Origin of the sequence: Pseudomonas sp. GD04015 (assembly GCF_029837675.1) — a bacterium.
Taxonomy (GTDB): domain Bacteria; phylum Pseudomonadota; class Gammaproteobacteria; order Pseudomonadales; family Pseudomonadaceae; genus Aquipseudomonas; species Aquipseudomonas paralcaligenes.
Genome location: NZ_JAOEEE010000006.1, coordinates 113,380 through 220,295 on the forward strand (window position 1 = coordinate 113,380; position 106,916 = coordinate 220,295).

113 protein-coding genes, 2 tRNA genes and 4 pseudogenes (1 of these 119 running past the window's edge) are annotated in these 106,916 nt (G+C 63.9%); 41 read left to right on the forward strand and 78 right to left on the reverse strand.

Annotated features, from left to right (window positions below; all coding sequences use genetic code 11):
- Positions 1-1,413 carry the 5' portion of a Mu transposase C-terminal domain-containing protein gene (locus N7640_RS07205; protein WP_279902427.1) on the reverse strand. 408 nt of this gene lie to the left of the window's left edge, so the window shows 1,413 of its 1,821 coding nt (coding positions 1-1,413); the start codon lies at positions 1,411-1,413; its stop codon lies beyond the left edge, outside the window.
- A 310-nt stretch (positions 1,414-1,723) separates the two neighbouring features.
- On the opposite strand from N7640_RS07205, the gene N7640_RS07210 reads away from it, so the two are divergent.
- On the forward strand, positions 1,724-1,948 hold the full coding sequence (locus N7640_RS07210) for a hypothetical protein (protein WP_279902428.1): 225 nt from the start codon (positions 1,724-1,726) through the stop codon (positions 1,946-1,948).
- Here the strand turns inward: N7640_RS07210 and N7640_RS07215 are convergent.
- From N7640_RS07215 to N7640_RS07250, 8 genes and pseudogenes are all read right to left on the reverse strand, one after another.
- On the reverse strand, positions 1,920-2,918 hold the full coding sequence (locus N7640_RS07215) for a two-component system response regulator (RefSeq protein ID WP_279902429.1): 999 nt from the start codon (positions 2,916-2,918) through the stop codon (positions 1,920-1,922). The two genes, N7640_RS07210 and N7640_RS07215, sit on opposite strands and share 29 nt — an antisense overlap.
- Entirely contained in the window at positions 2,915-6,580 is a 3,666-nt protein-coding gene (locus tag N7640_RS07220; protein WP_279902430.1) for a PAS domain S-box protein, read from the reverse strand. Before N7640_RS07220 ends, N7640_RS07215 begins: the two co-directional genes overlap by 4 nt.
- Before the next feature lie 249 nt (positions 6,581-6,829).
- Complete coding sequence (locus tag N7640_RS07225) at positions 6,830-7,003, reverse strand: hypothetical protein (RefSeq protein ID WP_279902431.1); 174 nt, start codon at positions 7,001-7,003, stop codon at positions 6,830-6,832.
- A gap of 413 nt (positions 7,004-7,416) precedes the next feature.
- Positions 7,417-11,814 carry a serine protease gene (locus N7640_RS07230; RefSeq protein WP_279902432.1) on the reverse strand — a complete coding sequence of 1,466 codons (4,398 nt, stop codon included), beginning with the start codon at positions 11,812-11,814 and terminating at the stop codon, positions 7,417-7,419.
- 7 nt (positions 11,815-11,821) lie between these two features.
- On the reverse strand, positions 11,822-12,955 hold the full coding sequence (locus N7640_RS07235; protein WP_279902433.1) for a hypothetical protein: 1,134 nt from the start codon (positions 12,953-12,955) through the stop codon (positions 11,822-11,824).
- Positions 12,952-14,883, reverse strand: coding sequence for a CHAT domain-containing protein (locus N7640_RS07240; RefSeq protein WP_279902434.1), 1,932 nt, complete (start codon positions 14,881-14,883; stop codon positions 12,952-12,954). The genes N7640_RS07235 and N7640_RS07240 overlap by 4 nt, the downstream gene beginning before the upstream one ends.
- Positions 14,884-15,312: 429 nt before the next feature.
- Positions 15,313-15,547, reverse strand: a pseudogene (locus tag N7640_RS07245) (IS4 family transposase); the annotation flags it as partial.
- A 701-nt stretch (positions 15,548-16,248) separates the two neighbouring features.
- Positions 16,249-17,031 (reverse strand): annotated as a pseudogene (locus tag N7640_RS07250) (HipA domain-containing protein); the annotation flags it as partial.
- 3 nt (positions 17,032-17,034) lie between these two features.
- Here N7640_RS07250 and N7640_RS07255 point away from each other — a divergent pair.
- Positions 17,035-17,265: pseudogene (locus tag N7640_RS07255) on the forward strand (site-specific integrase); the annotation flags it as partial.
- 72 nt (positions 17,266-17,337) lie between these two features.
- Here N7640_RS07255 and N7640_RS07260 read toward each other — a convergent pair.
- The 19 genes from N7640_RS07260 to N7640_RS07350 form a co-directional block, all read right to left on the reverse strand.
- Positions 17,338-17,414: transfer RNA gene (locus N7640_RS07260), tRNA-Pro, on the reverse strand.
- Between the two features lie 82 nt (positions 17,415-17,496).
- The gene (locus N7640_RS07265; protein ID WP_220814194.1) at positions 17,497-17,853 is read right to left on the reverse strand and encodes a MerR family transcriptional regulator; all 357 of its coding nucleotides are present in this window, start codon (positions 17,851-17,853) and stop codon (positions 17,497-17,499) included.
- Complete coding sequence (ihfA, locus tag N7640_RS07270) at positions 17,834-18,136, reverse strand: integration host factor subunit alpha (protein WP_002553164.1); 303 nt, start codon at positions 18,134-18,136, stop codon at positions 17,834-17,836. The genes N7640_RS07265 and ihfA overlap by 20 nt, the downstream gene beginning before the upstream one ends.
- 3 nt (positions 18,137-18,139) lie before the next feature.
- Complete coding sequence (gene pheT, locus N7640_RS07275; protein ID WP_279902435.1) at positions 18,140-20,518, reverse strand: phenylalanine--tRNA ligase subunit beta; 2,379 nt, start codon at positions 20,516-20,518, stop codon at positions 18,140-18,142.
- 43 nt (positions 20,519-20,561) lie between these two features.
- Positions 20,562-21,578, reverse strand: coding sequence for a phenylalanine--tRNA ligase subunit alpha (gene pheS, locus N7640_RS07280; RefSeq protein ID WP_279902436.1), 1,017 nt, complete (start codon positions 21,576-21,578; stop codon positions 20,562-20,564).
- A gap of 95 nt (positions 21,579-21,673) precedes the next feature.
- Complete coding sequence (gene rplT / locus N7640_RS07285; RefSeq protein ID WP_068826439.1) at positions 21,674-22,030, reverse strand: 50S ribosomal protein L20; 357 nt, start codon at positions 22,028-22,030, stop codon at positions 21,674-21,676.
- A gap of 30 nt (positions 22,031-22,060) precedes the next feature.
- The gene (gene rpmI / locus N7640_RS07290; protein ID WP_187806477.1) at positions 22,061-22,255 is read right to left on the reverse strand and encodes a 50S ribosomal protein L35; all 195 of its coding nucleotides are present in this window, start codon (positions 22,253-22,255) and stop codon (positions 22,061-22,063) included.
- Between the two features lie 60 nt (positions 22,256-22,315).
- Complete coding sequence (gene infC, locus N7640_RS07295) at positions 22,316-22,867, reverse strand: translation initiation factor IF-3 (protein ID WP_220814265.1); 552 nt, start codon at positions 22,865-22,867, stop codon at positions 22,316-22,318.
- Positions 22,867-24,789 (reverse strand): threonine--tRNA ligase, encoded by a 1,923-nt coding sequence (gene thrS, locus N7640_RS07300; RefSeq protein ID WP_279902437.1) that lies wholly within the window; start codon positions 24,787-24,789, stop codon positions 22,867-22,869. Before thrS ends, infC begins: the two co-directional genes overlap by 1 nt.
- 446 nt (positions 24,790-25,235) lie before the next feature.
- Entirely contained in the window at positions 25,236-25,508 is a 273-nt protein-coding gene (locus tag N7640_RS07305) for a hypothetical protein (protein WP_279902438.1), read from the reverse strand.
- Between the two features lie 55 nt (positions 25,509-25,563).
- Complete coding sequence (locus N7640_RS07310; protein WP_279902439.1) at positions 25,564-25,704, reverse strand: hypothetical protein; 141 nt, start codon at positions 25,702-25,704, stop codon at positions 25,564-25,566.
- A gap of 10 nt (positions 25,705-25,714) precedes the next feature.
- Entirely contained in the window at positions 25,715-26,068 is a 354-nt protein-coding gene (locus tag N7640_RS07315; RefSeq protein ID WP_279902440.1) for a hypothetical protein, read from the reverse strand.
- Complete coding sequence (locus N7640_RS07320) at positions 26,068-26,610, reverse strand: hypothetical protein (RefSeq protein ID WP_279902441.1); 543 nt, start codon at positions 26,608-26,610, stop codon at positions 26,068-26,070. Before N7640_RS07320 ends, N7640_RS07315 begins: the two co-directional genes overlap by 1 nt.
- Positions 26,611-26,641: 31 nt before the next feature.
- Positions 26,642-27,148 carry a lysozyme gene (locus N7640_RS07325; RefSeq protein WP_279902582.1) on the reverse strand — a complete coding sequence of 169 codons (507 nt, stop codon included), beginning with the start codon at positions 27,146-27,148 and terminating at the stop codon, positions 26,642-26,644.
- A gap of 32 nt (positions 27,149-27,180) precedes the next feature.
- Positions 27,181-27,483, reverse strand: coding sequence for a holin (locus tag N7640_RS07330; protein WP_220816205.1), 303 nt, complete (start codon positions 27,481-27,483; stop codon positions 27,181-27,183).
- A 109-nt stretch (positions 27,484-27,592) separates the two neighbouring features.
- Positions 27,593-36,463, reverse strand: coding sequence for a PLxRFG domain-containing protein (locus N7640_RS07335; protein WP_279902442.1), 8,871 nt, complete (start codon positions 36,461-36,463; stop codon positions 27,593-27,595).
- 68 nt (positions 36,464-36,531) lie between these two features.
- Positions 36,532-37,281, reverse strand: a complete 750-nt coding sequence (locus N7640_RS07340; RefSeq protein WP_279902443.1) for a phage antirepressor KilAC domain-containing protein — start codon at positions 37,279-37,281, stop codon at positions 36,532-36,534.
- A gap of 2 nt (positions 37,282-37,283) precedes the next feature.
- Positions 37,284-37,763: a hypothetical protein gene (locus tag N7640_RS07345; RefSeq protein ID WP_279902444.1), complete on the reverse strand. Its 480-nt coding sequence runs from the start codon at positions 37,761-37,763 to the stop codon at positions 37,284-37,286.
- Positions 37,764-37,838: 75 nt separating this feature from the next.
- Complete coding sequence (locus tag N7640_RS07350) at positions 37,839-37,979, reverse strand: Arc family DNA-binding protein (protein ID WP_279902445.1); 141 nt, start codon at positions 37,977-37,979, stop codon at positions 37,839-37,841.
- A 105-nt stretch (positions 37,980-38,084) separates the two neighbouring features.
- Here N7640_RS07350 and N7640_RS07355 point away from each other — a divergent pair, with 105 nt between their 5' ends.
- Positions 38,085-38,381, forward strand: coding sequence for an Arc family DNA-binding protein (locus N7640_RS07355; protein WP_279902446.1), 297 nt, complete (start codon positions 38,085-38,087; stop codon positions 38,379-38,381).
- 26 nt (positions 38,382-38,407) lie between these two features.
- On the opposite strand, the gene N7640_RS07360 is transcribed toward N7640_RS07355, so the two are convergent.
- On the reverse strand, positions 38,408-38,614 hold the full coding sequence (locus N7640_RS07360; protein ID WP_279902447.1) for a hypothetical protein: 207 nt from the start codon (positions 38,612-38,614) through the stop codon (positions 38,408-38,410).
- A 24-nt stretch (positions 38,615-38,638) separates the two neighbouring features.
- On the opposite strand from N7640_RS07360, the gene N7640_RS07365 reads away from it, so the two are divergent.
- Positions 38,639-38,998, forward strand: a complete 360-nt coding sequence (locus N7640_RS07365) for a hypothetical protein (protein WP_279902448.1) — start codon at positions 38,639-38,641, stop codon at positions 38,996-38,998.
- Here N7640_RS07365 and N7640_RS07370 read toward each other — a convergent pair.
- From N7640_RS07370 to N7640_RS07555, 38 genes are all read right to left on the reverse strand, one after another.
- Entirely contained in the window at positions 38,995-41,250 is a 2,256-nt protein-coding gene (locus N7640_RS07370) for a hypothetical protein (protein ID WP_279902449.1), read from the reverse strand. The two genes, N7640_RS07365 and N7640_RS07370, sit on opposite strands and share 4 nt — an antisense overlap.
- Positions 41,251-41,338: 88 nt before the next feature.
- Positions 41,339-41,767 (reverse strand): hypothetical protein, encoded by a 429-nt coding sequence (locus N7640_RS07375; protein WP_279902450.1) that lies wholly within the window; start codon positions 41,765-41,767, stop codon positions 41,339-41,341.
- Position 41,768: 1 nt separating this feature from the next.
- Positions 41,769-42,422: a hypothetical protein gene (locus N7640_RS07380; protein ID WP_279902451.1), complete on the reverse strand. Its 654-nt coding sequence runs from the start codon at positions 42,420-42,422 to the stop codon at positions 41,769-41,771.
- Positions 42,422-43,336: a hypothetical protein gene (locus tag N7640_RS07385; protein ID WP_279902452.1), complete on the reverse strand. Its 915-nt coding sequence runs from the start codon at positions 43,334-43,336 to the stop codon at positions 42,422-42,424. Before N7640_RS07385 ends, N7640_RS07380 begins: the two co-directional genes overlap by 1 nt.
- Positions 43,337-43,365: 29 nt before the next feature.
- A complete protein-coding gene (locus N7640_RS07390; protein WP_279902453.1) occupies positions 43,366-46,101 on the reverse strand; it encodes a hypothetical protein in 2,736 nt (911 codons plus the stop codon).
- The gene (locus N7640_RS07395) at positions 46,101-48,014 is read right to left on the reverse strand and encodes a hypothetical protein (RefSeq protein WP_279902454.1); all 1,914 of its coding nucleotides are present in this window, start codon (positions 48,012-48,014) and stop codon (positions 46,101-46,103) included. Before N7640_RS07395 ends, N7640_RS07390 begins: the two co-directional genes overlap by 1 nt.
- Positions 48,015-48,025: 11 nt before the next feature.
- Positions 48,026-48,475: a hypothetical protein gene (locus tag N7640_RS07400; RefSeq protein WP_279902455.1), complete on the reverse strand. Its 450-nt coding sequence runs from the start codon at positions 48,473-48,475 to the stop codon at positions 48,026-48,028.
- Entirely contained in the window at positions 48,465-48,887 is a 423-nt protein-coding gene (locus tag N7640_RS07405; RefSeq protein WP_279902456.1) for a hypothetical protein, read from the reverse strand. Before N7640_RS07405 ends, N7640_RS07400 begins: the two co-directional genes overlap by 11 nt.
- 8 nt (positions 48,888-48,895) lie before the next feature.
- The gene (locus N7640_RS07410) at positions 48,896-49,390 is read right to left on the reverse strand and encodes a hypothetical protein (RefSeq protein ID WP_279902457.1); all 495 of its coding nucleotides are present in this window, start codon (positions 49,388-49,390) and stop codon (positions 48,896-48,898) included.
- Positions 49,387-50,580 (reverse strand): hypothetical protein, encoded by a 1,194-nt coding sequence (locus tag N7640_RS07415; protein WP_279902458.1) that lies wholly within the window; start codon positions 50,578-50,580, stop codon positions 49,387-49,389. Before N7640_RS07415 ends, N7640_RS07410 begins: the two co-directional genes overlap by 4 nt.
- Before the next feature lie 76 nt (positions 50,581-50,656).
- Entirely contained in the window at positions 50,657-51,145 is a 489-nt protein-coding gene (locus N7640_RS07420; protein ID WP_279902459.1) for a hypothetical protein, read from the reverse strand.
- Positions 51,142-51,558 carry a hypothetical protein gene (locus tag N7640_RS07425; RefSeq protein WP_279902460.1) on the reverse strand — a complete coding sequence of 139 codons (417 nt, stop codon included), beginning with the start codon at positions 51,556-51,558 and terminating at the stop codon, positions 51,142-51,144. Before N7640_RS07425 ends, N7640_RS07420 begins: the two co-directional genes overlap by 4 nt.
- Positions 51,555-52,379: a hypothetical protein gene (locus tag N7640_RS07430; protein ID WP_279902461.1), complete on the reverse strand. Its 825-nt coding sequence runs from the start codon at positions 52,377-52,379 to the stop codon at positions 51,555-51,557. Before N7640_RS07430 ends, N7640_RS07425 begins: the two co-directional genes overlap by 4 nt.
- Entirely contained in the window at positions 52,379-52,894 is a 516-nt protein-coding gene (locus tag N7640_RS07435) for a hypothetical protein (RefSeq protein ID WP_279902462.1), read from the reverse strand. Before N7640_RS07435 ends, N7640_RS07430 begins: the two co-directional genes overlap by 1 nt.
- 3 nt (positions 52,895-52,897) lie before the next feature.
- Complete coding sequence (locus N7640_RS07440; RefSeq protein ID WP_279902463.1) at positions 52,898-53,404, reverse strand: hypothetical protein; 507 nt, start codon at positions 53,402-53,404, stop codon at positions 52,898-52,900.
- Positions 53,401-54,003: a hypothetical protein gene (locus tag N7640_RS07445; RefSeq protein WP_279902464.1), complete on the reverse strand. Its 603-nt coding sequence runs from the start codon at positions 54,001-54,003 to the stop codon at positions 53,401-53,403. The genes N7640_RS07440 and N7640_RS07445 overlap by 4 nt, the downstream gene beginning before the upstream one ends.
- 15 nt (positions 54,004-54,018) lie before the next feature.
- Positions 54,019-54,693 (reverse strand): hypothetical protein, encoded by a 675-nt coding sequence (locus N7640_RS07450; protein WP_279902465.1) that lies wholly within the window; start codon positions 54,691-54,693, stop codon positions 54,019-54,021.
- On the reverse strand, positions 54,690-55,529 hold the full coding sequence (locus N7640_RS07455) for a RyR domain-containing protein (RefSeq protein ID WP_220815682.1): 840 nt from the start codon (positions 55,527-55,529) through the stop codon (positions 54,690-54,692). Before N7640_RS07455 ends, N7640_RS07450 begins: the two co-directional genes overlap by 4 nt.
- 67 nt (positions 55,530-55,596) lie before the next feature.
- Entirely contained in the window at positions 55,597-56,067 is a 471-nt protein-coding gene (locus N7640_RS07460) for a hypothetical protein (protein WP_279902466.1), read from the reverse strand.
- Positions 56,068-56,127: 60 nt separating this feature from the next.
- Complete coding sequence (locus N7640_RS07465) at positions 56,128-57,423, reverse strand: N4-gp56 family major capsid protein (protein WP_279902467.1); 1,296 nt, start codon at positions 57,421-57,423, stop codon at positions 56,128-56,130.
- A gap of 12 nt (positions 57,424-57,435) precedes the next feature.
- Positions 57,436-58,488: a hypothetical protein gene (locus N7640_RS07470; RefSeq protein ID WP_279902468.1), complete on the reverse strand. Its 1,053-nt coding sequence runs from the start codon at positions 58,486-58,488 to the stop codon at positions 57,436-57,438.
- Positions 58,489-58,771: 283 nt separating this feature from the next.
- The gene (locus N7640_RS07475) at positions 58,772-61,066 is read right to left on the reverse strand and encodes a hypothetical protein (RefSeq protein WP_279902469.1); all 2,295 of its coding nucleotides are present in this window, start codon (positions 61,064-61,066) and stop codon (positions 58,772-58,774) included.
- Positions 61,067-61,077: 11 nt separating this feature from the next.
- Positions 61,078-62,709 (reverse strand): terminase, encoded by a 1,632-nt coding sequence (locus tag N7640_RS07480; protein WP_279902470.1) that lies wholly within the window; start codon positions 62,707-62,709, stop codon positions 61,078-61,080.
- Positions 62,710-62,713: 4 nt separating this feature from the next.
- Positions 62,714-63,598, reverse strand: coding sequence for a terminase small subunit (locus tag N7640_RS07485; protein WP_279902471.1), 885 nt, complete (start codon positions 63,596-63,598; stop codon positions 62,714-62,716).
- Between the two features lie 39 nt (positions 63,599-63,637).
- Complete coding sequence (locus N7640_RS07490) at positions 63,638-63,973, reverse strand: hypothetical protein (RefSeq protein WP_279902472.1); 336 nt, start codon at positions 63,971-63,973, stop codon at positions 63,638-63,640.
- A 2-nt stretch (positions 63,974-63,975) separates the two neighbouring features.
- A complete protein-coding gene (locus N7640_RS07495) occupies positions 63,976-64,293 on the reverse strand; it encodes a hypothetical protein (protein ID WP_279902473.1) in 318 nt (105 codons plus the stop codon).
- On the reverse strand, positions 64,290-64,652 hold the full coding sequence (locus tag N7640_RS07500; protein ID WP_279902474.1) for a hypothetical protein: 363 nt from the start codon (positions 64,650-64,652) through the stop codon (positions 64,290-64,292). The genes N7640_RS07495 and N7640_RS07500 overlap by 4 nt, the downstream gene beginning before the upstream one ends.
- Before the next feature lie 28 nt (positions 64,653-64,680).
- Positions 64,681-65,199 carry a hypothetical protein gene (locus N7640_RS07505; RefSeq protein WP_279902475.1) on the reverse strand — a complete coding sequence of 173 codons (519 nt, stop codon included), beginning with the start codon at positions 65,197-65,199 and terminating at the stop codon, positions 64,681-64,683.
- A 108-nt stretch (positions 65,200-65,307) separates the two neighbouring features.
- A complete protein-coding gene (locus N7640_RS07510) occupies positions 65,308-65,934 on the reverse strand; it encodes a recombination protein NinG (RefSeq protein ID WP_279902476.1) in 627 nt (208 codons plus the stop codon).
- Positions 65,931-66,140 (reverse strand): hypothetical protein, encoded by a 210-nt coding sequence (locus tag N7640_RS07515; protein ID WP_279902477.1) that lies wholly within the window; start codon positions 66,138-66,140, stop codon positions 65,931-65,933. The genes N7640_RS07510 and N7640_RS07515 overlap by 4 nt, the downstream gene beginning before the upstream one ends.
- On the reverse strand, positions 66,137-66,724 hold the full coding sequence (locus tag N7640_RS07520) for a DUF1367 family protein (protein WP_279902478.1): 588 nt from the start codon (positions 66,722-66,724) through the stop codon (positions 66,137-66,139). Before N7640_RS07520 ends, N7640_RS07515 begins: the two co-directional genes overlap by 4 nt.
- Positions 66,717-67,142, reverse strand: a complete 426-nt coding sequence (locus N7640_RS07525; protein ID WP_279902479.1) for an ead/Ea22-like family protein — start codon at positions 67,140-67,142, stop codon at positions 66,717-66,719. The genes N7640_RS07520 and N7640_RS07525 overlap by 8 nt, the downstream gene beginning before the upstream one ends.
- A 163-nt stretch (positions 67,143-67,305) precedes the next feature.
- A complete protein-coding gene (locus N7640_RS07530; protein ID WP_279902480.1) occupies positions 67,306-67,518 on the reverse strand; it encodes a hypothetical protein in 213 nt (70 codons plus the stop codon).
- Positions 67,515-68,291, reverse strand: a complete 777-nt coding sequence (locus N7640_RS07535) for a hypothetical protein (protein ID WP_279902481.1) — start codon at positions 68,289-68,291, stop codon at positions 67,515-67,517. The genes N7640_RS07530 and N7640_RS07535 overlap by 4 nt, the downstream gene beginning before the upstream one ends.
- Entirely contained in the window at positions 68,278-69,225 is a 948-nt protein-coding gene (locus tag N7640_RS07540; protein WP_279902482.1) for a helix-turn-helix domain-containing protein, read from the reverse strand. Before N7640_RS07540 ends, N7640_RS07535 begins: the two co-directional genes overlap by 14 nt.
- A gap of 206 nt (positions 69,226-69,431) precedes the next feature.
- Complete coding sequence (locus N7640_RS07545; protein WP_220815668.1) at positions 69,432-69,620, reverse strand: hypothetical protein; 189 nt, start codon at positions 69,618-69,620, stop codon at positions 69,432-69,434.
- 129 nt (positions 69,621-69,749) lie between these two features.
- Positions 69,750-70,358, reverse strand: coding sequence for a hypothetical protein (locus tag N7640_RS07550; protein ID WP_279902483.1), 609 nt, complete (start codon positions 70,356-70,358; stop codon positions 69,750-69,752).
- A 2-nt stretch (positions 70,359-70,360) separates the two neighbouring features.
- The gene (locus N7640_RS07555; protein ID WP_279902484.1) at positions 70,361-70,594 is read right to left on the reverse strand and encodes a helix-turn-helix domain-containing protein; all 234 of its coding nucleotides are present in this window, start codon (positions 70,592-70,594) and stop codon (positions 70,361-70,363) included.
- A gap of 109 nt (positions 70,595-70,703) precedes the next feature.
- On the opposite strand from N7640_RS07555, the gene N7640_RS07560 reads away from it, so the two are divergent.
- A complete protein-coding gene (locus tag N7640_RS07560; protein WP_279902485.1) occupies positions 70,704-71,171 on the forward strand; it encodes a hypothetical protein in 468 nt (155 codons plus the stop codon).
- Between the two features lie 996 nt (positions 71,172-72,167).
- Here N7640_RS07560 and N7640_RS07565 read toward each other — a convergent pair.
- Entirely contained in the window at positions 72,168-72,524 is a 357-nt protein-coding gene (locus N7640_RS07565; protein ID WP_279902486.1) for a hypothetical protein, read from the reverse strand.
- Positions 72,525-72,650: 126 nt separating this feature from the next.
- Between N7640_RS07565 and N7640_RS07570 the strand changes: the two genes are divergently transcribed.
- The 26 genes from N7640_RS07570 (at position 72,651) to N7640_RS07695 (ending at position 88,154) form a co-directional block, all read left to right on the forward strand.
- Complete coding sequence (locus N7640_RS07570) at positions 72,651-73,079, forward strand: hypothetical protein (RefSeq protein ID WP_279902487.1); 429 nt, start codon at positions 72,651-72,653, stop codon at positions 73,077-73,079.
- A gap of 545 nt (positions 73,080-73,624) precedes the next feature.
- Entirely contained in the window at positions 73,625-74,359 is a 735-nt protein-coding gene (locus tag N7640_RS07575) for a pentapeptide repeat-containing protein (protein WP_279902488.1), read from the forward strand.
- Positions 74,360-74,459: 100 nt separating this feature from the next.
- Positions 74,460-74,765 (forward strand): hypothetical protein, encoded by a 306-nt coding sequence (locus N7640_RS07580; RefSeq protein ID WP_279902489.1) that lies wholly within the window; start codon positions 74,460-74,462, stop codon positions 74,763-74,765.
- The gene (locus N7640_RS07585) at positions 74,762-75,001 is read left to right on the forward strand and encodes a hypothetical protein (RefSeq protein WP_279902490.1); all 240 of its coding nucleotides are present in this window, start codon (positions 74,762-74,764) and stop codon (positions 74,999-75,001) included. The genes N7640_RS07580 and N7640_RS07585 overlap by 4 nt, the downstream gene beginning before the upstream one ends.
- The gene (locus tag N7640_RS07590) at positions 74,998-75,327 is read left to right on the forward strand and encodes a hypothetical protein (RefSeq protein ID WP_279902491.1); all 330 of its coding nucleotides are present in this window, start codon (positions 74,998-75,000) and stop codon (positions 75,325-75,327) included. The genes N7640_RS07585 and N7640_RS07590 overlap by 4 nt, the downstream gene beginning before the upstream one ends.
- Positions 75,324-75,623 (forward strand): hypothetical protein, encoded by a 300-nt coding sequence (locus N7640_RS07595; RefSeq protein ID WP_279902492.1) that lies wholly within the window; start codon positions 75,324-75,326, stop codon positions 75,621-75,623. The genes N7640_RS07590 and N7640_RS07595 overlap by 4 nt, the downstream gene beginning before the upstream one ends.
- The gene (locus N7640_RS07600; protein WP_279902493.1) at positions 75,620-75,751 is read left to right on the forward strand and encodes a hypothetical protein; all 132 of its coding nucleotides are present in this window, start codon (positions 75,620-75,622) and stop codon (positions 75,749-75,751) included. Before N7640_RS07595 ends, N7640_RS07600 begins: the two co-directional genes overlap by 4 nt.
- Positions 75,738-76,019: a hypothetical protein gene (locus N7640_RS07605; RefSeq protein WP_279902494.1), complete on the forward strand. Its 282-nt coding sequence runs from the start codon at positions 75,738-75,740 to the stop codon at positions 76,017-76,019. The genes N7640_RS07600 and N7640_RS07605 overlap by 14 nt, the downstream gene beginning before the upstream one ends.
- A 144-nt stretch (positions 76,020-76,163) precedes the next feature.
- Positions 76,164-77,231 (forward strand): hypothetical protein, encoded by a 1,068-nt coding sequence (locus tag N7640_RS07610; RefSeq protein WP_279902495.1) that lies wholly within the window; start codon positions 76,164-76,166, stop codon positions 77,229-77,231.
- A gap of 7 nt (positions 77,232-77,238) precedes the next feature.
- Complete coding sequence (locus tag N7640_RS07615; RefSeq protein WP_279902496.1) at positions 77,239-78,159, forward strand: recombinase RecT; 921 nt, start codon at positions 77,239-77,241, stop codon at positions 78,157-78,159.
- Positions 78,156-78,800 (forward strand): lambda exonuclease family protein, encoded by a 645-nt coding sequence (locus N7640_RS07620; RefSeq protein WP_279902497.1) that lies wholly within the window; start codon positions 78,156-78,158, stop codon positions 78,798-78,800. The genes N7640_RS07615 and N7640_RS07620 overlap by 4 nt, the downstream gene beginning before the upstream one ends.
- On the forward strand, positions 78,797-79,162 hold the full coding sequence (locus N7640_RS07625; RefSeq protein ID WP_279902498.1) for a hypothetical protein: 366 nt from the start codon (positions 78,797-78,799) through the stop codon (positions 79,160-79,162). The genes N7640_RS07620 and N7640_RS07625 overlap by 4 nt, the downstream gene beginning before the upstream one ends.
- Positions 79,155-79,400, forward strand: a complete 246-nt coding sequence (locus tag N7640_RS07630) for a hypothetical protein (protein ID WP_279902499.1) — start codon at positions 79,155-79,157, stop codon at positions 79,398-79,400. The genes N7640_RS07625 and N7640_RS07630 overlap by 8 nt, the downstream gene beginning before the upstream one ends.
- Before the next feature lie 125 nt (positions 79,401-79,525).
- Complete coding sequence (locus N7640_RS07635; protein WP_279902500.1) at positions 79,526-80,749, forward strand: site-specific DNA-methyltransferase; 1,224 nt, start codon at positions 79,526-79,528, stop codon at positions 80,747-80,749.
- The gene (locus N7640_RS07640; protein ID WP_279902501.1) at positions 80,746-81,120 is read left to right on the forward strand and encodes a hypothetical protein; all 375 of its coding nucleotides are present in this window, start codon (positions 80,746-80,748) and stop codon (positions 81,118-81,120) included. Before N7640_RS07635 ends, N7640_RS07640 begins: the two co-directional genes overlap by 4 nt.
- Before the next feature lie 421 nt (positions 81,121-81,541).
- Positions 81,542-81,913 carry a hypothetical protein gene (locus N7640_RS07645; protein ID WP_279902502.1) on the forward strand — a complete coding sequence of 124 codons (372 nt, stop codon included), beginning with the start codon at positions 81,542-81,544 and terminating at the stop codon, positions 81,911-81,913.
- Between the two features lie 310 nt (positions 81,914-82,223).
- Complete coding sequence (locus N7640_RS07650) at positions 82,224-83,177, forward strand: hypothetical protein (protein WP_279902503.1); 954 nt, start codon at positions 82,224-82,226, stop codon at positions 83,175-83,177.
- 2 nt (positions 83,178-83,179) lie between these two features.
- Complete coding sequence (locus tag N7640_RS07655) at positions 83,180-83,467, forward strand: hypothetical protein (RefSeq protein WP_279902504.1); 288 nt, start codon at positions 83,180-83,182, stop codon at positions 83,465-83,467.
- A 75-nt stretch (positions 83,468-83,542) separates the two neighbouring features.
- On the forward strand, positions 83,543-84,409 hold the full coding sequence (locus N7640_RS07660) for a DUF4406 domain-containing protein (protein ID WP_279902505.1): 867 nt from the start codon (positions 83,543-83,545) through the stop codon (positions 84,407-84,409).
- Positions 84,402-84,737: a hypothetical protein gene (locus N7640_RS07665; RefSeq protein ID WP_279902506.1), complete on the forward strand. Its 336-nt coding sequence runs from the start codon at positions 84,402-84,404 to the stop codon at positions 84,735-84,737. Before N7640_RS07660 ends, N7640_RS07665 begins: the two co-directional genes overlap by 8 nt.
- Positions 84,738-84,948: 211 nt before the next feature.
- Entirely contained in the window at positions 84,949-85,590 is a 642-nt protein-coding gene (locus N7640_RS07670; protein WP_279902507.1) for a hypothetical protein, read from the forward strand.
- On the forward strand, positions 85,587-85,778 hold the full coding sequence (locus tag N7640_RS07675; protein WP_279902508.1) for a hypothetical protein: 192 nt from the start codon (positions 85,587-85,589) through the stop codon (positions 85,776-85,778). Before N7640_RS07670 ends, N7640_RS07675 begins: the two co-directional genes overlap by 4 nt.
- Before the next feature lie 2 nt (positions 85,779-85,780).
- Positions 85,781-86,134, forward strand: coding sequence for a hypothetical protein (locus N7640_RS07680; protein ID WP_279902509.1), 354 nt, complete (start codon positions 85,781-85,783; stop codon positions 86,132-86,134).
- Positions 86,131-86,634: a hypothetical protein gene (locus tag N7640_RS07685; protein WP_279902510.1), complete on the forward strand. Its 504-nt coding sequence runs from the start codon at positions 86,131-86,133 to the stop codon at positions 86,632-86,634. Before N7640_RS07680 ends, N7640_RS07685 begins: the two co-directional genes overlap by 4 nt.
- 143 nt (positions 86,635-86,777) lie before the next feature.
- Positions 86,778-87,008 carry a hypothetical protein gene (locus tag N7640_RS07690; RefSeq protein WP_279902511.1) on the forward strand — a complete coding sequence of 77 codons (231 nt, stop codon included), beginning with the start codon at positions 86,778-86,780 and terminating at the stop codon, positions 87,006-87,008.
- Positions 87,009-87,011: 3 nt separating this feature from the next.
- The gene (locus tag N7640_RS07695) at positions 87,012-88,154 is read left to right on the forward strand and encodes a tyrosine-type recombinase/integrase (protein WP_279902512.1); all 1,143 of its coding nucleotides are present in this window, start codon (positions 87,012-87,014) and stop codon (positions 88,152-88,154) included.
- A 101-nt stretch (positions 88,155-88,255) separates the two neighbouring features.
- Here the strand turns inward: N7640_RS07695 and N7640_RS07700 are convergent.
- A tRNA-Val gene (locus N7640_RS07700) sits at positions 88,256-88,332 on the reverse strand.
- 185 nt (positions 88,333-88,517) lie between these two features.
- Between N7640_RS07700 and N7640_RS07705 the strand changes: the two genes are divergently transcribed.
- Complete coding sequence (locus N7640_RS07705; protein ID WP_279902513.1) at positions 88,518-89,801, forward strand: FAD-binding oxidoreductase; 1,284 nt, start codon at positions 88,518-88,520, stop codon at positions 89,799-89,801.
- A gap of 42 nt (positions 89,802-89,843) precedes the next feature.
- Here the strand turns inward: N7640_RS07705 and N7640_RS07710 are convergent, their stop codons facing one another.
- Complete coding sequence (locus tag N7640_RS07710) at positions 89,844-90,146, reverse strand: DUF2388 domain-containing protein (protein ID WP_279902514.1); 303 nt, start codon at positions 90,144-90,146, stop codon at positions 89,844-89,846.
- Between the two features lie 132 nt (positions 90,147-90,278).
- Here N7640_RS07710 and dusA point away from each other — a divergent pair, with 132 nt between their 5' ends.
- Positions 90,279-91,271: a tRNA dihydrouridine(20/20a) synthase DusA gene (gene dusA / locus N7640_RS07715; RefSeq protein ID WP_279902515.1), complete on the forward strand. Its 993-nt coding sequence runs from the start codon at positions 90,279-90,281 to the stop codon at positions 91,269-91,271.
- A gap of 76 nt (positions 91,272-91,347) precedes the next feature.
- Positions 91,348-92,271, forward strand: coding sequence for a transaldolase (gene tal, locus N7640_RS07720; RefSeq protein ID WP_279902516.1), 924 nt, complete (start codon positions 91,348-91,350; stop codon positions 92,269-92,271).
- Positions 92,272-92,334: 63 nt separating this feature from the next.
- Here tal and rssC read toward each other — a convergent pair whose 3' ends face one another.
- On the reverse strand, positions 92,335-92,829 hold the full coding sequence (gene rssC / locus N7640_RS07725; protein ID WP_220814202.1) for an anti-sigma factor antagonist RssC: 495 nt from the start codon (positions 92,827-92,829) through the stop codon (positions 92,335-92,337).
- Positions 92,826-94,010: a two-component system response regulator RssB gene (rssB, locus tag N7640_RS07730; protein ID WP_279902517.1), complete on the reverse strand. Its 1,185-nt coding sequence runs from the start codon at positions 94,008-94,010 to the stop codon at positions 92,826-92,828. Before rssB ends, rssC begins: the two co-directional genes overlap by 4 nt.
- Positions 94,011-94,222: 212 nt before the next feature.
- On the opposite strand from rssB, the gene N7640_RS07735 reads away from it, so the two are divergent.
- On the forward strand, positions 94,223-94,522 hold the full coding sequence (locus N7640_RS07735) for a PilZ domain-containing protein (RefSeq protein ID WP_279902518.1): 300 nt from the start codon (positions 94,223-94,225) through the stop codon (positions 94,520-94,522).
- Between the two features lie 59 nt (positions 94,523-94,581).
- On the opposite strand, the gene N7640_RS07740 is transcribed toward N7640_RS07735, so the two are convergent.
- Positions 94,582-95,283: a VacJ family lipoprotein gene (locus N7640_RS07740; protein ID WP_279902519.1), complete on the reverse strand. Its 702-nt coding sequence runs from the start codon at positions 95,281-95,283 to the stop codon at positions 94,582-94,584.
- Positions 95,284-95,399: 116 nt separating this feature from the next.
- Here N7640_RS07740 and N7640_RS07745 point away from each other — a divergent pair, with 116 nt between their 5' ends.
- Both N7640_RS07745 and N7640_RS07750 read left to right on the forward strand, forming a co-directional pair.
- A complete protein-coding gene (locus N7640_RS07745; RefSeq protein WP_279902520.1) occupies positions 95,400-95,816 on the forward strand; it encodes an acyl-CoA thioesterase in 417 nt (138 codons plus the stop codon).
- A gap of 57 nt (positions 95,817-95,873) precedes the next feature.
- Positions 95,874-96,536 carry an HAD family phosphatase gene (locus N7640_RS07750; protein WP_279902521.1) on the forward strand — a complete coding sequence of 221 codons (663 nt, stop codon included), beginning with the start codon at positions 95,874-95,876 and terminating at the stop codon, positions 96,534-96,536.
- A 94-nt stretch (positions 96,537-96,630) separates the two neighbouring features.
- On the opposite strand, the gene N7640_RS07755 is transcribed toward N7640_RS07750, so the two are convergent.
- Together N7640_RS07755 and N7640_RS07760 are read right to left on the reverse strand one after the other, a co-directional pair.
- The gene (locus N7640_RS07755) at positions 96,631-97,542 is read right to left on the reverse strand and encodes a hypothetical protein (protein ID WP_279902522.1); all 912 of its coding nucleotides are present in this window, start codon (positions 97,540-97,542) and stop codon (positions 96,631-96,633) included.
- Between the two features lie 606 nt (positions 97,543-98,148).
- Complete coding sequence (locus N7640_RS07760; RefSeq protein WP_279902523.1) at positions 98,149-99,312, reverse strand: hypothetical protein; 1,164 nt, start codon at positions 99,310-99,312, stop codon at positions 98,149-98,151.
- Positions 99,313-99,753: 441 nt separating this feature from the next.
- Between N7640_RS07760 and N7640_RS07765 the strand changes: the two genes are divergently transcribed.
- On the forward strand, positions 99,754-100,017 hold the full coding sequence (locus N7640_RS07765) for a DUF4404 family protein (protein WP_279902524.1): 264 nt from the start codon (positions 99,754-99,756) through the stop codon (positions 100,015-100,017).
- 72 nt (positions 100,018-100,089) lie between these two features.
- Here N7640_RS07765 and N7640_RS07770 read toward each other — a convergent pair.
- The 3 genes and pseudogenes from N7640_RS07770 to N7640_RS07780 all read right to left on the reverse strand — a co-directional run bounded on the left by N7640_RS07770 (position 100,090) and on the right by N7640_RS07780 (position 103,770).
- Positions 100,090-101,821 (reverse strand): annotated as a pseudogene (locus tag N7640_RS07770) (DEAD/DEAH box helicase).
- Between the two features lie 228 nt (positions 101,822-102,049).
- Positions 102,050-102,805, reverse strand: a complete 756-nt coding sequence (locus tag N7640_RS07775; RefSeq protein ID WP_279902525.1) for a spermidine synthase — start codon at positions 102,803-102,805, stop codon at positions 102,050-102,052.
- A complete protein-coding gene (locus N7640_RS07780; RefSeq protein WP_279902526.1) occupies positions 102,802-103,770 on the reverse strand; it encodes an AraC family transcriptional regulator in 969 nt (322 codons plus the stop codon). Before N7640_RS07780 ends, N7640_RS07775 begins: the two co-directional genes overlap by 4 nt.
- A 105-nt stretch (positions 103,771-103,875) precedes the next feature.
- On the opposite strand from N7640_RS07780, the gene N7640_RS07785 reads away from it, so the two are divergent.
- From N7640_RS07785 to N7640_RS07795, 3 genes are all read left to right on the forward strand, one after another.
- On the forward strand, positions 103,876-105,219 hold the full coding sequence (locus N7640_RS07785; RefSeq protein ID WP_279902527.1) for an NAD(P)-binding domain-containing protein: 1,344 nt from the start codon (positions 103,876-103,878) through the stop codon (positions 105,217-105,219).
- Positions 105,200-106,138, forward strand: a complete 939-nt coding sequence (locus tag N7640_RS07790; RefSeq protein ID WP_279902528.1) for a bile acid:sodium symporter family protein — start codon at positions 105,200-105,202, stop codon at positions 106,136-106,138. Before N7640_RS07785 ends, N7640_RS07790 begins: the two co-directional genes overlap by 20 nt.
- Positions 106,135-106,916: SDR family NAD(P)-dependent oxidoreductase (locus tag N7640_RS07795; RefSeq protein ID WP_279906189.1), on the forward strand; the 782-nt coding region annotated here is incomplete at its 3' end. The genes N7640_RS07790 and N7640_RS07795, both read left to right, overlap by 4 nt.

Here is a 106,916-nt window from a genome sequence, read left to right on the forward strand (position 1 = left end):
AATAGGATCCCAATACGTCTGACCGTGTAACTTTATACCTTCGGGGTTAATTTTTCGTACTTCTTGAGGCATAAACCAAAGCTTCAGCTGCTCCGGTTCTGAAATTTTCGGTGGATACGGAAGCCCACCGGAGGGAGCAAAATAGTCATACCAAGCTTGCCGCGGACTAACTTTCAACGCACTATGAATGGTCGAGTGATAAACAACCACTTCGCGTGCAAACCAACGAGAAAAGTCGAAGAATGTCATTGTGGCATTCTTTTCGCTGTCGAGATCTCTTCGTGCAACTGAGTTCGACATTGTTGTTCCTTTTAAGAGGTGGACTTTTGTCGTCATGAAAGTACCAATCAATCGTTCAACATGACCACCAAAGTGCTTTTCACCAACTGGTCGATATTCGGGATGTATTCCAAATGACTCGCATCCAGCTTTAAATTTGGGACTGGTGAACTCCGCAGCATTATCCATGTGCAAAACGTCTGGCTTACCATAATAGGGATAGTCTACGGGATCTATGCCCATGCTTTTGGCAAAACCTATTTTAGGAAGCACACTTTGACTAAGTGCACACGCCACAGAAACTGACGACGGAACGTGAAGGCTGAGGTAATAGCCGACAATCACTCTTGTATATATATCAATTATCACCGTCAACCAAGGGCGACCAATCACATTGATACGATCATCCGCTAAAAGGATAATGTCGACCAACGTGTGATCCATTTGCACCCATTGCAACGGCCTTTCGACTTTTTTCTTTCCCGGTCGCGCCGAGAACTGTTGTGCTGCGGCATCGGCCCCGGCTTTGATTTTGACTCTTTTTTTCTCTGAGAGAATTAACTTCACACGTCGTAAAACTGTAGCTTTACAAGGGGATGGTAACCCCTGCTCTTTACATGCGACATCTACCTCGAGCCACACTTTGCTATAGCTAGCACCTTTCGAATTGTAAACTTTATGAGTCGCATCAAAAACAATTACCTCTACAGCTTCATCTAATCTAGTAACTCCTTTCTTAACCCCACGCCGCTGAAGAACCAATGACAGAGGACCAATTTCCTCATCACACATCTTAGCCAAACGAAAAAAATAGCTCCGCGACAAATTCAGCTTCACACAAGCTTGAGCGGTTGTTACTTCCTTCACCCTCCACTGGCTAATAACGTTGTACCGCTCTACAGCTAGCGATAGCTCGTCTTCTCCATAATCATTCACATTCAAATTTATTACATTACCCCCAGCCACCCCTCCTGTGAGACCAACAATCCTCTCAATATCGCGCTGAGAAACCATCAAAGCTTCGCCAGTTGCCTTAACGACTACCCTAATGCTCTTTGCGCTAAGAATCTGTTGAATTGTGGCAAGCTTTCCCTTTGCGACTACTAGCTCCCCAACAATTAGTTGATCTGTCATATATAGTTTCGCTGCAAAATTTGGAGAGAAACATCTTTCGACAACATATCGCCAAGGGTGATATTGCCTGTAACAACGCAGACGGCATTTAAAAAATAGACTATGAGATGTTATTTCGCCAATTTTGTCTTTTTTTTAAACTGAAACGAAGCTATGTCACTGATTTATATATGAAAAATCTAGTCTCTTTTTTGAGCAGGCATCACACTGGCGTTTCTCGGCCAACGACAGCCACCTGTACCCCGGCGCGCTGCTGCGCGATCTCGATGCCTCCCGCGAAGTGCCGTTGTCTTCGGGCGATGAGCTGCTGGTGGAATTCAGCGACGGCGTGATCGCCCGTGGGCGACTGCTGGAAGTCGGAACGGATGCGGTCGTCCTGCAGATGCCGCTCTACTGCACGGCACGCGGAACCGATGTGCAGGCTCGGACGTGGCGTGTCGTGCCGGGTGACGAGCCCGGTCTGATGAAGGTGAACAAGCGCCTTGCCTGCGGCGTGATGTCGGGCCCTATTCCTTCTCGGCCCAGCGTTCCTTGATTTCGAGGATCGCCGGCATCTGGCCGATGAAGAGCTCCACCAGTTCGGGATCGAAATGGCGGCCGCTCTCGCGGCGCAGCAGCGAGATGGCTTCCTCGACCGGCCAGGCCGCTTTGTAGGGACGCACGCTGGTCAGCGCGTCGAACACATCGGCGATGGCGACGATACGCCCGGCCAGGGGAATTTCCTCGCCCTTGAGGCCGTTGGGATAGCCACTGCCGTCCCACTTTTCATGGTGGGTCAGCGCGATGATGCGCGCCGTCTTCAGCAGCCCCGAGTCGTGCTCGCCGATGATTTCCGCGCCGATCTGCGCGTGCTGGCGCATCACCGCCCACTCGGCGTCGTCGAGCTTGCCGTTCTTCTGCAGGATGGCGTCCGGTATGCCGATCTTGCCCACGTCGTGCATGGGCGCGGCGTTGAGCAGATCGTCCGCCTCGCGCTCGCTGTAGCCCGCGGCCTTGGCCAGGACGTAGGTGTAGTGGCTCATACGGATCACGTGCAGGCCAGTCTCGTTGTCCTTGTATTCCGAGGCCAGGCCCAGGCGCTGGACGATCTGCAGGCGGGTCTCGTGCAGTTCCTCGGCACGCACGAGCGACAGGTGCGTGCGCACCCGGGCGCGGACGATGGGCGGGCTGACGGGCTTGGTGATGTAGTCCACCGCGCCGACCTCGAAGCCTCGGGCTTCGTCCTCCACGTCGGCCAGGGCGGTGACGAAGATCACCGGGATGGTCGAGGTGGCTGGCTGCGACTTGAGCCGGGCGCAGACTTCGTGGCCGGTCATACCCGGCATCATCACGTCGAGCAGGATCAGCGCCGGATTCTCCCGCTCGGCGAGTTCCAGCGCCTTGTCGCCGTCCTTGGCAAACAGCAGGCGGTAATCGTCCTGCAGGATCTGCCGCAGCACCTGCAGGTTGGTCGGCTCGTCGTCCACCAGCAACAGCTTGGGGCGGGTATCGGCGGGTCTGATCATTGCGGCATGCCTCCATGGCCGAGCAGCTCGGCCAGCAGCGCGTCGGCGCGCTCGAAATCGAAGTCGTTGATGGCGCCTTCCAGGGCATGGGCCTGACGCGCCGGCAGCGCGGCACTCAGGCGTTGCAATGCGTCCTCGGCCAGCTCGCCGTGACGCAGGGCGCCCCGGACCTGTCCGACAAGCGCTGACAATTCGGCCTCGGCGATGGCGGGCCTGGCGCCCTCTTCCACCGCGGTTTTCTCCGCCGGCAGCTCGCTCGGCAACGCGTCGAGCGCCGCCACCAGCGCGGCCAGCAGCTCTTCCACCGAGGCCGGCACGGCGCCCTTGAGCGCGTGCTCCAGCTGGCCGGCCAGGCGACTGGCCCGCAGCAGTGCCAGGTTGCCGGCGGCGCCGCGCAGACGGTGTACCAGTTCGATGGCTTCGAGCTGCCGCCCATCCCGCAGCAGGCCCTCGACCTCGGCGCAGCTATGGGCATGCTCGGCGAGGAAGCGGCGGATCGCCGCCGCCATGGCCTGCTCGCTGCCCCACAGCTGGATGCCGCGCGGCCAGTCGATGGCCAGATCCTGCTGGGGCTCGGCCGCCGGCACCTGAGTGGTTGCGGTCGGCTCCAGGCCGATCACCCGGGCAATTTCCGCCAGCAGCCGGTCCATCTCCAGTGGTTTGGAGGCGAAGCCGTCCATGCCGGCCTCGCGGGCGGCGCGGCGATCCTGCTCCAGCACGCTGGCGGTCAGGGCGATGACCGGTGTCGGCCGCAGGCCGTGGGCCTGTTCGTGGCGACGGATGCGCCGGGTCGCCTCCAGGCCGTCCATGCGCGGCATCTGCACGTCCATCAGCAGCACGTCGAAACGCCCACCGACGAAGGCGGCCAGTGCCTGCTCGCCGTCGCCGGCGGTGGTGACCCGGTGGCCCATGGCGCCCAGCGTCAGGCTGAGCAGCTCGATGTTCTGCGGCACGTCGTCGGCGGCCAGGATGTTCAGTTCCGGAAGCTGGCAGACGGTGGTGATGATCTCCCCTGCCCTGGCCTCGCCGACCTGTAGCGGCAGCTGCACATGGAACACGCTGCCCGCGCCATCGCGGCTCTCTACCCGGATGCTGCCACCCATCAGCTCGGTCAGCTGGCGGGCGATGGTGGTGCCCAGGCCGGTGCCGCCGAAGCGCCGGCTCATGGAGGCGTCGGCCTGGGCGAAGGGGTCGAAGATGTGCTGCAGGCGGTCCTCGGCGATGCCGATGCCACTGTCACGCACGGACAGCTGCACCCTGCCCGGCTCGCCGCTCACTTCCAGGCGCACCCAGCCGCTCTCGGTGAACTTCACCGCGTTGCCCACCAGGTTGGTCAGCACCTGCTGGATGCGCAGCGGGTCACCCTTGAAGAAGTCGCCCAGGCTCTCCTGATAGTCCAGGCTCAGGGTCAGCCCCTTGCCTTCGGCACCCAGGCGCAGGGCGTCGCAGACCTGCCCGCAAAGCTCGCGCAGGGAGAAGTCCACGTGCTCCAGCTCCACCGCGCCGCGTTCCAGCTTGGCGGTGTCGAGGATGTCGTTGAGCAGGCCGAGCAATGAGCGCGCGGCCTGGCGCACCGTGCCCAGGTGCCGGCGCTGCTGCTCGCTGAGAACGTCGTCCAGCAGCAGTTCGGTGAAGCCGATGATGGCGTTCATCGGCGTGCGGATTTCGTGGCTCATGTTGGCCAGGAAGGTGGTCTTGGCCGCGGCGGCCAGCTCGGCGCGCTCCTTGGCGATGCGCAGCGCTTCCTCCATCTCGCGGCGCTGGCTGAGGTCGGTGGCGAACTGGATCACCTTGAACGGCTTGCCGTCGGCGTCGAAGATCGGGTTGTAGGACGCCTGTATCCACACTTCGCGGCCGCCCTTGCCGAGGCAGAGGTATTCGCCGCTGTCCAGTTCGCCATGGGCCAGGTGTGCCCAGAACTGGTCGTAGGCGCCGCTGTCGACGTAGCGCTGCTCGCAGAAGATGCGGTGGTGCTGGCCGATGATCTCCGCTTCCTCGTAGCCGGTCAGTTCGAGGAAGTTGCGGTTGGCGCTGAGCACGCGGCCGCCCAGGTCGAACTCGATCACCGACAGCGCGCGGCCGATGGCGTTGACCGTGCCCTCGAACTCGGCGTTGCGCAGCTTGCTCTCGGTGATGTCCAGCATCACCCCGTCGATCCAGTGCGGCGCGCCCTGCTCGTCCGCCGCCCCGCTGCCGCTCTCCCAGACCCACACCTCGCTGCCGTCGCGGCGGGTCAGGCGGTACTCCACCTGGTAGCTGCGGCCCTCGGCGAGGGCGTCGCGGGCCAGCTCGCCGACGCGCACCTGGTCGTCCGGGTGGATCAGCTGGGTGAAGTGACGCCGGCCGGCGACGAAATCCTCGGCCGGCCAGCCGGTGAGCTTCTCCACCGCGTCGCTGATGAACAGCATGCTCCAGTTCTCGTCCAGCTGGCAGCGGAAGGCCACGCCGGGGATGTTGCCGATCAGCGAGCGGTACTGCTGCTCGCTCTCGCGCAGGGCCTTCTCCATCGCCTTGCGCTCGCTGATGTCGCTGATGAAACCGACGAACAGGGTGCGCTCGAACAGTTGGGCGCGGCCGATGGCCAGGCGGATCGGCAGTTCGGTGCCGTCCTTGCGCAGCAGCTCCACTTCACGGCTGCCGCCGATGATCTGGCTCTCGCCAGCATTGAGCAGCTGCGGCAGGTAGTTGGCCATGCCCTGCCGGTAGCTCTGCGGGATGACGGTGTCGATGTGCCGGCCGATCAGCTCGCTCTTGTCCCAGCCATACAGCTGCGCGGCGGCGGCGTTCATGCTCTCGATGATGCCCTGGTCGTCGATGGTCACCACGCCGTCCACCGCCGTCTCCAGAATGGCCCGCAGGCGCTCCTCGCTGGCCTGCATCTGGCGGTACAGCTGGCGATAGCGCAGCAGGCCGTTGATCCCGGCGACGAAGACGGTCAGGGAAATGGTGATCAGCGCCGTGGCCAGGGCCAGGAACAGGCTGAAGTCGCCTTCGGCGCCGACCGGATCGGGGCTGCCGACGAAGCGCGCCGCGGCCATGCCGGTGTAGTGCATGCCGCTAATGGCCAGGCCCATCACCAGGCCGCTGGCCATGATCGCCTTGCCCGAGCTGAGCCGGCCGCGCAGGCCGAAGCGCACCCACAGCGCGAGAATCGCCAGGCCCACCGCCACCAGGATGGACAGGGCGAACCACCAGGGGTCGTAGCGCAGCAGCGGCGCCATGCGCATCGCCGCCATGCCGCTGTAGTGCATGGCGCCGATGCCGGCCCCCACCAGCACGCCGCTGCCGACCAGTTGCAGGCGCGTCACCTGGCGCCGGGCCAGCAGCTGCAGGGCGACCCAGGAGGCTCCCAGGCTGGGCAGCAGCGACAGCAGGGTCAAGCCCGGCGCGTAGCTGACCGGAGCGCACAGCTGGAACGCCAGCATGCCGATGAAGTGCATGGCCCATACGCCGCCGCCCAGAGCCAGGGAGCCGGTGAGCAGCGCCGTCTGCCGGTGCAGGGTGTTGCGGCTGAGACGCGCCATGCCCGCCACCTGCAGGGCCATGCCGGAGGTGAAGGTGGCGATCGCCAGCGACAGCGCTACCAGCCACGGGTTGTGGCTGCCGAACAGGAGCAGGCTGGGATCGGCGTCGAGAAGGAACAGGCTGGTCAGATACGACATGCGGGCGGCGACTACAAGGCGACGGCAGAGATTCTATGCGGGCAGAAAAGTATCGGCATGACAGTGGCCCGGCTTTAGCCGCCATTAGATAGCCATCATCCACAGAACTCCAGCTCTGCACGCCGGACGGCAGAAAAGCCTGGGCCCAATTGACCTGCGCCTGCGATAGCCATACAGGAATATGATTGTGAGCGGCAGCCGTTCCGCGGACTAATGAGCGAGCTGACGAATTACACCATGGCGGACGAGCTACGTGTTAAAGCAGGCTCTGGATATGGCGATCGCTACAGGTGATGTCTTGCGGTCGACAAGGATGGAAAAACGAAACGCCGCAGATGTTTTTTCTGCTGCCAGTGAAGAAGGCAAAGCCCGAAAGCTGATTGCAATCAATGGGATCACACGCGAAAGCGGATCACGGCTCATGGCTTGGTTCACGATTAACCAACGGAGCATTGCTGACCTGAGCGGTGCGACCCCATGAGACTAGCACCTTAAGATCTATTCGGCCTCTGCCCAGATACAAGCATTCTCAGCGTCAACTTTTATTTTAGCTGCTCAGTATAAAAACTAGCTGGGCTCTGCTTACTCCTGAAGGCAGCCGGATCGCTCTAGAATGCACTTTATAGGCGATTATAGTGAACCGCCCCGGTTTTTGTGGCGGCTGTTTCGTTTGAGTCAGGCCGCAATGGCTTGACCTACTTGTTGCTGGTGGATTAGGAGCCATACGCGCTGGTAGTGGCTATCGCGGATCGGAACAACGAGGACACTCACCGTTAACTCCAGGGATGCAGCAAGCCGGAATCACTAAGAGCCTGTTACAACGAGGAAACATTGATCTAGGCCTGCAGTATCGCTAGAAGCTCCTGGTTTTCCTTGCCGCCCACTTTCCCCGCCAAGATGGCGGCGGCCTCAAGGCGAACTGCCATGGGCAGCGGTGCGTGCAGGGCGATCATGCGCAGTTCGACCTTCACGAGCGCAGCCGACTTGCAACGTGCAAGCTGCAACACTAGCGTGAGGCAATCGTTATTTGCGAGATCGAACCCCACACCCTGCTTAAACGGCACGCGCGCGACTTTTGCCGCGCCGGAGACATCGCCGGTGCGCTCAAGTGCGAGCGCGTAAGGTGCCATGGTGGCCCACAGCTCGGGGCTAGCCGGCTGCGCGGCGGCTTTATCCAAGGCCATATCTAGCAGCATCACCTGTGCGTCGTACTTCTGCTGTTCCGTCGCGGCGAGCGCTTCCAGCGACTGCACCATTTCCGCCTCGCCCAGCGCGCGGGAGCGCAATAGATCAATCCAAATGCGGCCAGCACGTCTGGCTACCCATTCGAGCATTTTCGTGCGGTCGTTGTCGTAGGCCGGCTTAGGAATAGCTATGAGCGCTGCGCACCTGCGTAGCATCCATGCCGCATCGGGCTGCGGGTCACCTTCATCCTCGTCCCCGCTCAACATGCCGAGCACGCGCAAGGCAATGCCGAAGTTGCCTTCATCACTCGCGAAAATGCATAGCGAGCGCAGCGGCATTCCATCGCCAGGCTGCTCAAGGCAACGCAAGAGCACTTGCTCCAGCGGAACCTGGCCATATCCCAGCACACTCATGATACTGACCGCGTCCTCGCCACTGACGCCAGGCTTGGCGAGCAAGTCTACCAGAGCCTCGCTCCACACCGGAAAAAGTTGTTTTGCAGCTTCGGCCATTTCGACACGCACGGAAGGCGGCCACGGACCCGACACGACTTCGCCCGCCAGTGCGACGCCTTCCAGTTCATCCACTGTACGCTCTGCGGACTCATCGAGTTCATGCGCAATGCCGCGCGCCTGCTCCGCGGCTTCCTGTACCCAGCCCAGTTCGGCCAGCGTTTTCACCGCATGTAGCCGCACCGCCGCGGGCACGGCGCTGTCCCGTGCCACGTCGCCCAAGCCCGGCGCATCGCCCAGCTGCCCTAGGCAACGCACCGCGAACCGCGCCGCCATGGGGTTGAGGTCGCCCATGCGTATGACCCGCGCAATATGGCCCGAACAACCCATGTCCATGAGGTTACGGATCTCAGTGGCGCCACCATGCGCGCCTGGCCTCGTCAGCGCATGCATGCATTCGTCAGCAGCAATACCCACTTGGCCGGCTTCGCCCAAGCTCACCACGCAGTTGCCCCACTCCGGCGCACCGCGCAGCTGCACCAGCAATTGCTCGATTCGCCTGCGCGGCGTCTCGCCGCCATCCCCCACCAACCAGGCCAGCGTCGACGCAAAACGCGCGGAGAGCGGCATCGACGCATCGGCGCTGGCGCGATCCAGTATGTCCAGCCGCTGTGCATGGCCCACCCCCCCGACCAGCGCGGCCAACGCCGCATCACTCAAGGCCGCGTCTTGCAGCAAGGACAGCACCGCGTCCGCATCGAGCGGCGCGAGAGGCTCGGCAAAGAGAACGGCCGCCTGTGCATACCCCTGCAGCGTGGGCGTTTCGGCTGCGCTGTCACGCAGCGCATGCACCCACGCGGCACATGCCTGCGCGTCCTGCGCTGGTGCGCACATGGCGGCCAGAATTGCGGGTACGGAAGACCTCAGCGGCGGGCGCTCCGTAATGCCGGGCACCACCAACGCGCGCCGCAGCATTGCTATGTCGCCCTCGCGCTCCACATCGAACTTGCAGAATGCCAGCAACTGCCCGGCCTGCTCTGCCATCGCGCCGTCGCGGTAGCGCCGCCATCCGGCGGCAGCCGCAGCAAGGCGGGTGTCGGGCGGGATGTCGCCAGCATCAAGTACCGTCTGCAGGTGTGCGGCGGAACAGTACTCCGCGATTACCTCGGCCATCCTCCACTCTTCGGCTGCACGGAGTTGACGCTCACCGTCCCGCCCATACCGCAGCGCATCGATCATACGCGGGGCAGCTGCATCTCCCTCACCCGCACGCGCCAGCAGCGTCGCCGCCGCCCTCGCCACGCTAGGCTCCGCGTCCAGATAGTGGAGCAATGCGGCGCTGCCTGCCTGGTCGAGCGTGAGCTCCAGAAACGCCCACATGCGTATCGCGCACTTCTCGGGGTTTTCGTCGAATTCCTTCACCAGCATTTGCACGAAGCGCTCGCGTCGCGTGAGCAGACGCAGCACGTCTAGCGGGTTAGGTGAGCGGAACTCCAGGAATATTTCGGCACAGGGGTTCCAGGAACTCAGGTTGTCGAATAGCGCGGCCGTTACTTCCGCCTCATCTTCCGCAGGTAGCTGCACGCCTTCGGCCACTGCCATGCCGGTGAACTGCAATCCTCTGAGCGAGCTTTCCATGAGTGGCGAGAGCAGCGACCAAATCTCGCGCTGGGCCGCCTCGCCCTGTTCGCTCCAACGTGCCAGCGCCAGCAGCACTATCTCGCGCCAGCGCGGCTCCGACCACTTGCGTACCACCGGCCACATGGCTGCGGCCTGAGGCGGCGTGCCGGCAGTGATTGTTTGTGCAGCCAGTGCCTCGCGGATGGTGTTGTGGAAAAACTCCAGGCGCCCGGCCGTGCCGCTAATAAACAGGCCGCTGCCCAACATGAGGTCGTTCATCAGCACCCATTGCTTGTCGGCCTGTAGCGAACCCGCGGGCTCCATGGGCAGCACACCGTCGTCCTGAGCGATACGTACCAGGGGCTGCACGAAGTCGTCCGTGCCCAGACCGATCCTGCCCTCCTGGATTTCCACCGCCAGCCGCCTGGCATACTCCAGTCGCCTGCCCCACAGCACTCCCGCGAGCGCCTTGCCATCGCGCGAACGATCCAGACCGACGCACAGGATTTCAAAGCCCTCCTTGGCTTTCTCCTCGCGCTCCTGCAACATTAGTTCGACGAAACGGTCGTACAGGTCGCTGCGGCGGCGCGGCAGCATGCGGCCCGGCGAGCGCTCGAACACTACCGCGGCCATCGTCGCCAACGCGGGAATCGAGGCAAGCCCCTCCATGCGCGACAGTCGCACTTCGTCGATAAATTCCTCCGCCAGCCGGGCCGGCGTCTGGCCAGCGAACCACGCGTCGGCAAATGCCTCCAACTGTAGACCGGTGAAGGGCTGCAATACAAAGTGATGTGCCAGTGCGGGCGCGAACTCATCCAGCACCGCTAGCGGCCGGCTAGCCAGCACAAGGCGCACCGGGCTACCGCGGAATGCCGGCATGCTGAGGCGCAGTCGATTCACGATGCGGCTGCGGTCTCCCACGTCGACGACTTCATCCAGGCCATCTACCATCAGCAACCAAGACGCCTGGGGCGGCAGCCACTGCGCATCGTCACCCAACTCCGCATGCAGCACACTGCCGCAATCCGCGGCGACAAGCTTCGCCGCGTGGACGATGACGGGCACCAGCCTGCGCGCGTTCCGCGTGCGCCAATGCTGTGCTGCGAGCGACGCAAGCCAGCGCAGCAGCACGGATTTGCCGGTGCCGGGGTCACCGCGCAGCACCAAGTGCCGTGTGTCACCATGCAGCACGTCCAGCAAGGTGTCAGCACTGCGCATGCCCTGCGGTGCGGTGGCGCCACGGCGCTGCGGGTTGTGCGGCGCGCGGAAGCGGGGCGCGATGAAAATGTCGGAGAGATTTGGCGCAGCGCGGCGCAGGAAGGGCAGGCGGTGCGTCGGTCGATCCCACTCCGGTTCCTGGCGCGAAAAATATTGCGACACCGTGCCGGCGGATTGCCATTGCGCCGGCGCACGGTCACGCCACTTGCTCAACTGCGCCCATACATCGTCCAAACGCGTGGCGAAAAGCGTGATCTGCGCCAGATCCTCCGGGTAGCCAGTCAGAACGCCGATGACGGCGCCTCGCGCGTCGAGCACTGGCCCGCCTGACAGCCCGCGCATGAAAGGCTTCGGCCCCTGCTCGCAGTTCAACACAAGGTGGTACATGCCGTTCGCCGCAGAGCGCGGCGAAGATATCGTGCCATCCAGCGGGAAACCAGCCGGGTAGCCCAGCGGATAACCCCAACTGTGCCAAGCATCGAGCCGGATCCAGTCTCCGTCGTCATTCAGGGGTAGAGCCGGCGGATTCAGTTTTTCGTCATCGAAGCGCAACAAGGCCACGTCGTAGAGCGCGCTGTAGTCGATGCATTTCGCGGTGGTTTCGCCGAGAGCGCAAGTGAGTATCTGCGTGCCCACACCTTTCACCACATGCCATGCCGTGATGGCGAGGCCGGGGCCGCACACCCAGGCTGTGCCCAGGTGCGTACGCGCGCCGTCGGCCGCACAGACCTTGAGAACGCTTTGCTCCAGTGCGGCCATGCGCTGTTTACTTCCAGGCTGCGACGAGTTCTGGGCTACGCCAGTAAACCGAATGCAGCCATCCGCCCGCGTCGGCAATGGTGCTTGCGTTGGTCTGCACCTGGACATCCTGCGGCGCGCCGCCGTCGCTCAGGCGGAACACCGTGGCCGTAACGAATGCCAGCACGTCCAGCGGATGCCACAGATTGGTCCAACGCGCGATGGACGCTGGCAAGGCGACTGGTTGTGCGTGCTGGTAAGGTGCCAGGCCGTAGCGCGGCGTCATGATGTGGAAGAACGCGGGCTGGCTGCCGAAGGTGACGAGACGCTTGATATGCAGCGTGCGTCCGCACGCGCCCAGCGCGGCGTCCAGCACCAGCAGCCCGCCCAGGCTGTGCGCCATAACGTGTACCGGTTTGCCCTCCTTGCCCCATCCGTGGGCCTCGACGTCGAGTCGTGCGAACAGGCGTTCATGGATTTTCTGGCGGTTCTGGTGGTAACCCACCACGTCACCCAGCGTGAGCGCAATCGGCCCGGCTAGCTTGCCGCGCACAAACTGGTTGAGCGTGCCGCCCACGGCACCGGTGATCTTGCCGATCATCGCGTCGGCCGCAGTGATCACTGCCTTGACCGCACCTAGCACCGAAGACGCGAGGTCCGCGCGCACGGTGAAGGTATCGCTGCGAACGTTGAATGGACCGCCAGGCGCCTGCTCGGCAAGTGCGGCGGCGACCAAGTCACCCACCGCGTTAAGCACGTCCGGATCGGTCAAGTCTTTCACGAATGTCGATTGCGCCACCGCCTCGCGAATGGCCTCGTGCACGTCCGTTTGCGGATCGGCGCGAACGCGAATGCTGCCTTGCGCAGGCAACTCGCCCGTGACTCGTGCTGCGATGGCCTGTGCGGCGGGTTTACTGCCGTCCATCAGCGCGCGAGCGCGCGTAAGGTGCTCGTGGAAGTCGACACCTTCTTCGCTGAACGGGAATATCGCAGGCAGCGAATCCACCAGTCCGTCGCTGATGCCACCTAAGTCGCCCCAGTACACATCGATCAGCTTGTAGCGTTCGCCCACCTGCTCCTGCAGCCAGGAGCATTGCGCGAGGAAGTCTTCATGCGAGCGGTTCGCGATGCCATGTACAACGAGCAAGGGTTCTGCGTTCATGGTGCGGCTGCTCCCTGGGTTTGCAACACAGCATCTGGGTGGCCGAAGAAGGAATAGGCGAAGCGGGTCGGGTCGCCCGGCCCGCCGCTTTTCGCGCGGGCGCGCTGGAAGGCCAAGCCCAGCGGTTGCTGTCGCGCCTGTCCGTAGAACTCCAATGCGAAACTCGATGCGGTGTCGTCGCGCACCTCCCAGTTGCTGCCAATGAAGGCACCTGCACCGGCGTTGAGGAAGCGGGACGCCCAGCTGGTCGCGCCCTGCCACTGCACCGTGGGTGCAGCGCTCGCGCAGGCGTTGATGAACACCAGCGGTCGATGCTCCAGCACGCCCTGCAGCTGCGGCCCCAGCATGGATTGAGGGAACGGCTTGTCCAGCGAGATGAAACTGGCAGCCGCATTGCCATAGAGCACGTTGTTGTGCGCAGCGATGTGCAGCAGTCCCATACCCGGGCGCCGCATGCCGTTGTTGAGTTCTCCCACGGTTTTCCAGACGGCCTGTGAGGGAAATATCTTCCGTAGCTCGTCGATCTCGTCGTTGGCAGCTTGCGGTGCATTGGCCGGGATGACATACACGGAGGGGCCTGCACCGACATCGCCCGGCGCGCCTGCGCCAAAACGCCACCGGCTAACCAACCATTTGTCGGAAATGAAGCCCATGTCTGGCCCGTCGTTGACATAGGCGAACAGCAGCTCCCACGGAATCATGTCGTCATCGGAGACGATGTCCAGGCGGTCGATGCCGTTCCAGCACGCGATGAGCACGACCTTGATCTTGTCGGGTAATAAGCGGTTCCATAGTTCGGCTCCTATGCCGCTCAACATGCGCTCCACCTCGCCGGCACTGTAGCCGATTGTCCCTCGTGCAAGGTTGTTGGCTTGTGCCATTAATCTGGGCACCATTTCATCGAGCTTTTCGTCGAGCCGTAGCTCCGCGCTATGTATGCCGGTCGCATCGCCGAACAGCATGAACCTGTATGTGAGATCCGCTCGCGAATAAGTGACGGTCAACGTCGCCTTGCGCGCCACAAGCGGTGCTGCCGCAATGCCCGACTTCACGTCCTGCAAATCCGGCGCACCATGGTTTGCGATCATCATGCTGATGCGCAAGTCCCCGAGATACGCCTGATCTGTGCGTGCGCGCAGCACCACCTCGGCCGAGCCAAGCTCTGTGGCTTGCAGGGATATTTCTATTTCAGGCGACTTCTCGCCGGGCAGCACGCAAGCCTGCTGGCTGGCGGGGCCGAGCAACTTCAGCTTGCCGCCCACGATGGATTCCACAGTGACCATCAGACCGCTAGCCGGAATGGCAACCTCGGCCAATTGGGCGGATAGGCCTTCGCCTGGCGACACCACATCAATGCAGGCGATGATGGAGAACTTCGCATCGGGCACAACTACCGAGGGCGCGCGGGCGGTGAGGTGTCGCTTTTCGAAGCTCGAAACAGGGGCTACGCGATCGTTATGTCGCGCGAATGCGCCCTCGTCTGAAACAGAAGACTCTGATCCTGGTTCGAACGTCGCCGAGTAAGCCATACCGGGCGATGGCATGGGAACGCTTTCGAGGGAAATGCGTTTCCCGGTGGACATTGGAACCGTGTACGGCACGCTGGCATCATCCAGATATGCCATGTTCATTCTAGCCATATAATGCAGAATGAAATCTTTTTTCAGGATATCAAGCTTGCGGACGTGAGCTGAGCTTTCGCTCTGCTGCATTCGCAAACTCATGCGATGAAGATTTGTGAAATCATCCCAAATTTGCAGCCAATCGGCAGCGCCACGTAAGTGCAGCTTGTTCAGACTCGCGAAATCCTTCCTCAGTTGGCGCCGCAGCTCCGAATCGCCAGGAGAGTTGACATAGAGCTTTGCAGTATTGAGGTATTGATCCAGCATGAAGTTGAGCACCTCAGCTTCAATCACTCTTTTGCCCATGGACTCCTCCTAAGTCTGACGACATTTTGTAGCGCTATGCACTGCGTCGAAGGGCACAAAGAAAAAAGTCTGTGTCAGCCCAGACGACTCGTAATTAATTACACTCCAATGCTTTCAGTCCTTCCATCAGCCCCTCTGTTTCAAGCGCATGATCAGTCTTCCAAGCATTACTCAATGTGGACACGCAACGTACCTGGGTGCCCAGTCAAAGATCCGATCCGTCTTTTCCACCAGCATGAGACTCTGATAGCTGGCTTCTGGAGTGCAAATTCTGGCGATACCCAAGCCATACTAGTCTCGTCTATGAACAAGCGCTTTCAAAATTCTACCAAGCCGCAGAGGGTATTCAGTGGCTGGGGCAACTGGCCACTGAAACTCCGATTCATTTCGAGCAGGTAAGCGGTCTGCCCCTGAGGAATCCCCACAAATTTACTCGAGCACCTGAGCTTGTCGGTGAACCTCCTCACGTAGCAATAGCTCTATCTTCGCGAGCGCTGAGCAGGATAAATCGCTGGACGAGCGCCTGAGGTATTCGAGGCCGAGACGCCAGAGCGACAGTACGGTTTTATCCCCGGCGCTGTTGCTCTGAAAGCGGAATGACTTGCCTGCTGTGTGAGCCTGAGCCGGCCAAGTACAGCGCATAACATGCCAGTGCCGCGATCAGCGCTTGTCGGCCACTAACACCGAGGCCTAGCCATACCAACTGTCCCGCAGATGCTTTTGCATCTGATCCAGAGCATTTGTCTCGCTTTTGTGCAGCCCATTGCCCCGAACGATGATTTGCATATTGGCTTCCCTACTGCTGGCCTGCGAGCGACCTTAAGGCGCTAGAGACAAAAGTGCCTCCATGGCAACCTGTTTGCGTTCGACCACAGCTCCTGCTGGCTATTGAAACACTCTGTCGGTGTTGGCTTCAAACACTGGCAAAGCCTGTAAGCTTGCCCAGTCCAAAGACTGATGCAAATGGAATAGGAAAACAAACGATACAACTGATGAAGTATCAGCCTCTGCAATCAATACAGTTGTTCGTGCAATCGTCCTAGGTTACTGCATTGGCAAACAGCGCCTGACAGTAAACGGCTGTCAACGCCGACTAGAATCTTTTGGCCGAAATTTGCCACTGCTGATAGGCAGCTATGGATCGAAAGTCGCCTGACGTGAGTGGCTGATTTTGGCCGCTCTCCTCTGCCTGCCGTGCCTATCCCGCCCGAACGGCACGGAACTGGTTTAAGAAATCGGGAAAACCGTCATTCCCAGTGACTCACGAGAAACCATCTCAATGCGGCGTGCCGGACTCATATCCCACTCAGTTGCCAGTGCGTCTGCAACCCAAGACAACGATGCCATTCCGAACCTGAACGCACGCTAGCCGAAGGTTTTCATAAACGGCTCAGCAGACTGGCGGATTGCAGCGGCCACATTCGGAGCCTGCTCGCACAGCTCGATCGAGCAGGCCAACATGCGCTCCAGGGCTTGCAACTGCTCGCGAATGACCTCCTCCGGCCAAGCCACATCACACGCCTTGGCGAACTCCAGCAGCCCCTGTCGCGACGCGAACAATGATTTGTTGCCGACCAGATCCAGTGCCAATACGTCTTCTGGAATGTAGGCCGTGGTGTTGACGATGTCGTAGGCCGGCGCCAGCCGCGCATCGCGCTGCGTAGGGTCGGAATACAGCAGCCCGAAGTTCTTCAGGTGGGCGTCACCGTTCCCGACGATGCAGCTCAGGCTAACCATGGCAAATAACTGCGCCAGTGAACCCTGCACCTGCTCGGGCGGACAGAACAGCCGGATGGCCTTGGCGATGGCCGAATAGCTCTTGCTGTACTTCTGCTCCGCAGCCAATCCCATCAGTGCGGCCATATCTTCGAAGCCGATGGGATCGAGTTGTTCGTCCCGGTCGAAGCGGCGCATGACGAACAGCTTGGTGTTATCGGACAGGTAGAACTCCGGCACCGCAATCCCAGCCTCCCTGGCTACGGACATGCAGGGGAACTCATTGATCGCCAACCCCGGAAACTCGTCCCGCCCGCTCTTGATGATCAGGTCGGAGGTCTTCGGGGTAAAACGCTGTGGCGCGGTGTCCTGTTGCTCTGGCACCAGTACCTTGGGCTGCACGCCCGAGAGACCGGCACGCAAGATGTAACGAAGGGATTCGCCTCGATCCGCATCCACGACCTGAAACACACCTTCGGGAGAAGGCTCCGGGCAGCCGGTGTAACCGAGGAAGACAGACGGGCCCTGCTGGGCCACAAGAACGGCAGCATCACCAGTCACTACTCGGCGGCAGAGCTGGGAAAACTGATCGATGAGGCCAACAAGATATCGGCGACGGACTCGCGAGGGCCGGCGCTGACGATACTGAGGAGGAAGACAGGATGAAAAGTCCCGCAAAAGTCCCTGAAACGAAAAAGGCCAGCTCATCTCTGAACTGGCCTAAGTCGTGGAGTTATTTGGTCGGGACGGAGTGATTCGAACACTCGACCCCTTGCACCCCATGCAAGTGCGCTACCGGGCTGCGCTACGCCCCGACGATGCTACCGTGTTACCGGAAGCGGGATGGACTTTACTATAAGCTGCTGAATTGTGGAAGTTTTTTTTGCGATGCGATGCTTATTTGCGAAGTACGTGCAGCACATCTTCCAGCTCGGCAATCATCTGCCGGATCAGCTGCCTGTACTGGGTAGTGTCGTCCTTGGCTTCGTCGCCAGAAAGACGCTGGCGCGCCCCGCCGATGGTGAAGCCCTGATCGTACAGGAGAGCCCGGATCTGGCGGATCATCAGCACGTCCTGGCGCTGATAATAGCGGCGGTTGCCCCGTCGCTTCACCGGATTGAGTTGGGGAAACTCCTGCTCCCAGTAACGCAAAACATGAGGTTTGACGGCGCAGAGGTCGCTGACTTCGCCGATGGTGAAATAGCGTTTGCCAGGGATAGGCGGCAACTCGTCGTTATGACTTGGTTCCAGCATATGCCTCTACTCTGGCCTTCAATTTCTGGCCTGGACGAAAGGTGACGACACGGCGAGCCGTGATCGGGATTTCTTCGCCTGTCTTGGGATTGCGGCCCGGGCGCTGACGCTTGTCGCGCAGGTCGAAATTGCCGAAACCGGACAATTTGACCTGCTCGTTGTCTTCCAGCGCGTGGCGGATTTCCTCGAAAAACAGCTCCACCAACTCCTTGGCTTCCCGCTTATTCAGGCCAAGCTCTTCATACAGACGTTCCGCCATTTCAGCTTTCGTCAGAGCCCCCATACGCTACTTCCTTAACGTGGCGTTGAACCTTTCTTCCAGCGAGGTGATGATGTTTTGCGTGGTTGTATTCACCTCATCGTCGTTAAGAGTGCGCGATGGATGTTGCCAGGTCAAGCCGACGGCCAGGCTTTTTCTATGTGGATCAATACCTTTACCGTGATACACATCAAACAGCCTGAGGTCCGTCAACCATTCGCCCGCGGCCTCGCGGATGGTGGCGAGCACGGCTTCGGCCGGTTGTTCGTGGTCCACCAGCAGGGCCAGGTCGCGACGCACTTCGGGGAAGCGTGACAGCTCGCTGAACGCCGGCATGCGACCGGCGGCCACTTCCGCCAACACCAGTTCGAAGAGGAACACCGGCTGGTCCAGGCCGAGGGTCTTGGCCAGCTCCGGGTGCAGGGCTCCGAGGAAACCGACCGGGCGCCCTTCCCGCTCGATACGTGCGGTCTGGCCCGGGTGCAGGGCCGGATGTTCGCCCGGCACGAAGCTGAAGGCATCGGCGGCACCGGCATAGCCCAGCAACGCTTCGACATCGGCCTTTAGGTCGTAGAAGTCCACGCTTTCGCGGCCGTTGGCCCAGCCTTCCGGCAGGCGGCTACCGCTGATCACGCCAGCCAGCATGGCTTCCTGCTTCAGGCCTTCGAGCTGGCCGACGAAACGCAGGCCGCTCTCGAACAGGCGCACGCGCGACTGCTGGCGGTTTAGGTTGTGCTCCAGCGCCTTGACCAGTCCCGGCCACAGCGAGGAACGCATGGCGGCCATATCGGCGGAGATCGGGTTGGCCAGCTGCAGCGGCGCCACGCCCGGGTTGAACAGCTCGAACAGCTTGGGATCGATGAAGCTGTAGGTGATGGCTTCCTGATAGCCGCGCGCCACCAGCAGGCGGCGCAGCGCCGGCAGCTCGGCGCGGGCTTCGGCCTTGGCCTGCGGAGCCAGACGGGCCTGCGGATAGCGCACCGGCAGGCGATTGTAGCCGTACAGGCGGCCCAGCTCTTCGATCAGGTCTACTTCCAGGCTGATGTCGAAGCGATGGCTCGGCACGCTGACCTGCCACTGGCCGGCACCCTGAGCGCTCACGCCCAGGCCCAGCGCGGTGAGCAGGCGCTCGACCTCGGCACCGTCCATGTCCATGCTCAGCATCTGGCTGATGCGCTCGGCACGCAGGGTGATCGGCGCGACGTTCGGCAGGTCGGCGGCGCTGGCCACTTCGATGATCGGACCGGCTTCGCCACCGACGATCTCCAGCAGCAGCGCAGTCGCGCGCTCCATGGCGTTGCGCGCCAGCTGCGAGTCCACGCCACGCTCGAAGCGGTGCGAGGAGTCGGTGTGCAGGCCATAGGAACGGGCTTTGCCGGCTACCGAAATGGTGTCGAAGAAGGCGCTTTCCAGGAACAGGTCACGGGTCTTGCCGCTGACGCCGCTGTGCTCGCCACCCATCACGCCGGCGATGGCCAGGGCGCGATTGTGGTCGGCGATCACCAGGGTGTCGGCGCGCAGGCTGACTTCCTGGCCATCCAGCAGGACCAGCTTCTCACCCTCTTCCGCCATGCGCACGCGGATGCCGCCATTGATCTCGGCGAGATCGAAGGCGTGCATTGGCTGGCCGAGTTCAAGCATCACGTAGTTGGTGATGTCGACGGCGGCGTCGATGCTGCGGATGTCGGAGCGGCGCAGGCGTTCGACCATCCACAGCGGAGTCGGCCTGGACAGATCGACATTGCGGATGACGCGGCCCAAATAGCGCGGGCATGCCTTGGGCGCCAGCACTTCGATCGGGCGCACTTCGTCATGGACTGCCGCAGCCGGAGCGACGGATACCGCCGACACCGGAGCGCCGTAGATGGCACCGACTTCGCGGGCCAGACCGGCCAGCGACAGACAGTCGCCGCGGTTCGGGGTCAGGCCGATCTCGATGCTGGCATCGTCCAGACCCAGGTAGGCTCGGATGTCCTGGCCGACCGGGGCGTCCGCCGCCAGCTCCATCAGGCCACTGTTGTCGTCGCTGATCTGCAGCTCGGAGGCCGAGCAAAGCATGCCTTGGGACTCCACACCACGCAGCTTGGCCTGCTTGATCTTGAAGTCGCCCGGCAGCTCGGCGCCGATCATGGCGAAGGGTATTTTGATGCCGGCACGGGCATTGGGCGCGCCGCAGACCACCTGGAAGGTGGCGCTGCCGTTGCTGACCTGGCACACGCGCAGCTTGTCGGCGTCCGGATGCTGTTCGGCGCTGAGGATCTCGCCCACCACCACGCCGCTGAACTGACCGGCGACCGGGATCACGGCGTCCACTTCCAGGCCGACCATGGACAGGCGGGCCACCAGTTCGTCACGCGAAACCGCCGGGTTCACCCAGCTGCGCAGCCACTGTTCACTGAATTTCATGCTGTCTGTTCTCCTTGAGCGAATTCGATACGGGTCGTGCGGCCTAGCGGAATTGCGCCAGGAACCGCAGGTCGTTATCGAAGAACAGGCGCAAGTCGTTGACGCCGTAGCGCAGCATCGCCAGGCGCTCCACGCCCATGCCGAAGGCGAAGCCGGAATATTTCTCCGGGTCGATGCCGGACATGCGCAGGACGTTCGGGTGGACCATGCCGCAGCCCATCACTTCCAACCAGCCGGTCTGCTTGCACACGCGGCAGCCCTTGCCGGAGCACATCACGCACTGCATGTCGACTTCGGCCGACGGCTCGGTGAACGGGAAGAAGGACGGACGGAAGCGCACGCCCAGCGGCTTCTCGAAGAACACCCGGAGGAACTCCTCGATGGTGCCCTTGAGGTCGGCGAAGCTGATGCCCTCGTCGACCAGCAGGCCTTCGACCTGATGGAACATCGGCGAGTGGGTGATATCGGAGTCGCAGCGGTAGACGCGGCCGGGACAGACGATGCGGATCGGCGGCTGCTGCGATTCCATGGTGCGCACCTGCACCGGCGAGGTGTGGGTGCGCAGCAGCATGTTCGCGTTGAAATAGAAGGTGTCATGCATCGCCCGCGCCGGGTGGTGGCCGGGGATGTTGAGGGCTTCGAAGTTGTGGTAGTCGTCTTCGACTTCCGGCCCCTCGGCCACGTTGTAGCCGATATGGGTGAAGAACTGCTCGACGCGCTCGAGTGTGCGAGTGACCGGGTGCAGGCCACCGGAGGCTTGGCCACGGCCAGGCAGGGTCACGTCGATGCGCTCGGACGCCAGCTTCTCGGCGAGCAGAGCCTGCTCTAGCACGAATTTGCGGGCGTTCAGGGCATCCTGAACCTGATTCTTGGCGGCATTGATCAAGGCGCCGGCCTGCGGACGCTCTTCGGCCGACAGCTTGCCGAGGGTCTGCATCAGGATGGTAAGCTCGCCCTTCTTGCCGAGATACTGGACCCGGAGCTGCTCCAGGGTGTTCACGTCTGCGGTGCTTTGCACGGCCTCGATCGCTTGCGAGACCAATGCATCCAGGTTTTCCATGTACGGACTCCAGATACGAAATAGGGGAAGAGCTGTAAGGCTCTTCCCCTATCGGTGACGTTTGCACCGGGCGAGCCCGGTGATTGTCGGGGGACTTAAGCCAGTACGGCCTTAGCTTTCTCGACAATCGCAGCAAACGCCGCTTTTTCGTTCACTGCCAGATCGGCCAGAACCTTGCGATCGATTTCGATGGTCGCTTTTTTCAGGCCAGCGATCAGGCGGCTGTAGGACAGACCGTTCTGACGAGCACCAGCGTTGATACGAGCGATCCACAGAGCGCGGAACTGACGCTTGCGCTGACGGCGGTCACGGTAGGCGTACTGGCCTGCCTTGATCACAGCCTGCTTGGCAACGCGGAACACGCGGGAGCGCGCGCCGTAGTAGCCTTTGGCGAGTTTCAGAATTTTCTTGTGACGGGCACGAGCGATGACGCCACGCTTAACACGAGCCATGAGTAATTACCTCTAAAGTATCTTGACCGATTAACGAACGCGCAGCATGCGCTCGACTTTTGCCTTGTCCGACGGATGCATCAGCTCGCTACCGCGCAGTTGACGCTTACGCTTGGTGGACATTTTGGTCAGGATGTGGCTCTTGAAAGCGTGCTTGTGCTTGTAGCCGCCAGCGGTTTTCAGGAAACGCTTGGCTGCACCGCTCTTGGTTTTCATCTTTGGCATGTTTGGTACTCCGCATTCATTAACAACTGATAACCATCAGGCCTGCCAGTGCCCGGGAGGTTATTTACGCTTCTTGGGAGCGATGACCATCATCAGCTGGCGTCCTTCCAGCTTGGGATGCTGCTCCACGGTGCCGATTTCGGCGAGGTCGGCTTCGACCCGCTTCAACAGCTCCATGCCCAGCTCCTGGTGGGCCATCTCACGACCACGGAACCGCAAGGATACCTTGGCCTTGTCCCCTTCATTAAGGAAACGTACCAGGTTGCGTAGTTTTACCTGGTAATCCCCTTCTTCCGTCCCTGGACGAAACTTGATTTCTTTGATCTGCTGCTGGTGCTGGTTCTTCTTCGCGATAGCAGCTTGCTTCTTCTTCTCGAACAGGTGCTTGCCGTAGTCCATGATCCGGCAAACTGGCGGGACGGCGTCAGCTGAAATCTCTACCAGATCCAGCTTGGCTTCTTCAGCCACACGCAGTGCCTCATCAATCGAAACAATGCCAATTTGCTCGCCATCCGCGCCAATCAGGCGGACTTCACGCGCAGTGATGTTCTCGTTGATCGGTGCCTTCGGGACGGCCCGCTTGTCCTGTCTCATTTCACGCTTAATAGTGATTACTCCGAATCTTGGCGACCACGCCGGGAAACCGCTTGCTTGAGCTGTTCGGCGAACTGTTCCAGAGGCATGGAGCCCAGGTCGACACCTTCGCGGGTACGCACAGCAACGGATCGTGTCTCAACTTCCCTGTCGCCAATAACCAGCAGATAGGGAACCTTGAGCAAAGTATGCTCGCGGATTTTAAAGCCGATTTTTTCGTTTCTCAAGTCCGACTTGGCACGGAATCCGCTTTGGTTGAGGGTTTTCTCGACTTCCAAGGCGAAATCGGCCTGCTTGTCGGTGATGTTCATCACCACTGCCTGCACCGGAGCCAGCCAGGACGGGAAGGCGCCCGCGTAGTGCTCGATCAGCATGCCGATGAAGCGCTCGAAGGAGCCGAGAATCGCGCGGTGCAACATCACCGGGCGTTTGCGGTTGTTATCTTCGGCGATATAGCTGGCATCCAGACGTTCCGGCAGGTTCGGATCGTACTGCAGAGTGCCGCACTGCCAGTTACGCCCCAGGCAGTCCTTGAGGGTGAATTCGATCTTCGGACCGTAGAAGGCACCTTCGCCAGGCTGGTATTCCCACTCCAGGCCGGATTCGTTCAGCGCATCGGCCAGGGCGCCCTCGGCGCGATCCCACAGCTCGTCGGAACCCACGCGCTTGGCCGGACGAGTGGACAGCTTCATAGAGATATCGGAGAAGCCGAAGTCCGAATACACCTGCAGGGTCAGCTTGATGAAATCGGCCGCCTCTTTCTTCACCTGATCTTCGGTGCAGAAGATGTGCGCGTCGTCCTGGGTGAAGCCACGCACGCGCATGATGCCGTGCAGCGCGCCGGACGGCTCGTTGCGGTGGCAGGCACCGAACTCGGCCATGCGCAACGGCAGGTCACGGTAGGACTTCAGGCCCTGGTTGAATATCTGCACGTGGCACGGGCAGTTCATCGGCTTCACCGCGTAATCACGGTTTTCCGAGTTGGTGGTGAACATGTTCTCGGCGTAGTTCGACCAATGCCCGGAGCGCTCCCACAGGATGCGGTCGACCACCTGCGGCGTGCGCACCTCGACGTAGCCGTTCTCACGCTGCACCTGGCGCATGTACTGCTCCAGCACCTGATAGACGGTCCAGCCGCCCGGGTGCCAGAACACCATGCCCGGCGCCTCTTCCTGCAGGTGGAACAGGTCCAGCTGCTTGCCGATGCGGCGATGGTCACGCTTCTCGGCCTCCTCGATGCGCTGGATGTAGGCCGCCAGCTGCTTCTTGTCCGCCCAAGCGGTGCCGTAGATACGTTGCAGCTGCTCGTTCTTCGAGTCGCCACGCCAGTAGGCGCCGGAAATCTTGGTCAGCTTGAACGACTTGAGGAAGCGAGTGTTGGGCACGTGCGGGCCGCGGCACATGTCCACGTATTCCTCGTGGTAGTACAGCCCCATCGCCTGCTCATTCGGCATGTCGTCGATCAGGCGCAGCTTGTATTCCTCGCCACGGGACTTGAATACCTCGATGACCTCGGCGCGCGGCGTCATCTTCTTGATGACGTCGTAGTCCTTGTCGATCAGCTCGGCCATGCGCTTCTCGATGGCTGCCAGATCTTCCGGAGTGAAGGGGCGGTCGATGGCGATGTCGTAGTAGAAGCCTTCCTCGATCACCGGGCCGATCACCATCCTGGCGTTCGGATAGAGCTGCTTGACCGCGTGACCGACCAGGTGGGCGCAGGAGTGGCGGATGATTTCCAGCCCCTCTTCGTCCTTCGGCGTGATGATCTGCAGGGTCGCGTCGTTCTCGATCAGGTCGCAGGCGTCCACCTGCCGGCCGTCGACCTTGCCGGCCAGGGTGGCCTTGGCCAGGCCCGCGCCGATGGACTGGGCCACCTCGAGCACGGAAACGGGATGATCGAACGAACGCTGACTGCCGTCGGGAAGAGTAATGATGGGCATGGCGCCTCCTCTCCTAGTGGTGACCCCTACCAAAGGTCACGTGGGTTGGGATGAGCCAGGAAGCGATCCGGCGGCATGCCTGCCAGACGATGGCAGGAGCCTTGCGGCAACCGGAACAGACCGCAGTCACTGGAGGTAAACGGAATCGCGGATGCTTCCAGAAAGCCTGGGTCCTGGCAAGCAGCCAATAAAAAAGGGGTCGTATGAACGACCCCTTTCGGATTTGGTAGGCACAATTGGACTCGAACCAACGACCCCCACCATGTCAAAGTGGCCGCAACAGAGACCTAAGCCACTGATACCAAACGAAATTCTATCCGTTCGGCCTAGCGTGAAAGCGTGCACTCTACCATAAAAGAATCAATAAGTTAGCGCTCTATTTTCCCAATAGAACTCCCGCCCTTTCCCCCTCCTCGCCCGTTCTGGGCACCCCTCCCCCTCGAAAATCAGCGGTCAGCCTCCTCGCTTGCGATGCCAGCGCCCACCTCGATCCACATCTCCTCTGGCGCGTTCGGGGTGTTCAGCAGCACGACTTCAACCTCTTGGCCGTCCCTGGGCTCTGCTGGTCGGATGCGCGCCAGGCGGTATGCCGTGCTCGCGCCGCCTGTGTGATACGTGCTCTCGGAGCGATGAAACTCCCACAGCCCCCAGCCGCCCGCATCACCGAGCTTGCGCTCGAGCTTCAGCGTCCAGCCCTGTTTCAACCTGATCACCAGCATGCGCCACCCCTCTTTGCGAAACGGGGCATTCTACCGGTGTAGACGTGCGGTGCTGCTACTGGGTGGTGGCGGCCCTCCTGATCGCCTCGACCAGGCCGGCATGCCGGCGCTGGCATTCGAGGTACAGGCCTGCCATGGCCACGTCCGCCAGGGTCAGCTCGGCAGGGTCGGCGGTACCGTCGTCTGCGACCGGCACCTGTTGCGGCTCAGGGCACTGCTCCATCAGGCTCTGGTCGTACTCGGCCGGCGCGTGCGTCGTTGACGTTCCGCATCCAGCTAGCAGGCATGCGGCAATTAGGGTCCATCGGCTCACGGACGATCTCCTGGCGAGTGCGCTGGTAGATGGTGGTGTTGGTCACGCGGATGCCGGCGATTGCCTGGACAGTCTGCTCGGCGACCTGGGCGACCAGCTCGCGCGCCAACTTCTCGCCCGCCTGATCCGCCCTCAGCTGCGCGGCCTCGTCGTAGCCCACCTTCCAGGCGTGCATCTGCCAACCGAAGGCGCTGCAGAGTGCGGCCAGGCCGACCAGCACCAGGGCGCGCAGCAGGTCGACCTGCATCAGGCGCCGACCTGGCCTTGGCCACCGACCGCAACGCGCTGCAGGTCGCTCAGCAGGTCCGAGGCGAGCGTTACCGCGTGGGTAAGCTCAGGCGAGGCGCCGCAGCGCTCGATGGCATGGCAGATTTCGCGCACGCGCTCCGAAATGACGGTTCCGCTCGCCGCCCCCGCATGACCGTGGCGGCACTCGCTGCCAGGCTTGAAGCTGTTGGCGCATCCGGAGACCTGGCGCTCCAGCGCTTCCGTCTTCTCGGCCTGGCCCTTCTGGTACGGCATCCAAGCGGCGTAGCTCTCGATCAGTTGGCCCTGCTCATTGAGCGGCGCCTGATCGGCATCCTGCAGCAGCTTCACGTCGGTGATGGCGTGCTGGTTACCCGCGTGATCGAACACGGCGAGATTGACTAGGCCGGACCGATGCACATACACCAGGTGGGCATCCATCGGGTCGCCCTGGCACAGCAGGACCATGCCGCGGCCGGCAGCGAGTTCGCGGGACGGGTGGAAGTGCAGCACTCGGCCGACGGTAGGCTTGATGTCGCTCATGTGGAACTCTCCTGGGTGGTTACGGGGTAGCTCAGCGCGCGCACAGTTCTGCTTCAGCGCGGCGGCGGTTGTGAAGACCTGGGACGAAGACCTTGCCGGTAGCGTTGGTGACGTAAGCCCACACGGGTGTCTTGCCGTCCTGAGCCCAGGCCAATGCCTTGCAGCCCTCGGCCAGCCTGCCGGCGTTGATCAGCCCGACAGCGCGGCTCGCGCATGTACTGGGCACGCCGAAGTTGTGGGCATGGCTCGACAGGGCATCGAAGGTGTTCTGGCTGATCGGCCGGTGCAGGCAGTCGGCGAGCTTCAGCTGGCCCTTGCTGACCACCAGGCGCTCCACTTCCTCGCAGCGGGCGTCGGACCAGTAGTCGCCGACGACCACCGGGTAGGGGCTGGTGTGCTTGGTGATACCCTTGCATACGGTCGGCAGGCCACCGGCCAGCTTGTCCGGGTATGCGACGTTCTGGCCCTCGCCCTCCCAGCGGCCGAGGAAGTCCTGCAGCTGGGGGCTGAACAGAGCCAGGGCGCCAGTCGCGATCATGCCGGCGACGACGCTTACCGCCTTCGCCCGACTCACAGCTCACACCGCTCATGGATGACTCGCATGCGGGCCTCATGCTCGGCTTGCTCCCGGCGTTCACGCGCTTGTTCTCGCGCCTCGCGGGCCTCTCGCTCGGAGCGCTCCGCCTTGGCTCGCTGGCTCTGGAAGTACAGATTCGCCAAGAACCCGGCCAGGGCGACCAGCACCCCGCCTGCGCCGATCCAATTGACCTGAGTGAGCAGGCCGAGCAGGCCAGCCACCGCTCCGCCCTGCGTCACCTTGGTCGCCGTTGCGGCCAGGGCGGCCTCTGCCGCTATTTCTGTCTTGCCTGCCATGGAAAACTTCCAATCCAAGGCCGGAGCGGAATGCCCCGGTACATGGACGGGAAGTCTTCGCCAGCAGCGGCGAGCGGCCAAACCCTACAGGGGGGCCGCTGGCCACCACTCACTCCCTGGAACGCGCCAACTCCTCCCGCATCGCCGCTCGCATGGCCCGCGGCGCGGTATCGGCGATCCGCTGGTCCTTGGACTTCGACATCTCGCGCACCCGCCGCATGATGTCTGGAACGCGGATGATCATCGGCTGGTCGGGGTTCCTGGCGTTCCAGTCGGCGATCTGCTGGCGCGCAGCGGCAACCTTCGCCTGGTCGCGCTCGAAGATGCCGGCCGCCCACTGGGCGCGAATCTCCTGGGCGCGCAGGCTGTAGAAGGCCTTGGCGCGCTGGTTCAGCCAGTTGGCCTCCTGCACCTGGGCGACACTGGCGGGCTGGAAGCCGATGGCCTTCATCGCAGCTTCGAGGTGGCTGGTCTCCAGCACCTTGTAGCCCTTGGTGTCGCGGTACATGCCGGTCGCCGCCATGTCCACGCCCTTGGCCGCGTTGCGCACTGCCGTAGGCGACATCTCCAGCAGACCGGAGCCGATGTCGCCGCCGAGGATCTTCCGGCCGCCGGACACGAACCGGCTGGCCATATCCCCCGCTGGGCCGGCGATCTCCAGCACATCGCGGGTATGGTCGGTTCGCTCCTGCAACAGCCCGGTACCCGGGATGAGGTTGCCCATCCCCAGACGACCGGACACGTCAAGCGGCATCCCGGGAAGGCCGGTAATGCCCTTCTCGATGAAGCCGGCCAGCCCCTGGCCAAACACCTCCTCGAGGAACTGCTGCATCGCCTTCTGGGCGGAGAAGTTGTAGCCCATCAGCTGGGCGGCGCCGTCGATCAGGTCCTCGGCGTCCTCGCCGAACGGGAGGCCACCCACCCCGCTCATGAGCATCAGCGTGGCAATCATCAGCATCGCCGCCTTGCGGCCGTCCTTGCGCTCCTGCGATCCGGGCTCGCCCTGGTTCCACAGCCGGTGCATCAGCTCCAGGTAGGCGACGGAATAGGTCTTGAACGTCATCAGCGTGCCGCCGACCGCGCCGCGGCCCCACTGCATCTTCGACGCCTTGGAGTAGACGAACTGCGTTTCGGTCACGGCCCGGCGGGCGAATGCTGCCGGGTCTCGCATGCCCTGGTCCTTCGCCAGCCGGTAGGCGGCGATGAAGGTCACTCGGCGGTTGACCTGTTCGGCGGCGCCGAACAGCTTGCCCCAGGCCACGGACAGACGCGACACCGCGTTGGAAGCCATCGCCCTGGCCTCGCCGGCGCGGGTACCGTCGCCGGCGCGCAGCGAGCCGCTGCCGCGTGCCTGGGCCATCAGCTGGTGGACTTCCTGCGGGCTGACCACGCCGTCGTCCTCGGCGAACTTCAGCGCCTTCGCCAGGTCCGCCTCGTACTGGTAGCCCTTGGTGCTCATGTGCTTTGCGGCGCGGCCGAGGGCTGCTGCGGCCTTGCCGGCGCCGCCGTACTGGCTGAGCCATGGGAAAGACACGGCCACCGGCTGCGTCATGTTCACAAACGCCGAGGCTACCGAGCCCCCCAGATACTGCGCGAACAGCAGGCCGCGCACCGCCTGGGCTTCCTCTTGCGGGTTCCGGATGTACTCGGCCAGCCGCACCGCGGCGTCCTTCAACTCGCCCTGCTGCTGCGGAATGGCGTCGACGGCTTCGGCCAGGTCGCCGAGGTGCAGGCCGGCGGCGGTCTGGCGCGCGTTCGAGTAGACGAACGACGCCAGGACGCGGCCCACGTCATCGCTGTAGCCGGCGATGCCCTTCCGGTGGATCAACCGGCGCATGGCGCTGCGGTTGGTCTTGGTCAGGCGCAGGTATTCCTGGAAAGCCTGGTCCTGAGCGCTATCGCCCTGGGAGTCGAAGCCCAGCGCGTTGCCGAATAGCTCCAGGGTCTCCGGCGTGATGCCGGCGAACATCTTGTAGGCTTCCTCGGAAAGCGTGCCCTGGCTGATGTTGGCGCCGGGGAAAACGCCCTTCATCTGCTCGGCCATCAGGTTCGCTTCGCGCTTCGATTCGAACAGGCTGAAATACTGGCGCTCGCCATCCTGGCCCACGACATCGACGGTGTACTTGCCGAAGCGCGACAGCGGCGCGTAGCCCTCGGTCTGCAGCTGGGTCACTCGCTCGGCGCGCTCGGTGACGCCGTGCGCCAGGTCAAGCAGGTGGGTGGCGCGGTCTGGCCACTCATCCGCGCGCCGTGCCAGGTGGTCGCGCAGGACTCGGGTCGCGGCGTGCACGTCCGGCGCGTCCATCACCTCGTCACGCAGTTCCTTCGCATCATCGCCGACGAACCGCAGCATGTCCGCACGGGCCATGGTGTCCAGGCTGCGGTCGGTGGCGGCCCGGAATTCCCGGTACAGCTCCACCTGCTGATCGGTGAGCTTGAAGATGCTGCGCAGCTCGGCGTCGGTCCACACGATGCCCGCTTTCAGCATCTGCGCCTCGTAGCGGCTGTCCACCATCTTCCCGAACTGCTCGGGCGAGAGCGCTCGCCAGGCGTTCAACATGCCCGGCGGAATCTTGCCCGTCGCCAGCAGGATCTCCGCCTTCTGGTCGGCGGTGAGCTTCGCCGCACGTTCAGCCAGCGACTCCACGCGCACCGGCTGGCCGTCAACATCACGGGCCCACATCAGCGTGCCCTCGAACACCGGCTTGGCCACGGCCTTGTTGTCGGCGGCGCTGACCGGCGATTTCGCGATGTCGCGCCAGGTCTCCAGCTTCGGCAGCAGCTTGGGTGCGTGCTCGGCGGCGTCGGCGGCGTAGTGGCTCACGTCGTCAATGAAGCCCTGCGCCGACTCGAACACCGGCTTGAAGAACGGCGAGCGCTCGGCCAGGTTGTACATGGTGCCGATGGTCTTGTGCCACCAACTGAGCTTCCCCGGCGCCGTGAAGGTGCGGTTCAGTTCCAGCGTGGCCTTGCCGGCGATCTCCCGCAGGCCGGAGCGGCTGAACTGCGGTCCGTCGCCTGGGTCGCTGTCCAGAGTTGCAGTGAGCAGGCGCTGGAGTACACTGGCTACATCTTCTGAGCCGGATGAGCCGGTACGTTGCTCTGCCGCATCGGCATCTGCCCCGGAACCTCGCCGGCTCAGGAGATAACCCTTCGTGGCCACCGAATGCAGATACATGCGCTGCATACTCGGTTCGCGCCGCACCAGGACGGTCACAATGTCGTCCATCCCGTCGATGACCACCGGCGCCGACACGTAGAAACTCTCCCCGCCCTTGTAGCTCGCCTGGTGAACCAGTGCGCCGCGCTCCAGCACCTCCTTGACGGCGGCGAACGCGGCGTACTTGTAGGGGTTCGGCCTGCCATGGCCAAGCGAATCCCGTACCGCGCGACCATCCAGAACAACCGCGCCCAGGTCCGGGTTGTTCGCCAGGCCGCCTTGCTCCTTGAACAGCTGCGTCGCCCACTCGCGGACGGCCGCCATGCCCCGCGGCGCTTCATCGCCGCGGAGCACCGATACCGGCGGCCCCTGGAGGATACGGGCCTTCTGCAGGTCATCCTGGCTCAGCGACACCCCCTCACCGCGCACGTCTCCAGCGGCTGCCCGCTCAACACCTGCCATCGCGTAATCCACCAGGTCGCCGACGGTGATCTGCCCGATGGGCAGCCCATGACGCAGCATCCACTGGCGCACCATGGCGAGGACGGTGCGGAGGAAGTCGCCCACCGGCTTGCCGATGGCCTGGTCAACCCAGCCCAGGAACCGGCTGTCGGCCTCGCCGAATCCTTGCTCGCGGCCCTCGATGACCGCCTGCTCGACGATGTAGGCCGCCGCTTCGCGCGGATTGGCCGTCTCGCCGGCGTCCACCATCCGCCCGGCCACGCGATCAAGGAACGCGCGCAGGTCGGCGTTCTTCACGCTGGCGCGGTTCATCAGCATATTGCTGGCCTGCCGATCGATCTTCTCCCGCTGCTGGCCGTGAGTCATCTCGTGCAGCAGCACGGCCGGCCCGGTCACCGGATCGAGGTTCGGGCCCACAAGGAAGGTGAGCCCGGACTTCGCGTCGTAGAAGCCTTGGATGCGCCCCTTGTCCTCGAACAGCTGCACGGATGCGTTCAGGCTGGTGCCGGTCTTGCGCGAGAACACCCCGGCGATCCGGAGCGGGTCCGGGCTGTCGATGAACACCAGGCCACCGCGCTTGCCCTCCTGGCCGCGCTGCAACATGGTGCGCACCGCCTTGGTCAGCTTCGGGAACTGCAGGTCGAATGCCCGAACCAGCCCCTGCGCCGTCATCGGCGGGTGGCCGGTGATGTTCTGCGGTTGAGGGGCGCCCATCAGGTCCGCGCCGTTGAAGGTCACCAGCACCTCGCCGCTGGGCACATCGGCCGTAGCCTCCGGTGTGATGGCCTGGCGCAGGCCCGGGGTCATGCGCATGCGCATCTGGACGTTGCGCGCCTCGACTTCGCCGGCCAGGCGGCGGTAGGTCTCCGCGCCGGTCGCGTCGAGGTCGCTGGCGAACATCCGGCGCGAGCCGCCGAGCGCGAAGCCCTCGATGTTCTGGATAGCGTGCTGCAGCTCATGGATCAGCGGAGAAGCCATCTCATCGCGGGGGATTGAACCCTGCATCTGGACGGCGAAGCCAACCGGCCGGCGCTGCAGGCGCGCCAGCGCGGGCGAGTCTGCCGGCATCAGGCGGAGCGGGAGGTCCCGCAGGCTTGGATAAGCGGCGAACAGCTGCTGGTGGTCCAGCACGTCGCCGACGGTGGCGCCGGCGCGGCCATCGTCGAGCGCCCTCATCTCGGCGTTGGCGATGATGCTGGCGGCGTTCGCGCCGGCGACCGCGATCCTCGCTTGGTCGTCGCTGATCTCGAAACGCCATCTACCGTCGGCGCCGCGGTGCCATCCGGTGTCCTGCCGCACGGCCTCGGCGGCCTCGCCCATGGCAATCCGCTGGCGGGCAGTCTCCAGTGCCAGCCTGTCGGCGCCTTGGGCGTTTCGGCCGGCAAACGAATATTGGACTGCCGACTGCTCGCCGGGCTGCGGCGGGCTGGCTTCGTCCGCAAGCGGCTTTTTGGCCTTCTTGGTGGGGCGCTTGCTGCTGGCGCTCGGAGATTCCTGGGTCTTGGGCGCTGGCTTTGCAGCGGCATCCTCCCCGCGGACTGCATCCACCAATTCGCGGACTCGCTGCTTGGACTGGGGCACGCTCATGCCGCGCTCGCGGAACAGCTGGGCCAGGTCGAACTTGTCGTCAACCAGCGTGGCGCCGTCGGCCGGCTGCAGCTTGATGCTGCTGGGGTATCCGTCCCGGCCCTTGTTCACGCCAGCCAGCAACGCCCCGAGGGCGATCTCCACCGGCTCGCCCCCCTTCTTCCACGACAGGATGCTGCGCATCAGGGCGCGGTCCTTGGCCTCCTTGCGCTCAGCCTTCTCCCGGCGGGCCGTCTCGACAGCCTGCTGGTCAGCCTGCACCTGCTCCGGGGTCCGGGCGTCGAGCGCCGCACGGCGCACGCGGTCCTCGTTGGCCTTCTGCCAGTCCACGAAGGTGTCGATCGCGCGGTTGTAAGCGCTGTTGCGCTGGTCGGCCTGGCGAGCGTTCAGCCGAGAACGGCCAGCGACAAAGCCGCTGTACGTGCTGGACCGTACATTCATCAGGCGCCCGTACTGTGTCAGGTACTCGGCGCGTAGCTCGCCGGCGGCCTGCTCGACAGCAGCCTTCTGGGCGTCAGTGCGAGCGATGGCCAGGCCTGCATCGCGCGCCACGTCAATGTAGGTCTGGAACTCCTGGGCATCGGACTTGGCGCGGTCGCTTCCACTGTGCGAGATGCCCGAGTAGCTGGCGGCGGCCGCCTTCAGCGGGAACTCGGTTGCTTCCCCTTCCGCCTCGGCCTTCTTGGCCAGCACGCCGCGCGGTGCAGGCGCGGCCGGGATCGACTGCTGGATGCCGGTGGCCATCAGTTGGTGCAACGGCGTCCCCACGTCCACGCCCTTGCGGGTGTAGAGGATGCGCCCCTCCTCCGGCTCCGTGCGGTCGAAGTGGCGGGCGAGCATGTTCTTCGCCAGCACGCTCAGGCGGGCCCCGCTGGGTAGCAGCACCTGGTCGATGGCGTCGGCGCCAACGTAGTCAGCACGGTACTCTCGGCCGGTGCGCTCGGTGATGCCTGGCTTCTGGTGCTGGCTGCCAGACACCGCCTCGCCGCGGTACTGCACCATGACGCCACGGTTATCGCCCTGGCCCAGCGCCAAGTCGATGTTGTCGGTGAAGAATGCCGAACTCACGTCGCCCTGGTTGTGCATCCGGAGGGCGTCAGCGAGATTCTGGGGGCTCATCTCCCGGTACAGCTTGCCGCCGATAGGCGTTGGCTCGAAGCCAGAGGGACCCACCGAGACCAAGGACGGCAGCCCCGGGCGCGCGGTCGCTTGCGCCTCGGGCGCGGCCTGCTCTGGAACTGGCGCTGGCTGGTTGCTGGCCTGCGACTCGGAGCTGACCTCATCGACCGTTGAACTGGGGAACTCGCGCGCCAGGTCCACCAGCTTCCAGATCGGCGCATCCAGGCGGATCACCTTCACGTCGTCGCCAGCCTCACGGGCCGCCAGCCACTGGTGATGGCCGTCCAGCACATGGCCGTCGCTCGACACCAGAATGGATCGGCTACCGCCCTCGAACGACGCGGCCTTGGCCACCTTCTCGCGGCTGAACTCGGCTTGTGCAGGCTTCAGGCTTGCCGCCGGCACGGTCTCTTCCTGGTGCGCGACGCCTCGGGCGTTCATGAAATTGACCATCGCACCGCGATGCTCTGCCTTGATCTGCGGCATCTCTGCGCGCGGGATGCCGGCGGTACCCGACTCCTGGCTGAACTCGGCCCAGCCGTCGCCCAGGTCCCGCCCCTCGATGCTCGGCGCCCCCTGCTCGGCGGCCGGCTTTCCGGGCGCCTGCTGCATCCGCTCGGCCAGCCTTCGCTGCACATCGGGGTTCATGCTCTCCCACTGCGCGCGCGGCAGGTTCCGGCGGATCACCGGCCTGATGTCGGTCTGCTCGGCCAGGGCCTGGCGCTCGGCCTGGCTCATGCCCGCCCAGCGGGCGCCGGCATCTACTGCAGACGCAGCTTCGGCCGGTGCGGCTTCCGGTGCCGGCGCAACTTGTGCAGGCTGTTCTTCCGTTTGCGCTTCTGCTGGGGCTTCACCTGCATTCGCCTCCTCATGGGGTTGGGTGCGGCGCTTCGCCAGCTCCTTCTGGAGCTTGGTGGTGCGCTTGTTGTCGGGGCCGTAGTGGTCGATGGCCTGTTGCAGCTCTGCGTCGGTCATCTGCGGGATCTGCTTGGCGACTACCGCCCGGATGTCAGCGGGGGCGTCGCCGGCGGCGGCTTCAACCGCTGCAGCGTTGGCCTGGGCCTGTTCGATACCGGCCTGCAGATCGGCAGGCGCTGCCGGTTGCTCGACAGCCTGCGGGGCTGCGTCAGCGGCAGCCTGCTGCGGCAGCAGCTGGTCCAGCTCGGCCACCAGCCGATCGCGTTCGGCGACCAGCCGCGCGTCCCAGCCGCCGGCCCGGGCCTGCTGGCGGACGTACTCCAGGCGCGTCTGCAGCTCGGTCGCAGGGTCGGCCGCCAGCAGGTCGCCCTGGGCCTGGGTGATCTCGCCGGTTTCCTGGTTGACCTGCTCACTGGCCGTGCCGCCCTTCTCTGCGGCCTTCGCGGCCTCCTGCAGGACAGCCTGCTGTTGCAGTTGCGCGGTAGCACCACTATCCACGGCCAGAGCCGCAGCGGACGACATCGGGCCGGCGCTGGGATCAAGCCCCATTTGCTGCGAAAGAGGAACCGCCTCCGCCCGGGAGGCGGGAAACGGACGCTCCAAACGGAACTGCTCGAGCACTGCCGGCGGCACAGCACGGTCTGCTGGGGCTTGGACCGCCCCAGCAGCATCATCCACCACAGGAGGCGCCGCAGGCTCATTGACGGACTCCTCCAGCGGCGCAGATGCGGAACTGTCACCGGCCACCGAAGGCTCATCGCCCAGCTCAACCATGCTGGTAAGCTGCTGATCACTCCGGCCTGCCACACCTTCGACGGCACCGAATCCGCCGCCTGCAGCGGCGCCGGCGACGCCCTCAAGAGCTGCCGAACCGGCAACACCCTGCCAGGTAGGTGTGTTGAACCCCTCGCCCTGCAGAGCCAAGTTGGATGCCAGTCGCTCCTGTCCGCCTTGGACGGCCTCCAAGGGAGCCTCCTTCGCCGCACCGGTCAGAGCGGATCGCAACACGCCTTGCGCCGCCGCTGCTCCTGCCTCCCGCGACATGAGCCGGGCAACGGCGCTCTCTACACCGGTGGAACCCGCCACTCCGCCTAGCCCGGCCCCAACACCAATCTGCGCCAGGTTCTCGCCGCTGTACGCCTGGGCTTCGGCGGCTCTGGCGGCGGCCTCCTCTGGAGATACACCGGCCTTCAGGTATTCCTGCTCCACAGCGTCGTAGATACTGCCCTTGACCGCCCCAGCCCCCTGCAATGCGCCCACAGCGCCGCCAGTGATAGCAGGTGCTCGGCCGCGAGTCAGCGCTGCCGCTGCAATAGTCGGAAGGGAAGTTCCCACGGCCTCAACCGTAGTGTCGATGGGAGCCTCGGCAAACGCCCCGACATTGGCCTTCACCTCTTCCCAGATGCTGCCGGAATCTTCAGCCTGCTGGATCTTCGCCGCTCGCTGTTCGCGCTCTGCTCGACGCGCCGGCGACTCGAAGTCGCGCACCGCTTTGGCTCCGTCGCCAAGTGTCTGTGCTATTGGGTTATCCGCTCCGGCGACGTTCGCCAGTTGCTGCGCTCCAGTCACTGCCCCACCAGCTAGTGCTGTTGCAGTGTCAGCTGCGGATCGAACGATGCCCGGCTTGCTGGGTTTCACTCCCCCCAGGCCGAACTCCTCAGCAAGGCTTGATCGCTTACGCTGGCCAGCCTCCGCGCCCGCGCCAAGACCGAACTCGTCCGCCAACTTGCTCATCCCACCCTCCAAAAAGAAAATCCCGCCAATAGCGGGATTCTCGGAGGGGTTGGTGGTAGGACCTAACCCTACAGGGTGTTGGCTGAGGCCTCGGCCGCGAGCTTCGCCAAACCCTTTGCGGTCACCAGCACCTGTTCGACCACCTTCTCGCTGCCGTCGCTCCGACTGACTGTGGTGACCTTGTGCTCAAGCAGGCCCTGCTGGATGCGAATCTGGTAAGCCAACCACCCTGAACTACCGGCGCGTCGGTAAATCCACTGGTGGGACTGGAGCCAAGCAAACAGATCCTTCGGTCGCAGTTGAAGGTCCTTGGCGGCATTGGTGATACAGAGCGAGCCATCAGCGGTGGCAATGCGATCCAGGGCCTCCACCTTCGGCGCCTGCTCGGCCAGCACCTGCTGGAGTTGGCCGTTCTGCTCGGCCAGGTCGGCAGCCAGCCGCAGAGCTTCCGGAAGCGTTTGCGGGATAGCTGGAACGGCAGTCCGCTGAGCCTCCTCTAAAGCGGTCATGCGGTCGAACACCGCCGCTTGCAGGTCGTAACTGTACGACATGGCTATCAGGCAGGCCTCTCGCTTCGGGAAGCGATAACCGCGACGGTGCCGGCCGTAGCTGTCGGGGAGATCGCATTCAAATGAATGAGATGTTTCCCCGAGGACCTTGGGGACCTTTGCCAGAAGGTTGGCATGGGTCAATTCCGGGAAAGCCTCTGAAGGGAATGACTGCCCTGCCTGCTCGGCTTGATCCTTGCGATGCTCGTTGATGAAGCCCACCAGCTCCAGGCTGGTCATGGTAACGGCGGTGGTAATGAGCACGCTCATGATCAAGCCTCCACTGTGCCGCAGGTCGCTTGGGCACCAACCTGCTTGGTCAATGCCAGCCAATCGACCTGTGGCGGCAGAATCACTTTGCACTTGAGCTGCCGGGCGAGCCCGGCTTTTATAGAAGGCGTCCATGGCTGACCGGCGCCAAATACCTCTTTCTCGAACCACATCCGCGCCTCCTTCATGAAGCGAAGGAACTCCTGCGCTGCCTGGCGCTTGCTTTGGACGAGCTGGATTGCCGCCTCAAACTGATCGTCCGCCAGGTCCTCGATATGCTCCACCGAGAAGGCGACGCGGATGTGGTTCTGTATCCACCCCCTGGAACCCTCCGTGAACGCCCAGCCGCACCCAGCTCTGCGGATTTCATCAGTAAGGGCTGCTCGGTGCTCTTCGCTGAGCGACAGCTTTGCAGCTGGTCTGCTCGGGCGCCTGCTGTAGTTCTTGAACTGGTATATCCGTGCTGTTGTGCTAGCATTCATGTGTGAATGTCCTCGAAAAATGTTCACATCCGAAGCCTCAGGTGTTGCTGCACCTGGGGCTTCTTCGTTCCAGGCCTATGCGGCCTGCCTTTTCAGTTGTTCCAGCAGCTCAACCAACTGTCCATTCATGGAGCGGTTCTGCTCCCTGGCCAAAGCCTTCAGCCACTCCGCAATTTCTTTCGGGAAACGAGTAGTTACCCGTACATGCTCATCCATCGGCCCTCCACTGCACGACACTGATGTCGTGTCCAGACCAGAATCACATGACACTGTTTCTATGTCAATTGTGGTGTGACACTATTTTCGTGTAAATTGGCGCTCATGGATAACGACGACCGCTATACCCGCATTACCCTGCGCATCCCCAAGGATTTGCATTCACGCCTCGCTCAGTCTGCGGTAGACACCAGCAAGTCGATGAACGCGGAGATCTTGTCGAGGCTAGAGCTGACCTATGCTCAAGATCCTGCGCTCGGCTTCATGTCGCCAAAACAGCGCAAAGCCGCACTTTCTTCCCCCGAGTTCCTGGAATCGATGCAGAGGAATCTCGCCGACTTGGTTCGGCAAGAGATTGAGAAGGCCATCGCCCCTCTTCTCGATGGAAAAGAGCAGCAGTAAGGGCTCACAGCGACACGTCGGGGGCTTCAGCCCACCCTCTGGGTGGCCAGGAAAAGCTCTTGAGCTGCCCGCGCCAAGGCATCAGCACTCCGAGCTGACTGCACCGTCTCCCTGATGCGCAGCTTCTCGTAGAGGCGATCAAGGAAAGCATCGTTCGCCAGCAGCGTCTCGGCGAGTTCTTCTAGATCAGCGGCCGACTCTCCGGCTACGCTCTGCACGTTGCTATCCTGCATATCTCACCTCTGGCTCGGATGCCCATGAAAAAGCTACTCGTCGCCGCCCTGCTCACCTTCCCCGTCCTGGCCCAGGCCGGGAACTTCGCGACATGCCTGCTTGATGAGTTGCCCGGTGTTCAGAACAACAACACCGCAGCGGCGGCCTATCAGGTCTGCAGCGCCAAGTATCCGGAGCGGTACAGCGGCGTCGAGCAAGGTTCCGGCCGCGGGCTCTTCAACTACGACTCAGGCGCCGAGTGTGCCCTTAAGGAAGCGCGCGACACCCCGAGCCAGAACGCTGCCGGAATGATCCGAGATGCCTGTAACAGGCTATACAACGTGCCTAAAAAGGCTTGCTCAGCGTTGGCCCAAGAGTTCGGTCTGGCCTGTCAAAAACGCTAACCGACTGTCACACCCATGTCCTGTAGACTCTTGATGTAATCCTCGACCGATACACCATCCTCTTCTGCTGCCTGCTCAACCTCCGCAAGGCTGACAGATTTACGCCTGACCTGCTGATCGATCATTTCCACCTGGCCGGTCTGGTTGTTGTAGCGAATCACGCTACCCTCCGACGTCGAGCCATCTGCATTCCGGGTGGTGGGAGTGACCTGTACTTTCCAGGGAGACGACGCCTCCCTACCGGCCAGGTCTCGGATCTGCTGCGCGATGGTAGCGCGCTCCTCGGGAGTCTTCGCAGTCTCGTACTTCTCGTACAACGCCTCCTGTCGCTGGGCGGCGCGGGTCTGGAAGCCCCTACCCTCGATCTCGCTGGCCAGACGCTGCTGATCCAGAGCCAGGCGAGCTCTGGCCTCTTGCGACTGGAAGCCCAGGCGCTGCTCCTCCAGGTTCTGCGCGGCATCGGCGCGAGCCAAGCGGTCGTTCAACAGTTCGGCACGACTCGGCGCCCTGGTGCTGTCGCGGACGATGGTCAGGCGTCCGCCGCCCTCGCCCAGTTGGCCGCGCCGGCTCTCCTCGATCATGCGGGCGCGCTCCTGATTGGCGCGCTCGAAGCGTTCCAGAGCCAGAGCCGAGGTGCCCGGCTCCAGCTGGCTGAAGGTACCGGTGCTATTGCCGAGGTTGCTCATGGAGCCGAGCTGCGCGAACTCCCGGTCTGGGGTATAGCTGCCGAAGCCCAGGCCAGGTCCAGTCGGCTCCGGCGGCCTGCCCGAACGTGGCTGGAAGCCTCCAGCTGGCATATCCGCAGCCCCCGAAAGCGCTTCGGGGGCGTTGCTGAACTCAGGCGTACCATCGGCCCCCATACGGACCGCTACTCCGCTCCCTGTATTGCTCCACCCAAGGCCTTCGCCGACCGGCGTGCTGGGTGCGACAGGACTGGTTGCGGCCAGGGGGCCAACTGCAGACGCCTGAGGGGCACCATTCGCCCGCGATGCCTCCTGAGTATCGTCGTCAGCCAGCGCCAGTCCTGCGGTGGCTCCGGTTCCGGCCCCGACCACACCTCCGACTTTTCCTCCATAGCGCTCTCCATAGTTGCCCTTGTAGCGCCCCCGGGACGCCAAACGCATCGCGGTATCAGCAACGGAGCCGAAAGTGTTGCCGCCCTTGAACCCGAGAGTACCGCCCCCCAATGCTCCAGCCGATGCAGCCAGGGTATCGGTATCCACCGCCCGCTTGTCCTGGTAGAGCTTGTCGGCGAGCCCGAACGTCATGGCCGATCCTACATCGGTCGCGAAGCCGAGCCCTCGCAGCGCTGCGAATTTGGCGATGTCTCCTGCCGAGCCATCTCCTGTTGGCTCATCCAGACCCAGGCGCTTGGCATAAGTTGCCGTAGAGTCATCATCCATCGCATTGATGATTCCCGGCACTGCGCTCAACACCGCCCCACCTTTGCCGGCCTTGTTCACAAAGTTGCGAGCACCGGAAGCAAACCCGCGAGTGGTGCTCTGCACTGGCTGGGCCGGCTGCCCCCCTCGCGCTTGGGCTTCCGAGAAGCGCGCATCCTGTCGCGCTCGCTCAGCCTCGTAGGCTGCGCTGTCAGCCTTCGCCCGTCCCATAGCCTCGGCTCGTGCCCGATAGTTGGGCTCGGGAGCAGCCGGAGCCGGACCAGCAGGCGGAGGGAGGCCTGGCCGCTGCGCGGCCTGCACCGGCTGACCGCTCACCGTTACACCTCGAGCCGAGGACGGCATGAAGCCTCGCCCGGAAACGCCATCGCTGTTCCCATAGATGACGTTCGGCTTCGGGCCGGCGCCAGGCTGTTGAACGGTTGGCGATGCACCACGCAACTGCTGCAGGCGCTTCTTCAGGTCGTCGTTGACCACCCCGCCGTCGGCGAAGAACAGTTCCGGCTCGCCTGCCTGCTGCTGGCCGCCGCCGGGCTTGAAACCCAGGGCCGGCTGGCCGGTGGGCGTGTGCGTGGCGTTCTTCATCGCATCCAGCGCCTGTACGCCCACGGCGTGGACCTGCTCCGGCGGTAGCCCGAACTCGCCGTTGCTCAGGTTCACGTCGACCGGGCCCTGGCCCATCGCTGCCAGGGCGCCCTCCCCGATCTGCTCGGTGGAGTCGGCCGGCATGATGTAGCTGCCGGCAGGAATCTGGGCGGGAATGTCGTCGGAAGTGCCGGTACCTGGCCCACGGACACGGCCGCCATTGGCCAGTTGCTGCTTGGGCTTGGAACCCTTCTTGAATCCGTACATGGTGATGCCCCTGAAAAAACGGCCTGCTACCGGCGCAGTGTCCGGCGCCGCCCGGGGCAGCGCGAACCCTACAGGGGGCGCGGCCGGGCTAGATGATCTCGTTGGTGCGCACCAAATTTGTCCAGAAGCGCACCGGCACGGGCTCGGAGGCGCCGTAGAACAACGCAGGCCTCGCCGCTTCGTAATCGTCTGGGAATTCCGCCATGTCCGGCGCGGCGGCGGTGATGATCGCCTCGAGGTCGAGGTCTTCGCTGGTCACTGCCGGCATGCCGCCGGCTATCGTGCCGTGCAGGTAGCTCATGCCGGCAGTCACCGAGTGGTACTCGCCATCGTGCCAGGGTACGGTTCCGGCCAGCGCCCCGACCGAGTGCAGGAACCACAGGTAGTAACCCTCGTCGCCGTCGTAGTGGTCCCGCGGCACGGCGTATTCTGCCGGCGAATCAGACCAGCCGGTGAGGTCCACGCCGGAGGATGCCGCGGGGATGAGGATTGCCAGCTGCTTGGGATTGCCGATCATGCTAGAACCCGTACTCGGTGGACACGAACCTGATTTCCGCCGCGAGTGCGGCCGCCTGGAAGCTGTAATCTGCGCTGAAGGTGCTCCCGATGAAGTTTGGCGCCTCGATCGTCACCAGGGCGTGCTGGCCCGGGGCGGGCTCCGGGGTGACGACGAAGACGCGGCCGCTGTCGCCCGTATGCACCGAGCCGGGCATGCAGATCGCCACCGACGCTTCGGTCACCACGACATAGCCACCAGAGCCGGTAGTCCCAGGAGGGATGGCCACCACCAGTTCCGGCTGATCCAGCACGTCACCCACGGCGTAGCGGCAGTATTCAACTTGCAGGTCAGGGCTGTCGGCGTTCTCGCCGATGAACACGGCCCCCGCCCCCATAGGGATCACCGCCGAGTTGTTGAAGCGCCCGTTCCATGCCGGCTCGATCCGCAGGCTATTGAGGTCGATGTTCGGCCTGGCGATTCGCTTCACCAGGGTGGTGCCGGCAGCAGGATCGTGGATGGCCACCCGAAGCTCCTTGGTGCGCAACCACCACCAGTAGTCGTCGTAGGTGGTGAACTCCCAGCCCGGGTCGTCCGGAGCATGCGGCGGATACGGGTCGGCCGGCCGGTACTCCGGCGGCAGCAGGATCACGGCGACAGCGCGTGCCTGGGCCATCACACGTTCTCCAGCTGCGCTACCAAGGTGCTCGCCGCGCTGGCCGCGCCGCTCGCGACATCGCCGTAGGCGTTCACCGCCTGCCCGAGCGCTCCGAGATTGGCGTCGAGGTCACTGCTGGCGGCCAGGTCGAGGCGCGCATTTTCCACGGAGATGTCGGCCTTGGTCCTGGAGACTTCCAGTGCCAGCCGGCTGTAGGCCACATCGACGTTGTGATAGCTGCTGAGAGCCTGGTAGAAGGTGGCCATGGCCTGGGCGCGGATGCGCGCCCGCTCGATGTCTCGATCGGGCAGCGAGTACCACATGCGGTAGAAGTCAGCCATCGCGCGCATCACGCCCAGCTTGAGATCGACGCCGAGCTGCTCGGCGAACTTCAGCAGGTCCAGCTTGATCTCGGCATCCTTGATCGCTTGCTCGACGTTGACGGCGGCGATGGCTTCGCTGGCCCGCTGCTCGCTTTCGGTCAGCGCAACGGCCATTGCCCCTGGCGGGAGTGTGAAGCCGGCGCCGGAGAAGGTGGCGGCGATGTTCTTGGTCTCGCTCGCCTGGGCGCGGTACGCCCGGTCCCTGGCTCGGTGCCAGACCATCTCGAAGATCGTTGCGTCCATGCCGAACGGCTTTGTCCCGCCGATCACGCCGCAGATGAATTCCTCGGGCAGGGTCTGCAGGCAGCCGTTGATCGACGGGAAGTATTTCGCGATCCATGCGTCTGACTCGGCGTCGAGCCGCTTCACCTCGCTGCCGCTGGTGTCGGCGCCTTCAAACAGGTCGCTGAACGCCGGCGGCGGCTGGATGGTTGGCCGCTCCAGCTTGTGCGAGAAGCTGGCCTGCTTCGCGTTGCGCTTCCCCTGCAGGTTCACGATCCAGCCGCGGGTGTTTGTCGCCTCGGTCAGGGCCCGGGTGGCCAGCCCCATGAGCTGGCTGGTTGTGTCTGGATAGTTGCTCATTCTGGCTTCCTATAGAACAGAGGTGACGACGGGTCTTTCATCGAAGGCCCGTTGACGTAGAGGCCGAGGCCGACCATGCCCCAGCTGGGCAGGCCGGTCGGCGGGATGTTCAGGTGGCTGAGGACGTTGCCGATCCAGGTCCGGCCGCCGTCGATACTGAAGTGCACCTGCGCCGAGCCGTTCGAGCCATCGGTGCGGCCGCTGCGCCACATCAGGCAGGCCTCCTGCACCACCTCGCCGTCGCGCTCCACCTCCCACTGGTAGCAGTTCAGGGACTGGTATGCGCCGATCTGCAGCTCAGGCGCCCCGGCCTGGACCGTGGACAGGATGGTGTGCTCGCCGGTGGCGCAGTTCACCCGCATGAAGCTATAGGCCGCGCCGGCCGAAGTCCCCTCTGGGGCGTGCAGCAGGACCACCACATCCGTGTCGGTGATCCGCGCGATGGTGTTGAAGACGGCGCCGTAGCCAATGGCCTCTTCGTGCATGCGGCCGCGCGCCGCGGCCATGGCGGGGTCTGATCTCTCAGCCTCGGTGACCAGCCACCGTATCTTGTCCGGACCGTAATAGCCGTTGCGCGGGCGGTCCTCGCCGAAGTAGTAGGGAATGAGGTCGCCGAAGATCCTGGGCATCAGCAGCTGGTTGTCCTGCATCGGGACAATCGTGCGCACCCCGTCGACGATCAGCCACAGCTCCTCGAGCTGGGCCTTGTCGACCATGGGCCGGTAGTTGCGGGAGATCGCCGTATAGCCCTCGAACTCACCGTAGATGTGGTCCTCGAAGAAGGACGTGTGATACCGGCCGGGGGGCAGGCTCGGGTAGCCCAGGTCGTCCAACATTTCGCGGGTATAGCTCAGCAGGCGTTCAACCTGCTCCATGCTGCCCAGGTACTCGTCCCGGATGTAGCGCAGCGCGCGGGCCAGGTAGACCCGCTTCCCATCCATCACACCAGACCACAGCAGTGTCGGAATACGCGCAGTGTCGGGGTCAGCGTCGGCCGGCATCAGCTCCGAACGAGCCGGGCCGATCAGGTCCTGGTACATCAGGGTGCAGTCGCCGACGCGGGACGCCGAGCCATCCTCACCAATGGCGAACCGCGCGACAGCCAACGCGACCTTCGTCTGGCAGACCAGCGCCAGATTCGGCTGGCCATCCTGGCGCGGGTTCACGGGCTCGACCAGCGACGCGTCGCGCGAGCAGACCGGAAAGACCACCTCTGCCACCCCGTCCAGAAGGGTGATCTTCGGGTCGCCGAAGGTGCAACTCAGGCGCTGGCCGCTGTGCACGGTGATCTCAAACGGGTTCACCACGACCCTGTCGTCGGGATGCTGGGTCTGATCGAGCAGCCCGTACACCCCCTGCAGCGTCGCCGGCTGAATCCACTCCGGCAGATCGGCCAGCTCGATGAAGACGGCCCCAGCGATGGCCGGGAACTCCGCGCCCTCCACGATGGCGTCGACGTCCGCCACCTGGTCGGCGCCGACGGTGGGCAGCACGTAGCGACTCCCCTGCCGGTACTGGCCCGCGGGCAGGTAATCTGAGAACGCCCTGTTCCAGAGCACGCTTGGCGGGTATCCCAGCGGCTCCCAGGCCTCGACCTCGGCGGCAGTCAGCGGCTGCCGGTGCTGGATGCCCAGCACGCACAGCAGCGGCGATCCGTAGCCGATGGCGTCCCAGGAGACTCCTCCGACACCTGGGTACGGGTTGTCGAGCCCGCCCTGGCTGCCGCTGTGCCCGAACGCCAGGCTGGAAGCCGAGATATTCGCCCGGCGATACCGGGCTGGGTCCACAGGGTCATCCACCGCGTAGGGGTCCCAGCCCTCCAGGTCCAGCACGTCCCATCCCTCGGGCAGCGACACACAGGGAAGCGCGACCACGGACCGCGAGTCCTGCCGCTCGAACGCTGGGTGACAATGCTGCGGCCGCGCGCCGGGGGCTTCACAGGTGTAGGTGAACGGCCGCGGGTTCGGGTAGTAGACCCCGTCGCCAGGCCGATACGGCGCCCAGCGCGGCGCCGGCGTCGGCGTGCCCGGGTAGCAGTAGGCAACATCGGCGTCGATCTCGCGCAGCCGATTGGGCATGCCCAGCAGCCGAACCCGGCTGCCGTACTGCAGGGAGAGATAGCCCGACTCGATGTAGATGCTGGCGTTCTTGTTGGCGTGGGCGATCACCTGCAGCTCCAGGTAGTCCACCAGCGAAACCGAGCTCGCGCGCCACTGGAATGACCCGCGGTAGTTTGGAAGCTGGTCGCCCTGTTCCTTGTTCACCTGGCGCACCGCCGCCAGGCCAACCGTCCGCTCGGCCGGAGCCACGCGAACATCTCCGGCGGCGTGGTAATCGGCTAGGAAGTTCACGAATGTGTTGGTGAGCCCATCCGGTATCGACCAGGACTTGCCGAAGTAGTAGACCCCGACACTGCGCGCGGCCTCCCGGCCTCCACCCGAACTGCCAGGTTCCCGGGGCTTGGGGTTGACCAGCTCCGCCCTGGGCGCGATACCCGGCACACCGATTCCCATGTCCAGTTCGGTGACGTAGTTCGGGATGCCGGAGTACCACATGGGCAACTCGATGACATTGACGATCGTGCGGCCCTTCATCCCCTTGGCCGAGATGATGTAGCCCTGGAACACCGAAGTTTTTGACGTTCCCGCGAGCACGCGGCTGCCGATAGACTGCGCGCGGCGGCGGACCTCCGGCGCGACCATCCCGGCGAAGCGCACAAGGACCTGGCGCATTACACGCGCCTCGCGCTGATCGGCATCAGCCACTCGATACGGTCCAACTCCAGCTCGGTGGCGTCGACGATCTCCAGCCGCGTGGTCCAGTGCCGCGCCTTCACGCCCTTCGCTGTCTTGGCCCGCAGCATGCCGCCGCGATCAACCGCCCGGTACGACTGCTCGCGACCGTCGTCACCCTGCACGCGCACATAGACTGCGCCGTCGGTGCTCAGGCCGAGGTAGACTGCCTCCAGCCGCTTTCCGTTACCCAGGCCCGCGCCGATGGCGCCGAATTCGATTGCCGCCGAGATCGGGTCGGTGGCATTCGTGATCCGGTAGACCCCGCGCTCGTCGGCGGCGTAGGTGCCCGAGCCCACGGTTGCGAAGCTGTGAAAGTCCCAGCCTTCGTATCGGGTCACCGCTCCGGTGAGCAGGTTGGTGGCGTACTGGATCGCCGCGCGCTGCATGCTTTCCAGCGAATCGCTGACCGTCAGCTGCTCGCGCAGGATCGCCTCGATGGTCACTGCCAGGCTGGCGTTGTCGATGATGCTGAGGCTGTCGATCATGTCGGCCGAGAACAGCGCGGACAGGTCCATCTGTACGGCGACGCCAAGCTCTTCGCGGATTGAAGCGAAGAACACCAGGGACGGGTCCATCTGACCGTCGACGACAACGGCAGTGACCATCTCCGCTCGATCAAGCTCGCCGGCGGCATCTTCACCGGACGAGTAGACAAAGAATGAAGGAAGCGTGACCACCCCCTGGCCGTAGGGATAGTCGGCGCCGATGCAGCGCAACGCCGGCAGCAGCATGCTGCCCGCGCCCACCTCCCCCGTCAGCACCATGGCAGACACAGTAGGCGGCGCGATGCCCGCAGCCCCCTGCCCACCCGTGGCAACGTAGAATCCGCAGTAGCCATCGGCCGCCAGAGCGGGCAGCGTGAGGCGGCCGGCGCCAGTCGGGGCGTCGCTGGCAAACACACTGAGCCCCGGCAGGGTGACCGCACCCACACCGCCAGGCTCCGCGAGATACGCACGGAACCCGACCCGAGCGGTTGCCCTGCCTGGGTATGCCACTGGCGGACAGCGAAATCCGACACGCCCCCTGGACTTCAGCCGCTTCCCCCTGAAGCCCAGGTTGCCGCGAGCGCGCGCGATGTCAGGTACAGCATGCCGGAAGCCCACACGGCCCGCGGCGCCGCCCTCAACCGGGAAGGTGATCATGGGGTTGTCGGCAAAATCGCCGGCGTTGTACAGCAGCGCTCGGACGTGTACACGCCCCTGCAACCCGGCATCGACCGTGTGAGCCCAGCCGCCGACGTTGATGACCACCTGCTCGCCGATGCGCGCTATCGAGATGCGCGCCTTGTCCTTGGGAGCATACGGAGCCTCGGCCACCACCGCCCCACTGGCCATCACCAGCACATCGGTATCGGTCAGCATCACCCCAGCGGCAACAGAGGTTGGCAGCGTGCTGCGGGTGAAGTCGTCGGTGATCCCTACCAGCAGCGCTGTCGGGTACCGCGCGTAGTCGAACAGGAACGCGAAGTCGCCCGAGCTCGTAAACAGGCTGTCACCCTTGGCGTTCCAGCCTGCCAGGGTGTCAACACGCACCGTTGGCGGAATGAATGGCCGCGCCGGCGCGGCGGGATGCCAGAACACGTAGGCGCCGTAGGGGTGGCTGCGCCAGACCCCACCCTGCTTGTACGGGTAGGGCTTGATGTGGGTGACGGTACCGCCGCGAGCGGTGTAGTAACTGATTTTGGCCCGGATCACGTCATCGTTTGACGTGGTGAACCAGCCGAACGAGGTCTGCACTGAACGATACACGGGCTCGTACAGCACCACCTCCCGGCTTTCCGGGTATGCGTCCAGCGCAGACTGGCCCGGGTCGTAGAAGAACCTGGGATCTTTCGTCAGCCGATTGGCCATTGTGGCTCACCTCAGCTGGCGGGCATCGCCACGGCGAAGTAGTCCACCTTCTGGATCGCGCCGACGGTGAAGTTGACAGACGAGAAGTTGAGTTCGGCGCCGGCGGTGTTGACCGAGCCTTGAATCCGCACAGCCGTCGAACTTGCGACACCCGTGTCGTTCGGCAGGCACCAGCGGAACCAGGTCGCGACGCCGCTGGCCAGGGCCGTGGCCCGCCATGCTTCGTCCGGATTCTTCGAGATCACCCCGCCGGTCGCGGTGGACGCCAGATTCAGGCCGTCTCCCTCGCCGTCGACCGTGAACTCGGCCAGCAGGACGGCGCCGCCAGGGACGGCCGAGTCGGCGGCGGTCGGTTGCGTGTCGCCGGAGTAGACGCGCAGCACGCTGTTGGCCAGAGCATGGCGCACGCTGCCAACGCCAAGCAGGTAATTCGCGAGGCCGGTAGAGATTTTAGTCGTCACTGCTGTAGCCCTCGATGATGATTTCGTTGATCGGGAACCGCAGCGGGATACCGCTCGGCTCAATCACACGCGGGGGATCCAAGGGCAGAACTGCCAGGGCAATACCGCCAGTGATCGCGGTGTGGATGGAGATCGCCCGGACGGTGTAATTGCCGGCGGCGGCCGAGACGGGGAACACGATCTCAGCGTTGTTCATCGCGCTGGTAATGCCGGATGCCTCCGACAGATCGAACTCGATGGACTGGCGCTCGTAGTTCGCGTCATTGCCCGTGGAGACCTCATTGTCTGCCGCCTCGATACCTGGGTCGCCAGTGTGGGCCGCCACGTACCATTCGGTGGGCCGAGGCTCAAGCGATTCCGTGGTGAACAGGAGCTTGATGACTTCGGCGCTGGAGTGAGCAGTGTTGGACATGGAGCACCTCAGTTCGAAACGAGAACGGTGGCCACGCGCAGGCGCATGGTGCTGCCGGCGGTGACGTCGTAGGGGGATGGGAATCGCGCTATGGAGAACAGCGGCCCGGTGCCGGAACCCTTCGCTGCAGCAGCGACCAGGAAGGCCGCGTAGATGCGTTTGTCGGCTGTCATCTCGAACTCGGCGCGGTCGTTGATGTTGTCGATCACTCCGCCCGACGATTCCGGCGCCCACAGTAGGCGCTGCGCTGCGGTGTACGCCTGGCACTCGATGGCCGGCAGGTCAGCTGCCACCGACGAATCGCTCGGGACGTAGTTCTGCTCGACGAGGCCGATGTACCAGTTCCCAATCAGCGCGGAGGTGCCCAGGATCAGGCCGGCCAGGTGATCGATGCCCTGGCCCGGGATCTTGTTGTGCACAGGCTCGCTGGCGATCAACTCACCGGACGGCAGGACGATTTCGGGGGTCCACACGAACCCCCATTTCTCAAGGCTCGCGTTCACGGCACGATCTCCACTTCGTAATAGTCGCGAGCGACCAGGCCCGATGCTTCTCTCGGGCCGCGCATCGCGGTGACAACAATCTGGTTTCCGTCGATATCAACCTGGCCGGCCGCGCCATGGGAGCCGCACGCTGGCGCGAAGTTGTTCTTGCTCAGCAGGCTCACACTGCCGTCCTCAGCGCCGACGGCCAGGCCGTATTGCGTCATCCATGCTGCGCGGCCATCGCTCAGCAGCACGCCTGTCCCCGTGATCGCCGGGTACGGCAGAGCCTCACGCTGGGCGGGCTGGTCGCCCTCGATTCCGCTGATGAAGTAAGTCCGATCCGCCGAGACGAACAGCGACTGGCCGACCCTCAGCAGCAGGCCAACCGGCGTCGAGAACTGGAAGAAGCGCCCCAGGGCGCTGCGGACGTGCGGGCGCATCGGCTGGGTGAGCCACAGCAGCTTGCCGCTGGCGCACGCCAGCGTGCCGGCAACCTGGGCGATGAACTGGCACGGCACCGGGGGAAGCTCGCCGACGCCCTGCAGGCGCGCGGTGTCGTCTCTGACGCGGTACAGCTGCGCAGCGCCGGGCAGCTCGCCCTGCAGGTATAGGGTTTCGCCGTTGGCCACCGAGGCGTAGACGCGGACGCGGTGCCCGGGTGCAGGGGTGCAGCTGATCGCAAGGTTCTGCTGGCCGCCCAGGTCGATGATTGCCGGCGACAGCACCCCGCTCTCTTCGCCCTGGGCGTTCACGTGTACGCACGCCACTTGGTACCTGCCGGCCGGCAGGCTGCCAGCGACAGCCGCGACGTTGAAGCGGCACTCGGGCACACCCCACTCGCGCACCGCGCCGTCGCGGTACCGCAGGCAGCTGGTCTCGGTTGAGATGAACAGCTCGCTGTTCAGCACCGCGCCGGTGAACACTCCCACCGGCGGGATCGTGGCGAGCTGGGACTCGGTGCCGGTGGCGGTGTCCAGGCGCATGAGACGCGCGCCATCGGCGTAGATCAGATCACGGCCCAGCGACAGCATGCCCCTGATTCGCTCGCCCTCGGCCACGCGCTCGACGCCCGGGCGCAGTGCGAACGTGCCGCCGTTTGTGGGCGTCACGTTGAGGGCATCCCGCACGCAGTTCTCGGGCACGCGCTCGCTGCGGGTGAGATTGTTGATCCCTCCCGCCCAGTTCGCTTGTTCTACCCGCTCTGCCATGCCTGCAATACCACCCGTGGTTGATTGGGTGGCAGGCTATTGCGGGGGTATGCGGTGGAGCGAACCCTACAGGGGGTCAGGCGAGTGCGAGGGTATGCCAGGCCAAGAAGCCGGCGACGAACGTAGGCTCGTTCAGCCACCTACACGTGGCACCCAGCATGGCCGGGCTGTAGCTGGCTGGGCACGGCAAGCCGAGCGCGGCCGCATCCCACTCGCTGCAGAACGCCAGTTCGGGCATCTGTAAGTTCCGGTTGAACACCTGGCTGGCCAGCAGGGTTGGCCAGCCGTATCGGTAGTGGTCGGTGGCGCGGAAGAACTCGACGACCCGCACCGGGTCGGCCCAGGGTAGATCGATCAGATCCCACTTATCCGGGGACAAGCTGATCTCGTCGTCACCCAGCCCGACGCGCTTCTTCCGAACCCCCTTGTCCATCACCGACGACGAGTAACACCAGCCGTCGACGACCAGCTCCGTGTGCGAGTAGATCGATTGCGTCCACCAGCGGATCATCGCGTTCCCGATGTCGCCCTGGCCCTTGTACAGCGCCAGCTGGATGCCCATCATTCAATCCCAGCTGCGGCAATGAATAGCTGGTCAATCTGCTCGCCCGATAGGCCAACAGCTGAGCCGATGGCAACCACGAACGGCTTGTCCCTGCGCATGACTGAGCTGTACTCCCACTCGATGCGCGCGGCCCTTCCCTCGTCTCCCGGTAGGCCGTCTAGGGCGGTCTCGACATCATCAAGCAGGCCGGCAGCCAGCAGCGCCAGCTTCGCCTGACGCATCGTGACCTCATCAGGCACGGTAGCAGGCAATGGGTCAGCTGGGATCGGAACGCCGCCCCCCGCCAGCCATGCCTTGTACTCCAGATAGTCTGGGTTCTCGTTCGGGTCTGTCGGCGGGCTGGACGTTGATATGCGCGCCCCGTCAGAGACTCGCGTCACCCAGTTTTCGTTGCTGAGCTTGTATTCACTCATGCGTAGATACCTCCAGACACGGTGCCGTCAGTGCTGCCCGGCAGATACGTTGAGCCTGCTCCCGCAACATAGATGACCGATCCGTTGTTGCTCGTGTACCGCTTGCCCGTGGCAGAGCCGGTGTAGGTATTGGCGTTAAGCCGCAACAGCCCCATGACGTCAGCGAAGGCAAACCCCAGCGAGAAATTCGGAGTGCCGGTGATTGTTACGGTGATCCCGGCAGCGATGATTCTGCCGCCGCTGGCTGCATAGGCATGCACCAGGCCGCCCCCAGTGATCGAGTAGCTGGAGCAGTTGATAATGCCTCCAGAGGCATCCATGTGATACGCGCCGCACGGGCCGAAGGCGACATTCGACACACCAATGATTTGCCCAGGTAGCGAGGCAATGCAGCGGGCGGTCCCGCTCGGTGCGGTGACAGTCAAATTACTAAGAGTGAATTTCGTCCCCCCTTGGAAAGCGTTACCGCTCGCGGCTGTTCTTTTCAAAGTGGTGTTGGCTGGACCCTGCCCTACAATCGGAACCGCCGAGGCCCCTGTAGGGTCCTTGCCGATAGCCGATTCAAACTCGCCTGAGCCCAGAACGATGGTCGGGGTAAAAGTACCGGTATCGAGTGCCGCGATAACGTCTACCGCTTTCTGCAAAGTGAGAAATGCCCCCGCAGCGTCGTTGGCCAGGCCTGTGTTGCTGTCATTACCATCAGTGCGAACGTAGTAGGTTCGGTTTGCGGTCAGTTGCTCCCGCAGGCCAGCGATAGTGTCAGTGTTCGCCAGTTGTTTCACGCGGCCGCCCTGGCGAACGAGCGGACGACGGGCGGCCATTAGAGCACCACCGGCGCTTCTTCAACGGTGACCAGTTCGGTGGCCGACTTCGCACGGCCCAGGTACTGGCAGACCTTGTTCGCATTCGCGGGATCAGTCGCATCGAGGGCCGCAGTGATCACGCCGCCAGCAGTGCCGAGCCAGTACGCGGCGCCAGGCGTCAGGCCGGCGCGGCTACCGTTCACCGTGTTCATGCGCTTGACGGTGGCATTGGCCGGGGACGTTACAGCTGCCTCCACATAGCCCCACGCCTCACGGCCGTTGCTGTTGTCTGCCTTGCGAGCGGTCAGGGTGCCGGAGTTGTCGTAGAGGTTTACGAAGTCGCCGGCCGACAGGTTCTCGCTGGACGGCACCACCACCTGGTTAGCACCAATGCCGGACGGCAGGAAGCTGGAATCCAGCTTGCCGCCGCTGTCCGTGGCGATGATCTTGCCGGCGTCACCGGCGCCAGCGGATACCGCGATGGCGGCGACTTGCTTGATACGTCCGGCGATACGGGCGAGGTAGTTGGCCATGGGTTATTCCTCTAGGTCTATCGGTTCGGAAAGGTTCAGGGTGATGCGGGTAGCGCCCACGGCGCAGCCTATGAGCACGTCAAAGCCATCTGCAGGCGGAGTCTGCGTAAGCGCGCCATCAGCCCCGAGCCACACTCGGCCTGGCGCCCATGACCAGCTCGCGTCATCCAGCACGCCGGCTCGCTGGACGTTCATGGGCTCTCCGGTCAGCGCAGCAGTCAGGCTGATGCCCAGGATCTGGTCGATGTGATCGCCGTCCCGGTAGTCGAGCACGAAGACCACGCCGTCGAGTTCGTAAACAGCCTGCAAGGCGCTGATCGTCTCGCCGGCCAGACGCTGGAACGCTGCACCGCCAGCCGGACCAGGTTGGCCAGGGCTGCCCTTCGGCCCGCGCAGCCCGGCCGCCACCACGGTGCGGCCAGGCCCTGGCCGCACTGCAACCGTGCTGCTGCCGCGGTCGACGACGGCGACGGTCCGGTTCTCGCTGGTGCGAACGGCGATGGTGGTCACGTGGTGACCTCGCGCTTCACGTCGATAGGACTGATGTCGGCGAGCTTGTAGACCTGGCCGCCCGGGGCGATGGCCTCGGCGTCATACACGCCCTTGTTCCAGGCCAGTGCGGCCGCCTGGGCGGCGCTCATGGTGAGCACGAACTGGCTCAACGCATGGTCGACGATAATCAGGCTGTCCGGGTTCTCGGCAGGGTCGCTGTGCCACGACCAGAGCAGCGTGCCGCCTGGCTTGTCGCGCACCTGGCCGCGCGCCTGCCAGCCGGTCAGGTCCACGGGCTGGCGCAGCACCAGAAGCCCGTCGCCGGAGAACTGCCGCCAGCAGTGGGCGTTCAGCTCGTTCAGTTCGATTGTGTCGGCGTCGACGAGCGTGGCGAACACATGCTCGCCCTCGGGGGTGTTCAGCTCTTCTGGCTGGCGAACGCAGGTCACACGCACAGGCCAGCCGTCGGGGATGCCGTGGCCCGGCACCCGCAGCCGAACCGGCGCTTTGCTCGGCATGCCGACAATCGGCAGGTACAGCAGGCGGTCATCGCCCCACATAAAACCAAACTCGAAGGTCTCGCCCTGGACGATCTTGATAGGAACGACTTCAGCCACCGGCGCCTCCTTGACTCATGGCCAGTACGCTTCGACGTGGTGCGGCACGTCTTCGCGCGTGATGCGGCGCAGGTCGCTGTCCGGGCGAAGGCCGAAGTAGCGGGTGAACTTCGCTTCCTCGACCTCGGCGCGCCCCGGATCCTCGGTCTCGGCATCAGGGATGCTGAAGGCCCTGTGCAGCGCCCAGTGCACCAGGAAGCGGTGATGGGCGGCCATGATCTCCGGCGTGGAGGCGGGCTGGTCGGTGAGCCCGCGCAGCGGCAACCTGTAGCCCTCGAGCTTCAGGGTGCCCTCGCCGTCCGGCATGGGCACAAGGCGCAGGCTGGTATCGCCCTGGATCGCGAATCCTGGCGCTCCTGTCTTGTCGCGCCAGCCTGGCCGGCGCCCATCCAGCCACTCGGTGGATACCAGCTGCACATGGCAGCGCTCGGCCTGGCCGGGACGCACGAAGGCCAGGTGGGTCAGCTCGTACAGCACCGAGGCCAACGGATAGACCGCCTCGCCGGCGGAGACATCGATCTCGCATACCGCCGGGTCCGACGACTCATGCAGCAGCCGGCCACGAATGCAGGCCTCCTGTTCCGCCTCGATCAACCAGCGGATCACGTCCTGCTGGCCAAACAGGTGATCAGGGCCCACCGTGTCATCGGCGAAGCGGCGGAAGTCGCGGATCAGGTCGGCGAGAGTCATTGCGTGCCGAACCGCTTGATCTGGTCGACAATGCGCTCGCGCATCGTCTCAACCTTCATGGTCTTGGTCAGCTTCAGGTTCTGCCGGGCAGCGAAAGTGATCAGTGCGTCCTTGTCGGTCATCTGGTTGACCTGATCGATCACCGCGAAGTCCTGCTGCTGCTCCTCACGCTCAACCGCCGCCTTGGTGGGCTTGGCCAGCAGTGCGGCGGTGTCATCTTGCACCGGCTCGGCGGCAGGCAACTCCACCTGTTTGAACAGGTCGACGTGGCGCAGCAGCTTGCGGGCGAGGTACTGCGGCACCCCGCGAATCTGGCCGGAGGTGAAGGTCAGACCGCTGTCGTAGGTGGTATCGCGCCACAGCTCGCGCCGCCCGATGTACTCCACGCCGACCAGGCCGGCGCCAGCCACGGCAGCGGGCTGCACTGCCGTAGCCACGGTCAGGCTGGCCGGGATCTTCGCCAGGGCCTCCGCTACTGCATCCTCGGCGTCCGGGACATCCTTCAGCGCGTGCACAGCAGCACGGAACAGATAGTCCTTGACCTTCTGCGACTCCGGCAGCTCGGCATAGGGTCGGCAGCACGGGTGGGTCTTCTTCTCGAAGTCCTTCTCCTCGCCATAGGTCCAGCCGTTGGCGAGCTTGTCGGCCAGCCAGGATTCGTGGGACTGCTCGGGCGTGGTGTCCGGGTTGTCGATGTGCAACTGCACGCCAGCCAGGATGCCCTGTTGCATGTCTTCCGGGCACTCGGTGAGCGGCGGCGCCACCTTGTCGCCGATGGCGAGGCAGTAGGCGGAATTGATCGCGTGCGCGATGGCGGCAATGTGGATGGCTTTCATGGGGGTGTCCTGCTCCTGAGTGGCAGAACGCCCCAGGATCACCCGGGGCGCTCTGTAGACGGCTCGCTTAACGCGGCCCCAGCAACTCGCCAGTCACCAGGACCTTCAGGTCGCTGGCCTTGGCGTTCGCTGCAACCGCCGTGGTGAGGATCAGGCGAGCAGGCTTCGGCAGGGTCACCAGCTTGGTGCCGGTGGCGCGCTTGCGGCCAGCGGCGGCCAGGTCGATGCCAGTACCGAAGTAAGCCGCATCCTGCGGAACCTCGGTGCTGTCCTGGCCGTCCTCGTACTTGAAGCCGAGGGAGCCGGTGATGGTGGCGGTCATACCGGTTGCAACCAGAATCTGCGCGTCATCCAGGCGCATGCCTTCCGGGAGCGGGCCGAGGTCCACCACGTCGCCGATGCCGATGGCGGCGGCCGAGTCGGAGTTGATAGCCGCGCCGCTGGCGTTGGTGGCGAGCGCGAACAGCAGCACGCTCAGGTTGCCGTAGGGGTTGTTTCCGAACTGGCGCCGGGCGCCCTTGATAGTCACGTTGGCCATGTGGCCTCCTGTTTCAATGTGCGACGCCCAGGGCAGGTAGAGCCTGCCCTGGGCTGCGAGTTACATGGCGCTGTTGAGCGGCACCACGGTGTCCAGCACGCCGGCGCCGTAGTCGGTGTACTCTTCGCGGTCGCCCGTGTTGATGAGGAAGCGGAACTTCGACATGCCATGAATGGTGCCGATCAGCAGCTCCACCTTGTCGCCATGGTCGAACTCCTTTTCGGACCAGAAGAACGGCACTCCGGACTTGTTGGAGCGGGCCAGTGCATGGCCGACCGCCTGGCCGCCCAGGATGATGGCGCGGTCCACCGCGAAGTTGGTGCCGAACGACTCGGGCACGATCACTTCGGTTTCGGCTTCGCTGGTGAAGCTGGCGCAATACTTGATCTTGCCGCCGGCGAAGAAGCGGATCGGGATGTTCTGCTTCATGATCAGGAAGTTGTTCCACAGACCGACCTCGCCCTTGAAGATCGGGTGCTGCTTGGCGTTGCTGGCACGGGCCAGCGCGGCAGCCTGCATTGAGCGGAACGCCGGGGCAGCAGCGAACTGGCTGTACTGCAGCGGCGTCACCAGCAGCAGTCGCAGCGGCTCGTCCTCGGCAGCTTCGTCGCCGTCGAACTTCACGATCGGCGGCGGCATGACCATCTCGTCCATGACGGCACGCAGCGAATCCACCACGCTCATGCTGAGCTTGTCGGTGGAGGTGATGTCCATCTCGCCAGCGTTGACCTTGAAGCCGGAAACGCCATCGCCATCCACAATGAAGTGGCGGTTACGGGTCGGCGCCTTGACTCGGTTCACCATGACGCTGGCGAAACGCGGGTCATCTTCGGGCGGCACAGCCCAGACGGTCGGGTTGTAAACGTGACCGCGGGCGCCGGCCGCGTGGATGATCAGCGACTGATCCATGTAACGATCCATGGTCGCCTGCGCCACAGGACGCCCCAGCTTGCGGAAATCCACCGGAGAGCGAATGTCGGTCATGTTGTCGCTGAGCTTGACCGGCAGTCGCGCCTGGTTGACGCGCAGGCGGTCTTCGCTGATCGACATACCGGTGCCGCGACCCTCGGCTACCTCGCTGCCCATGATCGGAATGCCGCCGAACGGGTTCGCGACGTGGAAGGTGATCTCGTCGCCGGTACCCTTGCCGAGGTCCATACAGCGGACGAAGGGCATGTGCTCGGTGGTCTGCTTCTTGATGGTGGCGATGGCGCCTTTCTCGCCCTTCTGCATGGCGCCGAACAGACGAGACAGCTTGTTGTTGCGCTTCAGGTGGGTGGCAAACAGGCCTACCGCCTGCTGCACCATGTTTTTCTTGTCGCCGTATGGGGCGTGCGAGTTCTGAGTAGTGGGCATCTGGTGCTCCCCTTATAGCCTGTTGAGGAAAGCGTCGATCTGCTCGCGGGACATGTCGTCCATGCTCTCCAGCAGCTCTACGCCATCCATTTCCGCCATCGCTTCCTCGCGGGTGATGCCTGCCGCGCGCCCACCGGGAATGTCCGACAAGCTCGCGGGTGCAGACTGTTGCGCCTGGGCCTTGGCGATGGCTTCCTGTGCTTTTCGTTTCACGTCGTCTTCCGGCGACGCGGGTTGATGAGTTGCACCAGTTGCTTGCTTGAATGCGCCGAACAGCTCGATGACCTGGCTCGCAGTGCCCTTGTCCAGCACCTGGCTGTAGGCATCGCGGGCCATTGACGGCTGCGAGTCCAGCCAGGTCGCGAACTCCTTGCTTTCCACAATGGAGTCGGCGTCCGGATGGGCCTCGTAGATCGCGCGGTCGTGGGCGTTCGCGGCTTCATTCGCGTGCTTCTGCTGGATGGGGGCCAGCTTCTGCTCAACAATGGCGTCCACGCGCGCATCCACTCGGGCGTCGATCAGCTTCTGGATACCCGCGGCCAGCGCTTCCTCGCTGAAGTCGCCGAAGATCGCCGGATCTACCCCCTGCTCAATCGCGTCCTGCGCCATGGCCAGTTGGTTGTCGGTCTTCGTGGGTGCTTCGCCTGCCTGCGCTCGCGCTGCTGCCTGGGTTTCCAGTTCAGCAATGCGCGCGTCCTTGGCGGCGGCCTCGGCCTTCCAGTGCTGCTCTCCCTGTCTCGCATCGACCAGCTTCTGGTAGTCGATGACGTGCTTGCCGTCCTTGGCGAGTACCACGGCGTTGTCGGGGGTCAGTTCCGGCTCGCTGGTGGCTTCTTGCCCCTTCGCTTTGCCGTTGCCAGCCACCGCAGCTGCTGCCGCAGATTCGCTATTCGCGCCGTCCTGACCCTCTTCCTCTCCAGCCTTGGCCGCGCCGGGCTGCGCTGCCTGTTCCGACGCGGGCGCGCCGGTATCGCCCTCAACCAGTCCAAGGAGCTGGTCCAGCTGTTCTGGGGAAATGGTGTCGTCAAGCGACTCGATGAACTCGTTCTGTGAATCGGTGGTCATGCCTTCTGTCCCGCCACATATCGCCGTGGCCGCCTGGGTCGTCAGCTCAGCGGATTGCTCCGCGTGTCGCTGGGCGCTGTACCGCGCTCAACTTGGCGAGAAGTGTCGTGGCGAGGGTCAAGAAGAACGAAACCCTACAGGGGGTCGGCCCAACAAACGGGCAAGAAAAAGCCCGCGAATGCGGGCTTGGAAGGATGTGGTGGCGGGCCCCTCAGATCGGACTGGTTACCGCGCGACAGGGACGTGGACACTTTTCCGCCACCACGGTTTTCAGGTTACCTGATCACCGGAAGGCCGGCACTACTCCAGCCCCCTGCAGGTTGTCGTTCGGATTCGGGGTCTCGATTCCCTGTTGCCCAGTCGCGGCTGCGACCGGTACTGGCGGGAACGTGGGGCTGGTATTGCTCCGCACAGGCGCAGCACCACCCTCCTCCGCGACCTCGGTGCTCGCCGGGCCCTGCCCCTGGATGTACGGCGATTTAATGTTCATCGCCGCAGTCTGGCCAGGTTGCGGGAAGTTCGGATCATCGCCAGGCTGCACCTTGAAACCGTTGGCCTTCAGTATCTCGTCGGCGATAGGTGCGATCATCGGCATCTGCGCGACCTGAGCGCCGGCCTGCATAGCGCTGAACGCTGCCTGGACGCCGACCTGTACGGCACGAGCCATGATCTCGTTGATCTCGGCCTCGTTCTTCGCGGCCTTCAGTTCCAGTTCGCGCTCCTTGACCTCGACGCCCGCCAGGCGCACGGCCTCCTGGATACGCTTCTCGATCTGCTCCGGCGTCTCCTGCTGGCCGGCGGCGCGCAGGGCTTCGACCAACTGACGCTTGAACGGAACGTCCATGAGGCTCGCCAGGAACGGCATGGCGGCGGCTTGAAACTGCGCCGGCAGCGACTTGATGGCTTCCGACATCGCGTTGAGCTGCTGCCCGCGGTAGCTGTTTGTACTGGGCACGTCCTCAAGGGCGACCTTCAGCCTTGTACGCTGCAGGTCGTTGGACAGGTACGGATAGCCCCTCTCGTCCACCTCCGGCTTGTTGATCACCACGACGCGATCAGCAGTGACTGCATCGCCCTCAATCACGATCGTGTGCGGCTGCTCGCCGAGGTCTTCGACGATCATCGACAGCAGCAGCTCGCCCACCAGGGTGCGGCCGGCGCGGAAGTTGTCCATGATGTGCGCCAGGGACTGGTTGGACTGTTCCACCTGTGTCTGTTCCTGGATGCCCGACTTCGCCGTCCCCATTCTCCCCATGAAGCCGCTAGTGATGCTGCTCACGCGCTCAATGGACGCCCGGTCGTCGCTCATCATCTGGTAGTGCTGTTGCGTCAGTTGATAGTCGCGATGGACCTCGAAGCGGGCGCCGGAATTGTTCCTGAAGTGCTCGGCGTTCAGCTTAATGTCCGCGTCCGGCCTTGCGACCTGCCGGCGCAGCTGGGCGTCGGTCATGTCCGTGGCGCCATCCGTGCGTTCGATGCGGACCACACTCATGCCCCAGCGCAGCTTACTCTTGGCGCTGTTGAGGCTGTCCTGGGGGTATTTCATGCTGCGAACGTAGCCGTAGGGAATGCCGGTGTTGTCCTCCCGGAATCCGACAAACGGCACGTAGGGAAACTGGCGGTGCGTGTATGGGCTGGGACCATCAAAGAGGCGGTGCGGGCCCAGCCAGTAGGACCGACGGACCCTGGCGACGGTCGCCCGCTGCACCTTGGCCGCGCCGCTGGCAACCGCGATATTGTGCTTCATGTTCTGCGGGTCGAACTCAACGATCCGGCCGTTCGGTGTCTTGATTACCGTGACGACCTCCCAGCGTCGATACCACACCTCAGCCAGGCAGATTTCCCTGGTGGTCGGGTTGTACCAGCGCTCCTCTTGCATGGTCCATGCGCGCCCATCGTTCCAGGCATTCTGTAGGCCGGTACTCTCCCCACCGTCCATCACCAGCGCTTCATCCTTCCACCAGTCGCCACCAGCACGTCCACACGCCTCAATCAGTTTCTTGTGCTGAGGGAACACGGCGGCAATGCGCTCCGGCAGCAGCCAACGCTGGCGACGCAGCCAGCGGCACGTCTCCCAGTCCTCGCCGTACTTCATGTCCCAGTGAATTTCGTTTCGGTGAACCGCGATCACCCGATAGGGGTACTTGAACGGGTCGGACTCGCGGGAGACCTCCACCCACCCGATACCGCAGCCGATCTGCGGGCGAAACGCCTTGCTGCATGCACGGTCGGCCTTGCTCGCGCGCTCGGCCTGGTTGAGCTTGAAATTGAGGGCATCCGCCACATCCTGGCCGCCCGGCTCACCATTCGGGGTAACGCGCCAGTCCGTGCGCGTGACGGTCTCATAGCCCTGCAGACTCAGCAGGGCCGGGCCTATTACGTCCTCGACGGCCGGCGGAATGCCGTGCTCCGCCTGTTTTCGCAGCAGGTCGCTATCGAGCTGATTGCCATCGGCGTAATCCATCTCTTTGTCGGCAGTGCGCCGCCATGTCGGCTGCATCTCGATCTCGTCGAAGATTTCCCGATACTCGTGTAGCGTCAGTTCCGGGGAACCGGGCATGTGCGTGGTGTCCTGCATAGTTTCTGTCCTCAGAGACGCCAGTCAGGCGCAGGGGCTTCTTCGTAGGTCTTCTTACCGGACACACCCTGCAGCATCCCCAGTTCCTTGGCCTGGGCCCACTGGCGATAGGCGTCGGCGCCCTCGCTGCAGCCGTTGCTCTTGTCCGGCTGGTCGGTAAATCGGTTGTCGGCCCGGCTGTACCTCTTGCGATAGCCCTCCAGGCGCTGGATGCCCTTGGCGCACCCCGTCTCGTCCAGATAGGCCGTCTTCATGTGCTTCCGGGTCTGATAGATGCCCGTCACAAGCTCTGTGATCAGCGGCACAATGGCGAATCGCTCGCCGGGCATGAGGTCCTGCAGCATTTCCTTGGTGCTTCGATTGAAGTCACTCAGGCGCTTGTGATCCGCGTCGTGCGGCAGAAAGTGCGTGCCGAATACATAGCCGCGGTCACGCAGCTCCTTGACGTAGTGCCGCAGGTCTTCGCCATGGGCTTCGTAGTAGTCGATGAAGCGGTCTTCGCCATTCAGCTCCTGGTGAAACCAGATGGCGCATCCGTCGCCGTTGCCGATGTCCCAGAAGGTGTTCACCGGGGCATCCAGCACCAGCACCTTGCGGACGCCGCCACGCTTCCGCAGCGCGATCATGTCCTTGGCGTACCAGTTGCCCTCGGTGCTGATCTGGAAGGCTTCGGCCGGGAAGCTGGGGTACTCCTGCCACATCTTCTCTTCGGCGCCAGAGAAGTCGGCACGCTTCGTGGCGACGTACCAGGCCCGCTGGTCCGCGTCGATAGTGATGCGCTCGCCCATGTCGCGCAGCACTGTGGCTTCCACCTTGTCGAAGTAGTCGTGCTCCTCGCGCGTCAACTCGATGGTGGATGAATCCAGGCGATATTTGGGCTCCTGCCACCATGCGTAGAAGTGCATGCGGTAGTCGCGCGGAGTCAGCTTCTTCCGGCTGGCGTGGTTCGCCTCGGCGACCTGGACCATTTTGAAGAACTCGCCTTCGCGACCTTCAGCTGTCGACTCGATAACCAGGATGCCGTTGGTGGGCACGGCCGGAATCGAGCCGGTGACGACTTCCTGGGCCTTGTCCGGGTACTTGGCACAGATTTTCCCGAACTCGGAGACGTGCAACCGGTGGATAGTGCCGGAGCGCATGGAGGTGGCCACGCGCACGCTGCTGTTGTTATGAGCGAACAGCAATTCATCGGCGTTCGCTGCCGCAGTGGGGAAGCGATCACGGATCTCGGCCGGGAGGTTGTCGTAGGCGAACTTCACCTTGTCCCGGAAGATGACCTTTGCCGCGTCACGGTCTTGGGCGATGATGCCGCAGCGCTGGTCTGCATTGAACAGCGCATGATCCAGCCACATGATGGCGATCAGGGTCGTGAAGCCGAGCTGCCTGGCCTTCAGTATCAGGTTGCGGTGCCATAGCCGCTTGATGAACCGGCGCTGCGCTCGGTTGGGCCTAAACGGCAGGACGTAGCTGTCGCCCTCCTCAATACTGCCGTCCTCGGCGATCTTGTCATCGCCCTTGATCATGATCTTGTAGAGGCAGCCGCTGAACAGGCGCCACTCGGGATCGGCCAGGCAGCGCGCCAGCTCAGCTGCATCGGTGGGCAGTGGCAGCAGCTCTTCGCTATGCGTCACCTGCATGGCCATCGCATCAGTCCTCGACCACGGGGGTGAACGCGCTACCAGCTGCGTCCTGGCGCTTGTGGTCAGGGTCCTCGACCACCGGCCTGAACCCGTTTCCGCTATTGCTGGAGATGGTGTGCAGCAGCGTGGTGAGCGGGTCCGTCTTCTGCTCGTTGTCCTTCTCGTACAGGCCAAGGTGCTTGAACAGCTTCTCCATGGCTGCGTCCTTGGAGTGCATCTGCACCTCGATGCCGAACTTGGTCTGCTTGACGCCGGCGAACAGCGAGCGGGCGCCATCGGACAGCTGGCGAGTGTCCATCAGCACCACGCGCGGAATACCGTCACCGGCGCACTCTGGGCAATGCGGGTGAGGCTCAGCGTTGGGATTGAAGCCCGGGCCACCCTTAGCGTTGAACTCTCCCTTGTCCGGCTTGGTGTTGGCTTCCCAGTCCGCGTAGTCCGCCTCGAACTCGTTGCGAGTGCGCTGGTAGTGATGGTTGAAACCATGGCAGAAGCGACAGCAGCCGATGTACAGCTGGGTCAGTTCGCGGGCGTCTGCCGTGACTTGGTTCCATGCCTCGCGCAGAACGCGGTCGGCCGTGATGCCGGTTCGCTCCTGCTGATCTTTCCTGGCCTCGGCGATAGCTACCTGGATGACAGGTTTTGACAGGTTCTCGGCGCCTTGCTGGCGAGCAGTCTTCCCGGAGTAGCCGGCGCGAATAGCAGCCTGAGTCGCGTTCAGGTCCACCAGGTACTCTTCGACGAATCGCTGCTGCTTGCCGGTGAGCCGTTCCGCTGCACCCTGATGGTCACCATCTACCGAGCACGACAAAGCCCCAGCAGCACGCTTCCTCGCTGCCGGGGTCCTCGATTTGGTGGGAGTGGGCTTGTCGCCCTTGGGTTTTCGAGTCATGGCCCGGAATTGTCCGGGCCGGTGTCGCAGTGTCGAACCCTACAGGGGGGCTACGCCTTCGTGATCTCGGTAGTTCCTGATCAGCATGCCAACCACATCAAGGTCGCCATAGACGTAGACGTCATATTCCGCGCGGTTTTCTCCCCGCAGGGGAACCCGGCGATAGGTGTAATACGTCCTGGGACCGATCACCTGGTCGGCGCCGTAATGATCCAACGGCCTACACTTCTCCATTGGCATCGCCTGAACATCAGGCTGGCCAGGCGTAACACGCCGCCGCATGCCGTCACACGGGCCGCCTATCAGCAGAACCTCTACCATTTCCATCGCAGTAACCTCCAAAGCGACCAGCATCCATGCCGGATCATAAATCAAACCTACTCGTTCGGCGTGAAGGTCACATCGAACTCGCCCATCAGCAGCACCACCTGGCCATCGGCCTGGCCATTGCCATAGTGCAGATGCCGGCGCTCGGTACGCTCTTCATCGCGATCATCACCAGGGAAGTACTTGGCGTTCATGTGCAGTTGGTTGCAGATGATACCCGCCATCGATCCGAGCCCAGCCGGGTCCGCGTCAGTCACGACGCATGCGGTGCTGAGGCTGCCGCCCTCGATGTCGACGGAGAACACCGCGACCGGCGGCTCGTCTCCCTCGGCCGGCTGCAGGGCGTAGTGAATCGTCATGGGGGTCATGCTGCTGGCTCCGCTGGGATGAATCGAATGGGGAGTTTCGCCTCCTGGCTACCGCCGCTTGGCGTCGGCAGTCGCACCGTCACGGACTCATCGCCAGCCTTCAGACCAGCTTTGGCCAGCTGCTCAGCGAGCGGTCTCAGAAACTGGGTGACCAGGATGTCCTGTTGCTCGGGGAACGCGAACACGATCTTCCCCGGCAAGGTCATCTTCCCATCGTGCTCAACCACGCCGTCTTCTACCTTGACCTGGAGCGTGTAGCTGTAGCGCTCCTCGGTCGGCTGCTCGTCAATCCGGTAGCTGTAGGGGGTGCCAACGATCTGCACGACACGCTTGCCGGTACTTGCTGTTGATTCTTGCATTGCTGTTCCCTCCTCGGGATGGTGAATTTCAGGCCGGCTGCCCGGCATGCGCATCGCACACGTCAAGTAGCGTGAGCTGGGGGCTCTCACTGATGCGCAACTCGCGCCTCATGGCGTCGACCAGTTGCTCAAGGCGCCGGACCTTCAATGCCAATTCCGCGTTGACTACCGAGGCCTGATACCCCAGTTCGATCTGCGCGGCCTGTACCGCTCCACCGGCGAGCATGCTGCCCAGGGTTCGCGCCTCGGTCGGCGTCAGAATCATCACGTCGTCGCCGATGTCCAGAACGATCGTGCCGTCAGGCAGCCGGGTATGGCTGATCTGCCTGGCGCTGTCTTGCTTCAACGCCAGCACATACAGCCCGCGGCCAGCCCGACGTATCAGATCCTCCGCGGCCAGGTGCTTGAGTCGATCATCTACAATGCCGATCTTCAGACCGGTCATTGCCTGGACGGTCTCGCGTGTGGCTACCTGCCCCAGCCCATGCAGCTCTCGCACCGCGTCCAGCACTATCTGGGTGGAGTTCGGCTTCTGCTCTTGGCTCATGGGCGGCACACCGTCGCGCTATTCATGTGAGCCTGGATGGTGTCCATCAGGCCAGGATCACCAGCAAAGAGATTCACCAGGATCGTCAGGCAGAGGTAGAAAACAACGTCACCCATGGGCAGCCTCATTCTTCTTCAGGTCTCGGAGCTTCTTCCGGTACGCGGCCTTGATCAGCTCTAGGTCGGAGATGGCGTATTTCTTGGGCTCGTGCTGGCCCTCCAGCCACTCGACGGCCGTGGCGCCGATGCGCGCTACCAGCCGAATGCGGTACTCCACCGCGTTACCCGAGAGGTCCCGGTTACAGCGAACACACTGCTTGTGGACGTTCAGGGGCTCGAAGCGCAGTTCAGGACAGGCCCCGGTAGATCGGTAGTGCCCAGCATCCCAGCGACTCCCCGTCAGAAGCCCCGCGTCGTCTGGCATGGAGTTGCAGCTGATACAGGGCTGCAGCCGGTCGCGTTCCCGAATGTAGGCGTTGAAGGCGGCCTGGGCTTCCTTCAGGTGCTGGCTGCGGCTTTTCAGCTGCTGCTTGCGCGCGCGGATCTCTCGGCGATCTCGCTGCTCGATGGCGATGCGCTGCTTCTCCTGCTTCGCCTTGGCGATCACCAGGCCGCACTCGGGACTGCACCAGGTCTGGAAGCTCTGCTTGGGGATGAAAGGCGCCCGACAGCTGCGCACTGCACACTTCTTCGGCCTGCTGCTGATCGCCTTCAGGGGCGTGCGGGTGGCGTTCATTGGTAGACGCTCCCCGGCTGGCCAGGGTCATTGCTGCCGGTGCAGGCAAGGGCGTGGTCGCTCGCCTTCGGGCAGCGCTTGTTACCGCAGACCGGGCACAGGATCATCTTCGTGCTGGACAGCGGCAGCCAGCCGAACGCACTTTGCTCGCCCAGCTTCTGCTCGCGGATGCAGCGGTGGCATTCGCATTGGTGGCGCTGGCTCATGCGAAGCCCCCGAGCAGTTCCGCTGCAGCCATTGCATCAGCCTCCGACTCAAAGTGCTCAGCGAGCACCAGGCGCCAGCAGGTTGCGAAGACGTCCCGGTACAGGGGTTCGAACTGGGTGTCGTCCATGCTGGCCCAGCTGATGGACTTCGCCTTGCGCTTCACGCCAGCCGGCGTCTGCACAAGGTCGTAGTGCCCGGCCTCGATCGTCACCCACTCCCGGAAAGCCTCGCGGCTCTTCTCCACAACGGGGAAGCGGTCGGCTCGCTCGCTCTCCAGCTGCTCCAGATAGGCCTGGGCCGCTGCCAGGACGGCATCCGCGCGCTGGGCATGCCGGGAGAGGAATCTGGCGAAGCCTTCGATGCCGCGCTGCTCTTGCCGAGGAACCAGGCCGCCCCTTGGCTCCCAGTAGTCCCATGCCAGGTCCAGCATGGCGAAGAACTTCCGGTGAAAACGGGCGTTGCGCATCTTCGTGAAGCTGCCATGGATGACCTGGCCAGCCTTCCACTTCTGGACCAGCTCCCGGTCGGCATCGGTGGCCGGCACCAGCCCCTGGGCTGTGCGAACCAGCGCTATATCAGCCATTGGCGTTGCCCTCCTTGGCTGCCAAGAAATTATCGACCATCTCGTCAGCGTCCTTGCCAAGAACCACATGAGAGCCCTCGCGCCAGACGGCATATGGGGATTGCATGGGAATGGCGTTGCGGACGCACTGCCATCGCGCTGCATCCAGGCGCAGCACCTCGACCTCGACCCGGAGCTGCTCGATGAGACGGCGAGAGTGTTTTGCTGGTTCGAAAGACAGCCGGTCGATCTCATCCAGCAGGGAGAGGATGGCAGCGGGACCGGCAGCGGCGATGAACGAATCATCATCGTGATGCAGGCCGTGAACTTCGCCTGTCTTGCTATCGTCGTAGCGCAGGTCGCCTGGCTTGTACCAATCAACTAAAGGCGTCGCCTTTTCAGCCAGCCTCCGCAGCTCCTGCTTGTTCAGGTCAGTCATGGCCGATTCCTCCGGTTGCGCGCTTTCTCGCCCTTGCTCCGAGGCCTCGGCTTGTGCGGATCGTTGAACGATGCGCGGCTGCTGGTAGGCCCAGGAAAGGTCCAGCCTCCGGCGGATGCCGCAGCACCCAGGGCACCGGCAAGGGCTACTGCCCTGCTCAAACTCATGCGCATTCCCTCTCCTCCCCGCCGGTGACCATGTAGTGGCGCTCGCACACGGCCTGAGCCTCGTGAGGGTCGGTCGTCACCGCGCCGATGAATTCGCCACGCACGCTGGCCCGGTACTGCGCATCGCCGTCGATCACGAACCGAGCGACGCGGTACTGCGGGGTGCTGTCGCTCACGGCGACGTGCTCGGATTGCTTCGCCCATTTCATGCCTGGGACTCCTGCAGCTGGTTCAGGGCGGCCATGTGACGGTCGACCCTCTCGGCGAGGTCCTGCCGCTGGGCGGCGACCTGGGCCTGGCGCTCGGCGTCGCGCTGGCGGCCGGAGGCGGTGAGCTGGTCGCGGATGGCTGCCAGACGCTGGCGGGTCTCCGGCGACGGGGTTCCGGCGCGGCCGGTGAGCAGCCCGGCGATGGCCTGGCCGTCAGCGGTGATCTGCTCGGGGCGCAGGTCGGCCAGCAGGCGCTGGGCCTCCGGCGCGGGCAGGCGCCCCAGGCGCTGGGCCTCTTCGACCGCGAGGGCGCGCCGCTCCGGGTTGTGGCCCAGCGAGAGGTGCCAGACCACCGCCCGAGCATCGCGCCGCGCGGAATCGACCAGGCGCTGGTATGCAGCAAGGAACGCCATCCGCGCCCCGATCTTGTCGCCGGCATGGAACACGGAAGACGCTGCGGCGGTGGCCTGGCGGATCTCATCGGTCAGCAGCACAGTCTCGGCCTCGTCGAACGACTGCAGCGCAATGGCCCATGCCTCGTTCGGCTCCGGTCGGCCGTCAGCAGCCTCAAGGTGTTTCAGCACCGCGGCCACAGTGAAGCGGCCACCTTCACGTCGCACAGCCTGCAGCGCGGCGGCCAGGGGCTGCTCGTCGTAGCCCTTCAGGTCCTGGACCATGAGTTGTGCGGCCGCCGGCGTCAGCTGCTGCTGCATCGCTTCGGCGGTGGCGAACAGGGAGAGCAACAGTTCGTCCTGCTGGTCAGGCGTGAGCATTCGGTCCCCTCCTCGCCCGCTGCTCGGCCAGGGCCTGCTCAGCGGCGGATAGGTTGGTCTGAGTGTTCTCGATCTGGCGCGCGCTGGTACCGGTGACCTGGCGGTTCGTTGCCCACTGGGTGTGGTAGCTCTCGGCCTTGGCCAGCAGGCTGCCGAAGTCGTGGCAGTTGCGGATCAGGTAGGCGTCGTTGATCGCTACGAAATACGCGGCCACCTGGTGCGCGTCGGCCCCAAGCCGCTTGCGCAGGTCGTCAACGTGGCGGTTGACCTTGGCGTTTCGCACCGGGCTGGTGCCGTACCTGGCCAGGTAGGCCGAGGAGTAAGCGGACCAGATGTCCCGGCAAGCGGACTGGCGTTCTGCCTCTGCGACGGAATCGGCCGGTTTCGAACGTCGACGGGGCGGTGCCGACGGCGCCGGCGAAAGGGATGACGATTCCCTTGATGGTTCTACTGACGGTTCTATTACGGTTCTGGGTGCGCCATTTGCGGGGGTGGGGTGCGCCATTTGCACCACCTCCCCTGCGCCATTTGCACCCCCCTCATGCGCCATTTGCGGGGGGTGCGCCATTTGCACCCCTGCGCCATCTGCGGGGGGTGCATCGTGTTCATGGGGTGCGCCATTTGCGGGGGTGGTTTTGTTGGTGCGCTTGCGAGCGGAAGCGGCTTTCTCTGGCGAATAATCCGCAGGAGTAACGGTGTACGAGGTACTGCTGTTCACCCGGAAATCACGATGGACCACCCGGGCCGACTCCAGCCACGCGATGGCATCCTGAACTGCGCGCGCAGACAAGCAGGTGCGCCTGGCGATACTGCCTACGCTCGGCCAGCAGACACCATCGTCATTCGCCTGGTCGGCCAGGGAGATCAGCACGATCTTCTGTGTCGCGCTCATGCCCTGCAGCTGCCAGCACGCCGAAGAGATCAGGGTGCTCATCTTGCGCGCCCCGCTGGTCCCGCCAGCTGCTCGGAGACAACCTGAACCACCAGCTGCTCGACGGTAACGCCCCGCTCGGCCGCCAGTCGCTGCAGCCGAGCGCGGTCAGCCTGTGACATACCGGCAACGGCCTGCTCAGCCAGGCGGTCATGTGCATCGCGTATCGGTGTTGTACCCGTAACCATCACAGGGCCTCCTGAGGGCCTTCATGCAGCATCAGTCGATGCCGTAGCCTTTGCTTCGCTCTCGTCGAGCCAGTCCAGAACGATCTGGCGCACCAGTTCGGCGCGGCGCAGCCGGGTCTTCCGGCAGGCTTCCAAAATGCGGTCAAGGGTCTGGTCGTCGAACCGCGCCTTGATCTCGTTCAACTTCACGAAATCGGGATCACTTCCCATGGTTTTCCATCTCCACAAATCGGCGGACACGCCTGCTGCGCGCCACGCTGTAAAGGTCGGAACCCCGCTGCTACCCTCTGAAGCTCTCACCCAACAGAGCGAACCAGGGGGTTCCGGAAATTGGACATTTCAACGCTTTTCGCCAGCGTCAATGGCTCGGTCGAGCTTGCTCGACTGCTGGTCGACGAGCGCGACCGCCAGAAAGCGACGGCCATCAAGCTCGACTTCACGAACAAAATCCTCGAGATTCAGTCCCAGGTTCTTCAGGTACAGAACGCCATCATCGAAAAGGACCGGCTTCTCCAGGCTCTTACCGAGCGCAATCGCGAGCTGGAGAGCCATGAGAGCGAGCGTCTGCGTTACCAACTTCGTGAAGTCGGCTCCCGCGGGCGTGGACTGGCTTATCAGTTGCGTCCTGCTGCTGAACTGCCTGAGCGCAGTGATGAGCCCGCGCACTTCATCTGTCAGCCGTGCTTCGATGTCCGCAAGCAGAAGGCCGTGCTCACTCTCGTCAGGCGCCCGACACCCTTCATGCTCTGCCCCGTCTGTAGCAACGAGATCAGGGCGGACTGAAAGATCGGGCTCTACCGACGCCGGGTGGCTGTCGGGGAGCGCCACAACGCTCGCCTGCTTCAGCGCCTTGGATGCCCCGTCAAGCAGGCGGCGGGATATGTCTCGCTCGCCCCTCCGCCCCAGGTTCCGCTTCAGCGCGGCCAGCTTTCGTTCGTGTCTGTTCACGGTCAGGACGCCTCCCGGGTCGGCTGCTTTCGGAGGTATGCCCAATCCACGTCCGGCCTCATGTCCTCACAAGTCACCAAGCCGCTCGTTGCGCGCTCGATGGAAGGACAATGCTCGGCAGGCACCTGCCGTACACCAGTGGCCCACTGCGAGACGAGCACCGGCGAAACATTGATCTCTCGCGCCAGCCAGGAACGGGCTCCGCGGCGCTGGTCGAGGTAGGGCTTCAGCTCCATTTCTCGGCTTCCGTAAAAAGAATTCAGCCAAATATAGCGTAACGCTAGTGTCGTGGATATAGCGAAGCGCGCATATACATAATTAGCGTATTGCTATCGAATCCGTGCGATGAAAGACATTGATGAAATTCGCCGCTCCAACATGCGCCTTCTTGAGAAGGAGTTCGGAGGCCTCGCGACTGTTGCTGATCGCGTCGGAATGTCTCCGTCGCAGTTCGGCAACCTGAGAGATGGCGCCAAGGACTCCAAGACAGGGAAGCCTCGGGGGATGCGCAAAGCAACCGCCCGCCGTATTGAAGAAGCCGCCGGCAAGCCTGCAGGTTGGCTTGATACTGACCACTCTCAATCTGCGGAAACCAAGATCGTCGAACCGCCAGTGTCGCCGCTTCTTCGGGCGTACGAGCAGGCCTCCCCAGGCGACCGGGCAATTGTTGACGTCCTCTTGGGAATGGTCACTCAGCCTCGTTGGCTAGACACTGCGGCGCTAATGGCACTCCGTTCGTTGCGATATGCCGCAGAGGAAGGTTCGGTCAAAAGCTCCACAGCGAAAGGCCCAGCTAAAGCTGGTATGCGTTGACGGTATTTTTGTCGGCGAGGACGAACGACAACAGTAGAAGGTTGCTACCCCAACCGCGCCACAGGGGTAACAACAAGATTGGAACGCAAGCAGGAGGTCGCCTCCGACAAGGCACACGAACTCGTGTCTGCTTGCGCCCAGCCGTCGCGTGCGCACGCGGCGGATGGTAGGGCTGTACCACCAAGGCGGTTTGCGTGGCTCTGCGACAAGAGCCCTTGCGGTACGGCACCTATCCGAACCCCCATCCGACAAGTCGGTTGGTGGAGCGCTCTGCCAGCGACACCATGAGGCATAACTCATGATTAAGCTGACACTGAAGGTGGAAGTGAAGGTCACGCATGCTCAGCTGGTTGCTTTCGGGCGCCTGGCCGTCGTCGTCGCCTACCTTCTCACCTAGCAGCAAACGCCGGGGCCGTAACTGGCCCCGGCACTTTCTTCCCGTGGCCGCTCTCCAGAGGCCACTTCCACTGCTTGGATCCGCCAGGCCTATCGCCGGGCTTTTCCTTTCCCCATGCAGGCTCTAAAGGCCCCCGCTTGATCCGTAAGCACATGGTCCTGGTCGAGTATATCGCGTTGCGCAAAATTAACTAGCGTTTCGCTATTTACAAAACAATAGCGTTACGCTAGTTTTCATCTCGCCACCTCACTGGCGAGCACCGCCAGAGAGTGACAGGCCGCAAGGCCACCGCTCTTTAACAACCCCGATCCTTCCGCAGTCCCGACAGCCTCGGCTGAGCGACGGAAGCAAAACCGACTGCCCATGCCGGCTCTGGACACCGGCCTGCTCAACACCATGTGCACGCGCTCCCTCTCCGGAAGCGCGCCACGGGTCGAGGGTTGCAGCACACCCACCTGGACTCGCAGGGCCTAAGACCGGCCGCTACTGCGGTCCCGGCGGAAGCGCTGAGAAGTCATCGCCAAGGCCACCGTGGCGCGTAACGGAGCCCCGCAATACCGATTTCCTCGATGCCCTTCCCTGGAGGGGCATCCGGGAAGTCACCCAAGAGGGAGATAGACATGGTCAAGAAGGCATATCAGTGCAGTGACTGCGAGAAGGTCCACGAGTACCACTTCGAGGCGGAGCGGTGCTGTCAGCCGGAAGTTTGGGATTGTTGGATATGCCCAGTCTGCGAGCAGGCCCACCTGGAAGAGGATGACGCCATCACCTGCTGCGAGGCTCAGGTAGAGCCGGACAGTCGAGTGTCCTGCCCTTCCTGTCTGCGCCTTCATAGCGAGGCTCGCCACGTTTACGAGGTGCAGGTCGCAGAGCACTGCTCGGTATGCAACCCGACATTCACCGTTGAAGAAAACATCCAGATAGAGGACCTGCTGGAACGGCGTGCCGAAGAGCACGCTTACAGATGCGGTCTGACCTGGCGATTGCCACCCACCACCCACCACCCACACTAGCCCGCCGACCGCTCCAGCAGCGCCGCGCCGAAATGCGAATCGCGATGCCGCGGGTGAGTGGCGAGCTGTATGCGTGATCAAGAGACCGAGGGCAGAAATATGCAACTCACCCCGCAAGAGACGCTGTTCCTGGATCGAATGGCGTGCCACATGATCGCTACAGGGGATCTGAATATTGAGCGCGCCGGGCTAGCAGTTCTCGTGCGAGACAAAGAACTTCTTCAGGCGTGCATATTGAGATCTGAGGTGGTGGCAAAGTCCGTTGGCGACAGAGTTTACGGAACGATAAACGCCAGTTATCGCCGCCGCTCAATGAGCCAGGTTGATGGGAAGAGCGTGATGCTTCTAGCAGGCCAGCTGGATTCGTCGTTCCTCAAGTACCAGGTCGATGGCGTAGACGTATATGTAAGCCGGGACGATGTCTCCTTACATATGCGTGGCATATGTAAGCCTGGCTGCCTTCGCTGCAAACTGCAGCAATTGATTGACCGCAATTAACCCGCCCCTCTCGCGGGTCGCCCCTGAAGGGTAAACGAGAGGCGCATGAGGACGCTGTGCGATAGAGCGATACCCGGAGTTCCTGCCTACAGGTGGCCGAGACAGCAAGCGAGCCAGGCATGCGGCAGCAATGTCGCAGACCAACCGACCTGCACGGTGCCGAATGCAGGCCGAAGTCCGAGAGGGCTATCGGGAATGGATGAATGCGCAGGCTGATGCGCGAGTGTAAGACCTGATGGGTTGCGGGAATCCTGGCCGGAACCATGTTGAGTAAGCGCCCAAATGGCCAGGGCGAGCCCAATAAGCAGGAGCTGAAAACTTCGCCCCGGTGAAACTCCGGTGTCAACTAGGCCCCTGAATAGTCATGCCGGAGATCAGCGCCGGCCATCCATTCCCGATGCCCTCACGAGCATCAACCGCTTTTGGGTTGCGACTTCGCGGCCTCTTTTTCTCCCGCCTTCATACGCCGCCGCCCTACCAGATGACCTTGCGGAAGTGCTTCCGGCCAGGGCGGCGACCTATGCACGCGACCACAAGGAACCGCCATGAAAACCTACACCCCGGAAGAACTGAGCGAGATTCTCGAAAAGCACCGCCTGTGGCTGGATGGCGAGGAAAGCGGCGAACGCGCCTACCTGACCGGCGCCAACCTGGCCCGCGCCAACCTGGCCGGCGCCAACCTGGCCCGCGCCAACCTGGCCGACGCCTACCTGGCCGGCGCCAACCTGGCCGGCGCCTACCTGGCCGGCGCCAACCTGGCCGGCGCCAACCTGGCCGGCGCCAACCTGGCCCGCGCCAACCTGGCCGACGCCTACCTGGCCGGCGCCAACCTGGCCGGCGCCAACCTGGCCGGCGCCTACCTGGCCGACGCCTACCTGGCCGGCGCCAACCTGGCCGGCGCCTACCTGGCCGGCGCCAACCTGGCCGGCGCCTACCTGGCCGGCGCCAACCTGGCCGGCGCCTACCTGGTCGACGCCAACCTGGCCGACGCCAACCTGGCCGAACTTGGCTCGATGTGCGGCCTCTCGGGAAATCTGCGCGAGGTGAAAGCCATCCAGGCCGACATCTGGCCCGTCACGTACACCGCCACCCACATGCAGATCGGCTGCCAGCTTCACCTCATCGCCGAGTGGTGGAAATTCAGCGACGAGGAAATCTCCAGCATGGACTCGCAGGCTCTGGCCTGGTGGGCCGTGTGGAAGCCGATCCTCAAGAAGATCATCAAGGCATCGCCGGCAGTGCCTGGCGGTGAGGCGCCGGCAGCAGCCGCAGCGGCGTAACGAACAGCGAACGAGTCGCGAGGCTAGCGCAGCCAGACCAGACGCATCCCGGGCGGCGCCGGGCGTTCGCACCACCTTACTCCCCGACGAGGACAGCCAAATGACCTTCGACGCACTCAAGCAGCAGGTGCGCTACGCGCTCGATCAGGGCGACGAAGATGCACGCGAGCAGTACACCGAACACGCCGTCGACAACTTCGACGCCGACCACCGGCGCGACCTGGCCGCGGCCATCATCGCCGGGGACACCTCCGCCGAGGCGCTGGCCCTAGAGAAGATCGCCGGCCGGATAAAGCAGCAAGAAGACGAGTTCGTCGAGTTCGAAGCCGCGCGCCGCATGCGGCTGATCGAAGCCCATGACGACTACATGGCCGACCTGAACGCCCTGTACCGGGGTGCTGCATGAGCAGCGCTCCCGCGAAAGCCCTGGCCCTGATCGAGAAGCAGATCAGGGCCATCAGCCAGTCGATAGCGCCGGACAGCGCCAAGGCAGCCGGCATGCTCGAAATGGCCCTGGCCGCCGAGCTGATCGACGACCTGCAGTTCGGCTACTGGATGCGCCGCATCGAGATCGCCACATCAACGCGCAGGCAGATCCTGCGCTATCGCCGCAACGAGTCATTGATCGGGAGCCCAGCATGAGCGACACCGCTTGGAATGGAGAAGGCCTGCCGCCGGTGGGCACGGTGTGCGAGTTCCGCACGAATGGCGCCTTGGGCGCCTGGGAGCGGAGCGAGGTGATCGCGCACAAGGACGACCTGGCCGTCTGCTGGATTCACATGAACAAGGTGCTTACCTCGTCCGGCATTGCGCTTCGGCCGCGCAAGACGGACGAGCAGATCGCTGCGGAAGAGCGGGAGAAGGCTGTAGAAACCATGATCCGCTTTGCCATGACTAGGCCAGATTGGCGTGGAACCTGTGAGGCGCTCTACGACGCCGGCTACCGCAGGCAGGGAGAGCAGCCATGAGCATCGAAGAACAGCGCCGGGCCGGCTTCGAACTCGCCGTCATCGAGCGCATGAAGGAAAGCGGATTCCTCGAGGTCGAGATCCGTGTCGAGTGCCTGACGCGCATGGATGACGGCTACCTCGATTCGTCGATCGACGCCTACTGGCACTTCTGGAACGCCGCCCTGGACAGTGCGGTGATCGGCCTGTCTTCGCTGAGGCTCAGTTCACGCCCTGGTTTCATTGGCAGCGAGCGCGTGTATGTGAGCGACGTTATCGAACTCTGCGAGGCCGCGGGCCTGAAGGTGAAGCCATGACCCCGGCCCAGATCCGCCAGGCAGTGCGCCTGCTATCCAGCCTGGGCATTCACACGAACCGCGACCTGCTGGAGCAGGTACTGGACAAGGGCAAGCGTCTCCGGGAGGTGCGCCATGCGAGACGTTGATCGTGCCGCCGAAATCGGCTGGTCCGCGGAGAGCCAGGAGCGCCGCGCGGCGAACCGAGAAAACAGCACCGAAATCCTCTCCCGCCACGGTGTCGCCCACCTGGTGAAGAACAACGGCGCACATATCGTGGTGAGTCACGATGGCGAGGTTGTGGACTTCTGGCCGGGCACGGGCAAGTTCATTCCGAGGGATGGCGGAAAACCCGGCCGCGGCGTGTTCAACCTGCTGAAGCTGATCGGCGTGGAGGTGATCCGTGGCCACGACTGAGCAGCGCGCCCGACGCATCGCATTCTGGAAAGAGTGCGCCGCCGCCATCGCCCTCTTCCTGCTTGTTCTCATCCTGCCGGCCATCGACGGCACCATCACCAAGTAGCCCATTGCCACGCCGCACCAGCGTGGCAGGAGACAGTCATGCCCGCAGAAACTCAACTGGCCACAGTGCCCCCCAAGGAAACCGCCCTTCAGGTCTATTCCGCCGAGGGCGGTCTTGAGCCCTGGCTGGCGAAGATTCGCGCCGAAATCGACAGCTTCGTGCCGGATGTATCCACCCGCAAGGGTCGCGATGCCATCGCTTCAATAGCTCACAGCGTCGCCCGATCAAAAACCGCCCTCGACAACGTGGGCAAGGACCTTGTCGCGGAGCTGAAGGAGGTGCCGAAGAAGATCGACGCCGAGCGCAAGCGCATGCGCGATCTATTGGACGGCTGGAAAGACGAAGTGCGCCGGCCACTGACGGAGTGGGAGGAAGCCGAAGCGGCGCGGGTGGCCGGGCATGAGTCGGCCATCGAAGAGCTTCGCAGCGCTGCGGTAGTAGCGACAGATATGAACGCCCTTGGCCTTGCCGATTGGATTGTGAAGCTCGAGGCGGTTCATATCGGTGAAAGCTGGGAAGAGTTCGAGGCCGAGGCCCACCGAGTGAAGGCAGCCAGCCTAGCCACCCTGCGCGAGGCTCTGGCCAAGCGCGAGCAGTACGAAGCTGAGCAGACCGAACTCGCCGAACTGCGCCGCAAGCAGGCCGAGCAGGAGCAGAAGGATCGCGAGGCGCGCATCGCCCGGGAAGCGGCTGAACGCGCCCGCATCGAAACCGAGCAGCGTGCCCAGGCCGAACGCGATGCTGCCGCCAAACGCGAAGCCGAAGCCAACGCTGCCGCCGAGCGCCGTGAGCTGGAGTTACGCCTGGCCGCCGAGCAGGCCGAGCGAGAAAAACTGGAAGCACAGCGCCGCGCCGAGCAGGCAGAGCGTGACGCTCAGGCAAAGGCCGAGCAGGCCGCCGCCGCAGAGCGCCAGCGCCAGGCAGACGAGCAGGCACGCATCGAGCGCGAAGCCCGCGCCCGTGAAGCAGACATCGCTCACAAGAAGGCCGTGAACAACGAAGCCCTGGCGGCATTCATCGCCGGAGGCATGACAGAGGAATGCGCCAAGCAGGCGGTGACGCTGATTGCTCAGCGCCGCATTCCGCACATCGCAATCAGCTATTGAGGTCGCTATGTCCACCGACATTGCAATCATTGAGCAGGATATCTACGGCGCGCGAGATTCATTCGCCAGCGTGCTGACCGACAGTTCGCTCAACTTCGAGCGCGAGGCGGCTTTCGCCATCCAGGCAATCGCCGCCAACGACTACAGCATCAGCGTCGCCAAGGCGAACCGCCAGTCAGTGGTCGATGCGATCAACAACGTCGCCGCCATCGGCATCAGCCTCAACCCTGCGAAGAAGCAGGCTTATCTGGTGCCGCGCGACAAGAAGATCTGCCTCGACATCAGCTACATCGGCCTGATGGATCTGGCCATGGCCACCGGCGCCATTCGCTGGGCCCAGGCCGAGTTGGTGCATAGCGAAGACAACTTCGCCCTGAACGGATTCGACAAAGCTCCCCTGCACTCCTACAAGCCGTTCTCGAATGATCGCGGCGAGGTGATCGGCGTTTACGTGGTGGTGAAGACCGCCGACGGCGACTACCTCACCGAGACGATGAGCATCGCTGACGTTAACAGCATCCGCGATCGCTCCAGCGCCTGGAAGGCATGGCTGAGCAAGCAGAAGTCCTGCCCCTGGGTTACCGACCCGGGAGAGATGGCGAAAAAAACATGCGTTAAACGGGCCTACAAGTACTGGCCGAAAACAGATCGCCTGGAGCAGGCCATTCACTACCTCAACACCGAGGGAAACGAGGGCTTGGCGTCGCTCAACAAGCAGCAGGACAGCGACCTGGCCGAGAAGTGGATCGCTCTGGCTATTGAGTCGGTTTCGGCTGAGTCACTGAAGACGATCTGGTCTCAGGGCCTGGCGGAAATCAAGAAGGCTGGCGACATGGCCGCCTACAGCAAATTCAAGGCGTGCGTCGAGAAGCGAAACGAGTACTTCAAGGCGCAGGATGCAAACACCTTTGAGGGTGAAACAGCATGATACTTATCAATTGCGAGCAGGGTAGCGTTGAGTGGCATCAGGCCAGGGCGGGCTGCGTAACCGCCAGCATGTTCGGAGACGCCCGCGCCACCCTGAAGAGCGGTCCGAACAAGGGCAAGCCTACCTCCGCGGCTCTCGACTACGCCTTCCGCCTGGCTGTCGAACGCATCAGCGGTGAGCCGCTGGATGGCGGATTCGAGACCTGGCAGATGCGTCGCGGCCACGAGTTGGAGCCGCAGGCCCGCATGGAGCACGAGATCCAGACCGGATTGTTCGTGCAGCGCGCCGGGTTCGTCACCACTGACGATGGCGTGTTCGGGGCGAGCGCAGACGGACTGATCGGTGAGGATGGCGTCAGCGAGTACAAGTGCTTCCTTGCTCCCGAGAAACTGCGCGCATTTCACATCGACAATGACCCCAGCGGGATCATGGACCAGGTGCAGGGCGTGCTCTGGATCACCGGCCGAAAGTGGGCGCACATCGGCATGTACTGCCCTGCCCTCGAGCCTGTCGGCCGCCAGCTCTGGTGGCGGGAGTTCCAGCGCGATGACGACTACATCGAGGCACTGGAGGAAGACCTGTGGCGCTTCAAGACCCTCGTTGATCAGTACGAGGCGAGGCTTCGGGAGAAAGCAGCATGATCCAGTCACCCCGGTTCCACAGTCACGCCGAACAACAGGCCGCCCTCGGCTGCGCTGCAGCTCTCGACCCGGTGAAGTTCCCCCGCCGATACGCCCATGCTCAGGCCAAGGCACGGGCGAAGAACCGAAACGGGCACGGCAACGCGGCCGCTGACCGCTTCCGCGCGGAACGCGAGCAGGCCCTGCCCCGGCTGCGTGAAATCGCGCCGACGATGGGCATCACCGAAGCGGCGCGCGAACTCAAGATGGATCGAAAGCGCCTCGCCCGGCTCGCCGAAGACAACGGCATCCAGTTCTACGGCGGTATCCAGCGCACTATCAAGGACATCGTTGACGACTTCCTGGAGGGAGGCGATGGCTAAGTCCGCCAGGGAGCGCAAGGCCGAGCAGCGGGAGCGCGACAAGAAGTCAGAGGAGGAGCGCCTTGCCCTCCTCCTCTCCCGTCGCATCACGCTCGACCTGTACAAGGCCACCGACGCCAAGCTCATCGAGACCATGCAGCGGCTCAGCATCGAAGAGCCCCAGGATCTGCTCACCCGCCTGATCCATGGCGCCCATCGTCTCGACGACGAATCGCTGGCCGAACTCACCACGCTGTGACTCCCCGGCGTGACTGTCACGCCAGCCTGTCACGACTGCCCCCCAAAAGCCCTTCGCCCACTGATGCCCAGCAGCAGCGTCGCTGCCTGCCATGGGCGTGCAGCTGGCCCTGTTCTGAGGTACGCATGACACCGCCCTTCACCCTGCACCGCGGCGATTGCCTGGAGGTGCTGCGCACCTTCCACGACAACAGCATCGACAGCATCGTGACCGACCCACCGTATGGGGTCTCGTTCATGGGCAACCGCTGGGACTGCGACGTGCCAGCGGTTGAGGTCTGGGCCGAGTGCCTGCGGGTTCTCAAGCCAGGTGGCTACTTACTTGCCTTCGGTGGCACCCGCACCTACCACCGCCTGGCCACGCGGATCGAGGACGCAGGGTTCGTGCTGCACCCGATGCTTGCCTGGGTGTTCGGGCAGGGCTTCCCCAAGGCGACGCGGGTGCCGCTCGACGGCATGGAGGGATGGCGCTACGGCCTGCAGTCGCTCAAGCCGGCTATCGAGCCAATCGCCATGGCGCAGAAGACATTCAGCGAGAAGACGGGCGCTGCGAACATCGCCCGATGGGGTGTCGGCGCCGTCAACATAGATGCGTGCCGAGTGCCGGCAGAGCCCATGCCCCCGAACACTGGCGCAGGTGGGCTGCCCCGGCGAAGCGAAGACGAACGGCGAGGACCGGGCACCGTCGCCCAGCCAAGCGAGCTGGGCAGGTGGCCCGCCAACTTGATCCACGACGGCAGCGCCGAAGTACTCGCCGGCTTCCCGGCAGAGGCTGGCGCTGTCGCACCAGTTCACCGCCGCAATAGCGACAAGACACGCACCGCATATGGTGCATTCGCTGGCAACGTCGACGAGGAAGGAAGCACCTTCCAGGGGGACAGCGGCAGCGCCGCCCGCTTCTTCTACTGCCCGAAAGCCAGCCGAACCGACCGCAACGAAGGGTGCGAGCACCTGGCCCGCAAGCCGCTGAACTGGTCCAGCGGCGAAGCCAACCCGGGCAGCTTCCAGTCGGAAGGCACCGACAAGACCAGTCAGAACAACCACCCCACGGTGAAGCCGACCGATCTGATGGCCTACCTGTGCCGCCTGGTGACTCCGCCCGGAGGGGTGGTGCTGGACCCTTTCATGGGCAGCGGAAGCACCGGGAAAGCGGCCGTGCGCGAAGGGTTCGAGTTCGTCGGCATCGAGCTGGAGCCCGAGTACCTGGCCATCGCCGAGGCCCGCATCGAATTCGAGTGGCGCCGAACGCTCGAGCGCGCACGCGCAGAGCAGCAGCGCGGCGCCGATGCGGCCGCGCGTGACGCCCAGCTCGACATCTTCACCGACTCCCAGAAGGAGCCAGCAGCATGACAGCCCGCTCCCCCGTGGTCGTCGCCTACGGCGCCGGCACGAACAGCACCGCCCTGCTCGTAGAAATGGTCCGGCTCGGCGAGCCAGTCGACGCCATCCTGTTCGCCGACACTGGCGGCGAGCGCCCTGAAACCTATGCCTATCGCGACCTGTTTTCCGATTGGGGCGGGACATTCCAAGAGGTCGGTGGCAGCAAGAACAAATTGCGAGGAACGCCCATCGGCAAGCTATATGTGAACCCGGATTTCTGGGAAAGCCTGATGGGATGGCCGATCGGATGGACAGGAATCGCGCCATTGGAAATGGCCAAGACCCACGAGTGGCTGCGGCAGCATTCCGCCTGCTCTCAGGTCAGGGGTGACGCAGCATGAGCTGGTACGCGACCAGCTACCTGCTCTGCAGCAGGTCCACGTCGCCCAGGCCGAGCACCGGCACGGCAGCGTGCCGGCGGCGCTCCTCAAGGCGCCGGCTGGCTTCACGGTAGAGGAACATGTGGCTCTTGAGCCGAGCGTGAAGCCCAGCGTCGACCCGGAAGTGGCCGCAGCTGCGGCAGACAACCTCCCGGCCGCCTTCATGGGCGGGGAGGTCCTCGCAGGGCTGGAAGCAGACCGGGCAACCGATCATGAGGCGCCCTGCCCGGCCGGCGTTCCATGCCCGATGCTGCCGGCCAGGCAGGCGAGGCGGCAGTGTAGGCCCTGGCAACGCTCACCGGGACCGGCAGGCGACGAGCGCACCTCGACGCATGTGGGGCAGGCTGCAAGAATACTGTACATGCAACCAGTATAAGCAACCATGCACTTCGAAGTCATCCCGATCTACAGCCAGGGCATCCGCAGGGACTGGAAGACCCTGAACGGCCTGCAGCGCATACGCGCGGACATCCACATCCGTACCGACAAGTTCGGCCCGCTCGGCCGGGAGAGCTTGTGCGCCGAGATATTCAGCGCGCCTCGGGTACAGCATGGCGCGGAAGCTCCACCCACCCTGCCCACGCTCTACGACGTGCGGATCGAGGGCATGGCCACCCTGGCCTTCGTCATCGAGGGCGTCGAGTTCGTCGATGGCCGCATGTATCAGCAGGCCTGGCACTGCAAAGAGTCGGACGAGAAGGTCCAGGTGCCCTGGACCCTTTGCCCGCGGTCGACGCTGAATGAGTTGATCTAGTCGTCCCCTAGGCGGAGGTCCAGATTCTCTTGGGTTGCAAAGGCTTTCGCTCTGGCGAGTGCCGCATCTAGGGCCTCCTCTGGCGTACCGAACTCACCCTTTCGAGGAGATGGTACTGGCCGTCCGCAAACCGTCAGCGGCCCAATATCCCAGCCTCCTGCATCAGCCTCAATCGCGCTCAACTTTACAGACCCTGCTTCGCGCTCATGTCTCCTGCCACTCATGCACTAATCCTCCATGGTGCCGACCTGATTGGTCAGCTTGACCCTACCCCAACTCCCCTACTTCACGCCACTGGCGAGGTATCCACATGCCCACTGATCTGATCGCCGCTCTGCGCGGCGAGGACGGCGACCTGTTCGTCAAGGAAGCCGCCGACATGCTGGAGCGCCAGCAGAAGCTGCTGGACAAAGACGCCGCTGTCGCCGGCCACATGCAGTCCATCGTCGACGGCCTGCGCGCCCAGTTGGAGGCGCTGCGCTCGGCAGCAGGCCTCGCCATCGAGCGAGCTGCCGTGTTCGACGATGGCACCGACGGCGCCGATGCCGAGTCGGCGCGCAGCGTAGTGGCCATCCTCCGCGGTGCGCTCGTCCCGCAGCCTGCTGATGCGACGTACACTGTCGGCCCGTTCCGGGGCGACGACGCAGCCCTCGTCCGCAACGCCCAGGCGCTGCTCAACCTCGACGCCCGGGGCGCGCTGACGCCTGGCGGGACCGGCGAGCACGCCCGGACCATCATCGCGGCGTTCATCGAGCGCTGGCCCGCGGCCGGGGCGGCGCCAGCGGTGCCGGAGGGATATGCACTGGTGCCGGTGGAGCCGACTGAGGCGATGATCGAACAGGGAGCTGAGTCACTGCGTTGTGACTGCAACCTGAGCCGCACTCCGCAAGAGCGCACCGCACGGCGCGCCGTCCGGAACGTGTACGCGGAAATGCTCACCGCCGCCCCTGCAGTGCAGCCCGACAGCATTCCGCCGAGGCCGCCAGAGCAACCCTCTCCTCGCCCCTACGACTACCAGCGCCCCGACCGCGACCAGCTCGCGCTCGACGCGGCGAACGACATCACGCGGCTGGTGTACGGCGCCCAGCTGGCCGTCTCCTGTTCGTCGCAGCTCTTGGCCAAGGTGCAGTGCCGGATACTCGACGCGATCAACGGTGCCCAGCAGCCTGTAGAGCAGCAGGCCGAGTTCGGCGACGCCTACCAAGGCGCCCGCGAAGACCTAGCGATCTGGAAGCGCCGGGCTCAACAGCAGGAGGGAGAGTGATCATGGCCACAGTATTCCTCTGCTCTCCGAACAACTCCACGATGTTCACCACATGCTGCGAAGTGGCTGTTTGTGACGACCAGAACCGCTGCCCGCGATGCCAGCAGGAAGTGCTACCGCAGGGTCGCTCAGAACGCTGGGAAACCGCATACGGCCCCATCCGGCGCAACCAGCGCTGGTACGGAAACTGGTATCCGAATCACGGCGAAGGGCGCGGCCACTACGAACGCCAGCACCCCGCCACCGGCGCCGAACAGCCACCACCACCGTCCAGCCCACGCCAGCCCTGAGTTCCAGCCCCTCCAGGGCCTGATTCCCCACCACCATTCACCAGCTGCCGGCAGCGCCGGCGGTAAGGATTCCCTATGTCCGTGATATGTCCCGAGCCCCAAGCTCACCCCGAGCGCTGCGGCTGCACGCCGGCAGGCACCGAACAGGTCAGCAGCACCTGGCTCGCCCAGCTGCGCGCCGAGTACCGGCAGTTCGCCGACGAGTGCCAGCGCCTGGCTGCGAAACTACAGGCGCTCAGCACGATAACGCTGGCCGACGAGCGCGCCGACCGCATCTACATTGCCGGGCCGATGACCGGCTACCCCGATTTCAACTTCCCTGCCTTCAATGCCGAAGCAGAGCGCCTGCGCGGCGCTGGATGGCACGTCGAGAACCCGGCGGAGCACGGTCACGTCGACGGTGCCGAGTGGGGGGACTACCTGCGCTACGACATCTGGCGCCTGGCAACCTGCGAAGCCATCCACCTGCTGCCCGGCTGGCAGAAGAGCAAGGGCGCCAAGCTCGAAGTGCACATCGCCAAGTCGCTGGGCATGAAGATCCGCTACGCCCACGGAGCCGAGCCCGCCGCCGACCTCCTGATAGAGCACGGCTCCGACTTCCTCATGATGCAGTTGGCGGCCGAGCCGAAGCCTGATCCCGTCGACGTGTTCCTCGAGGATGTCCGCGCCGAACTGACGCGCGCCAGGGCGAAATTCCCCGGTGACCGCATCATGGGCCTCGCCCTGGCCGAAGAGTTCGGCGAACTGATCAAGGCCATGCTCGACGAGCCGGCCAGTTGCGTGCGCAAGGAGGCCGTGCAGACCGCCGTCATGGCTGCCCGGGTCGTGCTGGACGGCGACGGCTCGGTGCGCGAGTGGCGCGCAGCGCGCGGCCTGGACCAGATCACAGCGCAGGTGGCGCCGCCGACAGGCATCGACAGCGAGGGCGGCAGCCATGACTGATCGCGAACTGCTGGAACTGGCGGCCAAGGCTGCTGGCGTCGAAGGGCAATACTTCGAAAGCGAGAACGGCATCCACATCCACACCGGCATCTATCGCCCTGGGCTCGACTACTACTGGAACCCGCTTATCAGCGATTCCGAAGCGCTGCGGCTGGCGGTGAATCTGCAGTTTGATCTATCGCTCGGCCATGGTGGGGCGTCCGTAAAGATCTGTGGGCGGAGGATTCTTGCCGAGGAACTGTGCCACCCGGACTCCGGCGAAGACCTCGCATGCGCCCGCCGCGCCATCGTCCGCGCCGCTGCTGAGATCGGGAGGGCCATGCCATGAGGGAGCGCATCCCCTGCAGCCAATACGACCCGGGCACCCACACCTGCAAGAGCGGCCACATGCGCACCCACCCAGTGTGCTGGGGCGGAAATACCGAGTGCCCCACATGCGGAAGCAGCGGAGAGCCGCCCATGTGCATGCGGGAAGACCTGCCGGCGCACTTGATCAGCGACAACGGCCTGCCGCGCTGCTGGCCGAGCGAGGTGCAATCGTGAAAGAACGCCCGATTCTGTTCAGCGGCCCGAAGGTCCGCGCCATCCTGAGCGGCCAGAAGACCGTCACCCGGCGGGTGGTCAAGGGCATCGATCCGGAGCGCCTGGGCGAGACGATGACCCGCGCGCAGTGGCAGAAGGTGAATCGCGAACTGCCGGTGGCCTTCGGTCCTACATACTTCTGCCCCTATGGCCAGCCAGGCGACCGGCTGTGGGTGCGGGAGAGCCTGCACTACGACTGCGAGTACGGCCACTACTACGCCGCAGGCGGCCGGCTCGGAGAAACGGTCTACCTCTGCTCGCTCTTCGACGATGTGAAAGCCCAGACCGGATACAGCTACGACGGCCTGCTGCCGGAGCGCTCGGTGCCGAGCATCCACCTCCATCGCCGCTACAGCCGCATCCTGCTGGAGATCGTCAGCGTCCGGGTCGAGCGCCTGCAAGACATCAGCGAGGAGCAGGCCTTGGCCGAGGGGATCGCTCATGCCGGCGACGGCCTGTTCCACGTTGAGGACAGCCAGCACCTGGCTGATGACCCACGGGAGAGCTTCGCGTCGCTGTGGGAGTCGATCAACGGCGACGGAAGCTGGGCCGCGAATCCCTGGTGCTGGGCGGTCGAGTTCAAGCGGGTGACGCCATGAGCAACTACTACCCCAAGGCCGGCCGCTGCCGCGCATGCGCCAGGCTGCACGACGACTGCAGCGCCCTTCCCTTCGAAACCATGCCGGTGCACCGCCGCGACGGCCAGGACGTGGTGGTGATCTGCACCGAGTTCAGCCAGACCAACCACGGTGCCAGCCTGCGGGCGGCGACTAGGAGCAGACCATGAGAATGGCCAAACCATCTGAGAAAGACATCGACGCCGCCGGCGAGCTGATGCAACTGCTGGATACTATCGACGCCCGGTTCGGCGGTCCCTGGTCGATTCCCGACGCACCGTGCGACCTATTCGAGTTCCTAGGCGACAAGACCTTCGACTCGGACAACACCCAACACCTGCAGGTCCTCTACAACCACCTGGCGAAGCTGCTGCGCAAGGCGCCGAGCTTCCAAGGACGGGTTATCGGAGGCATGTGCTACGTGATCATGTACGAGCGGAACGAGATCATCGACCCGAACGATGACTGTTTGGCCCTGCACCCCAAGCTGCGCGGGCTGCTGAACAATCTGGCTCCGACTCCATGAGCAGCCCCGCCACCGACTACTCGATCACCGCAGCCGACGCCAAGGAACTGGCCGGCGCCGTCCTGCTGCCGGCCGACCTACGCCGCAAGGTGCTGGAGAAGATGCGCACCCAGCGCACCGCCGACCAGATGCTCGACCTGTTCGTCCAGATACTGGGCATGGCCAACGCCGTCGCCGAGAACTGCCGAGCCATGGTGGAGATGATTCTGGTCACCGAAGGTGGCATGCACCCGCACACCGCCGAGCAGGCCAACCTGCCCACCATGTTCGGCGCGCTGATGGGCGTGCAGCTCGCGGATGGGGTCGACCCGAAGGGCACATGCCACGGCTGCGCCTACCGACTCGGCACGCCAGCGAACACCTCACACCCGACCGTCGACGATGCCGCCTACTGCCGGGAGCAGGGGAAGAAATTCTTCTGCCACGCCGAGATGGACGACCTGGGGCAGCCCACGAAGACCTGCATCGGACACTGCAAGGCCATGAAACAACAGCCATGAACGCCCCGACATTCTGCCGGAGCACCGGCGCCCGGATCTGCCGCTGCGCCTGCCCGCGCTGCACGCCGCCCGCTCCACCAACCCCGGACAACTGAACTACCACCAACACAAAGCGCGCCGGTCACCCGGCGTGGAGGACCGCTATGGCCAGGGTAATCGCACAGATGACGCTACAGCTGCCCCGCCTGATGGAGGCCAGCGAGTACCGCAAACTACGCTACGCAGGGGGTAAGCCCAGCCTGCAGCAGCTGAAAAAATGGATAGAAGAGGGAGAAATCGTGGGTGAGGTGAAGGGCGGGCTCTACTTCGTAGACCTGAACGCCGAACTGGCCGGATCGGACGACCCTCTGCTGGCCAAGATGTTGGAGATTTGACCAATGGCACCACCGCGCAGGCGCGACGCCAAGAACCGGAACCTACCGGACAATCTGTATCCGAACGGGAAATACTGGCAGTACCGAAACCCCATCACCGGAAAGAAGACCAGCATCAACAAACCGCTGGCCGAAGCGATCCGGCTGGCGAAGGCCGCCAACGCCAAGCTGTTGCCGCTGATGGCGGACGACGGCAAGCTGCTATCGCTGCTGACCGGTGAAGAAGCACCGACCGTTGAGCATGTGATCGGGCGCTTCGAGAACGAGTGGCTGCCGACGAAGACCTACGCTGCGAGCACCCTGGACGAGATCCTTATCAAGCTGGAGCGGTACAGGGCTGACCTCGGCAAGCGGATGTTCGGGCAGCTCGGCGTGCTGGAGATGGCCGAATATCTCGACCAGTACAGCAACAACGCCTACACCAAGCACCGCGGCCTATGGGTGAAGATTTTCGCGTTCGCGGTGGCCAAGGGCCTGGCAGAGCGCAACTGCGCCGAGCTAACCCTGGTGAAGGAGGAAGCGGAGAAAGTGCGTCAGCGGCACACCCTGGAGGGCGTACAGACCATCCTGGCCGCCTCTACCACCCCGGATTGGCTGCGACGCGCTATCCGCCTGGCGCTGCTGAGCCTGCAGCGGCGCGAGGACCTGGTGATCTGGGAGCGTACCGCTGTGGACATGGCGGCGAACACGATCCGAATCTCCCAGGGGAAGGCCGAGAACTACGACATCCCCATCCACCTCGAAATCGAGATGGGCCCTGACCTGCGCGCCGTAGTGCAGGAGTGCCTGGCTGATCCTATTGCCGGCCCCACTCTGCTCCGCTACCGGCCGCGCGCTCGTCGGCGGGAACAGCTCGAGGCGAAGGTGCATTGGTCCGCGATCACCGAGGACTACTTGACGAAGGAGTTTCGGAAAGCGCGGGACGCGGCCAGGGCCTATGATCACATCGAGAATCCGAAGGCGCGACCGACCATGCACGAACTGCGGGCGCTGGGCGCCTGGCTCTACGAGCAGCAAGGATTCCCGGTCGAGTATGTGCAGGCGCTGATGGGGCATGCGACCGAGGAAATGACCGCGTATTACCAATCCGGCCATGAAGAAATTCAGGTCCAATACACCCAGGTTCAGGCCGGGCTGAAGCTGTAGCACGGCATTTCGATTGCCCAGCCATTGCCCAATGTTTGCCCAAAGCAAAAAGGGCGACCCTTTCGGATCGCCCTCTAAGCCCCGCGCTACGCGGGTTTGTTTGGTAGGCACAATTGGACTCGAACCAACGACCCCCACCATGTCAAGGTGGTGCTCTAACCAACTGAGCTATGTGCCTGCAATGGAGGCGCATTTTAGGGAGATTCGCCGGGGTGTCAACACCTTTTTTCGCTAAGCCACTGAAAAAGTGGATTTTTTGCTGCACAGAGCTGCGTTGAGAATTTTGCACAGAGGCTAGCCGGCTCATTTCCAGTCGGGTAGCATCGGCTCATTCCGTAAAAAATAAGAAACGCAGGTTAAAATATGACGCACACCCCCTACCCCCAGTCCTACTACGCAGCCTCGGCCAACCCGGTGCCGGAGCGCCCGGCCCTGCAGGGCGAGACCGAGACCGATGTCTGCGTCATCGGCGCCGGCTACACCGGTCTCTCCACCGCCCTGTTCCTGCTGGAGAACGGTTTCAAGGTGACCATCGTCGAGGCGGCCAAGGTCGGATTCGGCGCCTCTGGCCGTAACGGTGGCCAGATCGTCAACAGCTACAGCCGCGACATCGACGTGATCGAGCGCACCGTCGGGGCCAAGCAGGCGCAGCTGCTCGGACAGATGGCTTTCGAAGGCGGTCGCATCATCCGCGAGCGCATCGCCCAGTACGGCATCCAGTGCGACCTGAAGGACGGCGGCGTGTTCGCTGCCAACACACCCAAGCACATGAAACACCTGGAATCGCAGAAGAAGCTGTGGGAGCGCTACGGCCACACCCAGCTTGAGCTTCTCGACGCCAAGCGCATCCGCGAGGTGGTGGATACCGACAGTTATGTCGGCGGCATGCTCGACATGAGCGGCGGCCACATCCATCCGCTCAACCTCGCGCTGGGCGAAGCCGCCGCTGTCGAATCGCTGGGCGGCGTCATCCACGAGCAGAGCCCGGCGATCCGCATCGAGCGTGGCGCCAACCCGGTGGTGCACACCCCCGGCGGCCGAGTGAAGGCCAAGTTCGTGGTGGTCGCCGGCAACGCCTACCTGGGCAACCTGCTGCCGGAGCTGGCGTCCAAATCCATGCCCTGCGGCACCCAGGTGATCACCACCGAGCCGCTGTCCGACGAGCTGGCGCGCAGCCTGCTGCCGCAGGACTACTGCGTCGAGGACTGCAACTACCTGCTGGACTACTACCGTCTCTCTGGCGACAAGCGCCTGATCTACGGCGGCGGCGTGATCTACGGTGCCCGCGATCCGGCGGACGTCGAGGCGATCATCCGGCCGAAGATGCTCAAGACCTTCCCGCAGTTGAAGGATGTGAAGATCGACTTCGCCTGGACCGGCAACTTCCTGCTGACCTTGTCGCGTCTGCCCCAGGTCGGCCGCATCGGCGACAACATCTACTACTCCCAGGGCTGCAGCGGCCACGGCGTCACCTACACCCACGTGGCCGGCAAGGCGCTGGCGGAAGCCCTGCGCGGCCAGGCCGAGCGCTTCGACGCTTTCGCCAACCTGCCGCACTACCCCTTCCCGGGCGGTCGCCTGTTCCGCGTGCCTTTCACCGCACTGGGCGCCTGGTACTACAGCCTGCGCGACAAGCTGGGCGTGTAGACGATCCGAAAGGGAAACGGCGCCATCAGGCGCCGTTTCTGCTTACAGGACGAGTATGGCCTGCGCCAGTTCGAGGTCACTCGTCTGCAGCTCCGGCAGGCGGTCGCGGACATGCCGCAAGGCTGCCTCCAGACGTGCGCCACGGATATCGCCCTGGCTGGCGATGAAACTGGCCGCATCGTCCCTGGCCTCGCGCACCACCTTGTCGTCGAAGGCCGACGAGGTGACATCGCTGATGCCATCCACCGTGTTGACCATCGCGTCGGTAGTCACGACGAAACTGCTCGCGTTCGCCGACAGGCTGACCCCGAGGGCCAGCGCCGCTAGCCAATATTTGCCATGCATGATGCAAGCTCCTGTATTGCGGACTGATTTCGGTCGGGGAGATTACCCGTAGCCTCGTTGAAGGTATAGCAGCCACCCTCGCTGAGGTAGAATGCCCGGCCGCGTCCCGCTCCAGTATTTTCCGGCTCCTCCATGCAGAATTCTTCCCCTCGCCCAGCCCTCTCCCGCCGTTTCTCCGTGGCGCCGATGATGGACTGGACCGACCGCCACTGCCGTTTCTTCCTGCGCCAGCTGTCCAGCCAGGCACTGCTGTATACCGAGATGGTCACCACCGGCGCTCTGCTGCATGGCGATGCGCAGCGCTTCCTGCGCTATCACGACTGCGAGCACCCGCTCGCCCTGCAGCTGGGCGGCAGCGATCCGGCGGACCTGGCCGCCTGTGCGCGGATGGCGGAGGCGCATGGCTATGACGAGGTCAATCTGAACGTCGGCTGCCCCAGCGACCGGGTGCAGAACAACATGATCGGCGCCTGCCTGATGGGCCATCCGCAGCTGGTGGCCGATTGCGTGAAGGCCATGCGCGACGCCGTGACCATACCGGTGACGGTCAAGCACCGCATCGGCATCAACGGCCGCGACAGCTACGCCGAGCTGTGCGACTTCGTCGGCACCGTGCGCGATGCCGGCTGTACCAGCTTCACCGTGCATGCGCGCATTGCCATCCTTGAGGGCCTGTCGCCGAAGGAGAACCGCGAGGTTCCGCCGCTGCGCTACGAGGTGGCGGCGCAGTTGAAGCAGGACTTCCCGGAGCTGGAGATCATCCTCAACGGCGGCATCAAGACGCTCGAGGAATGCCAGCATCACCTGCAGACCTTCGACGGCGTGATGCTGGGGCGCGAGGCGTATCACAACCCCTACCTGCTGGCCCAGGTCGACCAGGCGCTGTTCGGCCTCGACAAGCCCGTGATCGGCCGGGCTGAGACCCTGACGCGCCTGCGCCCCTACATCGAGGCGCACCTTGCCGAAGGCGGCGCCATGCACCACATCACCCGTCACGTTCTAGGGCTAGCCCAGGGCTTCCCGGGCGCGCGCCGCTTCCGCCAGCTGCTCTCGGTGGATGTGCACAAGACCCGCGAGCCCCTGGCGCTGCTCGACCAGGCCATCGAGCTGCTCGCCGGTCGCTGAAAAGCCCGAGCCAGACGTTGAAGCGCCCCTCGGGGCTCGGGTAAGGTCGAGGTCATCGCAAAGACAGGGCTTCGTCATGACCTCCAAGCTGGACCAACTCAAGCAGTTCACCACCGTGGTCGCCGACACCGGCGACCTCGACGCCATCAGCCGGCTCAAGCCGGTGGACGCCACCACCAATCCCTCGCTGCTGCTCAAGGCCGCCGCCCTGCCCCGTTACGCCGAGCTGCTGGACCGCGCCGTGAGTGCCTGTGCCGGCGACCTGGGGCTCGCCTGTGACCGCTTCGGCGTGGCCGTCGGCCAGGAGATCCTCAACGTGATTCCCGGGCGCATTTCCACCGAGGTGGATGCCCGTCTTTCGTTCGACACCGAGGCCACCCTGGCCCGCGCTGAGCGCATCATCGGTCTCTACGAGCAGGCCGGCGTCGGCCGCGACCGCGTGCTGATCAAGATCGCCTCCACCTGGGAAGGCATCCGCGCCGCCGAGCGCCTGGAAAAGGCCGGCATCCAGACCAACCTGACGCTGCTGTTCTCCTTCGCCCAGGCCGTGGCCTGCGCCGATGCCGGCGTGTTCCTCATCTCGCCCTTCGTCGGGCGTATCTACGACTGGTACAAGAAGGCCGAGGGCCGCGACTTCGTCGGCGCAGAAGACCCGGGCGTGAAGTCCGTTTCACGCATCTACCAGTACTACAAGGCCAACGGCTACTCCACGGTGGTCATGGGCGCCAGCTTCCGCAACCTCGGCCAGATCGAGCAGCTCGCTGGTTGCGACCGCCTGACCATCAGCCCCGAGCTGCTGCAGCAACTGGCCGACGACCAGGGCGAGTTGCCGCGCGTGCTCACGGCGAGCACGGGCGAGCCCCGCCAGGCACTGGACGAGAGCGCTTTCCGCTGGGCCATGAACGAGGACGCCATGGCCACCGAGAAGCTGGCGGAAGGCATCCGCCTGTTCGCCCGCGACCAGGAGAAGCTGGAGGCCCTGCTGGCCGCACGCCGCTGATTCCGGAGAAAACAAAAGGGGCGATGTCCGTGCGGACATCGCCCCTTTTCATATCGATGACGGCTAGCTGCGCTCCAGCGCGCTCACCAGGTCGTGAAAGGCCTCGCGGTTGGACTCGTTGAGCCCCATGAGGATGCGGTGCGCTTCCAGCACCTTGGCCTTGACCACCTCTTCCGACTGATCCTGGGACGGCAGGTCGCTCAGGCATTCCGGACAAGGAATCGGCCGGTCGACGATGTTGAACACCTGATCGAAGCCCATGGACTGCAGCAGGCGCGTGATGTCCTCGTGGGTGGTGACCACGGTGGGCAACAGGCCGATCTTCTGCCGGGACAGGATAGACAGCTTGGCCAGCAGGCCAAGGGTGGTGCTATCGATGCTGCGGGTTTCCGTCAGGTCGATGACGATCGCCGAAAAATTCAGCGCCGTGAAAATCTTCTCGATCGTTGAATCCAGTGCCGAACACAAGGTCAGGCGGACTTCGCCGACGAACTTCAGGACGAAGGTTCCATCCTGCTCGGCGAACTGGATCCTACCGGGGCTATTCCCAGGGTTCATGCAAGGTTCCTGCTCAACACCAGCAAGGCAATATCATCCGGCATATCGCGCAGATTGGCCAGACCGAAGACCTGGCGCAGCCCGTCGAGGGTGCCTCCGGCCTCGCTCACCAGCCTGGGGAGCGCGGCCTCCTTGTCTTTGAGCGTGTCGCCGGGCAAAAGGTCCAGAATACCGTCGGACATCAGGCTCAGGCTGAAGGACTGCGGCAGCTGCACGGCCAAGTCGCCGTAGCTGGCGTCCTCGAACAAACCGACCGGCAGGCCGCGGCCTTCCAGGTAGCTCGCCTTGCCCTCGCTGAACAGCACCGGCAGCGGCAGGTGGCCGCCGACGCTGTAGGTCAACTGGCCGGTCTCCTCGTCGATCACGCCACCCAGCATGGTCACGTGCTTGCCTAGCTTACAGTTGAGCAGACCACGGTTGATGTGGGCGAGCACGTCGGACGGCTTGAACTCGGGCAGCACGCCATTGCGCCGCCACTCGTAGAGCAGGCGCGTGGTCATGAACTTGAGCAGCACGGTGACGAACGCCGACGAGGCGCCGTGCCCCGAGACATCGGCCAGATAGAAGGCCACCCGCCGCTCGTCTACCCGGAAATAGTCGACGAAATCGCCGGACAGATAGAGAGAGGGAATGATCTGGTGGGCGAACTCCAGGCTGTCGGCCTGCCAGGGCGTGTTCGGCAGCATGTTCATCTGCACCTGGCGCCCGGCGTTCTGGTCTTCCTGCAGCAGGTGCAGGCTGGCCTGCAGCTCGCGGTTGGCGGTTTCCAGCTTCTCGCGGTAGCGCTGGTTTTCCAGGCGCAGGTGGGAGCGATCCAGGGCGCGGCGCACCGAGTGCTCCAGCACGGCCAGGTCTTCCAGCGGCTTGATCAGGTAGTCAGCGGCGCCCAGGCGCAGGGCCTCGACCGCATCGCTCATCACCCCGGCGCCGGACACGACGATGACCGGGACTTCGCTGTTGAGCGCGTTGATCCGGCGGATCAGCTCGAGGCCGTCGATCTGCGGCATGCGCAGATCGCAGATGATCACCTCGGGCCGCTCGCGCTCGAACACCTCCAGCCCGTGCAATCCGTTCCCGGCCTGCAGGACCTGGAAACCGCTGTCGTCGAGGTAGGCCGCGAGGCTCGCACGCACCACCTCGTCATCATCGATAATCAGCAGCTTGGCGCTGGTTTTATGCATGGGCCATCCAGGCAAACGACGCCGGAGAAGTTGAATTTGGCGCCTCGGAACAGACTGTACACCTGTGCTCGGACGATTCAAGGCGCAGACGGTACTCCCATCCGCCGGGCGATTCAAGCGGCCAGCCGATTGTCGCCGGGCGCCTTTACACCGCAAATCGGCGGGAGTTATAAGACCCTCCAGAGAGCGTCCCAAAACAAGAGGATAGGTCCATGAGCCAGAACGATCGCGCCTACAGCGAGAAACGCGACTTCATCCGCATGCGACTGGAAGCCCCCGTCACACTCCACCACGCCGGCAAGGAAATCCAGGCCCAGTGCCTCGACCTCTCCAGCACGGGCATGCAGGTGGAAGCGGACTGCCAGGTGGCCATGGGCGACAAGGTGAAGGTCCACATCCCTTCCGAGCACAGCGAACTGAAGGGGCTGGAAGCCGAGGCCGAGGTGGTGCGGATCATCCAACTGGAAGACGGCCGGAGTTCGATCGGCCTGGCCATCCTGTCGATGACCTGATCCACAGGCGGAAAGAAAGAAGGCGGCCAATGGCCGCCTTTTTCATTGCCGTGAACGACTCAGAAGTCGTCCACCACTTCGCCGTCCTTCACGCGGAACTCGCGGTTCTGCAGGTAGGCGTTGCGGATGAAGATGTACTTGTCGCCGGTCATCATCTTTTCCGCCGACAGCAGGCTGGCGCGGGTATCGATCACGTTGACGGCGCGGGTGACGTTGCGGGTCGGCACATGGTCGATGTAGGGGTACGGGCCGAGGTAGCCGTCGGGAATCTTGGCACCGGCGTCACGCACGGTGCTCGGGCCGAGGAACGGAATCACCAGATAGGGACCGCTGCCCAGCCCCCAGGCGCCCAGGGTCTGGCCGAAGTCCTCGTCGTTGCGCTGCAGGCCCATCTCGCTGGCCACGTCGAAGAAGCCCAGCAGGCCGAAGGTGGTGTTGAAGATCAGGCGGCTACCATCGACACCCGCATCGTGCACCTTGCCCTGCAGCAGGTCGTTGGCCAGGTTGCCGACGTCGCCGATATTGCGGAACACATTGTGTACACCGTCTTCGAGGAACTGCGGGGTCACCGCCTGGTAGCCCTTGGCGACGGGCTTCAGGGCGTAGGTGTCGAGCGTATCGTTGAAGCGGAAGATCGGGCGGTTGAAGCTCTCCCAGGGGTCTTCCTCGGCCGCGTTCGCCGCCAGCGGCAGCACGGCCATCGCGGCACAGGCACACAGGCGGCCCAGACGATCGAGCCAGCTCGCACCGATCATTCGCATTTGCAGTCTCCCCATCGCATCAGTAGTGTGGCGGCCCGTGGCCAGCCGGATATCCTTGCAGGCCGCGCAGTATAAACGTCGCTGTCCCGTATGGCAGCAGCATAGTGGACTCCAGCATGTCGGAAAAACGCCTGCTCCATACCGCCCACATCCCGGTGCGCTGGGGCGACATGGACAACTACGGCCACGTTAACAACACCGTCTACCTGGAATACGTCCAAGAGGCCCGGGTGGCTTGGTTCGCCAGCGTGGGCCTGGACATCGACCACGACGCCCAGGGGCCGGTGGTGCTGCAAACCCTGCACACCTACCTGAAGCCGGTGGTCCATCCCGCCACCGTGGTGGTCGAACTGTACGCCGGCCCGGTCGGGCGCAGCAGCCTGGTGGTCGAGCACCGCCTGAGCACCCTGGAAGACCCGCAGAGCTGCTACGGCGAGGGCCACTGCAAGCTGGTGTGGATCGACCACGGCGGCAATGTCTCGGTGCTCGTGCCCGACGACGTGCGCCGGGTGATGGGCGTCGATCCGTCGTAACCGGATCGTCACAGGCGCTGGCTACCCTGCCCCGAACGCTTCGGGAAACGAGTCGCCATGCCAGAACCCCAGTTCACCGCCCTGCTGTTCGGTCTGACCGGTTGCCTGGTCGACCACGGCGCCCGCACCCTGCCGGTCGCCCTGCAGCATACGGGGCTACGCCACTGCCCCGAAGACCTGCGACAACCGCAGTTGCTGGACAGCCTGCTCGCCAGCGCGAACGAGCGGGCCGAGGCGCTACCCGGCGTGATCGAGCTGCTGGAGGAGCTGGCGCTCCAGCGCCTGCCCCATGCCGCCCTGGACGAACTGCCCGCCGAAGTCGCGCGGCGCCTTGCGAGCGCCCTGCCCCGCGACGTCACCCTCTGCTGCACCGGAGACGCCCGCCCCTGGCTGGCGCCTGACAGCCTCTGGCAGGCGCTGGCCCTGTTGCAGGTGGAGTGTCTGGAAGGCTGCGTGCTGATCGCCAGTGAGCCGCGCCTGCTGCAGGCAGGACTGAATGCCGGGCTCTGGTGCATCGGCCTGGCCAGCTGCGGCTCGCCGTGCGGGCTGGCCCTGGCCGACTGGCAGGCCCTGCCCGCCGCCGAACGCGAGAAGCTGCGCGCCCAGGCCACCCTGGAACTGTACCGGCTCGGCGCCCATTCGGTAATCGACCACCCCGGCGAGTTGCCGGCGTGCCTGTACGACCTTGCTGTACGGCGCAGCAAGGGCGAAAAACCATAACCCATCGGCTCACAACCAGCCTGATTAGCTGACTTTTGGGCTCTACCCGGTTCTCATTGGCTGCCAGCAATGGACGCCGATCTCTGGTGAGATTTCACCTCGCGGCCTGCAACTCGCGTGCAGACTTTGCCAGTTCGATCAGTGCAGTCTTTTCCGCTTCGCCAGGCTCGACGCCGGCGGCCCAGGTGAGTTGGATGACAAGGCCGTTCTCGACGAAGCTGGTTTCGGCGCGCGGATTGCCGCTCTTGCAGGCAAACGACAGTTTTGCGTCCTCGCCCAGTTCCGGTACGTCGCGAGTCTGGCAATCTCCGGATCGCAGCACATCAGGTGAGAAGCCGCCATGCACCTCCATCGCAGAAAGCAGCAATACACGCGATTGCTTGTCTAGCGCCATGCAACTGTTCTCGCCATGCACCTGCACCTCGTATGGCTTGCCGCCGAACAGCTTCTTCAGGCCGCCTTCGTCGAACCAGGGGCAGGTGGTCGCCTTGCGCTGCATGTCCGCGTCATTTGCGCCGCGTAGCGCGAACTGGCCGAGTCTCGAGGCGGCCTGCACGTCGGCTTCCGTCACAGCACGTTGCAGGCTCAGCATGACGGTGATGACCAGGTGGTCCTTCTGCGCGGTGATCGAGGTGGTGCGCGAGCTTTGCGCACTACCGTTCTTCGGTTCGTAGCGGAACGCACGATCGCCCAAGGCTTTGACGTCCTTCATCGTGTATTCGCCGGCCAGTCCCTGCCGCATGCCTTCATACACATCATTGGCATCGGCTCTGGACGATTTGAACTGTTGCATGAAGCTGACCGAATTTGGCGGCGAGCGCTTGTCGGACATGAAGGTGCAGTGGCCGACTGCACCACCGACCATCGTGTGCCAGGGCGCGAACTCGGCGAAAGCCTCATCGACCTCGGAAGTCGGAAGGAAGCCGCAGTCCTCGGCAGCATGTGCTGTGGTGGCGGCAATGACGAGGATCAGCGGAAGCAGTGAACGAAAGGAGAAACAGCACATGGAAGGGCTCCTGCAAAAATGATGGTAAGTATTCTGAAGCGGATCAGGGCATGGATCCGAGGCTGTTCATACCCATGGAGCCCTGAATCATCCCTAGCCGGAAAACCTTGCGCAAGGCTCGCAGCGCGAGCCCGGCCAGTAGATTTACCGAGGCAGGAACCACCGCCCAAATTGCCCACTGCGACCTAACGTTTGGTTAAGGGGCGGGCTTTAGCCCATCCCAGCGAATAATTTTGAGCGATTCTTTAGGTGCTACTCATAAACCTTTCCGCAGTAAAGAAAAACAGCGCACTGTTGCCACGGATTTGATGAGGAAAGACCTTGGGTTAGGCCGAAGTCGCTAGCCTCAGCCCATGCGATTGCACTTTCAAGAAACGACTCAATTGTGGTGTTTTCCCAACCATTAGCGTCAGGCACATACGGTGGACTGGAGCTTCCATTTTCCTGATCAGCTGATGCAGCGCGATCTGCTGCTAATACGCGCGCAAAGACCAAAAAAGATCTCAATGTCTTTGACCTGCTCAAGTAATTTGCTTGCGCCCACTATTTTGCACCTAACTCCTGAGTTAAGCCGTGCCACGAAGTAGTATCGGCTTGAATGAGTTATTAGACTCCACCGTCAATGTCGGTGGGGATTGACTGCATGAACGAGTCAATTTCCAATCCGTACGGTTGATATGGGTTTCGGGCCATCGATGGGTTTATATCGATAACAGAAGAAAGCCAGGTAACGAGGTCGCGAAACGCTAGCTCGACCTTCTCCCGAGTTGGACTAGCATGAAGCCCTGAGTTGAAAAGCTCGATGATGCGGTCTGCCTCCTTTCCAAGAGCCTTCAGGTGACCAGCTGATGCGTCGGTGCTAGAAAGAGCCTTCTCAATATACGCCCAAAGGCGATTTTTGTACTGAGCGGGACCGACTTTGCGCCCGTTCCAGTCAACCTCCTGAGGAGGAAATAGAGCGTCTGCGGTTCGTTCAAGCAGCCGCCTACCCGAAAGAGCCGCTTGAGCATAGTCCTCTTCAGTCTCAGCTCGTTCTAGTGTTCGCGCCGCCGCTGCTAATGCATCAAACAGTTTTGGGTGGAGTTCTTCTAGGCTGTGCGCAATTGCCGACGCATCATCATCGCTCAAGGCAGGCAACTTGGAGCAGAAGGACTTAAATGACTCTACCCGCTTGAAATGTTCCAGAGAGTCATAATTGTCGAAGATTGTCCGACGAGCACCTTGATCCTCGCATTCAACTTCAAAGCCATCTCGTTCAAATGCCTCCCTCAAGCAAACATTGTGATCTTCGTTATGACCCATGTCATAGAAGATGACGCACCTTGTTCCTGTTAACCTGCACGTCTCGCTCAAGCTGTTTCGAAAAAACTGCAGATGAAGCGGTCTAGAGAAAATCACATCCATACAGCCTAAGTAAAAGTCAGCAGACTGCAGCTTATCGTTTAGATTTTCCGCTGCAGCCTGCGTCATGTTTTGAAACAACCAACAGTAGACGGTCGCAGTAGTGTATGTCGACTCCAGCTGAGGCTTTTTTAGCCGGTCGAATGAGACGGACACATACACAGCGCGACACAGTTTATCGAGAGCGTCGTAAGTCCGGTCTTTGCTTTGAGACACTGCACTGAAAGTGAGTATGTCACCCAGGGAAACTCGCATCGAGCGCGACTCCCCTTGTAGGACATTCGCACCTAGAACCAAGTCCATCACCGGGCCGCCGTAGTAGCCTCCCAAGGCTGGATGATCTGAATTGAAGAGAAATGCTACGTTCATGGGGCCTCGGTTGGATAAAGTGGGGGCTAACAATTATTAGACGACATTACTGTCGCATAACATCCTTACAGAAGTTCGGATAATGGGTCGCCTTATACGCTAACATTTTGATATCCATGCGAGTCGAGAGGGTAAACGCGACATCAGCAGAACGAAAAGCGCCCCCAGAGGCGATGGAGGAACATAAAAGCTGTCTAGAGTGAGTGTCGAAACCACAGTGTAAGACATAGCGGAAAAATGCGGCTTGGTGTTGGCTGCAATGTCAGAAGGACCGGATTCTGCGAAGTAGTGCAAGGCACCGAACGGAACGAAAAACCCTGACACCCAAAACTTGCCCTGGATCAGGCGAGCGTCCCCGGCCTGGATTAACCTTCAGCCATATGCAGCGAACCCGGAACGAAAGGTCCGGTCCACTCTGCGATAGCCATGAAGGAGACAACCATGTCCGTACGCCTGCAGCACTATTTCCAGCAACTGCGCGAGGAGCTCGCGACCGACGCGCCGCTGGACGTCGATGATCGCGCCGCGCTGCTCGAACTGATGCAGGAGATCGACCTCAAGCTGGCCAGGGAACTGGCCAGCGACCCCGACGCCACCCTGGTCGACGGCGTCAACCTGGCGGTCGAGCGCTTCGAGAGCCAGCACCCCACCCTGACCGGCACCCTGCGCAACATCCTGCAGAGCCTGGCCAACATGGGTATCTGATTTTCGCCCCGCAACGAAAAACGCCCCCTCCGGTCTGGCCGGAGGGGGCGTTTCTGCACATCGACTTCTGAATCAGTCTTCGCGGTAGCGACGCAGCTTCAGGGACTTGCCGGCGACGCGGGTGTCCTTGAGTTTGCCGAGCAGACGATCCAGGCCGTCTTCCGGCAGCTCGATCAGGCTGAAGGTCTCGCGGATCTGGATGCGGCCGATCGCATCACGCTGCAGGCCACCCTCGTTGAGGATGGCGCCCAGCAGGTTCTTCGCGGCGATGCCGTCACGCGCGCCCAAGGCGGTGCGGCAGCGGGCCTTGCCTTCGCTCGGCGCGGCCATCGGGCGACGCTCGCGGACTTCACCACGGTCACCGCGGTCGTACGAACGCTCGGGACGGTCGCCGTCACGCTCGCGACGCTCGCGCGGGGCACCGACGCTCGGCACCAGCGGCTGCTCGCGCTCGACGCTGGCCAGATCCAGGGCCTGGCCACCGGTGGCCTTCTTCAGCAGGGCCGCGGCCAGGGCGCGCGGGCTGCAACCGATATCGGCGATCAGGCGATCCAGCAGGGCGCCATGGCTGGCTTCCGCGTCGGCGGTCAACGGAGTGAGGCTGGTGGTGAGCTTCTTGATGCGGGCGTCCAGCACCTGCTGCGGGTTGGGCAGCTTGACCTCGCCGACCTTCTGCCCGGTGACGCGCTCGATCACCTGCAGCATGCGGCGCTCACGCGGGGTCACCAGCAGCAGGGCGCGGCCATCGCGACCGGCACGGCCGGTACGGCCGATACGGTGCACGTAGGACTCCGGGTCGTACGGCATGTCGACGTTGAGCACGTGGGTGATGCGCGGCACGTCGATGCCACGGGCGGCCACGTCGGTGGCGACCACGATGTCCAGGCGGCCGTCCTTGAGCGATTCGATCACGCGCTCACGCTGGTTCTGGGCGATATCGCCGTTCAGCGCGGCGGCCTTGTAGCCCTTGGCTTCCAGGGCGCCGGCCAGGTCCAGGGTGGCCTGCTTGGTGCGCACGAAGGCAATCAGGGCGTCGAAGTCCTCGACTTCCAGCAGGCGGGTCACGGCGTTGATCTTCTGATCGGCGTGGATCATCAGGTGCGCCTGCTCGATGCGCGACACGGTCTGGGTCTTGGCCGCGATCTTGACGTGCTTCGGCTCGCGCAGGTGCTTCTCGGCGATCTCGCGGATGGAGTGCGGCAGGGTCGCGGAGAACAGCACGCTCTGGCGAGTGGCCGGCATGGCCTGGAAGATCACTTCCAGGTCGTCCATGAAGCCGAGCTTGAGCATCTCGTCGGCTTCATCCAGCACCAGGTGGCGGATGGTCGACAGCAGTTGGTCGTTACGGCTCAGGTGGTCGACCAGGCGGCCCGGAGTGGCGACGATGATCTGCGCGCCCATGCGCAGGGACTTGAGCTGCGGGCCCATGGGCGCGCCGCCATACACGGCCACGACGTTCACGCCGGGCATCTGCTTGGAGTAGGTCTCGAACGCGGTGGCCACCTGCAGGGCCAGTTCGCGGGTCGGCGCCAGGATCAGCGCCTGGGGCTCGCGCTTGGCCGGGTCGATCCTGGAGAGGATCGGCAGGGCGAAGGCGGCGGTCTTGCCGGTGCCGGTCTGGGCCTGGCCGATCATGTCGTGGCCGGCCAGGATCATCGGGATCGCTTGGGCCTGGATGGGGGACGGCTCTTCGTAACCGACCGCGGTCAGTGCGGCGAGAATGGAGGGATGAAGGCCGAGATCGGCAAAGGTGCCGGTTTCCTGGGTCATGGGTCTGCCTCTGTGTGCATCCGCAAAAACCCAGGAACAAAGGCTGCGCATGCCGTGTAAGACCTTGTGGGTCACCCTGGCAGCCGATCGACGGGTATTTGCGAAAACGATGGATGAAACGTCAAGGGTAGTCCGCGCGGGCGGACCAGCAGCGAAGCCGGGCTTCGTGAAATTGACGGGGCCAGTTTTGGCCGGGCGCGAATCATACAGGAAAAAGCTGACTACGGGTCGGGATTTTGCGCCATCCGGCCGAACGGCGCGCTCAGGTGGCCGGGCGCAGCACGTCCAGCAGCGGCTGCAGGGAGTAGCCCAGGCGCGGTTTGAGTGCCTCGGCGCGGGCCGTGAGGGCATCGAGGCCGAGGGGCTGGTCGAGGTCCGCCGGCACCAGCAGGACGACGTTGCCCTCCTTCACCGGAATCTCCCAGTAGTGGCGGTGGTACAGGCCGCGCAGTAAGGCCGCGCCCAGCGGCCGGCCGTCGTCCGTGCCCCACTGGTTGATCACCAGCCATCCGCCGGGATTGAGGCGCTTCTGGCAGTTCTCCAGGAAGCGCCAGGCCAGGTGGCCGGCGGCCGGACCGGTGTCGGTGTAGAGGTCGACGAAGATCAGGTCGGCCGACTCGGCGCTGTCCAGCAGTTCCAGAGCGTCGCCGATGCGCACGGTCAGGCGCGGGTCGTCGGCCAGGCCCAGGTGGCGCATGGCCAGGCGCGGCACGTCGGGGCGCAGTTCGATCACCTCGACATCGTCCAGCGGCAGGAACTTCAGGCACGCCTGGGTCAGGGTGCCACCACCGAGGCCGAGGAACAGCGCGGACTCCGGCGCCTCGTGGCACAGCGCGCCGATCAGCATGGCGCGGGTGTAGTCGTACTCCAGCCAAGCCGGGTCGCGGGTGTAGGTGCAGCTCTGCTCGATGGCCTCGCCGAACTCGAGGAAGCGGTAGTCGCCCACCTCCAGCACGCGGATCACGCCCCAGTCGTCGCGCACTTCCTCCAGCAGGATTTCCTCGCGCAGGTCGCTCATTGGCCGAGCCCCTGGCGGAACTGCCCGGGGGTGATCCCGCTCCAGCGCCGGAAGGCCTTGGCGAAGGCGCTCTCGTCGGAGAAGCCGAGCCCTTCGGCGACCTCGGCCACCCGTGGCGATTCGCGCAGGCGCTGCTCGGCCATCTGGTGCAGCACCTGGTCGCGCAGCAGCTTGAAGCTGGTGCCTTCGTCGGCCAGCTTGCGGTTCAGGTGACGGCCGCTCAGCTCCAGCTGTTCGGCGATGCGCTCCTTGCCCCAGCGCGGCTGCTGGCGCAGCAGTTGCTGCACCCGCGCCGCCAGGCTCTGATTGCCGAGGCGCTCCAGCAGGCTGTCGGCCAGGCCGCGCAGGTGCTCGCGCATCAGCGCGTTGGCCTGGATCAGCGGCATGCCCAGGTCGGCGCGATCGAACACCAGGGCATTGTCATCGGCGCCGAAACACAACGGGCAGCCAAGCAGTTCGATGTAGCGTGCCTCGGCCGCGCGCGGCGGATGGGCGAAGTGCAGCTCCAGCGGCTGGATGCGCTCGCCGGTGATCCAGCGCGCCATGTGCACCAGGCTGGCCAGCACCGCCTCCACCCGCTCCTCGCGGCGCACCTGGTAGTGCGGCAGGTAGACCAGGCGCAGTTGGTCGCCCTCCTCGACCAGGCCGAACTCGCCGCCCTCGCCGACGATGGGGTAGTACTCCAGCAGCGCTTCCAGCGCCTCGCCCAGGGTCTCGCAGCTCATCAGCAGCGCGCCGACCATGTCCAGGTGCCCGACCTGCAGGGCACTGCCCAGGCGCAGGCCGATCAGCGGGTCATGGGCGGCGACGCAGAAGGCTTCCCACAGCGCCTCCTGGCGCGCCAGCGGGATGCGTGCCTCCTGGCCGAGCAAGCGCAGCTCGGCGGGCAGCGGCAGGGCCAGGCGCTCGGCGGCCTGGAGGATGGCCTGGGCGTAGTGGACGGTGACCGAAGGCGGGTTGCTCATGGAGTCCTGAATTAACCGGAAGAGGTCCTGTTTGAGCCGTTACGGCATGCAGGTGGCTGCATATGCTTGCGGAACATAACCAGAAAGACAATCGAGTAGCCTTGCATGCATGCCATCATCGGCGCCGGCCCCATGGGGCTGGCCGCTGCACGTCAGTTGCAGCGCCATGGTATCCCTTTCGTCGGCTTCGAACTGCACCACGATGTCGGCGGCCTGTGGGATATCGCCAACCCGCACAGCACCATGTACGAGTCGGCCCACCTGATCTCGTCCAAGGGCATGACCCAGTTCGACGAGTTTCCCATGGCGGACGACGTGCCTCCCTACCCGCACCATAGCCAGATCGGCCGCTACTTCCGCGACTACGCCGAACGCTTCGGCCTGCGCCAGCACTACCGGTTCGATACCCGGGTGGTGCGCGTCGAGCGCCTGAGCCGGGGCTGGCGGCTGGTCAGCGAGCACGGCGGCAGCCAGCGCGAGTGGCAGTTCGACGGCGTGCTGATCGCCAACGGCACCCTGCACACGCCCAACCAGCCGGCGCTGCCCGGCCGCTTCACCGGCGAGCTGCTGCATTCTTCTGCCTACAAGAGCGCGGAGGTGTTCGCCGGCAAGTGCGTGCTGGTGGTCGGCTGCGGCAACTCGGCCTGCGACATCGCCGTGGACGCCGTGCACCGGGCCAAATCGGTGGACCTGTCGGTGCGCCGCGGCTACCACTTCCTGCCCAAGTTCATCCTCGGCCGGCCCACCGACACCTTCGGCGGCGCGGTGAAGCTGCCGCGCCGGCTCAAGCAGCTGGTCGACGGCCTGGTGGCCCGCATCCTGGTCGGCAAGCCCTCGCAGTACGGCCTGCCCGACCCGGACTACCGCCTGTACGAGTCGCACCCGGTGATGAACTCCCTGGTGCTGCACCATATCGGCCACGGCGATATCCGGCCGCGCGGCGACATCCGCGCGGTGGAAGGCAGGACCGTGATCTTCGCCGACGGCCGTCAGGACGAGTACGACCTGATCCTGCAGGCCACGGGCTACCAGCTCGACTACCCCTTCATCGACCGCGCCGAGCTGAACTGGCCGGACGGCGCCGATGCCCCGCAGCTCTACCTCAACGTATTCCACCCACAGCACGACGACCTGTTCATGCTCGGCATGATCGAGGCCTCGGGCCTGGGCTGGCAGGGTCGCGCCGAACAGGCCGAACTGGTCGCCCTGGCGATCCGCCAGCAGCTGGACGGCCGTTCTTCGGCCAGGGCCTTGCGCGACACCGTGCAGCAACGCGCCGGCCAGCGCCTGGACGGCGGCTACGCCTACCTGAAGCTGCCGCGCATGGCCTACTACGTGCACAAGACCAGTTACCGCGCCGCACTCAAGGCACATATCGCCGAGCTGCGCTGCGACCTCGCGCCCACCACCCAGCCCGAGGAGCGGCCCGATGCCCAGCGTCAATCTTGAGTTCTCGCCCACGGCGATGATCGCCCTCAACGCCATCATCGCCCTGATGATGTTCGGCGTGTCCCTGGAGCTGCGCGCGGAGGACTTCAGCCGCATCGTCCGCGCGCCCAAGGCGCCGGCCATCGGCATGCTGGTGCAGTTCCTGCTGCTGCCGGCGACCACCTGCGGCCTGACCATGCTGCTGCCGATCGACCCGCAGCTGGCCCTGGGCATGATCCTGGTCGCCACCTGTCCCAGCGGCACCTTCTCCAACATCATGACCTGGCTGGCGCGCGGCAACGTGGCGGTGTCGGCCAGCGTCACCGCGGTGTCCAGCCTCACCGCCGGTATCTTCACCCCGCTCAACTTCGCCCTGTACGCCGGGCTCAACCCGAGCACCCGAGCGCTGCTCACCGAGATCAGCGTCGATCCGCTGGAGCTGCTGGCCATGGTGGTGCTGGTGCTGATCGTGCCGATGCTCGCCGGCATGGCCCTGGGCAGGCGCCGTCCGCGACTGGCACGCAAGCTGGAGAAGCCGCTGCGGCACTTCTCCCTGCTGGTGCTGGTGGCCTTCGTCGGCGGCGCCTTCGCCAAGAACTTCGCGCAGTTCGTCGAGCACTTCCACCTGTTCTTCTGGCTGGTGGTGCTGCTCAACTCGATGGCCCTGGGCCTTGGCTACCTGTGCGCCCGGCTGTGGCGGTTGAGCGACGCCGACGTGCGCGCGGTAACGCTGGAGACCGGCATCCACAACTCGGCCCTGGGCATGGCACTGATCTTCACCTTCTTCCCCCAGGCCGGCGGCATGCTGCTGATTGCCGCCTTCTGGGGCTGCTGGCAACTGCTGGCCGGGCTGGTGCTGGCCCTGCTCTGGGCGCGGCGCCCCCTTGGCGACCTGGCCGAACAGCGTGGGAGCGGCCTTGGCCGCGATTACCAGCCATGACTTCGCATCGCGGCCAAGGCCGCTCCCACAAGAACACTCCCGCGACCGTCCTGATCACCGGCGCCGCCAGCGGCCTGGGCTGGGCGCTGGCCAAGGCCTGCCACGCCCGCGGCCACAGCCTGCTGCTCACCGATATCGACGCTGCCGGCCTGGCCGCGCGGGTGGCCGAGCTGGACAGCGACCGGGTCGAGGCGCTGTCGGGCGACATCACCGACCCGGCCCTGCATCGCCAGCTGGTCGACGCCTGCCGCGCGGTGTTCGGCCGTCTCGACCTGCTGATCAACAACGCCGGCATCACCCACCGCTCGCCGACCCTGCTCACTCGCCCCGAGGTGCTGCGCAAGGTGATGGCGGTGGACTACCACGCGCCGCTGGAACTGACCCTGGCCGCCGCCGACCTGCTGCGCGAGAGCCGTGGCCGGGTGGCCTGCATCGGCTCCATGGCCGGCTGGATGCCGGTCCTCGGCCGTGCCGGTTACTGCGCGGCGAAGGCAGCCCTGGCGCAGAGCTTCGAGGTGCTGCGCGCCGAGTTGGCGCAGGACGGCGTGAGCCTGCTGATGGTCTACCCGAGCTTTCTCGACACCCCCATCGACCGCAACGCCCTTGGCGCCGACGGCCAGCCGGCCGGCCACGCCCGCTCGACCCTGGGCAGCGTGCGCAGCGCCGCGTGGATGGCCGGGGAAATCCTTAACGCCCTGGAAAGCGGCCGCGAGCGGCTGTTCCCGGACCGCGGCAGCTGGCTCGCCAGCCTGCTCTGGCGCATCGCGCCAGGCCTGTA

Coding starts and splice junctions, on each gene's coding strand:
- N7640_RS07475 (WP_279902469.1), bottom strand. CDS start 61,066: ATGCAGGACACCACGCACATGCCCGGTTCCCCGGAACTGACGCTACAC.
- N7640_RS07780 (WP_279902526.1), bottom strand. CDS start 103,770: ATGAGCAACCCGCCTTCGGTCACCGTCCACTACGCCCAGGCCATCCTC.
- N7640_RS07555 (WP_279902484.1), bottom strand. CDS start 70,594: ATGGAGCTGAAGCCCTACCTCGACCAGCGCCGCGGAGCCCGTTCCTGG.
- N7640_RS07690 (WP_279902511.1), top strand. CDS start 86,778: ATGGCCAGGGTAATCGCACAGATGACGCTACAGCTGCCCCGCCTGATG.
- N7640_RS07315 (WP_279902440.1), bottom strand. CDS start 26,068: ATGCAGGTCGACCTGCTGCGCGCCCTGGTGCTGGTCGGCCTGGCCGCA.
- N7640_RS07430 (WP_279902461.1), bottom strand. CDS start 52,379: ATGGCCGCCCGTCGTCCGCTCGTTCGCCAGGGCGGCCGCGTGAAACAA.
- N7640_RS07500 (WP_279902474.1), bottom strand. CDS start 64,652: ATGCAAGAATCAACAGCAAGTACCGGCAAGCGTGTCGTGCAGATCGTT.
- N7640_RS07665 (WP_279902506.1), top strand. CDS start 84,402: ATGACTGATCGCGAACTGCTGGAACTGGCGGCCAAGGCTGCTGGCGTC.
- N7640_RS07390 (WP_279902453.1), bottom strand. CDS start 46,101: ATGCGCCAGGTCCTTGTGCGCTTCGCCGGGATGGTCGCGCCGGAGGTC.
- N7640_RS07305 (WP_279902438.1), bottom strand. CDS start 25,508: ATGCTGGTGATCAGGTTGAAACAGGGCTGGACGCTGAAGCTCGAGCGC.
- N7640_RS07620 (WP_279902497.1), top strand. CDS start 78,156: ATGATACTTATCAATTGCGAGCAGGGTAGCGTTGAGTGGCATCAGGCC.
- pheS (WP_279902436.1), bottom strand. CDS start 21,578: ATGGAAAACCTGGATGCATTGGTCTCGCAAGCGATCGAGGCCGTGCAA.
- N7640_RS07240 (WP_279902434.1), bottom strand. CDS start 14,883: ATGGGCAAAAGAGTGATTGAAGCTGAGGTGCTCAACTTCATGCTGGAT.
- tal (WP_279902516.1), top strand. CDS start 91,348: ATGACCTCCAAGCTGGACCAACTCAAGCAGTTCACCACCGTGGTCGCC.
- N7640_RS07480 (WP_279902470.1), bottom strand. CDS start 62,709: ATGGCCATGCAGGTGACGCATAGCGAAGAGCTGCTGCCACTGCCCACC.
- N7640_RS07695 (WP_279902512.1), top strand. CDS start 87,012: ATGGCACCACCGCGCAGGCGCGACGCCAAGAACCGGAACCTACCGGAC.
- N7640_RS07605 (WP_279902494.1), top strand. CDS start 75,738: ATGCGAGACGTTGATCGTGCCGCCGAAATCGGCTGGTCCGCGGAGAGC.
- N7640_RS07570 (WP_279902487.1), top strand. CDS start 72,651: ATGCGTGATCAAGAGACCGAGGGCAGAAATATGCAACTCACCCCGCAA.
- N7640_RS07340 (WP_279902443.1), bottom strand. CDS start 37,281: ATGAGCGTGCTCATTACCACCGCCGTTACCATGACCAGCCTGGAGCTG.
- rpmI (WP_187806477.1), bottom strand. CDS start 22,255: ATGCCAAAGATGAAAACCAAGAGCGGTGCAGCCAAGCGTTTCCTGAAA.
- N7640_RS07635 (WP_279902500.1), top strand. CDS start 79,526: ATGACACCGCCCTTCACCCTGCACCGCGGCGATTGCCTGGAGGTGCTG.
- N7640_RS07395 (WP_279902454.1), bottom strand. CDS start 48,014: ATGGCCAATCGGCTGACGAAAGATCCCAGGTTCTTCTACGACCCGGGC.
- dusA (WP_279902515.1), top strand. CDS start 90,279: ATGCAGAATTCTTCCCCTCGCCCAGCCCTCTCCCGCCGTTTCTCCGTG.
- N7640_RS07220 (WP_279902430.1), bottom strand. CDS start 6,580: ATGTCGTATCTGACCAGCCTGTTCCTTCTCGACGCCGATCCCAGCCTG.
- N7640_RS07515 (WP_279902477.1), bottom strand. CDS start 66,140: ATGAGCCAGCGCCACCAATGCGAATGCCACCGCTGCATCCGCGAGCAG.
- N7640_RS07485 (WP_279902471.1), bottom strand. CDS start 63,598: ATGACTCGAAAACCCAAGGGCGACAAGCCCACTCCCACCAAATCGAGG.
- N7640_RS07625 (WP_279902498.1), top strand. CDS start 78,797: ATGATCCAGTCACCCCGGTTCCACAGTCACGCCGAACAACAGGCCGCC.
- N7640_RS07740 (WP_279902519.1), bottom strand. CDS start 95,283: ATGCGAATGATCGGTGCGAGCTGGCTCGATCGTCTGGGCCGCCTGTGT.
- N7640_RS07360 (WP_279902447.1), bottom strand. CDS start 38,614: ATGCAGGATAGCAACGTGCAGAGCGTAGCCGGAGAGTCGGCCGCTGAT.
- N7640_RS07525 (WP_279902479.1), bottom strand. CDS start 67,142: ATGACTGACCTGAACAAGCAGGAGCTGCGGAGGCTGGCTGAAAAGGCG.
- N7640_RS07745 (WP_279902520.1), top strand. CDS start 95,400: ATGTCGGAAAAACGCCTGCTCCATACCGCCCACATCCCGGTGCGCTGG.
- N7640_RS07545 (WP_220815668.1), bottom strand. CDS start 69,620: ATGGGAAGTGATCCCGATTTCGTGAAGTTGAACGAGATCAAGGCGCGG.
- N7640_RS07705 (WP_279902513.1), top strand. CDS start 88,518: ATGACGCACACCCCCTACCCCCAGTCCTACTACGCAGCCTCGGCCAAC.
- rplT (WP_068826439.1), bottom strand. CDS start 22,030: ATGGCTCGTGTTAAGCGTGGCGTCATCGCTCGTGCCCGTCACAAGAAA.
- N7640_RS07405 (WP_279902456.1), bottom strand. CDS start 48,887: ATGTCCAACACTGCTCACTCCAGCGCCGAAGTCATCAAGCTCCTGTTC.
- N7640_RS07615 (WP_279902496.1), top strand. CDS start 77,239: ATGTCCACCGACATTGCAATCATTGAGCAGGATATCTACGGCGCGCGA.
- N7640_RS07225 (WP_279902431.1), bottom strand. CDS start 7,003: ATGAGCCGTGATCCGCTTTCGCGTGTGATCCCATTGATTGCAATCAGC.
- N7640_RS07455 (WP_220815682.1), bottom strand. CDS start 55,529: ATGAAAGCCATCCACATTGCCGCCATCGCGCACGCGATCAATTCCGCC.
- N7640_RS07265 (WP_220814194.1), bottom strand. CDS start 17,853: ATGCTGGAACCAAGTCATAACGACGAGTTGCCGCCTATCCCTGGCAAA.
- N7640_RS07790 (WP_279902528.1), top strand. CDS start 105,200: ATGCCCAGCGTCAATCTTGAGTTCTCGCCCACGGCGATGATCGCCCTC.
- N7640_RS07650 (WP_279902503.1), top strand. CDS start 82,224: ATGCCCACTGATCTGATCGCCGCTCTGCGCGGCGAGGACGGCGACCTG.
- pheT (WP_279902435.1), bottom strand. CDS start 20,518: ATGAAATTCAGTGAACAGTGGCTGCGCAGCTGGGTGAACCCGGCGGTT.
- N7640_RS07590 (WP_279902491.1), top strand. CDS start 74,998: ATGAGCGACACCGCTTGGAATGGAGAAGGCCTGCCGCCGGTGGGCACG.
- N7640_RS07640 (WP_279902501.1), top strand. CDS start 80,746: ATGACAGCCCGCTCCCCCGTGGTCGTCGCCTACGGCGCCGGCACGAAC.
- N7640_RS07380 (WP_279902451.1), bottom strand. CDS start 42,422: ATGGCCCAGGCACGCGCTGTCGCCGTGATCCTGCTGCCGCCGGAGTAC.
- N7640_RS07320 (WP_279902441.1), bottom strand. CDS start 26,610: ATGAGCGACATCAAGCCTACCGTCGGCCGAGTGCTGCACTTCCACCCG.
- N7640_RS07510 (WP_279902476.1), bottom strand. CDS start 65,934: ATGAACGCCACCCGCACGCCCCTGAAGGCGATCAGCAGCAGGCCGAAG.
- N7640_RS07415 (WP_279902458.1), bottom strand. CDS start 50,580: ATGGCAGAGCGGGTAGAACAAGCGAACTGGGCGGGAGGGATCAACAAT.
- N7640_RS07755 (WP_279902522.1), bottom strand. CDS start 97,542: ATGTGCTGTTTCTCCTTTCGTTCACTGCTTCCGCTGATCCTCGTCATT.
- rssB (WP_279902517.1), bottom strand. CDS start 94,010: ATGCATAAAACCAGCGCCAAGCTGCTGATTATCGATGATGACGAGGTG.
- N7640_RS07580 (WP_279902489.1), top strand. CDS start 74,460: ATGACCTTCGACGCACTCAAGCAGCAGGTGCGCTACGCGCTCGATCAG.
- N7640_RS07680 (WP_279902509.1), top strand. CDS start 85,781: ATGGCCAAACCATCTGAGAAAGACATCGACGCCGCCGGCGAGCTGATG.
- N7640_RS07585 (WP_279902490.1), top strand. CDS start 74,762: ATGAGCAGCGCTCCCGCGAAAGCCCTGGCCCTGATCGAGAAGCAGATC.
- N7640_RS07215 (WP_279902429.1), bottom strand. CDS start 2,918: ATGATCAGACCCGCCGATACCCGCCCCAAGCTGTTGCTGGTGGACGAC.
- N7640_RS07450 (WP_279902465.1), bottom strand. CDS start 54,693: ATGACTCTCGCCGACCTGATCCGCGACTTCCGCCGCTTCGCCGATGAC.
- N7640_RS07425 (WP_279902460.1), bottom strand. CDS start 51,558: ATGAGTGAATACAAGCTCAGCAACGAAAACTGGGTGACGCGAGTCTCT.
- N7640_RS07630 (WP_279902499.1), top strand. CDS start 79,155: ATGGCTAAGTCCGCCAGGGAGCGCAAGGCCGAGCAGCGGGAGCGCGAC.
- N7640_RS07530 (WP_279902480.1), bottom strand. CDS start 67,518: ATGAAATGGGCGAAGCAATCCGAGCACGTCGCCGTGAGCGACAGCACC.
- rssC (WP_220814202.1), bottom strand. CDS start 92,829: ATGAACCCTGGGAATAGCCCCGGTAGGATCCAGTTCGCCGAGCAGGAT.
- N7640_RS07325 (WP_279902582.1), bottom strand. CDS start 27,148: ATGATCGCGACTGGCGCCCTGGCTCTGTTCAGCCCCCAGCTGCAGGAC.
- N7640_RS07610 (WP_279902495.1), top strand. CDS start 76,164: ATGCCCGCAGAAACTCAACTGGCCACAGTGCCCCCCAAGGAAACCGCC.
- N7640_RS07460 (WP_279902466.1), bottom strand. CDS start 56,067: ATGGCCAACGTGACTATCAAGGGCGCCCGGCGCCAGTTCGGAAACAAC.
- N7640_RS07710 (WP_279902514.1), bottom strand. CDS start 90,146: ATGCATGGCAAATATTGGCTAGCGGCGCTGGCCCTCGGGGTCAGCCTG.
- thrS (WP_279902437.1), bottom strand. CDS start 24,789: ATGCCCATCATTACTCTTCCCGACGGCAGTCAGCGTTCGTTCGATCAT.
- N7640_RS07575 (WP_279902488.1), top strand. CDS start 73,625: ATGAAAACCTACACCCCGGAAGAACTGAGCGAGATTCTCGAAAAGCAC.
- N7640_RS07420 (WP_279902459.1), bottom strand. CDS start 51,145: ATGATGGGCATCCAGCTGGCGCTGTACAAGGGCCAGGGCGACATCGGG.
- N7640_RS07600 (WP_279902493.1), top strand. CDS start 75,620: ATGACCCCGGCCCAGATCCGCCAGGCAGTGCGCCTGCTATCCAGCCTG.
- N7640_RS07375 (WP_279902450.1), bottom strand. CDS start 41,767: ATGATCGGCAATCCCAAGCAGCTGGCAATCCTCATCCCCGCGGCATCC.
- N7640_RS07355 (WP_279902446.1), top strand. CDS start 38,085: ATGGATAACGACGACCGCTATACCCGCATTACCCTGCGCATCCCCAAG.
- N7640_RS07595 (WP_279902492.1), top strand. CDS start 75,324: ATGAGCATCGAAGAACAGCGCCGGGCCGGCTTCGAACTCGCCGTCATC.
- N7640_RS07560 (WP_279902485.1), top strand. CDS start 70,704: ATGAAAGACATTGATGAAATTCGCCGCTCCAACATGCGCCTTCTTGAG.
- N7640_RS07470 (WP_279902468.1), bottom strand. CDS start 58,488: ATGACCACCGATTCACAGAACGAGTTCATCGAGTCGCTTGACGACACC.
- N7640_RS07765 (WP_279902524.1), top strand. CDS start 99,754: ATGTCCGTACGCCTGCAGCACTATTTCCAGCAACTGCGCGAGGAGCTC.
- N7640_RS07735 (WP_279902518.1), top strand. CDS start 94,223: ATGAGCCAGAACGATCGCGCCTACAGCGAGAAACGCGACTTCATCCGC.
- N7640_RS07775 (WP_279902525.1), bottom strand. CDS start 102,805: ATGAGCGACCTGCGCGAGGAAATCCTGCTGGAGGAAGTGCGCGACGAC.
- N7640_RS07345 (WP_279902444.1), bottom strand. CDS start 37,763: ATGAATGCTAGCACAACAGCACGGATATACCAGTTCAAGAACTACAGC.
- N7640_RS07760 (WP_279902523.1), bottom strand. CDS start 99,312: ATGAACGTAGCATTTCTCTTCAATTCAGATCATCCAGCCTTGGGAGGC.
- N7640_RS07235 (WP_279902433.1), bottom strand. CDS start 12,955: ATGAACGCAGAACCCTTGCTCGTTGTACATGGCATCGCGAACCGCTCG.
- N7640_RS07750 (WP_279902521.1), top strand. CDS start 95,874: ATGCCAGAACCCCAGTTCACCGCCCTGCTGTTCGGTCTGACCGGTTGC.
- N7640_RS07335 (WP_279902442.1), bottom strand. CDS start 36,463: ATGAGCAAGTTGGCGGACGAGTTCGGTCTTGGCGCGGGCGCGGAGGCT.
- N7640_RS07540 (WP_279902482.1), bottom strand. CDS start 69,225: ATGAGCACCCTGATCTCTTCGGCGTGCTGGCAGCTGCAGGGCATGAGC.
- N7640_RS07365 (WP_279902448.1), top strand. CDS start 38,639: ATGAAAAAGCTACTCGTCGCCGCCCTGCTCACCTTCCCCGTCCTGGCC.
- N7640_RS07230 (WP_279902432.1), bottom strand. CDS start 11,814: ATGGCCGCACTGGAGCAAAGCGTTCTCAAGGTCTGTGCGGCCGACGGC.
- N7640_RS07385 (WP_279902452.1), bottom strand. CDS start 43,336: ATGGGGCTGGCCACCCGGGCCCTGACCGAGGCGACAAACACCCGCGGC.
- N7640_RS07535 (WP_279902481.1), bottom strand. CDS start 68,291: ATGCTCACGCCTGACCAGCAGGACGAACTGTTGCTCTCCCTGTTCGCC.
- N7640_RS07350 (WP_279902445.1), bottom strand. CDS start 37,979: ATGGATGAGCATGTACGGGTAACTACTCGTTTCCCGAAAGAAATTGCG.
- N7640_RS07495 (WP_279902473.1), bottom strand. CDS start 64,293: ATGACCCCCATGACGATTCACTACGCCCTGCAGCCGGCCGAGGGAGAC.
- N7640_RS07675 (WP_279902508.1), top strand. CDS start 85,587: ATGAGCAACTACTACCCCAAGGCCGGCCGCTGCCGCGCATGCGCCAGG.
- N7640_RS07660 (WP_279902505.1), top strand. CDS start 83,543: ATGTCCGTGATATGTCCCGAGCCCCAAGCTCACCCCGAGCGCTGCGGC.
- N7640_RS07655 (WP_279902504.1), top strand. CDS start 83,180: ATGGCCACAGTATTCCTCTGCTCTCCGAACAACTCCACGATGTTCACC.
- N7640_RS07520 (WP_279902478.1), bottom strand. CDS start 66,724: ATGGCTGATATAGCGCTGGTTCGCACAGCCCAGGGGCTGGTGCCGGCC.
- N7640_RS07685 (WP_279902510.1), top strand. CDS start 86,131: ATGAGCAGCCCCGCCACCGACTACTCGATCACCGCAGCCGACGCCAAG.
- ihfA (WP_002553164.1), bottom strand. CDS start 18,136: ATGGGGGCTCTGACGAAAGCTGAAATGGCGGAACGTCTGTATGAAGAG.
- N7640_RS07435 (WP_279902462.1), bottom strand. CDS start 52,894: ATGGCCAACTACCTCGCCCGTATCGCCGGACGTATCAAGCAAGTCGCC.
- N7640_RS07505 (WP_279902475.1), bottom strand. CDS start 65,199: ATGAGCCAAGAGCAGAAGCCGAACTCCACCCAGATAGTGCTGGACGCG.
- N7640_RS07370 (WP_279902449.1), bottom strand. CDS start 41,250: ATGTACGGATTCAAGAAGGGTTCCAAGCCCAAGCAGCAACTGGCCAAT.
- N7640_RS07645 (WP_279902502.1), top strand. CDS start 81,542: ATGCACTTCGAAGTCATCCCGATCTACAGCCAGGGCATCCGCAGGGAC.
- N7640_RS07785 (WP_279902527.1), top strand. CDS start 103,876: ATGCATGCCATCATCGGCGCCGGCCCCATGGGGCTGGCCGCTGCACGT.
- N7640_RS07465 (WP_279902467.1), bottom strand. CDS start 57,423: ATGCCCACTACTCAGAACTCGCACGCCCCATACGGCGACAAGAAAAAC.
- N7640_RS07330 (WP_220816205.1), bottom strand. CDS start 27,483: ATGGCAGGCAAGACAGAAATAGCGGCAGAGGCCGCCCTGGCCGCAACG.